We start from the raw sequence: 115,343 nt of genomic DNA, 5'->3' as shown, positions 1-115,343 counted from the left end.
TCAATGCGGTTTATTTTGATAAATCCATACGTCCATAAATCTTGTAGTTTTTCCTTTGCCACAAACGGAAAATCAAAGAAAATAACATGGTAGTGGATTGCTCCACGTTTCTGTTTCTCCCACGTTGCAATATATTTCAATGTCTGGACTTTGGTTTGATACAGATAGTAATTTAATCGTTGTATAAAATACTTAAATTCCTTGTTGGTTATAGTGATGTCTTGAATATTCTCTCGGAATGTCAGCGTTAAAAATTTGGTCTTGTTATCAAAATTGCAGTCAACAATACGGGCAATCTCCCAACGGGTTTGCTCATAGTGTTTTTGCTTGCGCTTTAAACTGTCATATTGCTTATGAGCCGACATTTCATCAAATACTTTACGTTTATGTGCTTGTGTATTACTTGTTTTTGAATCTGAATTTGAATGGCTGTAAATTGGAGTTTCATAGAAATACACTTCTTTCGTAGTAGGAGTTTCAATGATTTTCGTATTGTATACAAAACATTGTTTTGCTTTGCCCACGAAATTCACCTCGTATCCTATTTTGTATGTGCTTGTTTCTACTCCGATTTTTCGGAAGATGTTGTTTTATATATCAAGTAAAGATAGAACGATATCTGTTTCCTTAAATGGTGCAGATAGTCAGCACCTTATGACGTTGTCCGGCACTGACTATCTGCCCCCTTTAGGGAACTATTTTGTTCCGGCTTTTCTGATATTGGCAGCTTCTGCTTTGACGGATAAGCGTCCATTATAAAGACTCGCCCATGTATGTAGTCCCTCAAATGAAACGGTCACTTGTCCTCTTTGCTCCAATTCTTCATTAGACACAAGCTGATTGGCATTTTTAACGCCAACTTTGATTTTCTCAAATTTCAGCTTTGGAAAAAGAACAGTGTAGTAGAAGCCTAGTTTCTCTTTGGTGTTGTAGTCAATCCATTCAGATACTTCGACTAATTGAAATTGTTCCTCCAGTTTGTCCGGGTTTAAAATGAAATCAGTTCCTCTAATCAATAAATATGACCTCCTTAAAATATTTGATTATCTGATATTCAGATATTTATTATAATACAGCACAGAATAAGCGATGTCAAGAGAAATATCTTAATATCCGATAAAAAGATTGACAGAGTGAAAACATTGAAATATAATGAGCATAAACAAGGAGGATTGCGATGAATAAAATAAAAGAATTGAGAAAAGAAAATAACATCACAGTTGCGGAATTGGCAAAAGAGTTGGGAATTTCACAAAGTATGCTGACTAACTATGAAAATGGGAATGGAACTCCAAGGGATGATTCTATATGGGATAGGTTATCACAACTGTTTGGCGTAAGCAAAAGTCATGTTATGGGATTGACTACAGATATTGATGTGGTTCACAGAAAGAAAAAATTTAAAGCGGTTGTGGATATGTCAGAACCCATATCAATACAAGTGGAAAATCAAACAGACATTGATATCTTGACTAAGTTGGACCTACTGGATGATGAAGATACAAACAAGGTATTAGACTTTATTAACAATCTTCTTACTATAAAGAAATATGAGGGAATTGAAGATAGTCCAATCGAATATGTGACGAAATAGCAGAAGTAATCTAAGGCGTCCACTTGCCCAGCCGACCCGCCGCCCTGTTAGGAACCGTCGCTCTGGGCATCCTTCGGAACGTTGGTTTTTGAAAGAACACGAACAAGAAAGAACTAGATGTGGAAAGTATACAGAGAATAGCAGACAGCACGATTGCGAAAGTGTTGTCTGTTATTCTTTTTCTTAGTCATATTCAAAAACAACGGTTTTAAAGGGTTTCTCTCCATAACGAATCAGCCATGCAGAATAATAGAGATTGATTTCAAGGGTAGTAGGAGTGCCGTTAATCTTGTTGTGTTCTGTTTCGATTTTACGAATAGTCTCATCAATTCCCCAATATTTGTAAACAATAACAGTTAGCTCCGTGTCTCGTGTGCCTTGATTACTGAATGACATGCTGTTACGGACATGGTAATCGGGCAGACTGATGTAATAGCAGATTCCGGCAATTAGACAGAACAATAAAAATGTAGTTATGACTTTTATTTTCATGTGTATGCACCTCTCTTTCTTAAATCCCTAAGGGGATAACTATATAGTACCTCGCTGTATAGTGAATTACTACATAAAGATTTATTAAATATACTTTGTGTAGGGGTGATGTATATGAATTATGGACATTTAGAGTTAAGGATAGAAGAACTGTTGAAAGAACGGGATATCAGTAAGAATACCATTTGCAAAGAGTTGGATATTCCGAGGTCAAATTTTAACAGATATTGCAGAAATGAATTTCAAAGGCTGGATGCAAATTTGATTTGTAAGTTATGTGATTATTTTGATTGTGAAGTTGGCGAATTGATTTGTTATGTAAAAGAATAACGAGCTGTTGCTGTTATTGGCATGGAATGGATAAAAGGGTATGCGGAGGTGTGAAAGTCTCTCATACCTTTTTACTTGTGTATTTTATAAAATCGAATTATACTGTGAGTAGTGAAAGTTAAGCAAATAGAATTTGTAAATCTGGACAAATCCGATTTATTATATGAAAGGAAATTATATTATGAAAATTGATGTATGTTCAAAGAAAGAACAGGATTATATTATTGAAAGACTGGTGGAATATAATCTATCTCAGGTTGAGGCTAAACAGAAAGAAAATTTCATAGATTTAAGCAAGAAAATCGGTAAGGATGATAAGATTGTTGCTGGTATTGTAGCAAGGATGTATTGTTGGAATGTAGTTTATGTTGATACATTGTGGGTCGATTCTAGTTATAGAGGGAAAAAACTTGGTAGCTTACTTTTAGAAGAAGTTGAAAATGATGCTAAATCAAAAGGTGCTAAACTTATTCATCTTGATACATTTGATTTTCAAGCCAAAGAATTTTATGAGAAGCAAGGGTATATTGTATTTGGTATATTAGAAAATTGTCCAGAAAAGCATTATAGATATTATTTGAAAAAAGTCTTATAGTTCTTAAATCAAACTTTTGGTCAATATATAAAACTCGACAACTTACAGTTGATATTTCACATATTTTAGGAAATTTAATAACTGTTATATTTAATTATCAAATTCTTCGCAAACCCTTGAAAATACTAAGTTTGTAGCAAGTGAGCTTTCCCTTACTCTTTCCCTTGTGTTATATTCTCACATTGGTTTTCATGAACCTTAATATGGGAAAAAATAAGGGAAAGAAAATTTCATAACACAGTATAACAATAACGACATGGTGAACTGATTGAAATGTTTTCGATATTTAACTCTATAACTGATTATTAAAAGAAAATGGAGATAAGATACGATGAGAACAATTTATGCAGAATACAACATAAATCACGATAGTATTGATGTTTACACAAGTGCCGGATATATGCTTCGCATTGATTGCTGGAAAGCTGAAAAAAATCTAAAAACCACATACGGATCAGAATGTGCGCTTACTTCATTGGCTGTGGATGAGCCTTTGGAATATGCAAGATTATATCTTGAGGGTAATTTACAGATGTGGGTAGATGCAGAAGACTCACTAGAGTTATAATTCTTATCCATATAAATAATATGCAAATATATATCCCATCAATATAGCGAATATACTGAAGTAAAAGTATCTTTATAATCAATTTTAACCAAAAGAATATGTTCTTAGAGGAGGTGTCTCCCGAAAGAACATATTCTTCTATTATGGGTATTATAAATATAGAACATGCTTTTCTTGTGCTACAATTTCTTCACTATGAGTTACAACAATAACTGTTTTTCCCTGTTCACTTAACTCATGCAATATATTCATAACAATCTCACTATTTTTTTTGTCTAAGGAACCAGTTGGTTCGTCTGCTAATACAATCGAACATTTCTTTAGCATTAAACGAGCTAACGCAACTCTCTGCTGTTCGCCACCAGATAATTGATAGACTTTTTTGTTAATTACTTTCTGTAAACCAACTTTTTCAAGAGCTTCATTTATTAAAATATCCGTTCTACCTGATTTTTTTATTATTTCTAGATTTTCTTTTACTGTTTTGTTTTCCAAAAGGGCAAAATTTTGAAATAAAAATCCAACAACTTCTTTGAAATATTTCTGCTTTTTTCCTTTTTTTGTCACATCAAAACCATTCACAATAATAGAACCTTTGTCAGGAGTTTCAATACCTCCAATCATATTAAGTAAAGTACTTTTTCCGCATCCACTTTCGCCACTAATTACCAAAAAACTGCTATCTGGAATTTCCAAATGAAAATTTTTGAACAAAATTTTATCATTATATGCTTTGCATAGATTTTCAATTATTATCATAAGCAACCTCCTTTTAATGATTTCGGTATGTTTGTTTTTTCAACAATTGTGATATTAAAGAAAATAATTGTAAATTCTATTAGTGCCATAAATGAACTAACAAGAATGCTAATTCCTACTTCAGTCTGTACCGATAATAAAGAATAGATAAGCATACCTACTAATATCACAAAATTTTCCACTACAATCATTTTAAGAAGTGTTTTGTGCCGTTCAAATAAACTATATCCAAAGATTTTCATCAAGGAAATTTTCATTGCATTTTCTCGGAACTCTAGTCTACTTACGGTAACAATAATCATAATATTTAAAAGCAATACAATCGTACAAAGAGAACTTAAAAATCCCACGAGTTTTATTAAAAATGTGTGATTATATAAATACTGTTCATGTACGTTTGTAATTACTAGCTGATAATTTCCAAGCATATCTTCATACTTTTTGCTGATATTTCTTAGCTGTTTTTCATCACATTGAAATAAAACTGCTCCTGCTTTATAGCTTTCAAGATACCCACCATTGACTGCTAAATCTTTGTTTGCCTGATAAATAATTATCGGATTTTTGCTTTTTTCGATACCATTTATTCTACTTGTATCTAAATAGGAAAAGTATTCTGTTTCGCTATACTCTATGTACTGAATATTTAATTGTTGTAAATTATCATGATTTAAAACATGGCTCAAGGAGTCATAGGCTAATTGCTTGTTTTTAGCAAAATATCTATTCTTTGGAATGAAAATAATCAAATCAGAAGATTCATTCTCTACTGCATTTATCTGCTTCGTAAAACCTTGTAACATATCTTTTGCATGATTATTTACATATATCACATCATTTTTATCATTTAAAATATTCAAGCATATTACAGGCTTTAATGTGTTATATTCATTCTTGTATAGTTTATTCCAAAAAGCTTCTTCTTTTTCAGCATTAAAATCAGTAGTCTTTACGGTAAAATAATTTGCATCATAATATTCTTCTAACAAATGTTCATTTGTAAATAGGTTATTATGAATACTACTAATATTAGTGATAATTGTAAAAACAGCGGCTACCCCTGCTATAAATTTTAACGAATAAATTAAAAAATCCACTCCTCTTTTGTGTGTTGCATTTGCGAATGCCTTTCTAATATCAAAAAAGCAAAAAGAACAATATGGAATAGTGGAAAGAATAATTCCAATGGAATATAAAATTGTGACGAGTCTATTCTCATATGCTCCCGATATATAATTTGACAGCAATATTTTTGCAACAATAAATAATGCAATGTCAAAAGTTACATCGAATAAAGCAGCCTTAAATGCTATGAAACCAGCACTTTCTCCTAAGGAAACTCGTACAACAACCTCTTTTTTTCGCCTAACCACTTCAATTACATTTAGAACAATCATCAATGCAATAATCATACCCCATATAATAAAAATCATGTCCTTTTCCGTAGAATTCCAATATTCTGGATAAGTTAAGCTATATTTTTCTGATAATTTCTGATATGCAGAGATAATATTGTCCTCATTTCCTATGTATGAGATAAAGTTTTCATAACCCACAGAGGTACTTTGCAATTCTGAGAGATTATGAAATTTTACTTTCGTAATTCCGGAAACTAAAGCGGTATATTCTGATTCTTCTATGTTTGCAGTATTTTTTAATGTTTGTCTGATTACTTTATCATCGCCATAAATATGAAGTGTTGAAAGGTATTTATTATTGATTTCATTGTACTGAGAAAAAATATGTACATCATTCTCCGTTGCAGTTTCTGATACATCTTTCAGAAACTGCGACATATCTTCACTAGCAACTTCATAGCGTGATGACGTAAAATATGCTGTAGAAAAGTTCCAAAGCTGATCTTGAAATATTTCAGATTGCATAAGTATTCCAAAAATCAGGAAACAAAACAAACATAAGTTTTTAATTGCTTTCATTTATTTCAACCCCAGATTCCATACTTTATTTGCTTTTTCAAATATCGTAGTCAATATTGTGCTATTTTCATCAACAATCCATTGATCTTCTTGATCTTCAGCTTTTTTGCTACTTGACAACATAATTTGAGTATTCAAATCCTTATAGTCATTAAATAGCACGCCTTGACTTATTCCTTGGTGAAATGGTTTTATCCAAATAATTAGTGCATATCGAACATCTGACTCAGCTATCGCAAGATTTCCATTCCAAAGCAAATAATCAGGGACAGACACACTATACTGGAATCCATCTTTATCTGTGTAAATTTTTACTCCAGATTCTTCTATTTCAGGGAAGTCTTTCTGAAATTCGTTATATGGTTTATAACTCCCGAAGTACCAAAATAAATTATAGCAACAGAACAAAATAACCAAAACAATTCCTATATATTTTATTTTTTTCTTCATTTATATACACTCCACAAAAAAGAGTGGTTGGAATTCCAACCACTCAGCCATTATCCCGAACCTTTGTTTAGTAGCTATTACCGTAGGTAATACTATTTCCTTTATGAGCAACCTCAATTTTAGACCAATTACCTTTACCAACATTTGAACCCGAAAAAGAACCATTTCCATTTTTGACATATGCGTAATGATCTTTAGTTGAATGATATGCGTGTGCATAATCTTCATTAATAGCAAGAGTATTATAACCATAAGTCAAAACACCTTTTCCGCCATCAGATGTAGTGCTCAATTCCCACTTTTTATCAAATGTCTTATTCCCGTTTGTAACAGAAAATGCCATTACTGGAATTGATGAAGAAATTAACATTGCACTAATAGCTACCCCTACAATCACTTTCTTTGCTCTCATAAGTTTTACCTCCTTTGATCTGCTGTATTTCTATTTATATTTTATCAAATATTTTGTATCTAGTCAATCAGTATCTTGACTTATATAGCGTCGAATTGTAAGATATATTCCTTGTAAAATTAACCAAAAGAACAACAGATTTATTGATAATGCTTTTTTAATTACTTCTCCAAAATAAATGATGACAGCCGCACTTGTCAGTATCATCAGTAGGGTAATAACATCCCAACAGTTTTTCTTATATAATTCTATAACCTTTATTTCTATCAGTATCGCCAGTATTCCTGTCCCTGCCACACATATTCCCACAACCAATATCAGCAATAACCAATATATGATTCCGGCTATAATCTCATTTGGAATTTTTGTGCTGATTTGTGCCACAGATTGCCCGGCATCAATCGTCCAACCAATAAAAGTTTGTATGAATGATGCTGCATCATGGAAGAATGATTTGCAATCGGAAAGGAACACATCTGACTGTACTGCCTGAAAAAGAGTGGTTGTCAGCGAATACCATGCAAGAAGGAACAAGGTTGTTTGGAACATTACCGTTTTTGCTTTATATTGTCCTGCAAGTTGCTCTTTTTGTGTTTCGTATCTTGCTTTTGCATTCTGATAGGCTGTCCGGTCACAGGCTTCGCATTTTTTATAGAGTACCGGCTTTTCTACCGGTATCTCTACGATTTTCTGATGTGTCCGGGCATAATCCCGTTGTTGTGTTAAGCATCGTATTTTATCTTGACATTCCTCTATCGTGACGTTTGCGCTTCGCAGCTTCTCTTTCTCGCTCCGCAATGCTCTGTCTGCCAGCTTCAAGTCGTTCTTTAATGCTTGAATATTCCCGGCTCTGTTCTCTTTGTTTAATTTCTCGTTCAAGGTCAGAGATTCGTTGAGCTGCGTCTTCAGTTCCACGATAAGCTGGTCTTTCTGTTCCAACTCTTCTTGTATCTCCTCGGTCAAGAGCAGAAGTTCTTCCAACTGTTCGGCGTTCTTTAATTCTCTGGATTCGTTCATCTATATCACGTCCTTTCTCTACCTGCTGTTCCAGTTCAGCAATTCGGTGTTCTGTTTCAGTAATAAACTGTTTTCGCTGTTCAGCTTCTGTGCCAATATCTGCCATTGCTGATTTTCGTTTTCCAAAAGTTCTATCTTCGTTTTCTGTTCTTCCATCTTGGAAAGCAGTTCCTCGGTATTTGGCAAAATGTTGAGCAGCTCGGATAACTCGCTGTTTAATTTTTGCAATTTCTGATTCTGTTCCTGCATAAGAGAGAGTTGGGTGTCCCGGTTCTGCATTTCCAGAAGCATTTCTGCCATTAAGGTCTGCTGTTCTTCGATTTGCCCAATCATAGATTCCATTAAGGGTATAATTTCCCGGCTTTCTTCTAATGTCATTTAATCGCTCCTTCCATAATGATAATGCACCAGATACTTTCCCAAAGGTGTCCAGTATCTTTTGCAATAACGTGTTTTGTTGTTTTATGATTTGATTTTCCGCTACTTTCCACGAACCTTTTATTTCCTGCCCGGCAAGAAACTTCTGTTCAATCTTTCTTGCGTCAGCACCTTCATGGATGGTAGGAATCTGGAGTTTTCCCTGCTTTTCATAAGAACGGTGATCGACCTGATTATGCAAAGGCAGATGTTCATTACACACCTTTGCCCACTCGCTCCGCCACAGTTCACAGTTTTTTGGATTGTTCCATCCCGTAGCATCGGTCAGTACCCGTTTCCATTGCAGGCGGTTTCTTGCACCAATCTTCTGGATTCCGTTTTCATCTAATACAGGGATACGGATTCCATGACGGTCAGGGTTTTTCTTATCCTGCCACCAGTTCGGATGGGATTCATCAATCACGATATTTCCGCTTTTATCTCTGACAAAACCCCAATCTTTGACTTCTTTCTTCCCCCAAGAATGATCCGGGTTAAAAGGGCGCATTGTCAGAAGCAGATGGACATGAGGATTGCCATCCCCTTTGTCGTGGATACTCCAATCAGCACACATTCCCTTATCCACAAATGTTTTTTTGATATAGTCGGCTGTATATTGAATCTGTTCCTGTCTGCTCCATTCTTTTGGGAGGGCAAATTCAAATGACCTGCCAAGTTGGGCATCTGCACTTTTTTCAATCTTCAATACCTCATTCCATAACCGTTGTTTCTGAAATGTGATTTTAAATTTTTCTAAAGCAGCTTCTTTATCTTCTGACCTTTTGTATCGGACAGATTTTTGAAAGCGTTTTATATTTTCTTCTGGTACTATCTGCCATTCAGGAGGTGCGTTTTCGCACATCATCAGACTGGTGTAGATCACTTCTTTTTTAGAAGTGTAATAACTGATTCTCCCGGTTTCCTCGTTTTTCATCACATCCCCATTGAGATATGCGGAAGCGGAGATAACAGATTTCCCTTTACTTCGTCCGACTATTTTGACTGTGTAATGAAAAATCGCCATGTCTGGATTCCTCCTTTCTGCACATCCGGCATAGATTTCCGGCAACATTGCTTTCAGTTTTAGAAAAAGCAGTATTGCCGGAACGCCCTCTGCGTAAGAGTGCCCTGCGCATAGCAGCCTGCATGGAATGCGCCTCTCTGGCGAAGAGTGCCTCCTGCGGCATGAGCAGGTCTGGCTGAAAGCCCCGCCGACGGAACGAGCCCGGCAAGCGTGAGCGAAGACCGGTTGCCACTTGTGGCAAACTTATTGGGACGACCTCTGGTTGTCCATAAGTGCGCCCTTCATGAAAAAGCAATGAAGGGAATGAAAAACTCATCCCCCGCCATTACACTTCCTCCATATCGGTATTTGTTTCTTTCTGCATTGCCTTTGAAAAAAATTTCCCATTGGCTTCCTGCTTTTTCAGAAAACCAATCAGCTTTGGGATGTCCTCTTCCTCAATAGGCGCACCGAGAACGGATTCCACCGCACCGCCAACCTGACAGAGCCTATGGGTTCGTTTTTTACTTTCTTCGGCTTTCTTTCGTTTCAGAAGTTCTTTCTTCTGTACTGCATATCGTTTTGCTTTTTCAAGGCTTTCCTGTTCCTTCTTTTCCATTTCAAGCATTCGTTCTTCATAACTTTTTGTTGATTTTGCCATGATTACATTCCCCTTTCTTTTACAAACATAAGTTCTCGGTTGCGTATCAGAAGAAGCACATGGTATAATCTTCTTGCGTGTAGGTATATCATGGCTTCGGTCTGATAGAACCTTTGGCGGTTTCTTGGGAAGCCGCCTTTTTAATTTGCCGCAGTTCTTGTTACGGCTTTTACATTTCCTCTATCCCTCAAATCACGACCTTCATTAGCTTCCATAAACATTTCCAGAATATCGGTTTTAATCAGGACTTTGCGACCAACCTTTAATACTGGAAGTTTCTTCCATTCTACAAGCTGTCTTAAGGTATTTCTGCCGATTCCCGTATAGTCAGCAGCTTCTTCGATGGATAATGCAATTTTTCTTTGCGTCATATAATCACCTCCTTATAAATTGCATTATGCAATTCTTGTGATGTAAGTATATCCTTTTCACATCTTTTTGTCAAGCGTTACGAAATATTAAAAACAAATATTATATTGCATATTGCAATTATAGAAAAACAATGCTATAATTCATACATACCGAAAAAGGAGGCAGTCAGCATGAAAGATAAAGAACTACGCAAGCTGATAGGCAGCAGAGTAAAACAGCGCCGTCTGGAATTGAATCTGACACAGCCTTATGTCGCAGAAAAGATGGGTGTTACCGCTTCTACAATCCTGCGTTATGAGAATGGTTCGATTGACAATACGAAAAAAATGGTGCTGGAAGGTCTTTCGGAAGCACTCCATGTATCTGTGGAATGGCTCAAAGGGGAAACAGATGAATATGAAACCGACATTACGGATAAGAGAGAGTTACAGATTCGTGATGCGATGGGAGATATTCTGGAACAGTTACCGCTTGCCCTTACCAAAGAAGAAGATGCTTTTTCAAAAGATTTATTACTGCTGATGTTAAAACAATATGGTCTGTTTTTGGATTCCTTCCAGTTCGCCTGCAAAAACTTCAAGGGAAATGCTGGTCAGACGGATATTGCCAAAACAATAGGGTTTGAATCGAATGAGGAATATAATGAGATTATGTTCTTAAGGGAAATCACTCACACCATCAATGCTTTTAATGAGATGGCAGACGTTGTAAGGCTCTATTCCAAGAAACCAAAAGCAGCAGAACAAAGGCTTGCAAATCTTTTATCAGAAGTCTTATACGAAGATTCCGAATCGGTATAGTAAGACAACCGGAGTTATGATATACTTACACGCACGAAGCATTTCATCAGTTCCGATTGTCTAATATCGAAAGGAGACATACGATTATGGCAAAAGGATCTGTAAGAAAAAAAGGAAAGAAATGGTACTACCGCTTCTATGTAGAGGACGCAAGCGGCAATCTTGTTCAGAAAGAATGCGTTGGAACAGAAAGCAAAAGTGAAACTGAAAAGCTGCTCCGTCAGGCAATGGATGATTATGAGAAAAAGAAATTTGTTGCCAAAGCGGAAAATCTCACAGTCGGACAGCTTTTGGATGTGTGGGCAGAGGAGGAATTAAAAACAGGTACGCTCAGCAATGGTACGGTGGAGAATTACCTCGGAACAATCCGAAATATCAAGAAACACCCATTGGCAGAACGGAAACTGAAAAATGTAACCTCTGAACATTTGCAATCCTTCTTTGATTTGCTTTCCTTCGGGGGAGTTCATCCCGACGGAAAAGAGAGAAAGGGTTACAGCAAAGATTATATCCATTCTTTTTCCGCAGTCATGCAGCAGTCCTTCCGTTTTGCAGTATTTCCAAAGCAGTATATTACGTTCAATCCCATGCAGTATATTAAACTGCGGTATCAGACGGATGAAGTGGATTTGTTTTCCGATGAGGATATGGACGGAAATGTCCAACCAATTTCACGAGAAGATTATGAAAGATTGCTTGCTTATCTGCAAAAAAAGAACCCAGCCGCAATACTTCCAATCCAGATAGCCTATTATGCCGGGCTTCGTATTGGAGAAGCCTGCGGTTTGGCATGGCAGGACGTAAATCTGGAAGAACAATGCCTTACCATAAGACGCAGCATCCGATATGATGGCTCAAAGCGCAAATATATCATCGGACCAACCAAGCGGAAAAAAGTAAGGGTTGTTGATTTTGGAGATACACTGGTAGAGATTTTCCGTAATGCCCGGAAAGAGCAGTTAAAAAATCGAATGCAGTACGGAGAACTTTATCACACGAACTACTACAAAGAGGTCAAAGAGAAAAACAGAGTGTACTACGAATATTACTGCTTAGACAGAACAGAGGAAGTCCCAGCAGATTATAAAGAAATTTCTTTTGTTTGCTTAAGACCGGATGGTTGCCTGGAACTTCCGACTACTTTGGGAACGGTATGCAGAAAGGTGGCAAAAACATTAGAGGGATTTGAAGGCTTTCATTTCCACCAGTTACGTCACACCTATACAAGCAACCTTTTAGCAAATGGAGCAGCCCCAAAAGATGTGCAGGAATTGTTGGGACACTCAGATGTCAGTACCACAATGAACGTCTATGCTCACTCCACAAGAGATGCGAAACGAAAATCGGTTCGGCTTCTTGATAAAGTGGTGGGCAATGACTAAAAAATTTCCCTTATTTCCCTTGTGATTATCTCATAAGGGCAAAAATAAGGGAAACTACATATCATTTCACTAATGGACATGCGGGAAAGCCTATAAAATAGGGAAAGTTAGAGAGATAATTATATAAATTCCAGTTTGTCAAAATTAAGTACATAATCTTGCTTGGCACAATGGCGGAAATTAGCCACAGGGAACACCTATGGCTAGTGTTTTTTAGCTAATCTATTGAATTTAATAAACTTTTAGAACAAACGGATATACAAGTTTTCCTTTCTGACCGTTTAGGTCGCTTGTTTATATTTGTCATTGGTTGGCTTTTGGTTGGGATTCTTAAATACCCCTTACAAAGCCCGTAAATACGTTGTTCGTTGACCGTAGAGGTCGCGTGTTCGAATCACGTCACTCCGACTTTTGGAAAAGAACCGTAAAGTTACATAAAATGTGGCTTTACGGTTTTTTAGTATAAAGATGCGTGATAAAGCCATAAAAGTACTGAAAAACAATACTTTTATGGCTTTCTGATTTTTCATTTAATTACTTCAATAATTATTCTTGATAGAAAGATCCCATATAGCGGATATAGTCATCTTCTGTATGATTCGCTTTCCAGTCATGGACGCTGGCTTTATTACGCTCTCCGGAAATGACAGACAGTTCTTTTCCTAATTTTTCAAAAGCTTCGTCCACAACTTCTTCCGGTGTTTGAGCAGTCTTCATAACAGCTTCCCCCTGTGGTCCGCCAGGCAGGTTGCTTAAAAGACTTGGTGTCAGAGTAGTTCCCAAAGTGATGACTTCCACATCAACATTGGTCTTTTCCGTTTCACAGGCAACAGCCTCTGTCATTTTTAAAATGAATGCCTTTCCTGCACCATATTGGCCATTCCATGGTGAACTGGAAATTCCAGTCATAGAAGATACGTTGATGACAGCACCGCGATCCTGTGCAGCAAAGATTTTCATATAGTGATAGAAGCATTTCATAAATGTAACAACGTTTACGTTGATCATTGCCTCATGCTTTTCCCAAGGTGTATCCTGGATTTTGCCAAAAGAGTGTAAGCAGGCTACATAGGCCATAAATCCCATATCCAGATTTTCTGTTGCAGCAAAAATTTTGTCAGTAGCATCTGGCAGCGAAAAGTCTGCTTTTACGACTTTATAATCAATCTCATAAGTGTTTTTTAGTTCCTCACCGAGCTCTTTTAATTTTTCTTCACGGCGTCCGACCATTACGACATTCATACCTTCTTTGGCAAGCCTTTCACAAAATGCTTTTCCGACACCTTCAGTAGCGCCTAAAATAATTCCCCATTCTCCATATTTTTCTCTCAATGTCATGTTGATTCTCCTCTCATATATGATATTTTAAATGTACGGTGGAAAAATAAAAATCCACAACTATACTGATATTATAGCACAGATATAAGTGAAACAGTATTAAGCTTCTGATAATACAGAAAAGGATTATACAAAACTGCTACTTGTCAACTGTTTAGAATACCCGTATAATAAAAAAGGTTATTAAACTTATTTCTATGGTAGGAATATAGAAAGGATACATTTGAAAAAGATGGAAGAGTGGGATATACAATATAAAGAGCTCTTATCCATGCCGGAGCAGTCTTATCGCCTGATCGATATTCGGGATGAAGCTTCCATGTCATACGGAATGATTCCGGGGGCAGAGTGGCTTCCGACAGAAACAATCGAGCAGAATCTGGATGCGGCGGATAAGGAAAAGAAGCTGGTGCTTTACTGTACGCGAGGGGCATTAAGTGAAGAATGTGCAGAAGTGCTCCGGGAGAAAGGATATGATGCAGTCAGTCTGGAAGGCGGATATACGAGGTGGTTGTTAGAGCGGATGGAAGCTGAGCAGAAGAAGGAAGAGGAAGAATCAGGTGAAGAACTTTTGCGGGCAGAAGAGATTGAGAAAAGTATCCGCAAAAAATTTCACAAAAGACTGTTCTCGCGATTTGCCAAGGCAGTTCGGGAATATGAGCTGGTGCAGGAGGGGGACAGGATTGCAGTCTGTATTTCCGGTGGAAAAGATTCGATGCTGATGGCAAAGCTGTTTCAGGAATTAAAAAAGCACAACAAGTTTCCGTTTGAGGTGGAATATCTGGTGATGGATCCGGGATACAGTGAACTGAACCGGAAACTGATTGAACAGAATGCAAAAATGATGGGGATTCCGATCAAAATTTTTGAGTCTGATATTTTTGATGCGGTGTTTGATGTGGAAAAATCTCCGTGTTATTTATGTGCCAGAATGCGAAGAGGGCATCTCTACAGTAAGGCAAAAGAACTTGGATGCAACAAGATCGCACTTGGACACCACTATGATGATGTGATTGAGACAATCCTGATGGGAATGTTGTATGGTGCGCAGGTACAGACCATGATGCCGAAGCTGCACAGCACGAATTTTGAGGGGATGGAGCTGATTCGTCCGCTGTATCTGGTAAGGGAAGATGATATCAAGCATTGGAGAGATTACAATCATCTGCATTTTCTGCAGTGCGCCTGCCGGTTTACCGAGACATGCAGTACCTGCAGTGTGGATGGAAGCAGTGCATCCAAACGGATGGAAATCAAGCACCTGATCGCAAAACTGAAAGAAACGAACCCGTATGTAGAGGGAAATATTTTTAAGAGTGTGGAAAATGTCAATTTGAGTACGGTAATTGCATACAAGGAAAACGGAGTCAAACATCATTTTCTGGAATCCTATGATGAGAAAGCATAAAAATGGGATTTGAAAAAAATACAAAAAATCAAAAATAAAAACTTGAAAAATAGAACATGGAGATTATAATAAGTAACAAAATACAAAGTGCAAAGGAGAAAAAAAGATGAGTATTAGAATTGGTATTTTAGGATATGGAAATCTGGGACGCGGAGTGGAATGCGCGATCAGACAGAATCCGGATATGGAACTGGTGGCTGTATTTACCCGCAGAAATCCGGAAGACGTGACAATATTGACAGAGACAGCAGCAGTGTGCAACATTGCAGATGCTGCTGACTGGAAAGATAAGATCGATGTGATGATCCTGTGTGGAGGAAGTGCGACAGATCTTCCTGTACAGACACCGGAATATGCGAAGATGTTCAATGTAGTAGACAGTTTTGATACTCATGCAAAGATTCCGGAGCACTTTGCAAACGTAGACGCAGCTGCAAAAAAAGGCGGACACATCGGAATTATCTCTGTGGGCTGGGATCCGGGAATGTTCTCATTGAACAGACTGTATGCAAATGTAGTACTTCCGGAAGGGAAAGACTATACGTTCTGGGGAAAAGGTGTCAGCCAGGGACATTCTGACGCAGTGCGTCGGATCGCAGGTGTAAAAGACGCAAAACAGTATACAATTCCGGTAGAGTCTGCACTGGAAGCAGTAAGAAACGGTGAAAATCCGGAGCTGACTACACGCCAGAAACACACAAGAGAGTGCTTTGTTGTGCTGGAGGAAGGCGCAGATGCTGCAAGAGTGGAAGAGGAAATCAAGACAATGCCGAACTACTTTGCAGATTATGACACAACGGTACATTTTATCAGCGAGGAAGAATTAAAAGCAAATCACAGTGGAATCCCGCACGGAGGATTTGTACTCAGAAGTGGTGTGACAGGCTGGGAAAAAGAAAACAAACATCTGATCGAATACAGTCTGAAACTGGATTCCAATCCGGAATTTACTTCTTCTGTAATTCTGGCATATGCAAGAGCAGCATATCGCCTGCATAAAGAAGGACAGACAGGATGCAAGACGGTATTTGACATTGCTCCGGCATATTTAAGTCCGAAGAGTGCAGAAGAACTGCGTGCAGAAATGTTATAAAACGACTGTAAGAAGGACAGGCAGATGCTTTTTTGAAGTGTCTGTCTGTTTTTCTGTACATTTTTGCAGGAAATGAGTATAATAGATAGCATCATGTATTTGGAAATGTTATGAAAGAAGAGGTGAATCATGTTTGGCTATGTGACGATCTGCGAACCGGAGCTGAAGATGAAAGATCTGCGAAAATATAAGGCATATTATTGCGGACTCTGCCGGAAATTAAAAGAGGATTACGGGACGATGGGACAGATGACGCTGACTTATGATATGACATTTGCGATTATTCTGCTGGCATCCTTGTATGAGGCAAAAAACCGGATGAATCAGCACAGATGTAAAGCGCATCCGGTGAAGAAGCAGGCGATGATCGAGAATGAGATTACACAGTATGCAGCAGATATGAACGTTCTGCTTGCATATTACCATATGAAAGATGACTGGGCAGATGAGAAGAAAGTAAGCGGTCTGTTAGGGGGCGGACTGCTCAAGAAAAAGGCAGAAAAGATTGCGGAGCAATATCCAAGGCAGAGTAAAGCAATCAGGGAGTCTTTGCAGGAACTCTCAGACTGTGAAAAAGAGAACAGTCAGGAGATCGACCGATCAGCAGGCTGCTTTGGAAGACTGATGGCAGATCTGTTTGTATATAAGGAAGATATGTGGGAAGAGACACTGCGGCGCATGGGATTTTTCTTGGGAAAATATATTTACATTATGGATGCTTATGAAGATCTGGAAGAGGATCTTCGTAAGCAGTGTTACAATCCACTGAAAAGTCTGCATGAAAGAGCAGATTATGAAGAACAGATCCGGCAGATCCTCTGTATGATGATCGCAGAGTGCAGCGCCGAGTTTGAGAAGCTGCCATGCCTTTTGGATGTGGACATTTTAAGAAATATCCTGTATGATGGAGTCTGGAATCGTTATAATAAAATTCAGAAGAAAAAGTTAGAGGAAGGAAATAAAAAGAATGAGCAAGAATCCTTATGACGTGCTGGGAGTTCCTCAGAATGCATCAGATGATGAGATAAAAAAAGCATACCGGGAGCTGACAAGAAAGTATCATCCGGATGCAAATGTGAACAATCCGCTTGCAGATCTGGCGGAAGAAAAATTCAAAGAAGTGCAGGAAGCATATGATGAGATCATGCGCCAGAGAGAGCAGGGAGGAGGATATTCCTACGGAAATTCCTCCTATGGCGGGAATTCTTACAATAACACATACAACGGACCACAGGACGCAGAGATGCAGGCAGTGTTCAATTATATCAACAGCAGAAACTACAGGGAAGCGCTAAATCTTCTTGACCGGATGCCGAACCGCAATGCGATGTGGTATTATGCCAGCGGGTTTGCCAATGCAGGAATCGGAAATAACGTACTTGCAAGAGAGCATGCGGCACAGGCAGTCAATATGGAACCGAATAATGTACAGTATCGTCAGTTGTTGAACCAGCTGGACTGGAACAGCAGAAGATATCAGAGCAATCCATACGGAGGCGGATATGGAGCCGGCGGACAGAGCTGTGGAACGGGGAACATGTGCTGTGATCTCTGGTGTGCAGATACGCTGTGTGAATGTATGGGAGGAGATCTTTGTTCATGCATGTAAAAGCGAGAATGACCGCATTTAGCGGACTGCTTCTGGCACTTTCTGTTGTCTGTATGGCACTGGGAAGTGTGATCGAGACCAATACGCTGTTTTTACTGGCGGCAGCTTCCTATTTTGTGGGGATCATCATCCGTGAATTCGGGATGAAAGCGGGAGTGGCTTTTTATCTGGCAGATATCCTGCTCGGATTTTTGGTCACACCGAACAAGTTTTATGTAATTTCATTTGCCGCTATGGGATTTTACATCCTGGCAGCGGAAGGCAGCTGGCGATTTTTGGGTAAAAGCAGTGAAAAGATGCAGAAATCCTGGATTTTCTGGGTGATGAAATATGTGGTGTTTAATTTGATGTATATTCCAATGGTTCTGATATTTCAGGAATTTCTTTTCATGAAAGAACTCTCCGGTGGACTGCTTCTGGCTGTTCTGGCAGCAGGACAGGTGGGAGTCTGGATTTATGACCGGGCTTATGAATATGTTCAGGTTCATATATGGAATAAGTTCCGGGGAAAGCTGTTGAATTAGTGTAGTTATTTGATAGGATATTGCCCAAGTGTGGATTTTCTGGTATACTATCGACATTACGCATGTTCAAATGTGACAGCGAAATAGAAGAAAAGGAGGAAATATATGTTAAATGACATCTTAGGGCAGATCAATGATCTGATGTATACGTACCTGCTGTTGTTTCTGTTGTTGGGAACCGGACTTTACTTTTCAATCCGTTCACGGTTTGCACAGGTGCGTCTGATGAAAGAAGGATTTCGGATTCTTACGGAAAAAGCGGAGGTGGAAGATGGGAAGAAACAGGTCTCATCTTTTCAGGCGCTTATGATTTCCACAGCATCCCGTGTCGGAACAGGAAATATCGCAGGAATCGCGACTGCTATCGCGGCAGGCGGACCGGGAGCGGTCTTCTGGATGTGGGTGATGGCTGTAATCGGAGGTGCTTCTGCATTTATCGAAAGTACACTGGCACAGGTATATAAGACAAAGGATGGAAAAGACTTCCGTGGCGGTCCTTCCTACTATATGGAGAAGGCGCTTGGAAAACGTTGGATGGGAGTGCTTTTTTCCGTGCTTCTGATTATTTGTTTTGCTTATGGATTCAATGGTCTGCAGTCTTATAATATGTCTTCTGCTCTGGAATATTATATTCCGGGATACAGTGAGAGCAGTTATCCGATGATTGTAGGTTTGATTCTGGCAGTCGGAACCGGTCTGATCATTTTCGGAGGCGTGCATCGTATCGGATTTATTACGTCTGTAATGGTGCCGATCATGGCAGGTGCATATCTTCTGATCGGACTTTTTACGATCGTGACACATCTTCCGCAGCTTCCGGGCGTACTGGCAATGATCTTATCAGAAGCATTTGATGTTCAGGCGATTATGGGCGGCCTGGCTGGAAGCGCAGTTGTGATCGGAATCAAGAGAGGTCTGTTCTCCAACGAGGCAGGTATGGGAAGCGCGCCGAATGCTGCAGCAAGTGCATCTGTAAGCCATCCGGCAAAACAGGGGATGGTACAGGTAATTTCTGTATTTATCGACACGCTTTTGATCTGCTCGGCAACTGCAATGATGCTGCTTCTTTCCGGTGTTCAGGGAGAGGCGGGCGTTCTGGATGGAATTCCGTTTGTGCAGAAAGCGATTTCTGCAAATGTGGGAACATGGGGAATCCACTTTATCACGGCATCCATTTTTGCGTTTGCATTCAGCAGTCTGATCGGTAACTATTATTATGCAGAATCCAATATTTTGTTTATCAAGAATAATAAGGTTTTACTGTTCGTGTTCCGCTGTACATGCCTTTTGGCAGTATTCTTAGGCGCACAGGCAGATTTCTCACTGGTATGGAATCTGGCAGATATTACGATGGGATGTATGGCGATCGTCAACATTATCGCAATTCTGCTTTTGGGCAACATTGCTCTGAAAGTATTGAAAGATTACGAAACACAGAAAAAGGCCGGAAAAAATCCGGTATTTAAAGCAGAGAATGTAGGAATTAAAAATACAGACTGCTGGAAATAGTCGAACAAGCAGCTGCATCAGAAGAGTGATGCAGCTGCTTGTTTTATATGTGGATAAAATAAGGAAAAACGCGCGTTAAGAGAGGGAATACTACGTAAAAATAAAAGAAACATAAAATAAAAATGAAATTTCAGAAAGGTACGGGTTTCTTGCTTGACTTCTGAAAACAGCTCGACTATACTACATTCTAACTTAAGTTACATATGTGGCGGGGAAGGAGAATGATATGCAGGAAGTAAAATCACCAAAGAAGCCATTTTTATATTACTGTCTGATCGTAGCAACAATTATGGTTTTGCTGAACAGTCTGGTATTCCCGAATGTACTGAAGCATTCTGTAAAAGAAGTGGACTATAATACATTCATGAAAATGACAGAGAACAAGGAAATTGGAAAGGTCAACATTGACAGCGGGGAGATCATCTTTACGGATAAGAGTGAAGAGAAGATGTATAAGACCGGTGTTATGGATGATCCGGGTCTGGTAGACAGACTATATGATTCCGGGGCAGACTTTTCTTCTAAGATTACAGAAGAGATGTCTCCAATCCTGTACTTTTTACTGAGTTACATTCTGCCGATCGCGATTTTTATCATGCTTGGCAGATGGTTATCCAAGAAGATGATGTCGAAGATGAACGGCGGAGCAAATCCGATGAATTCTATGATGTTCGGAGGTGGAAAGAGCAACGCAAAAATTTACGTCAAATCCAGCAACGGGATTAAGTTTTCCGATGTGGCAGGAGAGGATGAGGCAAAGGAGCTGCTAAGTGAGATCGTGGATTATCTTCATGATCCGGATAAATATCGGGAGATGGGAGCAGCTATGCCAAAAGGCGCTCTGCTTGTGGGACCTCCGGGAACCGGTAAGACTCTGCTTGCAAAAGCGGTAGCGGGAGAAGCCAATGTTCCGTTCTTTTCGATTTCCGGTTCGGAATTTGTGGAGATGTTTGTTGGTATGGGGGCTGCGAAAGTGCGGGACTTATTCCAACAGGCGAATGAGAAGGCACCATGTATCGTGTTTATTGATGAGATTGATGCCATCGGGAAGAAGCGAAATGGAAATATCGGCGGAAATGATGAAAGAGAGCAGACACTGAATCAGCTTTTGACAGAGATGGATGGATTTGACGGCACGAAAGGCGTTGTGATCCTGGCGGCGACCAACCAGCCTGATTCACTGGATCCGGCGCTGCTGCGTCCGGGACGGTTTGACCGCAGGATTCCGGTAGAACTCCCGGATTTAAAAGGAAGGGAAGAAATCTTAAGAGTCCATGGAAAGAAAATCCGGCTTTCTGATAATGTGGATTTTGCAGCAGTTGCAAGAACGGCTGCAGGGGCTTCCGGAGCGGAGCTTGCCAATATTGTCAATGAAGCGGCTCTTCGGGCGGTACGCCGCGGAAGTAAAGTGACCATGCAGGAAGATCTGGAAGAAAGTGTAGAGACAGTGATTGCCGGATATCAGAAGAAAAACAGGATTTTGTCTACGAAAGAAAAACTGACAGTTGCCTACCATGAGATCGGGCATGCACTGGTTGCGGCAAAACAGACGGATTCCGCACCGGTTCAGAAAATTACCATTATTCCACGTACCTCCGGTGCGTTGGGATACACCATGCAGGTGGATGAGGGAGAGCATTTCCTTATGACAAAATCGGAATTGCTCAACAAGATCACTACATTTACCGGCGGGCGAGCAGCGGAAGAGCTGGTTTTCAAAGAAGTGACAACAGGCGCATCCAATGATATTGAGCAGGCCACCAAGCTGGCAAGAGCCATGCTGACTCAGTTCGGTATGAGTGATGAATTTGATATGGTGGCGATGGAGACGATCCAGAATCAGTATCTGGGAGGGGATGCATCCCTGACCTGTTCTCCGGAGACGCAGACGAAGATCGATGCCAAGGTAGTAGAGATCGTGAGAGAGGCACATACAAAAGCACTTCAGATTTTAAAAGAAAATGAGACGAAGCTGCATGAACTTGCCAAGTATCTGTATGAAAACGAGACCATCACAGGAGAAGAGTTTATGCAGATCTTGCAGGCAAAAAAATTGGTTTGTGAAGAGAATGCTTCAGAAGATACAACGGTATAACAGAGAAAAATCAGAAAATGTGTCAGACAGACTGTTTTCTGATTTTTTTGTGCATGAATTATTAAAAATCTTTGTGTATATAGATTGACGGTGTTTTTGTAATTGCGTTAAGATAAGAACAAGATTAAGGAACGGGAGGAAAGAACATGTCATTGATCCAGCAGTTAAAGCAGGCGCAGGATTTTACAGAACGAGAGAAGGATATTGCACGATTTGTTTTGGAACATCCGGAGACCATTGAAAATATGTCATCCAGAGAACTGGGGCATCAGACCTTTACCAGTGCGGCTTCTGTGACACGGTTTTGTCAGAAGCTGGGCGTGAAAGGGTTTCCGGAATTTAAGATTAAGTTTGTCAGTGAACTGAGGGATGGATATCTGGACGAAAAACAGGAGAAAATTATGATGTCCGAGCGGGAAAATGTTGTGACTATGGTTCGGAAAATCACAGAAATTCAGAAACAGGCGGTAATGGAGACACAAAAGGAAGTTTCGTATAGCCAGCTTATGCGTGTTGGAAAACTGATCGCAGAGGCACGGTCTGTGGATTTCTATGCTTATGATATGAATGTAAATCTAGCACAATATGGATGTTCCCTGCTTTTTCATGCGGGAAAAAGATCTGCTGTTTATTCTGCAACGAATATTCAGGGATTACATGCAAATATGCCGTCAGATGGTCATGTGGCAATTATTTTGAGTCATACAGGACGGAATGAACGGTTGGCGGAGATTGAAAAGTTGTTGAGAAAAAATGGGACAAGAGTGGTTGCAGTAGTGTCCGATGGTGATAGTATCATTGCCAGATATGCGGATGAAGTACTGGTGGCGGCCGGTTCTGAAAAAGTAGAAGAGTTCTGGATGTCCATGTTTTTTGCTTCGGGTAAATACTTGTTGGATATTTTGTATGGGTTGGAATTTAGCAGAAAATATCAGGATAATCTGGTCTTGAATCAAAAATATGAGAAAGCGGGAGAGAAGAGTCTTTGGGGCTTAAATGAAGAATCTTAAACGCGGAATTAACAATTCCCTTTTAGTTATGCAAAATAGCTAAAAGGGAATTGTTGATTTTGCACAAAAACAGAATGTATTTTTTTATATGTGAAACATTGTTGCACTGGATTTGTTGTTGGTTTCAGAAAAAGTGAAATGAAAAAACAAAATCCGTAAAAATATTGAAAGAAAAACGAGAATTCTATATAGTAATTTCATCAAAAGAAGAGAGTGGATGCGCGCAAAGGACTCTGTACAACAAGGAGGAGAACGAGATGGCACAGATCAGAGATTATCGAAAACTGGCCCATGACATTATCTGTGAAGTGGGCGGAAAAGAAAATATTGTCAATGCCACAAGATGTGCAACGAGATTGAGACTGGTATTAAAGGAAGAGCCGGAACAGGCAAAAGAGAAAGTTGCAGCAATGGCGGGAGTAATTACAGTTGTGGAAAACAGCGGACAGTTCCAGGTTGTAATCGGGACTCATGTGGGAGAGGTATATGATGCGGTGGCAGAAGAACTGCATCTGGATACAGAGAATCTTCAGGTGGAGCAGCCGAAACAGAGTGTCATGAATAAAGTGATTGCAACAATGTCAGCTGTGTTTGCACCGTTTGTATATATTCTGGCTGCAGCGGGACTTCTGCAGGGGGCGTTGATCCTGGTCAATATGGCAGTTCCATCTTTTGCAGGAACTGGGACGTATGCGGTATTGAGTTTTATGTCATGGACGCCATTTACATTTCTTCCGATTTTTATTGCAATTACCGCATCCAAGCACTTTAAATGTAATACGTTTATCGCCGTTTTATGTTGTTGTGCATTGGTTAATCCGGACTGGGCGGGTATGGCGGCCCGGATTGCAGATGGAGAAGTAATCCGTTTTTTGGGAATCAAACTGTCTGAGACAACCTATACTTCAACAGTATTGCCTCCATTACTTCTGGTCTGGGTATTGTCCTATCTGGAACGATTTTTAGAAAAGAAACTGCCAGAAGCAGCAAAAGCATTGCTAACACCGTTAATCTGCTTTTTGATTATGGTTCCCGCAACCATTCTTGTGATTGGTCCTGTATCTTCCATTACGGCAAACGGAATTGCAAATGGATATAATTTTCTTGCAAATACCGCGCCAGCCCTGGCAGGAGCCATCATCGGAGGCTTGTGGGAAGTGGTAGTAATTTTTGGAGTACATTGGGGAATTACACCAGTTGTTCTTGCTAATTTTGATATGCAGGGATTTGATACGTTTCAGGCATTTCAGACCATTGCAGTCGTTGCTCAGGTTGCGGCAGCCTTTGGCGTATTTATCAGATCTAAAAACAGAGAAATGAAAAGTGTTTCGTTATCAGCAGGAATCACAGGTATTTTCGGAATTACAGAGCCAACAATCTATGGGGTGACACTGCGATTGAAAAAACCGTTTATCTGTGGATGTATCGGAGGAGCCGTCGGAGCAGTTGTGATGAGCTTTTTCCACTCTGCTTATTATGCATATGCAGGACTCCCAAGCCTTTTGACAGTGGTAAATTCCATCAGCAAGGATGCACCGATGTCATTTGTAGGAGAAGCAGTTGGATGTGCTGTGGCAATTGTTCTGACAATCGTATTGATTCAGGTTGTAGGATTTGCAGACCCGAAAGAAAAAGAGGAGTCTGACACAGAAAAAGGCAGCACAAATGAGGAAATTTGTGGAGAAGAAATTGTGGACAGCCCGATGAGGGGAGAGGTAATCCCATTGAGTGAAGTACATGATGAAGTTTTTTCCGGAGAAATGATGGGAAAAGGATGTGCCATCGTGCCGGAAGAAGGGAAAATATATGCACCATTCGACGGAAAAATAGTCGGACTGTTGGAGAGTCATCATGCAGTAGGAATCGAGAGTACGTCAGGAATTGAGATTCTGATTCACGTGGGGATGGATACCGTTAAACTTCAGGGAAGAGGATTTACAGCATATGTGCAGGACGGAGAACAGGTGAAGAAGGGGCAGCTTCTTCTGGAATTTGAAAAAGAAGAGATTGAAAAAGCCGGTTATGAAGTGACAACCCCTGTAATCGTTACGAATAGTTACGAATTCTCAGAGATTGAGACAGTGGCCTTTAAGCAGGTAGAGCGTCAGAATGCATTGTTGAAAGTACAGAGAATATAGAGAGAAAATAGGAGGAGATATAAGATGGCATTAGCAAATACGTTTTTATGGGGCGGTGCAGTTGCTGCAAATCAACTGGAAGGCGGATGGAATGAAGGTGGAAAAGGGATTAGTGTGATGGATGTGATGACTGGGGGCAGCAATCAAATGATGCGCCGAATCACAGAAGGAGTCATTGAAGGCGAGTATTATCCAAATCACGAAGCGATTGATTTTTACCATGAATACAAAGGAGATATTGCTATGATGGCGGAAATGGGATTTAAGTGCTTCCGTACCAGTATAGCGTGGACACGTATTTTTCCAAATGGTGATGAACTGATCCCGAATGAGGAAGGACTGAAATTTTATGACGATCTGTTTGATGAACTTTTAAAGTATGGCATAGAACCGGTCATTACACTGAGCCACTTTGAAATGCCATATCACTTGGCAAAAGAATACGGAGGCTGGGTGAATCGAAAAGTGATTGATTGTTTCGTGCGTTATGCAGTTACAGTCATGGAACGTTACAAAGAGAAAGTTAAATATTGGATGACATTTAATGAGATTAATAACCAGACCAATACGTCTGCGGATATTTTCGGATGGACAGATTCCGGGGTTCTCTTTTCACAGTACAAAAACAAGAAGAAAGCTATGTATCAGGCGGCACATCATGAAATGGTGGCAGGTGCTATGGTTGTAAAAAAAGGACATCAGATCAATCCCGATTTTCGGATTGGATGCATGTGTTCGTTTGTCCCGTTTTATCCATATTCCTGCAATCCGGATGATATTATGACAGCAGCAGAATGTATGCATGAAAGATATTATTTTGCGGATGTGCAGATGAGAGGGCATTATCCTGCGTTTGCAAAGAAAGAATGGGAGCGGGAAAATACAGCACCGGTGATGGAACCGAGAGATGAACAGATCCTTGCGGAAGGTGTCTGTGATTATCTGGGATTCAGCTATTATATGACCAATGCAGTCAAAGCAGATGTACAGAAAGACACGACGGAATCACTGGATGGAAGCTCTGCAAATTCTGTTCCTAATCCATATGTAAAAGCAAGTGACTGGGGATGGCAGATCGATCCAGTGGGACTTCGGTATGCACTTGTTTCCCTGTATGAGCGCTATGAAAAACCACTGTTTATTGTGGAAAATGGATTTGGGGCAATCGATGTTCTAAAAGAAGATAAAACCTGTGATGATGATTACCGGATCGAATATCTGAGGGCACATATAAAGGAGATGAAAAAAGCAGTAGAACTGGATGGAGTAGACTTGATGGGGTACACGCCTTGGGGCTGCATTGATCTGGTATCCTTTACAACAGGGGAATTGAGAAAACGTTATGGATTTATCTATGTTGATAAAAATGATGATGGAACTGGAAGCGGAAAACGTTATAAGAAAAAATCTTTTGCATGGTTCCGTCGCGTGATTGAGACAAACGGGGAGGAACTGTAGAAGAAAAAGTACAGTGGCTGCAAAAATCTGCGGCCACTGTACTTTTTTCTTCTACAGTCCCATTTTAGGCTGTGTCAAAATGGATTTTACATGATCAACTTCCTGCTGGGTTGCTTTTGCAGCAGGCACGTAATAGCTTTTTTCCCGTGCTACCTGATACAGTTTTTCCTGTGACATTTCACACTGGTTTCGAATCTGTTTGAGGCACTGTTTCAGTTCTTTGTTTTCTGTCTGCGGTATCATATCTCCGAACATTTTCAATTCTCCGTTTACTCCGACCAAGGCGTCAGATACCATTGTCTTTTCATCCATTTTCAAATCCCCCTTATAAAAATTTCATCAGATCCTGTTTGTTTTTGAGTGCGGAATCGGCAGCTTCCTGAAATAACTGCTTTACCTGCGGGTCTGTTGCCTGTGCGGCGTAATCTGTCATTTTACAGTGAGTCGTAGAGTATCCTCCGATCAGATGACGGAGATTCTGCAGATCTAAGATTGAAATTTCTGTCATGGTAATGTCTCCTTTGCATAAATTTAGATTTGTGTTTCGCGAAATAGTATGTTCCGGATCGGGAAAAAGTATGTATTTTACAACACGCTTTTTCTTTTTGTTGTGCAGTTCCCCTGTTTTATGTTATTATAAATATACATATGTGATTTTTTCAGTGAAGGGAAATTCGCTCTTTAGAATCAACAAAGAAAGGAAAGTACTGTATGAAGATTTTAATTCAGAATGGACATGTTGTGGATCCGTTGACAGGTGTGGATGAAGTATGTGATGTGCTTGTGCGTGATACTGATATCGAAAAAGTAGAAAAAAATCTGCAGGCTGAAGCTGACAGAGTGATCGATGCGTCAGGCTGTTATGTAATGCCGGGATTTATCGATCTGCATGTGCACTTGAGAGATCCGGGACTGACTCAGAAGGAAACACTTTCGACCGGAGGAATGGCAGCAGCCAGAGGCGGTGTGACGACAGTATGTGCGATGCCGAATACGAAACCGGTGATCGATACAAAAGAAAAAGTAGAAGAGGTTCACAGACGTGCAAAGGAGGAATCTCTGGTACACGTGATACAGCTGGGCTCCATGACTATGGGTGAGTGCGGCGAAGAACTCTCGGATATCGAAGGGATGGCACAGGCAGGCTGTTATGCACTCAGCGAAGATGGAAAATCTGTCATGAATGCCTTTTTGTTCCGAAAAGCCATGCGAAAAGCAAAAGAGAATGATCTGCTGATCTTCTCACACTGCGAAGATATTTCCATGGTAGAAGGCGGCGTGATGAATGCCGGAAAGCGTGCAGAGGAACTGGGCGTAAAAGGGATCACGAATTCGGTGGAGGATGTGATCGTGGCACGAGACATCCTGATTGCAAAAGAGCTGGATGCCACATTGCATCTGTGCCATTGCTCGACAGCAGACAGCGTCCGGATGATCAAAGATGCGAAAGAAGCAGGGCTGAAGGTGACAGGAGAAGTGTGTCCGCATCATTTTATTCTGACAGATGAGGATATTCCAGAGAACAATGGAATCTGGAAGATGAACCCGCCGCTGCGCTCCAAAGCAGATGTGGAAGCGCTCAGACAGGGATTAAAAGACGGAGTGATGGATGTGATCTCCACAGATCATGCACCGCATATGATGTCTGAGAAGGATAAGCCAATGGAACAGGCAGCATTTGGAATCGTGGGCCTGGAGACCAGTGCATGCCTGACTTATACAGAGCTGGTGGAAAAAGGAGTGCTCACAGTGATGCAGATGGCAGAAAAGATGAGCTATAATCCGGCAAAGATCCTGGGACTGAAAGACAGAGGAAGTGTTTCAGCCGGTAAAAAAGCAGATATTGTAGTATTTGATCCGAGAAGAGAATATCAGATCGATGTGGATACGTTTGCATCCAAAGGGAAAAATACACCGTTTGACGGATGGGAAGTTAAGGGAGAAGTCTGCTGTACATTAGCAGACGGAAAGATCGTATACGAAAAATAAGGAGACAGACAGCATGTTCTGTCCCTTTTTAGAGAACAGGGAGGAAGAAAAAATGATCAACAAACTGGTAGCAAAAATCAAAGAAACAAAGGCACCGATCGTGGTGGGACTGGACCCGATGTTAAACTACATTCCGGAGCACGTGCAGAAAAAAGCATTTGCTGAATTCGGAGAGACACTGGAAGGGGCGGCAGAAGCAATCTGGCAGTTTAACAAAGAGATTGTGGACAAGACATATGATCTGATTCCGGCAGTGAAGCCGCAGATCGCGATGTATGAGCAGTTCGGAGTTCCGGGAATCGAGGCGTTCAAAAAGACAGTGGATTACTGTAAATCCAAAGATCTGGTGGTGATCGGAGATATCAAACGTGGAGATATCGGTTCTACTTCCGCAGCGTATGCAGTGGGACATCTGGGAAGCGTTAAAGTGGGAAGCAAAGAGTACGTTCCATTTGATGAGGACTTTGCAACAGTGAACCCATACCTTGGTTCTGACGGGGTGAATCCGTTCATCGATGTCTGCAAAGAACACAAAAAAGGTCTTTTTATTCTTGTGAAGACATCCAATCCGTCCAGCGGAGAATTTCAGGATCAGCTGATCGACGGAAAACCACTGTACGAGCTGGTTGGAGAAAAAGTAGCACAGTGGGGCGCTGACTGTATGGGTGACGAGTACAGCTATATCGGAGCTGTTGTAGGAGCCACATATCCGGAGATGGGAAAAGTGCTTCGCAAAGTGATGCCAAAATCTTACATTCTGGTACCTGGATATGGTGCACAGGGCGGACAGGGCAAAGATCTGGTACACTTCTTCAATGAAGACGGACTGGGTGCGATCGTAAACTCATCCAGAGGAATCATTGCGGCTTACAAGCAGGAAGCTTATGCAAAATTCGGAGCAGAGAATTTCGGAGATGCTTCCAGAGCTGCAGTTGAAGCGATGGTTGCAGATATCCAGGGCGCATTAGAAGCAAGATAAGTACCGGGGAGGAAGATTCATGTCTAAGAAACAGAAAATGACAGCAGTGGTCATCTCGCAGGAGAAGATCGCAGAAGATATTTACAGTATGTGGCTGAAAGCAGAGCCTGTGGCTGCAGAAGCGGTTCCGGGACAGTTTATTTCCATGTATACAAATGACGGAGCAAAACTGCTTCCAAGACCGATCAGTCTGTGTGAGATTGACAAAGAAAAGGGCGCTTTGCGCGTGGTGTACCGCGTGACAGGAGAAAAGACCGGAACAAAGCAGTTTTCACAGATGAAAGCGGGCGATTCACTGGAGGTCATGGGACCGCTTGGAAACGGTTTTGATCTGGAAACGGGAAAAGAAAAAAAAGCGCTGCTTTTTGGCGGCGGGATTGGTGTGCCGCCGATGCTGGAGCTGGCAAAGCAGTTAACAGCCGGATATCAGACCGAGTGTCAGCTTGTGATGGGATATCGAAGTGAGACGTTTCTGACAAAAGAGATGGAAGCAAATGGAACACTTTATATTGCGACAGAAGATGGAAGTACAGGAACAAAAGGAAACGTTATGGATGCAGTTGCAGCGGACAGTCTGGAAGCAGATGTGATCTATGCCTGCGGTCCGACTCCGATGCTGCGTGCGATCAAGCAGTATGCACAGGAGAAAGGAATCGAGTGCTACATTTCCATGGAAGAGAGAATGGCGTGCGGAATCGGAGCCTGTCTTGGATGTGTCTGCCAGTCGAAGGAAGTGGATGATCACAGCCATGTACACAACAAACGTGTCTGCAAAGACGGACCGGTATTTTTGGCAACGGAGGTGGAACTGTAATGGATATGCGGGTAAAGATTGCAGGTGTAGAGTGGAACAATCCGGTGACAGTGGCATCCGGAACATTTGGATCAGGGGAAGAATACAGTGAATTTGTAGATCTGAACCGTCTGGGCGCAGTCACTACAAAAGGAGTGGCAAATGTGCCGTGGCCGGGAAATCCGACACCGAGAGTTGCGGAGATCCACAGCGGAATGATGAATGCCATTGGACTGCAGAATCCGGGAATTGATGTATTCTGTAAGAGAGATATCCCGTTTTTGCGTCAGTACGATACGAAGATTATTGTCAACGTATGCGGAAGATCCACAGAGGATTACTGTGAAGTGGTAGAACGCCTGGCGAATGAAGATGTGGATATGCTGGAGATCAATATTTCCTGTCCGAATGTCAAAGAAGGCGGAATTGCATTCGGACAGAACCCAAAGGCAGCAGAAGAAATCACAAGAGCAGTGAAAAAATATGCAAAACAGCCGGTTATCATGAAACTGAGTCCGAATGTGACCAGCATTTCTGAGATGGCAAAAGCGGTAGAAGCCGGCGGGGCAGATGCTATTTCTCTGATCAATACTCTGACAGGAATGAAGATCGATATCAATCGGAAGACCTTTGCACTGGCAAATAAGACCGGCGGTGTTTCCGGTCCGGCCATTCATCCGATCGCGGTCCGCATGGTATATGAGGCGGCCAATGCAGTGAATGTGCCGATCATCGGTATGGGCGGAATCGAGACGGCTGAGGATGCCATCGAGATGCTCTTAGTCGGGGCGAGTGCAGTATCCGTGGGAACTGCGAATTTCTACAATCCGAATGTGACCATGGAGATTGTGGATGGCATTGCGAGATATATGGAACAGAACCATTTTGCAAGCGTGCAGGATATGGTTGGAATTGTAAAATAGCAGAACGAAAAAGGGTGTGAAAAAAGTGACACATCCTTTTTTCATGTGTGCGGACATTCCTTAAAGGATGCCGTAATTTGTTGTGACATAGTCGTAAAAGTTCTTTACGACAGGTGTCATATGGTGTGTTTTCAGAGCAGCCATATAAAACTTTCGTTCCCAGTCAGGGTAGGAGATCTGAATGATTTTTACATCCATTCTGAGAAGGTCTGTCATATATGGAACGACTGCCACCCCGAATCCTTTCGAAACGAAACCTGCGATTACGATGTCCTCGTCTATTTCATACGCAATCTGGGGCTTCACCTGTATTTTTTGAAACAAATTGTCAACAATACCTCGCAGACCGGAGGCCTGAGAAAAATAAATCTGGGGATAAGGAGCCAGTTCCTTCAGATTTATTGATTCGTGTCCGGAAAGCGGATGATTTTTCGGAGCGATCACAACAAGATCTTGTTTAGAAACAGGAATAAAATGGATATCAGGTTCATTCTCGCGTTTTGTACAAAAGACAATATCATATTTTTCATCTTTAAGACCTTCGAGCAAAGAAGCAGTAATGCCTGTGTGAAATTTGAACTGAATGGTCTTTTCTTTTTGTTCTTCTAAAAATCGATGTGCCATTTCGGGCAAAAATCCTACACCCAGTGTTCGAAGAAAGCCTAATTCAATGACTCCTGCGCCCATTGCGATGTGACGCATATTTAAAATCCCTTCATCAAGAACGTCCAGTGATTTTTCTACATATTTCAAAAATTGAGATCCTTTCGGAGTGAGTACAGAACGCCGTCCCTGTTTTTCAAATAAAGTGCCCCCCAATTCTTGTTCTAATAAGGAGATAGAATGACTCAGGCTTGGCTGGGTAATGCACAATTGTTCTGCGGTTTTTCGAAAATGTCCGGTCTTTGCCAGCAGAGAAAAGTAGCGAAGCTGATATAAGTTCATATGACGATTCCTCCAGGATATCCTGGAAATTCTTAAGAAGTATGAAATGCAGGTAACTGAAGTGGAATATATCGTTCAGTGGGCAGAAGACAATCGAAGCTACGAACAGAAATACAAAGAACAGATGTGTTTTCATATGTGTGAGCTGTTTGGCGTTTCCCATATTAACTGTGGTCTGATGGAAACATATTCTGTGGAGCACACAGCTCAAAAACTGAAAGAATTATGCGGCAGAGCGGGCAGTCTTGTGATCGGAGTAGAACCGATGCCATACAGCGGCATTCCAAATGTAAAAAGAGCCTGGGAGATTGTAAAAGCAAGTGAATGTGAAAATGCAAAGATCATTCTGGATTCCTGGCACTGGCTCAGAGCAAACCAGCTGATCGATCTTTGTGTTCTGGAAGGAATTCCGGCAGATAAGATCGTTTCTGTTCAGATCAATGATGTATATGAGAGAGCGTATGCAGAAAATGTGTTGAGAGATGAGTCTATGCATGATCGTCTGGCACCTGGAACAGGATGTGGAGATACGGCAGCTTTTTGCAGAATGCTTAAGGAAAAAGGTGTACAGCCGCGTGCATTCGGAGTAGAAGTGATCAGTGACAGTATTCTTGCCCGGGGTGTTGAGGAAGCTGCAAGATTCAATTTTGAAAATACAAAAAAGTGCTGGAAAGTTCCTGGCCGGAGATTTTAGAAGCATAGAAATTGGGGAAGGAGAAAAGCAACGATGAAATTTGAGGCAATGTTTCAACCGGTCAAAATCGGAAATATGACAGTCCCTAACCGGTTTGTGATGAGTCCGATGGGAAATAATTTTGCGAATACAGACGGGAAGATGAGTGAACGTTCTGCAGCATATTACGGGGCGAGAGCAAAAGGCGGATTTGGATTGATCACATTTGAAGCAACGGTTGTCTACAAGGAGGCAAAGGGAGGTCCCAGAAAGCCGTGTCTGTTTTCCGATGATACCGTCAGCAATTTTAAAGAGGCTATTTTAGCCTGTCATAAGGAAGGGGCGAAGGTTTCCATTCAGCTTCAGCATGCAGGTCCGGAAGGAAACTCCAAGGTGACGGGGTATCCGTTAAAATCGGCAAGCAGTATTCCTGCCTCTGTGAAGACAGAAATCCCAAAAGCAATTTCTACGGAAGAATTGTACCGGCTGATCGAGGCTTACGGAGATGCGGCTTTGCGGGCGAAACAGGCGGGAGCAGATGCAGTGGAAGTACATTGTGCCCATGGATATCTTGTAAGTTCTTTTATCTCTGAAAGAACCAATAAACGGCAGGATGAATTTGGCGGATGCTTTGAAAATCGTATGCGTCTTCCAAAACTGATCATAGAAAATATCCGTAAAAAAACAGGTGGAACACTTGCTGTAATCTGCAGAATCAATGGTTCGGACGATGTGGTGGGAGGTCAGACACCGCAGGATGCAGCTGCAGTTGCATCTTATCTGGAAAAAGAATGTGGTGTAGATGCGCTTCATGTATCGAGAGCAGTGCACCTGCATGATGAATATATGTGGGGGCCAAGCGTTCTTCATGAGGGATTCAGTTCTGGCTGTGTGACAGAAATCAAGCAGGCGGTTAAGATCCCGGTGATTACAGTAGGACGTTATACGGAACCACAGTATGCAGAGCTGATGGTAGAAGAAGGAAGGGCGGATCTGATTGCTTTTGGCCGTCAGAGTATCGCAGATCCTGAGCTTCCGCGAAAGGCAAAGGACGGAGAACTGGAATTACTCCAGCCGTGTATTGGATGTCTGCAGGGATGTGTGCCAAACATGTTCCGGGGAGAAGCAATTACTTGTCTGGTCAATCCTCTGGCAGGAAGAGAAGCCGAGCTTGATCTGGCAGAACAGAAGAAAAAAGTTGTCGTTGTCGGCGGAGGACCGGGAGGTTTATATGCGGCATATGTATGTGCGCTTCTAGGACATGATGTGACTTTATACGAAGAAAAAGAGATGCTTGGCGGAAATATGCGTCTGGCAGCTTATCCCCCGGGAAAAGGATGTATTAATGGCATGATCTGCAGTTACATCAACAACTGTAAGGCACAGGGAGTAACGATTGAATTAAATACGTCCGTAACACCGGAGCTGCTCCGGGAGAAAAAGCCGGATGCGGTGATTGTTGCCACAGGTTCCAAACCTCTCATGCTGCCGATTCCGGGAATTGAAAAGACAGTACATGCAGCAGATGTACTGGAAGGAAATGTAAAACCGGGAAAACGTGTTCTGGTAGTCGGAGGCGGCATGGTAGGATGTGAAGTGGCGGATTTCCTTGGAGAACTGGGACATCAGGTATCAATTGTGGAACTCCGTGACGAATTAGGCGCAGATGTGATCCCGGAACATAGAAAATTCCTGATGAAAGAACTGAATGAGTATCAGGTACAGGGGATTACAGGTGCAAAAGTGACAGAATTTCATGAGGATGGTGTCTCTTATGTTCTGGAGAATGGAACAGAAGGTCGTGTGGAGCAGGTGGATACTGTGGTGCTTGCAATGGGATACCGTAATTATGATCCTCTGAGCCAGGAAATCAAAGTATTTGCAAAAGAAGTATTTGTGATAGGAGATTCAGTTCGTGCGCGAAGAGCGATGGATGCTACGAAGGAAGCATTCGAAACAGCAATGATGATTTAGGAAAGAAAGGAGAATTGTTATGGAGATTAATGGAAGAACAGGATTTTTTTGCCTGATCGGTTCACCGGTAGGACATTCCGGTTCACCGGCAATGTATAATTACAGTTTTCAGAAGACAGAACAGGATTATGTTTATCTGGCATTTGACGTGGATCTTGACAAGACAGAAGAGGCAGTCAGTGCGTTGAAAGCACTTGGATGTAAAGGGGTTAATGTGACCATGCCATGCAAGACAAAGGTGGCAGAGCTGGCAGATGAGCTTTCTGACGCAGCAGAACTGATCGGTGCCTGCAATACAGTTGTGGTAAAAGACGGAAAGCTTCATGGACATAATACGGATGGAATCGGATTTGTGAGAAATCTCAAGGAGCACGGTGCAGATGTAAAAGATAAAGTGATCACTGTTATGGGTGCAGGGGGAGCAGCTACTGCGATCCAGGTTCAGGCCGCATTGGAAGGGGCAAAGAAGATTTATATTTTCAATTGTAAGGATAAATTTTATGCGAATGCAGAAAATACGGCAAGAAAAATTGAAAACAAGGTTCCTGGTGTAACTGTAGAGGTATATCCTTTGGAAGACAGCCAGAAATTATATGAAAAAATCAAAGAAAGTGATATCCTTGTGAATGCAACCAAGTCAGGAATGAAACCGGCAGAGGATGAGTCGTTGATCAAAGATGTATCCGTATTCCAGCCGGATTTTGTAGTTGCAGATGCGGTTTATAATCCAAGAGAAACAAAACTGATTCGGGAGGCAAAAGCAGCAGGCTGCAAAATTGCACTGGGCGGAATTGGTATGCTTCTATGGCAGGGCGAAGCTGCTTTCCGGATTTTTACAGGAGAGAGCATGCCTACGGAGGAAGTGTATGAAAGATTTTTTCGAGGATAAGGAAAAAAGGATTCCGGGCAACATGGAATATGATATAGAACAAATCAGAAATGAGCTTGGAAAAGGAATGAACATCGAAAAAATAGCAGAGAAACTGAACTTAGATCAAGCGTATGTTGAATTTTTGTTTTGGTTTGGAATTTTATAAAAGTGTGAAACGTCCTTTCTGGTGAACTGTCCGGTGGGAGATTATCCGTGATATGAGTAGTCTCCCTGTTTTTATACGGGCAGCTTCCGGGAAGAAAATTCAGGAGATTTTAACTGCGGCTGATAAAAAATTGAAATAACCGAAAAATTATGATAAAATTGAGAAGATTTAACAGATTACAGGGGCATACAGATGTCCATAAATATGGAGGTTTAAGGAAGATGGAAGCATACAAACAGGAATTTATTGAATTTATGGTAGACAGTGATGTATTAAAATTTGGAGAGTTTACATTGAAGAGCGGAAGAAAATCTCCGTTTTTTATGAATGCAGGCGGATATGTAACAGGTTCTCAGCTGAAAAAGCTGGGTGAGTATTACGCGAAGGCAATTCACGATAAATACGGCGATGACTTCGATGTGTTATTCGGACCTGCTTATAAGGGAATCCCGCTTGGAGTTGTAACTGCAATCGCATACAGCGAATTATACGGAAAAGAAGTGCGTTACTGTTCAGACCGCAAAGAAGAAAAAGATCACGGTGCAGACAAGGGAAGTTTCCTTGGAAGTAAATTAAAAGACGGAGACCGTGTTGTGATGATCGAGGATGTAACAACATCCGGAAAATCTATGGAAGAGACAGTTCCGAAAGTAAAAGGTGCTGCCGATGTAGAGATCGTCGGACTGATGGTGTCATTAAACCGTATGGAAGTCGGAAAAGGCGGAGAAAAATGTGCATTGGATGAAGTGAAAGAGCTGTATGGCTTTGACACCGCAGCAATCGTAACAATGGAAGAAGTCGTAGAACACCTCTACAACAGACCATATAAAGGAAAAGTGATCATTGATGATACATTAAAAGCGGCAATTGATGCATATTATGAAATGTATGGTGCAAAGTAAGCGGGGAGTGAAAGAAGATGGAGAAGGCATATAAAACAATGAGTCAGGCAGGAGCAGGAAGCATTGTGATCGGAATCATTACGATCGTAACAGGCGTGACAGCCGGAATTATCGCCATTGTCAATGGGGCACGTCTGTTGAAAAATAAGAGCGAGATTACATTTTAGCTGTGGAAAACGGGGGAGTAATTTGAATCAGAGACAGGTGAAAAGAACCCGCACGGTGGGAAAAATATTATTTGTGCTCTATATTTTTTTCTTATTATATTTCCTGATCTTCTCAGACTGGTACGGACGCAGCGGTATTGGTGAAGAATACCGCTGTAATCTTGTGCTTTTCAAGGAGATCAGACGTTTTGTGGAATACCGGGAAACGCTTGGGCTTTTCGCGGTATTTACCAATTTATTTGGAAATATCCTGATTTTTGTGCCATATGGATTTTTTATATCCGTTGCCAGCAGGATGAGAGGCTTTTTGATGACATTGTTCTATAGCTTGGGACTGAGCCTCGGAGTGGAAGTATTTCAGCTTTTGACAAGAGTGGGAAGCTTTGACGTAGATGATCTGTTACTGAATACGATCGGCGGAATTTTAGGATATGTATTGTTTTTGATCTGTAATGGGATAAGGAGAAAATATGATGGCAGGAGAAAAAAAGGAAAAAAAGGAAAATAAGGAAAAGAAAGAGAAGAAAGAGAAGAAAGAAAAAATCAGACAGGCAAGACAGGGAAAAAGTTCTTGTATGTATGCGATTTTTTCATTGTTTGTTCTTGTATTGTTGATTCTTCATGCGTATACAATGCGTGAGAAAACGGCAGATATTGCAGGTGCATTGGGACTGATCGATATGATGTTTACAGTTTTTGGAATCCGGGCAGGTCTTAAGGGACGTCAGGAGCCGGAAAAAAGACATTTTACGTGCTGGCTCGGAATCGTACTTAACGGGCTGGTATTGCTGGTTCTGATCATGATATTTTTAGGAGGACTCTCATAGATGAAATTGGAAACATGGCAGCGGGATAGAAACGAGAGATGTATGGAACGCCACCAGCTCTCAATAGAAAGACTGCAGATGATCGATCAGGAAGAGACTGTGCAGGACAGGTATCGGCCGTATTTCCGGATGTGTGCCGCTTTTTTGCTCAAACTGGAATCACTTCGCAGAACAATAGAAGACCACAGTTTTGAAACCTTCACTCTGGAAGAGAGGAAGAGATGGAATCAGGAGCTGTATGTAGATATTCTGGGGGAAAACTATAAGAAGAGTTTTGCTGATCCGACATATGCGGTAAAGATGCTTTCAGAAGTCTATGGACAGCTCCTGAGTTTTTTGTATACAGAATTGCGCAGCGGGATTCTGTATGCATTTTCGAACAGACTGGATTATCTGACGATCTTAAATGAGTTGTTTCTGGAGATCTATCAGTGTTTTGAAGCGCAGGAACAGCCGGAATACAGGAATTTAAGAGAGTGTGTGTACTGGTATGCAAGCGATTACTGCGATGTATTTCTGGCAGATCATCTCAGAGAGTCCATAAATCCAGTGTACACAAAATCAGTCATTGACAGGATCAGGGAAATGGATCTTTCAGATAACCGGTATCTGTATTCTTACGGGGAATATGTGGGAGAGAAAGAACTGGAAACGGCAGAATATTTCAGAAATCTTTCCGAGGAGGCTCTTTGGAAAATAGCAGACACGTATACAAGAAGATATCGCAAAGAGGATTGCCAGGCTGAAAAGTCAGTGGTACAGATCTTTTATCGTCCGGGATTTGAGCGGCTTGTTTTGGCTGTGCTGGCAGATTTGGAAAAACAGGGAATCGAACCTGTCATCTGCATTCCGGCATCCGGTGTGATTGCAAGAGACGAACTGCATGGGAATGTAAATCCGCAGTATGAAGCAGATCATAAATGTGATGAGGCGCTGTTTCTGGATAAGAAATATATCGAGCGAAAACTGGATGTGATGAAGTACGGATATGAGCGTGAGAAGGAGTGGACAGCCAGAGTGACAGGAAGAATCCGACTGGATCGGGCGGAAGAAGCGTTGTGCGGACAAGCCGGTCCTGATGCAGTTTCCTACATGGAGGAACAAAAGGAATGTCTGCGCATATTTGATGAAAAATCAGTTCAGCTTATGAATCAATACGGTTTAGATATAACCACACCTTATGAAGAGTTAGAAGAAATAAGTGTATTAACAAAAGAAGGAAAAAATATTATACTATTGGAGGACGGAAGATTCGTGACTGAGGGAAAAAAGATGCCGGACGGATCTTTTGAGAAATAGACAGGGAATACACAAAAGTTAAGAAAGGTGGACAAGATATGCCAAAAGTAGGAATTGTAATGGGCAGTGATTCAGACCTTAAGGTGATGAGCAAAGCTGCGGACATGCTGGAAAAACTGGGAATTGATTACGAGATGACGATCATTTCCGCACACCGTATGCCTGATGTGTTTTTTGACTGGGCAAAGGCGGCCGAAGGAAAGGGGATCAAAGTGATCATCGCAGGAGCAGGAATGGCAGCACATCTTCCGGGAATGTGTGCGGCACTTTTCCCGATGCCAGTAGTAGGAGTTCCGATGTCCGGAAAGAATCTGGATGGAATGGATGCACTCTATTCGATCGTTCAGATGCCGCCGGGAATTCCGGTTGCCACTGTTGCGATTGACGGAGGTATGAATGCGGCAATTCTGGCAGCAAAGATTCTTGCGACCTCAGATGAGGAAGTTTTGAAAAAACTCAAAGCATATTCAGAAGAGATGAAAGAGACAGTTCAGAAAAAAGCAGAAAAGCTGGACGAGATCGGATATCAGGCGTATCTGGAAAAATAGAGCACAGACGATGTAAGAAATGGAGAATAGTTATGGATTATAAGAATGCAGGTGTGGATATTGAGGCTGGTTACAAATCAGTGGAACTTATGAAAGAACACGTAAAGAAAACAATGCGTCCGGAAGTACTCGGTGGACTGGGTGGATTTTCCGGTGCGTTTTCTCTTGCAAAGATCAAAGAGATGGAAGAGCCGGTACTGCTTTCCGGAACAGACGGATGTGGTACAAAAGTCAAACTGGCAATGATCATGGACAAGCATGATACGATCGGAATCGATGCAGTTGCGATGTGTGTCAATGATATTGCATGTGCAGGAGGAGAACCATTATTTTTCCTGGATTACATCGCATGTGGAAAGAATTACCCGGAAAAGATCGCATCGATCGTAAGCGGTGTTGCAGAAGGATGTTTGCAGTCAGAAGCAGCGCTGATCGGTGGTGAGACAGCAGAGCATCCGGGACTGATGCCGGAGGAAGATTATGATCTGGCCGGATTTGCAGTAGGTGTCTGTGATAAAAAAGAGATGATCACAGGAGAAGACTTAAAAGCAGGAGATGTACTGATCGGGATGGCGTCTTCCGGTGTGCACAGCAACGGATTCTCTCTGGTGAGAAAAGTGTTTGAGATGACAAAAGAAAATCTGGAGACATATCATGAGAGTCTTGGATGTACATTGGGCGAAGCACTTTTAGCACCTACCAGAATTTATGTCAAAGCACTCAAGAGCATCAAAGCAGCGGGTGTGACAGTCAAAGCCTGCAGCCATATTACAGGCGGCGGATTCTATGAGAATATTCCACGTATGCTTAAAGAAGGAACGCATGCAGTGATCGAAAAGGACAGTTATCCGGTGCTTCCGATTTTTGATATGCTGGCAAAAGAAGGGGATATCGAAGAACAGATGATGTACAACACATTCAACATGGGACTTGGTATGGTTCTGGCAGTAGACGCCGCAGATGTGGAGAAGACAATGGAAGCAATCAAAGCGGCCGGAGATACTCCATATGTAGTAGGTAAGATCGAAGCCGGAGAAAAAGGAGTTACTTTATGCTAAGAGTAGTCGTGATGGTTTCCGGAGGCGGAACCAACCTTCAGGCGATCATAGATCGTGTGGCAGACGGTACGATCACTAATGCGGAAATTGTCGGTGTGATCAGTAATAACGCCAATGCATATGCGCTGGAACGTGCAAAAGAACACGGGATTTCGGCGTGTTGTATCTCGCCGAAGGAGTTTGAATCCAGAGAAATCTTTAATGAGAAGCTTCTGGAAGCAGTCGATGCATATGCGCCTGATCTGATCGTGCTTGCAGGATTCCTGGTGGTGATCCCGCCGGAGATGATTGCAAAATACCGCAACCGTATGATCAATATTCATCCGTCTTTGATCCCTTCCTTCTGTGGAAAAGGATTTTACGGACTGAAGGTACATGAGGCAGCTCTAGAGCGCGGTGTAAAGGTAGTCGGTGCAACGGTTCATTTTGTGGATGAGGGGACGGATACCGGTCCGATCCTGTTACAGAAAGCAGTAGAAACACAGCCGGATGATACTCCTGAGATTTTGCAGCGCCGGGTGATGGAGCAGGCAGAATGGAAGATTCTGCCGGAAGCGATCGATCTGATCGCCAATGGAAAAGTAACGGTAAAAGACGGAAGAACTGTGATCACACAGTAGAAGAGGAGACTGCCATGAAAGTTTTAATAGTCGGAAGCGGCGGAAGAGAACATGCGATCGCAGCCAGCGCCGCAAAGAGCAGCAAAGTAGAAAAGATGTACTGTGCACCGGGAAATGCAGGGATTGAAGAATTCGCAGAGTGTGTGCCGATCGGCGCCATGGAATTTGAAAAACTGGTCGCATTTGCAAAAGAAAAATCGATCGATCTTTGTATTGTGGGAATGGATGATCCTCTGGTGGGAGGTCTTGTGGATGAGATGGAAGCAGCCGGTATCCGCACATTCGGACCAAGAAAGAATGCAGCGATCCTGGAGGGATCCAAAGCGTTTTCAAAGGACCTGATGAAGAAATATCATATTCCGACAGCCGCATATGAGAATTTTACAGATCCGGATGCAGCAATCGCATATCTGGAGACTGCAAAATTCCCAATCGTGCTCAAAGCAGACGGACTGGCACTTGGAAAAGGTGTTTTAATCTGTCAGAATTTTGAAGAGGCAAAAGAAGGCGTGCGTACGATCATGCTGGATAAGAAGTTCGGAACAGCCGGAAATGAGATGGTCATCGAAGAATTTATGACAGGCCGGGAGGTTTCTGTTCTTTCTTTCGTAGACGGAAAGACCATTAAGACCATGACTTCTGCACAGGATCACAAGCGTGCGGGAGATGGAGATACAGGCCTGAACACAGGTGGAATGGGAACATTTTCACCAAGCCCGTTCTACACAAAAGAAGTGGAAGAATTTTGTAGCGAACACATTTATCAGGCAACGGTGGATGCTATGGCAGCAGAGGGTAGAGAGTTTAAAGGCGTGATCTTTTTTGGACTGATGCTGACAGAAGAGGGACCGAAGGTACTGGAATACAATGCACGCTTCGGGGATCCGGAAGCGCAGGTTGTACTGCCGCGTATGAAGAATGATTTGATTGAAGTTGTGGAAGCATGTATTGACGGAACACTGGATCAGGTAGATCTGCAGTTTGAAGACAATGCAGCAGTATGCGTGGTACTGGCATCCGAAGGATATCCGGTAAGTTATGAAAAAGGTTTCCCGATTCAGGGGTTGGAAGAATTTAACAAGCATGAAGGGTATTACTGTTTCCATGCCGGCACAAAGCTTCAGGACGGACAGATTGTGACAAACGGCGGGCGTGTGCTCGGTGTGACAGCAAAGGGAAAAGATCTCAAAGAAGCGAGAGCCAATGCCTATGCTGCAACAGAGTGGGTGCAGTTTGAAAACAAATATATGCGTCATGATATTGGAAAAGCAATTGACGAGGTATAAAACAATATAAAATGTATAAAGAAAGAAGCTGCCTGGCGGATTTGATTTAAATTTGATCTGCCGGGCTGTTTTTGTGCGAATTAAACGATAAAAAATTGAAATATAAAGAAAAATTGAGGGAAAATAAAAGTGTAATGCGAAAAAAGGACTCCAGTCCTTTTCTTGATTATAAAAAGTGTCTAAAATGTGAACTATAGAAAAGACGGAATTGGCAAATTTGAAAGGCGGATTAAAAATGGAAAAGAAACGAGTTTTTCTGATTGTTCTGGACAGTTATGGAATCGGAGAGATGACAGATGCAGCTGATTTTGGAGATGTCGGAGCAAACACATTGAAGACGATCACCAAAGTGAAGGAGTATGATACCCCGAACATGAAAAGGATCGGGCTTTTCAACATCGATGGCGTGGACTGGATGGAGAAAGAAGAGCACCCTATCGGTTCATATGCACGTATGAAGGAGCAGTCCAGAGGGAAAGATACGACGATTGGGCACTGGGAGATTGCCGGAGTGATCTCTCCAAAACCGCTTCCGACGTATCCGGATGGATTTCCGAAGGAAGTGCTGGATGCGTTTGAGCGTGAGACGGGAAGGAAGGTTCTGTGCAACAAGCCGTACTCCGGAACAGACGTGATCCGGGATTACGGGCAGGAGCATGTAGAGACAGGAGCGCTGATTGTATATACTTCTGCGGACAGTGTATTTCAGATTGCAGCACATGAAGATGTGGTTCCGATCGAAGAACTGTATCGGGACTGTGAGATCGCAAGAAGGATCCTTGTGGGAGAGCATGGGGTTGGACGTGTCATTGCAAGACCGTTTATCGGGACAGCACCGAATTTTACCAGAACTGCGAACCGGCATGATTTTTCCTTACTGCCGCCAAAAGACACGATGCTGGATGCACTTGTAAAAGCCGGATATGATACGTATGGTGTAGGAAAAATCTATGATATTTTTGCAGGACAAGGAATCCAGCATACACAGCGTATCCAGAATAATGTGGACGGAATGGAAAAAACCATCGAGACACAGGATGTAGATTTTAACGGAATCTGTTTTGTGAATCTGGTGGATTTTGACATGGTGTACGGACACAGGAACAATAGGAAAGGCTATGCAGAGGCGGCGACAACATTTGACCGTCAGCTGGGAACCTTTATGGAACGGATGAGAGATGACGATATTCTGATGATCACTGCCGATCACGGATGCGATCCGGGATTTCCGGGAACGGATCACACACGGGAGCACACACCGTTTCTTGTTTACGGCAAGAGCATCCGGGAAGATGTGAATCTCGGAACAAGAGAAAGTTTTGCAGATATTGCAGCAACGATCCTTGATATTTTCAATGTGGAAAATAATACGGACGGAACAAGTATGAAAGAATACATTTTAAAGAAATAAAAGAGAAAGGGAGGAAGCGAATGTGGAATATGTAATTGAAATGAACCACATCACCAAACAGTTTGGAAATTTCAAAGCAAACGATGATATCACCCTCCAGGTAAAAAAAGGCGAGATCCACGCGCTGCTCGGTGAAAATGGAGCAGGAAAGTCAACACTGATGAGCGTTCTCTTCGGTCTGTACCAGCCGGAGGAAGGAGAGATCCGCATCAATGGGAAAACAGTGAACATCAACAACCCGAATGACGCCAATGATCTTGGAATCGGAATGGTACACCAGCACTTCAAGCTGGTACACAACTTCACAGTTCTGGAAAGTATTGTTCTGGGACGTGAGACAACAAAGATGGGTGTGCTCAAAATGGATGCAGCCCGTAAAAAAGTAATGGAGCTCAGTGAGAAGTACAAATTCAAGATCGATCCGGATGCGTATATTTCGGATATCACAGTTGGGATGCAGCAGAGAGTGGAGATCTTAAAGATGCTCTACTGCGACAATGATATCCTGATCTTTGACGAGCCGACAGCAGTTCTGACACCACAGGAAATCAGTGAACTGATGAAGGTGATGAAGCAGCTGATCGCAGAAGGAAAATCCATTATCTTTATCACACATAAGCTCAATGAGATCAAAGAAGTTGCAAATCGATGCAGTGTTCTGAGAAAAGGAAAATACATCGGAACTGTCGAGGTGGCAGAGACATCCAAAGAGCAGATGTCTGAGATGATGGTCGGACGCAAGGTCAACTTTATCGTAGACAAACCGGAGATGACACCGGGAGAACCGGTTCTGGAAGTGAAAAATCTGACTGTAAAATCCAGACATCATGGAAAAGCTGCGGTTGACAATGTATCTTTCCAGGTAAGAAAAGGCGAGATTCTCTGCGTGGCAGGTATTGACGGAAACGGACAGTCTGAGCTGGTATATGGAATCACAGGTCTGATACCGATCGAGCATGGACAGGTGATCTTAAATGGAAAGGATATCACCAAAGAGAGTATTCGTCAGAAATGTCTGGACGGAGTGGCGCATATTCCGGAAGATCGTCACAAAGACGGACTGGTTTTAGATTACACACTTCAGGAAAACCTGGTTCTGCAGTCTTACTATACCAGGAGATTCCAGAATCACGGCTTTTTAAAATTTGATGCGATTCGTCAGTATGCGAAAATGCTGATCGAGAAATTTGATATCCGTTCCAGTCAGGGGGAGAAGAGTATTGCCAGAGGCATGTCGGGAGGAAATCAGCAGAAAGCGATTATTGCCAGAGAGCTGGACCGTAATCCGGAAATTGTCATTGCAGTACAGCCGGTACGAGGTCTGGACGTAGGTGCGATCGAGTACATCCACAAACAGCTCATTGAGCAGCGGGACGCAGGAAAGGCAGTTCTTCTCGTTTCACTGGAACTGGATGAGGTGATGAATGTCAGTGACAGGATCATCGTCATGTACGAGGGTGAGATTGTTGCAGATCTGGATCCGAAGAAGATTACGACAGAAGAACTCGGACTTTACATGGCAGGAGCGAAAAGGAGTGTGAAGAATGAAGATTAAGAATTTGTTTAAAGGAGAAGGCTTTGTCAATTTCAGTTCCTCCATTCTTGCGATCGTCTGCGGTCTGTTGTTTGGTCTGATCATTCTTCTGATCAGTAATCCAAGCCAGGCATTCGGCGGATTTATGATGATCATTCAGGGTGGGTTTACGGATGGAATGCAGGGATTCGGACAGGTGCTGTATATGGCGACACCGCTGATCATGACAGGACTTTCCGTAGGATTTGCATTTAAGACCGGATTGTTTAATATCGGAGCGTCCGGACAGTTTACAGCCGGTGCGTTTGCAGCGGTATATGTGGGAGTCAAATTCACATTTCTCCCGCCGGGAGTTCATTGTCTGGCGGCACTTCTGGCAGCGATTCTGGCAGGAGCGCTCTGGGGCATGGTTCCTGGACTTTTAAAAGCATTTTTCAATGTAAATGAAGTAATTTCATCCATTATGATGAACTATATCGGAATGTATCTGACCAATATGCTGATTCAGAATACCGTATATGATCAGGTAAAGAATCAGTCCATGGCAGTAGCAGAGGGAGCAAATCTTCCGAAAGGCGGACTGGATAAACTGTTCCCGGGAGCAAGCATCAATGTCGGAATTTTGATCGCCATTGGATGCGTGATCTTAATTTACATTCTGTTGAATAAGACGATTTTCGGATACGAACTGAAAGCCTGCGGAATGAATCCGGATGCCAGCCGGTATGCAGGTATCAATGAAAAGCGCAATATCGTACTTTCCATGGTGATCGCAGGTGCGCTCTCCGGACTCGGCGGAGCACTGTTATATCTGGCAAACTCCGGAAAATATATGCAGGTACTGGACGTGATCGCACCGGAAGGATTCTCCGGAATTTCCGTTGCACTGCTCGGACTTTCCAATCCGATCGGAATTTTATTTGCAGGACTTTTCATCGGATATATCACAGTAGGCGGAAACAATATGCAGCTGTTTGATTTCGCACCGGAAGTGATTGATATTATTATTGCAGCGATTATTTACTGCGGAGCGCTTTCCCTGTTATTTAAAAATACGATTTATAAATTTCAGATGAGAAAAGCGAAAAAGGCAGAGAAAAAATCAGGAACAGATCGTGCAGGGAAGGAGGGACAGTCATGAATGTAGCATATTTCGTTGTACAGCAGACGATGTATTTTGCCATTCCGCTTTTGATCGTTGCAATCGGAGCAATGTATTCGGAACGAAGCGGTGTGATCAATATCGCACTGGAAGGTATCATGGTCATGGGAGCCTTTGCGGGGATCTTCTTTATCAATATTTTCCAGGGGACATTAAGTGGTCAGGGATTGTTCCTGCTCGCCATGCTGGTAGCGGGACTGACCGGAGGACTGTTTAGTCTTCTGCATGCATTTGCTTCGATCAATATGAAAGCAGATCAGACCATCAGCGGTACGGCGCTGAACCTCTTTGCACCGGCTTTTGCGATTTTTACAGCACGTATGATCCAGGGAATGCAGCAGATCCAGTTTACGGACACATTCCATATCAATAAAGTGCCGGTATTGGGAGATATTCCGGTAATCGGAGATTTGTTCTTCCAGAATTGCTATATTTCTACTTATATTGGAATCCTGATTTTTGCGGTAGCCGCATTTGTGATCAAAAACACAAGATTCGGACTCCGACTGCGCGCCTGTGGAGAACATCCGGGAGCAGCAGATTCTGTGGGAGTCAACGTCTACAAAATTCGTTATGCCGGAGTGATTATTTCCGGTGTACTCGGAGGAATCGGAGGACTGATCTTTGTTGTTCCGACTTCTACAAACTTCAATGCAAGTGTAGCCGGATACGGATTTTTGGCAATCGCGGTTCTGATCTTCGGACAGTGGCGAAGCAACAAGATTTTAATGGCAGCATTCTTCTTTGGAATCATGAAAACACTCTCCAGTGCATACTCTACGATTCCATTCCTGAAATCACTGCCGATACCGAATGAGGTATACAAGATGATTCCTTATATTGCAACACTGGTTGTTCTGGCATTCTTCTCCAAGAATTCACAGGCTCCGAAAGCAGAGGGAATCCCATATGACAAGGGAAGCAGATAGTCGAGGAAAGGCAGGGATAAGACAATGAGAATGTATGACCTGATCATGAAAAAAAGAAACGGAGAAGCTTTAAACCACCAAGAGATTCAGTATCTGGTAGAAGAATACGTAGCGGGAAATATTCCTGATTATCAGATGTCTGCATTTTTGATGGCAGTGTATTTTCAGGGAATGACAGAGGAAGAGACACTTGCCATGACACTGGCAGTGGCTCATTCCGGGGATATGGTAGATCTTTCCGGGATTGAAGGAACTAAGGTGGATAAACATTCTACCGGTGGAGTCGGAGACAAGACTACACTGATCATTGCACCGATTGTAGCGGCATGTGGTGCAAAAGTGGCAAAAATGTCCGGTCGGGGTCTGGGACATACCGGAGGAACTGTAGATAAACTGGAATCGATTCCCGGACTTCGGACGACTCTGACAAGAGAAGAATTTTTTGAGGTAGTAAATAAGACGGGAGTCAGTGTAATCGGACAGTCCGGCAATCTGGCTCCGGCAGATAAAAAACTGTATGCGCTTCGGGATGTGACAGCGACTGTGGACAGTATTCCACTGATCGCAGTTTCCATTATGAGTAAAAAGCTGGCAGCCGGAAACGACTGTATCCTGTTGGATGTCAAGACTGGAAGCGGAGCTTTTATGAAGACACTGGAAGATTCCGTGGCACTTGCAAAAGAGATGGTCTCCATTGGGGAAAATGCAGGAAAACGTACGGTTGCCCTGATTACCAATATGGACATTCCGCTGGGACATAATATCGGAAACAGCCTGGAAGTGATCGAGGCAGTGGAGACACTCAAAGGAAACGGACCACAGGATCTGACAGTGGTTTGTATGCATCTTGCCTCTAATATGCTCTATCTGGCAGGAAAAGGAACGCTGGATGAGTGTAAGAGTATGGTAAAAGAAGTGATCGCAAACGGGAAGGCACTGGAGCATCTGGCAGCTATGGTGAGAGCCCAGGGCGGTGATGATGCGGTGATCTGGGATACGCAGAAGTTTGCAAAAGCTCCATATTCTTATGAAGTTTGCGCGAAGGAATCTGGATATATTACATTTATGGATACGGAGAGCTGTGGAATCGCTTCTGCAATGCTGGGAGCCGGAAGAGAGACGAAAGACAGTGGGATTGATTTCGCGGCAGGTATTATCATTCACAAAAAAGTGGGAGATTATGTGGAAAAAGGCGAGTCTCTGGCGACTATGTATGCTTCCAGAGAAGAATTATTTGAAGCGGCAGCGAAGCGTTATTTGTCAGCAGTGACACAAAAAAGTATACGTGCAGAAGAGGAAAAGCTTGTTTACGCACGTGTTACAAAAGAGCAGGTAGAGTATTTTTAAAAAGAAAGGCGGCGAACAAAAATGGATCAGAAAGAAATTTTGAAACATGTGGATCACACACAGCTGAGGGCATTTGCCACTTGGGAAGACATTCAGAAATTATGTGAGGAAGCGATCGAATACGAGACAGCTTCTGTATGTATCCCGCCATGCTACATCAAGCGGGTGCATGATACGTATGGAGAGAAGATCAATATTTGTACAGTAGTGGGATTTCCACTGGGGTACAGCGTTACAGAGGCAAAGGCGGCGGAGACAAAAAAAGCACTGGAAGACGGTGCATCTGAAGTAGATATGGTAGTGAATATTTCCGATGTGAAAAACGGAAATTACGATGCGGTACAGGCAGAAATTGCGGCACTCAAGAAGATTACAGGCGATAAGATCTTAAAAGTGATCATTGAGACCTGCTATCTGACAGAGGAAGAAAAGATCGCGATGTGTAAAGCTGTGACAGCGGCGGGAGCAGATTACATCAAGACTTCCACCGGATTTGGAACAGCCGGAGCAACACTGGAAGACATCCGTTTATTTAGAGAGAATATCGGACCGGACGTAAAAATGAAAGCAGCGGGCGGAGTCAAGACAGTGGCTGATATGGAAGCATTCCTGGAAGCAGGATGTGATAGAATTGGTACCAGCTCTGCAATTCAACTGATTCAGGGCGAACAGACCAGTGGATATTAAGGAGGAGAAGACATGAAAAAGAAAATCTTAAGTCTGCTTATGGCAGCAACACTCGTTGTCGGAATGACAGGATGTGTACAGAAACCAGGAAGTGAAGGATCTGATGCAAAAGATGGAGACAAAGGCGGAAAAGGCGGTTATGAGCTGGCACTGATCACAGACGTTGGAACCATTGATGACAAGTCATTTAACCAGGGAACATGGGAAGGACTTGAAAAATACGCAAAAGACAACAACCTGACACACAAATATTACAAACCAACAGAAAAATCTGATGAGGCTTGTATGAATGCCATTGATCTGGCAGTAAAAGGCGGGGCAAAAGTTATTGCAACACCGGGATTCTTGTTTGAGTATCCGATCATGGAGGCACAGACAAAATATCCGGATGTAAGCTTTATCCTTGTAGATGCAGAGCCAAAGGATAAGGACGGAAATGTACAGATCGAAGACAATGTAATGTCTATCATGTATGCGGAAGAGCAGGCCGGATATCTGGCTGGATATGCAGCGGTGACAGAAGGATACAAGAATCTTGGATTTATGGGTGGTATCGCGGTACCTGCGGTTATCCGCTATGGATATGGATTTATCCAGGGAGCAGATGCGGCAGCAAAAGATATGGGACTCAAAGCAGGGGACATCAAAATGAAATATACTTATGTAGGAAACTTTGATGCATCTCCGGAAAACAACGCAAAAGCAGCAGCATGGTACAATGAAGGAACAGAGTGTATCTTTGCATGTGGCGGCGGAGTTGGAAACTCTGTTATGAAAGCGGCAGAGACAGCAGACAAAGTTGTGATCGGTGTAGACGTTGACCAGTCTGTAGAGTCTGAGACAGTCATCACTTCCGCAATGAAGAACCTTGGAGATTCTATTTATGGAGCACTGGAAGATTACTATAATGACAGCTTCCAGGGAGGAAAAACAGTGACTCTGGACGCTTCTCAGGATGGTGTAAAACTTCCAATGGAAACTTCTAAATTTAAAGTATTCACACAGGAAAAATATGATGAACTGTATGCACAGTTAAAAGACGGTACAATTAAAGTTGGAAATGACCAGACAGCAGAGGATGCAACAGGTGTTCCGACAGAAGTTGTAAAAGTAGAGCTGATCAAATAAGAATGGCGTACATGTATCCGGCTGGCAGATTTTAAATGTCAGCCGGAAATTTTTTTCACGGAAATGTAAGAACTTCTGTTTTTTTCGGCGATTTGTTTTATAATAGTAAGGAGACTATTTACCAGATACAAAGGAAGGGGATGTATGGGAACAGATCGTCTATATCAAGTGCTCCCTATTATGCGGGAGCTGAAAAAAGAACGACGGGAAGAGGTTGAACAGTTTTTTCAGGATGCTCCAGATTGGCTGCTGGATTCTTTCCGTGTGGTGGAACTGGATAAAAATGTTGTATTTATCAGAGAAAATCAGCCAGTAGATACCGTACACATTATTGTGAGGGGGATGTTTAAAATCACAGACTACCGGGTATACGGCATTGCCTATGACTTTATGCAGTTTGACGGGATCAATGCCATGGGCGGGATGGAGCTGATCATGGATCTGGATACGTATCAGGCAACCCTGCAGACGATCACACCGTGTACGTCGATCCGCATTCCGGCCGATGTCTATGCAAGGTGGCTTCGCACAGATATCCGTGCGCTGAAGCAGGAAGCCAAGATCATGGGACATTATCTGTATGAGCAGGGAGTGACCAGCCGGACCTATATGTTTGTGCCGGGGACAGACCGGGTGGCGGTTCTTTTTGAACACAGATATAAAAAATATGCAAAAAACGGAAAATTAACATTTACCAATACAAGACAGGAACTGGCAGAATATTCGGGCTTAAGTGTAAAGACCGTGAACCGTGCGGTAAAAAAGTTTGAAGAGCAGGGGCTGATCAGCCGTAGCGGAAAAACATTTTATATTGATGAAGGGCAATATGAGCAGCTTCATGCACTGGTATCCAAATTAATTGAGCCATTGATAGAAAGGGGTCGAAATGATGAACCAGATTTATGAAAAATTAGTAAAATGCGCAGATGCAGTGAAAAGTAAAATTAAATTTCAGCCGAAGGTGGCATTGATCTTAGGATCCGGTCTGGGAGACTATGCAGAGACCATGCAGGTGGAAGAGACGATGGAATACACTGAGATTGAAGGATTTCCGGTGTCTACCGTGGCCGGACACAAGGGAAGATTTTTATTTGGTTATGTAGAAGGTGTCCCGGTTGTGGCAATGCAGGGAAGAGTGCATTTCTATGAGGGATACCCGATGCAGGATGTGGTACTTCCGGTACGTCTGATGGGAATGCTGGGAGCAAAAATCGTGATGCTGACCAACGCAGCAGGAGGTGTGAATTTTGACTTTCATCCGGGAGATCTGATGCTGATCACAGATCAGATTACGACAGCGGTTCCGAGCCCTCTGATCGGATCGAATATCGAAGAACTGGGCGTTCGTTTTCCGGATATGAGTGAAGTGTATAACAAAGAATTGCAGGATGTGATCCGCAAAGCCGGGACAAACACAGGTGTTGCTCTTAAGGAAGGTGTTTATATGCAGTTTACAGGTCCAAGCTATGAGACACCGGCAGAGATCAGAATGTGCAGAACACTGGGAGGAGATGCGGCCGGAATGAGCACAGCATGTGAAGCTATGGCAGCAAGACATATGGGAATGAAGGTGTGCGGAATTTCCTGTATCACGAATCTGGCAGCAGGAATGTCCACGCAGAAGCTGGATCACAAAGAAGTACAGGAGACTGCAGACAGAGTGGCAGAGGACTTTAAGCGTCTTGTCACAGAATCGATTCGTCTGATTGGAGAAACTCTGGCGTAGGATGTGCAGCAGTGCAAGGAGAGTGCGCAATGAAAAAAGAATTTAAATTTGGAACAGATCTGGATGGAAAAGCAAAAGAGGAATTGATCCGTCTGGCATATGAGGGAAAAGAGAGATCATACTCTCCTTACTCCGGATTTCAGGTAGGCGCTGCCCTTCTGGCAGAAAACGGAACGGTTTATCTAGGATGTAATATCGAAAATGCGGCATACAGTGCTACAAACTGTGCAGAAAGAACTGCGCTTTTTCAGGCAGTGTCAGAGGGCGTGAAAGAATTTCGGGCGATTGCGATCGTCGGAGGTCCGAAAGGGAGTAAAAAAGGAGAACTTTGTGCGCCTTGTGGAGTATGCCGTCAGGTGATGATGGAATTTTGTGACCCAAAAGAATTTCAGATCGTTCTGGAGGACGGAAACGGTGGATGTTTTGCAAAAACACTGGAAGAGATACTGCCGTTTGGATTTGGACCGGCAAATTTGAGAGAAGAGGAGTGAAAACGCGTATGACGGGAAAAAACAGACTTCCCAGGCTGGATCTGCACTGTCATCTGGATGGATCCTTAAGTCAGGGATGTATTGAAGAACTTCTGGGAAGAAGTGTAAAACTGGAAGAGCTGCAGGCAGATATGGATTGTCAGAGTCTGGCAGAATATCTGGAGAAATTTGAGATTCCGCTGGAATGTCTGCAGACAGAAAAGGGGCTTGAGCGAGCCGGTTATGATTTGATGAAAAGTGCCGCATCAGACCAGGTCGATTATATCGAGGCACGGTTTGCACCGCTTTTTTCCGGACAGAGAGGTCTGTCTACAGAGCAGGTCATTGAGTCTGTACTGCGGGGAATGGAGCAGGGCAAGAAGGAATTTGACATTGATTATGGTGTGATTGTGTGTGCCATGCGCCATGAGAAGGAAGAGGCAAATCTACAGATGTTAAAAGCTGCGAGAGAGTTTCTTGGAAACGGTGTCTGTGCAGCGGATCTGGCAGGAAATGAAGCGGCATTTCCGATGTCGCAGTTTATGAACCTGTTTGCGGAAGTAAAACGGATGGAGATGCCGTTCACACTTCATGCAGGTGAGTGCGGCAGTGTGCAGAATATTCTGGATGCAGTGCAGTGCGGTGCTTCCAGAGTGGGCCATGGAATTGCGCTTCGCGGGCAGAAAGAAGCAATCCGGATCTGCAGAGACAGACACATTGGAATCGAGATGTGTCCGCTCAGCAATATGCAGACAAAAGCGGTAAAGGATCCTGCGGATTATCCCATCCAGGAGTTTTTGCGGGAGAACCTTCTTGTTACGATCAATACGGATAATCGGATGGTCAGCCAGACAACGCTGGAAAAAGAGTTTGCGTTTCTCAGAGAACAGTATGCAGTGACCAGAGAACAAGAAGTGCAGATGACAAAAAATGCCATTGAGGTGGCGTTTGCGTCTGATGAAGTGAAAGCACAGTTGTGGAAGGCGATGGAATTATAAGAGTAACAGAGATCATATTCAGGGTTTGAGAATATGGTCTCTGTTTTTTGTATTGCAGACGATGAAAAAACTGTTGTATAAGAGGAATTTATGGTAAAAAGTGCATAAAAATAGAGAACAAAAATTGTTTAAATCATAGAAAACAAATAAATGAACATATAAATGATAAACGAACATATAAGTACGTTGTAAAAAATCATAAAAGATGCTAATATGCATATAACGAAACAAAAAACAATCGTAAAACGAAGGAGGAAGCAACGTGAGCAAGATTGATGAAATCACAAGAGAAAATTGGATCATGAGTACATTTCCGGAGTGGGGAACCTGGCTGAATGAAGAGATTGAGAATGAAGAAGTAAAGCCGGGAACCGTTGCAATGTGGTGGCTTGGATGCACCGGAATGTGGTTCAAGACTCCGGGAGGATGCAACATCACCGTGGATCTCTGGTGCGGAAATGGAAAGAGATCTCACGGAGACGGAAAGATGAAGGTTGGCCATCAGATGGCGAATATGTGTGGTGCGAGAGCAATGCAGCCGAACTTAAGAGCCGTTCCATTTGTAATCGATCCATTTGCAATCAAAGGTGTGGATGCTGTGCTTGCAACACATTATCATCAGGATCACATGAGTGCGGAATATGCAGCCCACGTGATCAAGAGCGGTATGATGACAACAGATGAGAATGGAAAAGAAATTCCGGTTCCGTTTATCGGGCCGAAAAAATCCGTAGAGCTCTGGGAGAAATGGGGAGTTCCGGCAGACCGGTGTATTACGGTGAGACCGGGAGACAGCATCAAGATTAAAGACATTGAGATTATCGCGTTGGATTCCTTTGACCGTACCTGTATTGTGACAACAGATTCTCAAGGAGAGGACAGAGAAGAATTGACAGGAAAATGCCCGACAGATATGGATGATAAGGCAGTCAATTACCTGATCAAGACACCGGGAGGAAATATTTACCACAGTGGAGATTCTCACTACTCAATCTACTTTGCAAAACATGGAAAAGATTATGACATTGATGTGGCATTCGGATCCTACGGAGAGAATCCGGTAGGTATGCAGGACAAGATGACTTCTGTAGATATTCTCCGTATGGCAGAAGCACTTCGCTGTAAAGTTGTTGTCCCGATTCACTATGATGTATGGACGAACTTCATGGCAGATGTCAACGAGATCAACGTTCTCTATCATATGAAAAAAGATCGTCTCGGATATGAGTTTCATCCATTCGTCTGGGAGGTCGGAGGAAAATACGTTTATCCGACAGACAAGGAGAAAAGAGCATATCATCACAGAAGAGGTTTCGAGGACTGCTTTGAAGCACCACAGAATATTCCATTCCGTTCTCTTCTGTAATTGCCGGAGGTGGAAGTGATGCTGAGAGAATTTGTAGAGAAAAAACATGTAAAGTTTGCAGACAGTGCACCGGATTGGCGGGAGGCCATCCGGATGAGCTGTGAAGTGCTGGAGGCAGATGGAACAATAGAAGAAAATTATAAAGAAGATATTATCGCATGTGTGGAAAAATATGGACCTTATATTGTGATCGCGCCGAACATTGCGATGCCGCATTCTCAGGAGGGTGCAAAAGGAGTGCATAAAACAGAGATTGCGTTTATGAAACTGAAAAAACCGGTGAGCTTCGAAGAAGGCAATCCGGAATTGGATGCACAGCTATTCTTTACATTGGCTGCCTGCAATAATGAGCAGCATCTTCAGAATATGAGCAGACTTTCCGAAATGCTGATGAATGAAGAATTGGTTGAGGAACTTGCCGATGTCGAAACCGAAGAAGATCTTTTAAAACTCCAGGAAAAATATCTGGACGCATAAGGAAACGGCAAAGGAAACGAGAGGTAAAAAAGAAAGCATAGATACAGGGGTGAACAAATGGATATATTAATGACTGTATGGTCGTATTTTGCGACAAATATTCTTCAGCAGCCGGCGTTTATGATTGGTTTGATCGTTATGGTAGGTTATATACTTCTGGGAAAACCGTGGTATGATACTCTTGGCGGTACACTCAAAGCAATTGTAGGATATCTGATCTTGACAGTTGGTTCCGGTGGACTGACAAATAACTTCCGGCCGGTGCTGGTAGGACTCAAAGACCGATTTAATATGGATGCGATGGTGATTGATCCATATTTTGGACAGAATGCAGTAACAGTAGGTGTAGAAGAGGTATTTGGAAAAGGCTTTGGAGATGCTATGATTCTTCTGTTTATTGCATTTATTGTCAACATTCTTCTGGTACGCTTTACAAAGTACACAAAGATGCGTGCACTTTTTACTACAGGTAATGTACAGGTACAGCAGGCAGCGACTGCTTACTGGCTGATTATGTTTGCCTGTCCGGCGCTTCTGACAAATAGAGTCGGAATGCTGATCGTTATGGCATTGCTTCTTGGAGCGTATTGGGCAGTTGGTTCGAACCTGACGATCAAACCTTGTCAGGAGGTAACAGATGGAGCAGGTTTCTGTTTGGCGCATCAGCAGATGTTTGGGGTTGCATTTTTCTACTGGCTGGCAGGAAAACTGTTTGGTAATGAGAATAAGAAAAATAAAGGCAAAAAAGTAAAAAGAATCGAAGATATCGAGCTTCCAGGATTCATGTCTATGTTCAATGACAATATGGTTTCCGCGTCTATTTTGATGCTGGCATTCTTTGGAGCAATCCTGTGTGTACTTGGAAGAGATTATCTGATCGAAGGCGGATTTATGCAGGAAGGACAGAGCATGGTATTCTATGTGATCCAGACTTGTCTGTACTTTGCAGTATATCTGGCAATCCTTCAGCTTGGGGTTCGTACTTTCGTTGCTGAGCTGACAGCATCCTTCCAGGGAATCGCAGACAAACTGCTTCCTGGATCTGTTCCTGGTGTGGACTGTGCGGTAATCTTCGGATTCGGAGCTCCAAACGCAGTGACACTTGGATTTTTGGCAGGTTTCATCGGACAGATCGTTGCAATTGCAACACTGGTACTGTTAAAGAGCCCGGTACTTGTAATCTGCGGATTCGTTCCGGTATTCTTCGACAATGCGACCATTGGTGTATTTGTCAATGAAAAAGGCGGTTTGAAGGCAACATTGATCCTTCCGTTTATTTCCGGTCTCTGCCAAGTATTTGGTTCAGCGCTCATTGCAGGATGGGTTGGAATGGCTGCATACGGCGGATACTTAGGTATGTGGGACTGGGCAGTGGTATGGCCGGTATTTACAGTTGTGATGAAGTACTTAAGCTACGCAGGTATTGCGATCGTATTTATTGCTCTGTTGGCAATTCCACAGATTCAGTACCGCAAGGATAAAGAAGGATATTTCCTGATGACAGAAGATTACGAGGCTTATAAAGAACTGAAAGCGAAAAAGGCTCGGGCAGAATAGCCTGAAATAATTGAAAGAAACATCATATCGTCATATAATTAAGAAAAAGAGCAAAGGAGAGATTCACAATGACAAATCAGAATTTGAAATTTTTAGTATGCTGCGCAAATGGTTCCGGTTCCAGCCTGATGGCTCAGATGGCACTTGAGAAGGTTCTGAAAAAGAATAACATCAAACCTGGCAAGGTACATCATTGTCCGCTCTCAGAAGGAAAGAGCAGTGCAGTTCAGTACGATGTACTTGTGTGTGCACAGAATTTTGCAAATATGTTTGAAGATGCAAAAGCAAAGGGTGTAGTTGTAATTCCGCTGAAAAATGTGATGTCAGCTCCTGAAATCGAGACAAAATTAAAAGAGAACGGAATTCTGTAGATTTGTTGAAAGACAGCAGAAAAGAAGTGAGGTGAGGAAGATGAAGAGAGAAAAAGCATATGTAGATGCAAGAAGGAAGAGTATTCTGGAGCTGTTGCGTGAAAATCCAACCGTACGGGTGGATGAACTGGCAAAGCGGATGGGAGTTTCTTTGATTACGATCCGCAGAGATCTGCAGTATCTGGAAGAGCAGAAGCTGTTGGTCAGATTTTACGGAGGCGCCCAGGTGGCAGACCGGGAGACTGCGGAGAAAAATGAAGTGCAGATGTACCGTAAGCTGATCGCGAGGTATGCGGCAGGACTGGTAGAAGACGGCGATTCTCTCTTCATCAATACAAGCCGCAACGCATTGCAGATGCTGGATTATATCCAGTGTCGCAATGTGACTGTGATCACGAACAATGGAAAAGCAATCGGCAGAGAATATTATGATGGAATCAGTATTATTCTGACCGGAGGAGAACTACGGCATCCCAAAGATGCCATGGTCGGCGATTTTGCAATCCGAAGTGTACAGAATGTATTCCCGAAGAAAGCGTTTATGGGGTGTTCCGGAATTTCTATGCTTTCCGGAATGACAACGGAGATTGCGGCGGAAGTAAAAGTAAATGAGGTGATGATCCAGAATGTGACAGAGGATGTATATCTTCTGGCAGATCATACAAAAATCGGAAAAAACAGCAGCTTTACAAGTTCGCCGATCCAGGGAATCAAGCATTTGATCACAGATGAAAAAGCACCTCAGGATGTACTGGATGAACTGCGCAGTGCGGGCGTTTTGATTCATCAGGTACACAAAGGAGATTTTGAAATATGAAACCATATACCTTAGGAATATATGAGAAAGCAATGTCGGCAGAATTAAGCTGGAAGGAAAAGATGGAGACAGCAAAAGCTGCGGGCTATGATTTTATAGAGATCAGTATTGATGAGACAGAAGAAAAGCTGAAACGTCTTGACATGGGAAAACAAGAGCGTCTGGAACTGGTCCGTCTGATGTATGAGACGGGAATGCCAATCCGTACAATGTGCCTGAGCGGACATCGAAAATATCCGTTGGGAAGCAGCCAGCCGGAAGTTTCCGGTCGTGGTATGGAGATTATGGAGAAAGCACTTGAACTGGCAGAGGATCTCGGAATCCGTATCATTCAGCTGGCAGGGTATGATGTATATTATGAAGAGGGCAGTGAAGAGACCAGAAAACGGTTTGCCAAGAATCTGAAAAAAGCAGTTGAGATGGCAGCGGCAAAGGGCATTGTCCTTGGATTCGAGACAATGGAGACTCCGTTTATGAATACCGTTCAAAAATCCATGAAATATGTAAATCTCGTTGATTCGCTGTATCTGAATGTGTATCCGGATCTCGGCAATATCACCAATGCCGCAAAGGCAGAGGGCGGAGATGTACTTAAGGATCTGGAGACCGGAAGAGGAAGGCTGGCAGCCATGCATCTGAAGGAAACAGTTCAGGGCAAGTTTCGGGAGATTCCGTTTGGAACCGGACATGTAGATTTTGAATCCAGTATCCGCAAAGCCTGGGAACTGGGCGTGCGTCGCTATGTGACGGAATTCTGGTATACAGGCAGTCCGGCGTGGAAAGAAGATATTGATTTTGCTGTGAAGATGATGACAGAGATTCTGGACAGGCAGACCGTATAATGAAAGAGAGGGAAGATCAGGTCATGAAAGTGAGTAAAAAAGTCATATCAAATCTTACAAAATGTTATTCGATTGCACCGCTTACATATCAGGGAAAGAGACATATTCTGGTAGCGGCAGAAAAGCAGGATCCATGTTATCTGTTTGATCTGGAGGGCAATCAGGAAGAGACAGTATGGGAAGGTCCGGGAGGAGTCATGAGTATGGTGCAGGTTCCGGGAAGTGATGGTGTTTTTCTGGCAACGCACAAATTCTACTCTCCGAATGATTCCAAGGAGGCAAAGATCATCATTGCATCGCCGGGACCAGACGGAATCTGGGAAATCCGTACGCTGGTCGATCTTCCGCACGTACATCGGTTTGATATTGTGACAAGAAACGGTGTGAATTATCTCATCGCGTGTGCACTGAAATCCGGACATGAATATAAGGATGACTGGTCTATGCCCGGCAAGGTTTATGCGGCAGTGCTTCCGGATGATCTGAGTGGATTTGATGAGGAGCATCAGCTGAGTCTGCAGGTGATCCGGGAGAATATGCTGAAGAATCATGGATATTACAAGGTGACAGAAGATGGTGTGGAGCAGTGTCTGATTTCCTGTGACGATGGTGTATACCGTTTTACACCGCCGGAATCAGAAGAACAGGACTGGACAGTGGAAAAACTGGTGGATGAGGCAGCAAGTGATGCTGTACTAGTAGATCTGGATCAGGATGGAGAAAAGGAACTGATTTTGATCTCTCCATTCCATGGGGAACATATTTATTTCTATAAAAAGATTGATGGAGACTACAAGAAGGTATATACTTATGATACTGCAGATTTTGCACATGCGATCTATGGCGGGACACTGCTTGGCAAGCCGGCAGTGATCATCGGACACAGAAAAGGAGAGAGAAACCTTCTTCTCTTTACCTGGGAGCAGGAAAAAGGGCAGTATCAGGTTGAGATTCTGGATCGGGACTGCGGACCGGCCAATGTGTTCAAGTATGAACGGGGCACAGAAGAGGTTCTTATTTCTACGAACCGTGAGATCGATGAAGTTGCAATGTATACGTTTGAAAAGTAGATGGGGAGGAAATGCAAAATGCTGGAACAGTTAAAAAAAGAAGTGTATGAGGCGAATATGCTGCTTCCAAAATACGGACTTGTCACTTTTACCTGGGGAAATGTCAGCGGGATCGACCGAGAGAGCGGATTGTTTGTGATCAAGCCAAGCGGTGTAGAATATGACAAACTGACTCCGGATGATATGGTTGTGGCAGATCTGAATGGAAATAAAGTGGAGGGAAGATACAATCCGTCTTCTGATACGCCGACACATGTGGTTCTTTACAACCGGTTTCCGAAGATTGGCGGAGTGGTTCATACACATTCCACATGGGCAACCAGCTGGGCACAGGCAGGAAGAGATATTCCATGTTATGGAACAACGCACGCGGACTATATTTACGGAGAGATTCCATGTGTGCGGAATCTGACAAAGGAAGAAATCGAAGAAGCATATGAGAAGAATACCGGTGTTCTGATCGCAGATGAATTTGAGAGAAAAGCAAAGGATTATCTGGCGGTGCCGGCAGTCCTCTGCAAGAATCACGGTGTATTTACATGGGGCAAGGATGCGCACGAAGCAGTTCATAATGCGGTAGTGGCAGAAGAGGTTGCAAAGATGGCGGCACGCTGTGAGATCATCAATCCGGATGTGAAGCCTGCGCCGCAGGAATTACAGGACAAGCACTATTACAGAAAACATGGTGCGAATGCCTACTACGGACAGAAATAAGAGGAAACAGATATGGTAAAAGCGTTTTTTTTCGACCTTGACGATACACTGTATGATTATACAACGGCAGATATTCTGGCAAAAGAAGCGGTACGTGAGTACTGCCTGCAGAATCTGTCGATTTCAGGAGCTGTATATGACAGGCAGCTTGCGAAAGCGTATGTTGTGGCAGAGGAGCGGATCGGAAGAGAATGTGCGGCAGTGCATAATCGTCTGATCCGGTATCAGTGTATGCTGGAGATGTTGAAAAAGCCGCTTTTTCCGCATGCATACAAGATGTACAGGCTGTACTGGGATACACTGATGAAACAGATGACGTTGGAAGAAGGGGTCTCTCTGGTGATGAAGCAGCTGAAGGAACAGGGCGTGTATGTGGGGATCTGTACGAATATGACAGCAGAGATCCAATATCAGAAAATAGAAAAGCTCGGAATCACCAGATGGATCGATGGTGTTGTTACCAGTGAAGAAGCAGGTGTGGAAAAGCCGGACTACCGAATTTTTTCTCTGTGCAGAGAAAAAGCAGAGGTGCTGCCTGAAGACTGTGTTTTTATAGGGGACAGTCTGCGGCATGATATAGAGGGGGCAAAACAGGCGGGAATGCAGGTCATCTGGTATCATAAAGCAGAACTTTCGGAAGAAGAGCAGCAAAAAGCAGCGCAGGAGAACATTCCGGTGATGCGGCAGTTTTCGCAGTGCATCGAATTGCTGCAGCCATATGTTCAGAGAGGAAGAGGGCAAAAGAGATGTTTGGAGGATTGACGATACAGGCGGTATTTCTGGTAGTGATCGGAGCTGCACTTCTGGTGACAGGAACCAGCGGGCTGAGACGCAGTATCCGGATGAAGAAGCAAAAAGCACAGAGAACAGGGAAGATTCTTCGGATCAGTCATGTGGAAAAGCGGGATGAAGAAGGATTTCTGATTCAGAATTATTATGAGACGAGGATCGAATATGTGGAAAATGGTCACCGTCAGCAGGCCACTGTCAAGAGTGTGGATGAGTTTCAGGAAGGGGAAGAAGTCAGGATCCTCAAGGACAATGAGCGGGGCGGACAGCTGCGGATTGTAGAGAATGAAAAGTCTGCTGTATTCGGTCCGTGGATTTTGATCGGAGCGGGAATTTTGATTATTTCCATGCCTTTTGTCCAGAAACAATATGGAGACGCCTATGTTTCAGCAATTCTGGCAGCATTGATGTTCCTTACAGGTGCAGCGCTGTGTGCATCATATGGAAAAGACAAAAAAAGAAATACCGAAGAAATCAAAGCAGTTCTTACAGATGTCTTAAAATGGCAGAATGGACAGAAGAAAAAGTGGTCTACACCGGCCGCATCGTACTACCCGATCCTGACATATACATTGGATGGAAAAGAGAGAAGAATGCGCAGCCGCTATAATTCCAGTTCCCCGGTCAATTATAAAAAGGGCAAAGAAATTACATTGTATCGGGATTTGGAGAGCGGACGTATTCTGGAAAGAGGACCGAAACTTTCCATGCTGACAGGAGGGATTATACTGATCCTGATTTCTGCGATCGGAGCGATCAGTACACTGGATGTGCTGGGAATTCTGTGATGCGGAGATTACTGTTCACAGTAATATATGGACTACATTTGAATAAGAGAAATGAACTTTCTAGTGTCAAAACACCTTGTATGTGGTATGATTGGAACAAACCACATGTAAGGTGTTTTTGCTTATTTGTAATCCAGGATTGATATTTGGAGGCAGTATGAAGAAAAGAAAAAATAAAAAAGGATTTTTGATCGGTGGTATTGCAGCAGGAGCGGTTGTGATTCTCGCAGGGGGAGGAATTCTGGCATGGAAACTGTTGATAAATACGGCAACACCGCAGGAAACGGTGAAAAATTATTTTGCGCTTGTAGAAAAAGGACAATATGATAAGATGTATGCCATGCTAAGTGAGAGAACCAGAGAGACGGTGTCAGAAAAAGAATTTACAGAGCGCAATCAGAATATTTATGAGGGAATCGAGGCAAAAGATATTAAGATTTCGCTCTCGGAAAGGGAGAAACTCAAAGGGAGTCCGGTGACAGTAAAATATTCAGAAACGATGCAAACCAGTGCGGAGGAGATTTCTTTTGATAATGAGATGACGCTGCAAAAAGAGGATGGAGAGTATAAGATTGACTGGGATTCTACAATCATCTTTCCCAACCTTCAGGATTCGTATAAAGTGCAGATTCAGACAGAAAGTGCCGATCGTGGAACGATTTATGACAGAAACGGTGTAGTGTTAGCAGGGAATGGAACAGTTCTGGAAGTTGGCCTGGTGCCGGGGAAAATGGGAGATGATGCAGCAAAAGCGGAAGCAATCAAGAAGCTGGCACAGATGCTGGAAGTTTCAGAAGAGGCGATTCAGAACGCACTGGGGGCATCCTATGTACAGGATGATTCTTTTGTGCCGATCAAGAAGATTGCAAAGGGAAATGAAGAGAAAGAAGCACAGCTTCTGACGATTCCCGGAGTGATGTTAAATGATTCCCAGGATCGCGTGTATCCGCTTGGCGCTGCGGCAGGGCATCTGACTGGTTATGTGCAGGCGGTGACAGCGGAAGATCTGGAAAAACTGGAAAATAAAGGATATCACGCAAACAGTGTGATCGGAAGATCAGGCCTGGAGCAGGCTTATGAGGAAGAGCTTCGTCCGGTGGACGGCACACGGATCATTATTGCAGACGAAACGGGAAATACGATCGAGACGCTGGCATATCAGCCGGCACAGAATGGAAAAGACGTGCGTGTGACCATTGATGCCGAGGTGCAGAAGACGGCATATGATCAGTTTGCACAGGATCCGGGAACGGCGGCAGCCATGAATCCTAAAACCGGAGAGGTGCTGGCATTGGTGAGCACACCGGGATATGATCCAAATGAATTTGTGCTGGGGATGTCAGATGCAAGATGGAATGCGCTGAATGAAGATGCATCCAATCCATTGATGAACCGGTTTGTCAACACCTGGGTTCCGGGATCTACATTTAAGGGAATCACAGCAGCGGTCGGAGTGGATGCAGGAATTATCAATCCGGATGAGAATCTAGGATATGTAGGGCTTTCCTGGCAGAAAGATGCAAGCTGGGGAGATTATCATGTAACTACGCTGACAGATTACGGTGAAACGGTCAATCTGGTCAATGCCATGACATATTCGGACAATATCTATTTTGCACGGGAAGCATTGAAAATCGGGGCGGATACGATGGAAGAAAAATTAAAATCCTTTGGATTTGAAGAAGAACTTCCATTTGATCTTACCATGCAGGCATCTACGTTTGATGATGACGGAAAGATTGATTCGGAAATTCAGCTTGCCGATACCGGATACGGGCAGGGACAGGTGCTGGTTAATCCGCTCCATCTGCTGTCTATGTATTCCATGTTTGTTAATGATGGAAACATGATTCAGCCAGTTTTGAAATATGAAGAAAACGCTGCTGCAAAAATCTGGAAAGAGCAGGCAGTCAGTGCACAGACAGCACAGACTGTGAAACAGAGTCTGCTCTCGGTAATTGAAAATCCGAGTGGAACAGGAGCCAGTGCGAAGATCGATGGAGTGACGATGCTTGGAAAAACAGGAACTGCAGAGATTAAGGAAAGCCAGAATGATACGACAGGAGTGGAGCGAGGTTGGTTTATCTGTGAGACAACAGAAGATATGCCAAACCAGATCGCAGTGGTCGGCATGGTGGAAGATGTAAAGACAAAAGGCGGCAGCAGTTATGTGACACAGAAGGTGCGCAATATTGCAGTGTCTTATCTGCAGTAAATGAACGGAGGAATTATGAACGAATGGATCGGTCAGGTGCTGCCATTCTGGAAAGACCTGACAGAAACGGAAAAACAGATGCTGCTCACCCATACAGCACTGGAAGAATATGAAAAAGGAGTCCTGCTTCACATCGATGGCGGGGACTGCGCAGGTGTACAGATTGTAAAGGAAGGGCAGGTCCGTGTCTATATTACGTCACCGAGCGGTGGAGAGATTACATTGTATCGTCTGGTGGAGGGAGATGTCAGTATCCTGAGTGCGTCCTGTATGATAAAGGGAATGGATATTTCGTTGGATATGATGATGGAATCGGACACAGTACTGTATACGATTCCGAAAGAAATTTACAAGAAACTGAATGATACAAACACTGCAGTGAAAGATTACACGATGGAGATGGTATCTGAGCGCTTTTCCGATGTGATGTGGCTGTTCAATCAGTATGTATTTTCTAATGCAGCGTCTCGTCTGGCCGGGGCAATCCTGGAACATATGGCCCTGGCGGGAGAGGAGAAATTTTCTATTACTCACGATGTACTTGCAAGAGATATGGGAACGGCAAGAGAAGTCGTCACAAGACTGCTCAAGCAGTTTCAGACAGAAGGGTATGTGAGATTATCCCGCGGCTATATAGAAGTACTGGATGCAAAAGCTCTGAAAAAAATATGAGAAATGTGATTTTGTCACGGAAGAAACACAAAAAAGTGGTATACTAAGAACATATGAAAGTTGAAGGAGGATTTATAAAATGGCAATTATAAAATTAACAAAAGATAATTTTGAACAGGAAGTATTAAAATCAGAGAAACCGGTACTGGTAGATTTTTATGCAGACTGGTGCGGACCATGCCAGATGCTTTCTCCGATCGTGGACGAAGTGGCTGAGGAAAGAGATGACATCAAAGTCGGAAAGATTAATGTGGACGAGCAGATGGAACTGGCACAGAAATATGGAGTCATGACAATTCCGACACTGCTTGTGATCAAAAACGGAGAAATTGCGAACAAGCATATCGGTGCATTGTCCAAGAGTGGAGTGATTGAGCTTCTGTAAGAACAACAGAAGAATGATGATTGGAGAAGAAAGCAGTTGATGGAAAGTCAGCTGCTTTTTCTACGTAGAACAATTACAAAAATAGAGATTGCGATTGTGAACAAAAAAACAGATAATAGAAAAGACTCTATAGGAAACAGGTGAAAAAATGAAATTAACGGTGAAAAAGTTTCAGGAATTAACAACAATTGAATTATATGAAATATTAAAAGCAAGAGCAGAAATTTTTATTATGGAGCAAGAGATCAATTATCAGGACATGGATGACATTGATTATAAAAGTCTGCACTGCTTTTTTACAGAAGATAAGAAAGTGATTGCATATCTTCGTGCGTTTTATCAGGAAAACGATGGGGATATTGTCAGGATTGGGAGAGTATTGACTTTACAACACGGAAACGGCACAGGAAGAGACTTATTAGAACAAAGTTTAAAGGCGATCAAAGAAAATATGAAATGTAAGAAAATTGTCATGGATGCACAGAAATATGCAGTCGGGTTTTATGAAAAATTCGGGTTTAAAACGATATCCGATGATTTCTATGAAGAGGGGATCCTGCATGTCGTGATGGAGCTGGACGTATAATTTAAAATGTGCGAAAGAGAGTTTTACCTTTCTCTTTTCTGATAATCGTGCTATAATGCAGAAAAGCATAAAATTCTGGTTTTCTAAGCGGAACGATACCGCATCTTTTATTCTTATAGCATATCGGAAGATCTCTATGCTTTGATTTCAATCTAAAACAGCAGAGAGGTTTGAGAGAAAGATGCCGTATTGGAAAGCCTCCTGCAGCTATTTTCATTCAAGGAGGTATTTATATGAACCAGACAACACAGATGCAGCCCGTAAACAGACTGTACAAATCGAGGATTTTTGCCATGCTCTACAGTGACAGGAAAGATCTGCTCGATCTGTACAATGCGGTCAGCGGAAAACATTATGAAGATCCGGAATTGCTGGAAATCTTTCAGCGTTTTTGAAACAAAACAGACTGAAAGAAATCGGTCCTCAACAGTTTAAAGAGGATACAGTGCGGGTAGCAGCTGCATCCTCTTTAATGAATATTTCAATATCATAATCTGTTATATTCGTCATCACTGACCGGTTCACACCACTCATTTGAGCTTTCTTCCCCTGTCGGTTCAAATGTCAGATGAGAGAACCAACTGTCTTTTTTCGCACCATGCCAGTGCTTTACATTGGCAGGAATCGTGATTATCGTTCCAGGAACAAGGCTGACGGGATCGTGCCCTTCTTCCTGATACCAGCCTTCTTATTCCAGTTTTCTCCAAATAAAATATCATCATTGTAATGTGCAAATTCCGGCGCAAATTTGCCAAGTGCATTTCTTCCTGCTGTCTGTACAATTTTTTCCGTTTTAGAAACTTCCTTTCGATTATTGTATTTTTTTGATCCAGGTCATGATATCTGATTCTGGTGTGAGCAGTTTATCTTCATTAAAACGGATATTACAGCCTTGCATGACCTGTGCCCCCGGACATTCTTTTACAAAATCTTGGAAAGTATGGCCAAGCCAGCCTCCATTTGTTGCAAAAGGATAGACAGTTTTTCCGGATAAATCAGTATCATGCAGAAATGTCTTCATTGCCGGAGCAAAGGCATACCACCAGACGGGTGCACCAAGAATTACGGTATCATACTCAGTTAGATCGATGTTCAATGGTTGAATCTTTGGCATAAAGCCACTTTCGACTTCCAAATAATAATTGTTTTCATGCGTATTAAAGCACCTTCTTTCTTTTCGGATGATCTCCGATATAGTTATTATAAAGTCGATGCTTTTATATGTCGAATACCTGTTTTTTATATGAGGTTCATGCTTAAAAAGCATGATCGTTTATTGATCTTCGGCTTCCTTTCTGAAAAATTCCAGAAAATGTTCTGTTGCCGAAGAAAAAGGCAGCTGTCTTTTCCAGGCAAGGACAGAGGTTGCAGTCAGTTCAGGCGACAGCGGTATCATGCGGATTCTGGATTCTTTAAGAAATGGCAGTGCGCCTTCAATGGTCAGTGCATAACCAAGTCCTGCTTCAACAAGAAGAGCGGAGTTTGTACTTAAGTTGCTCACAGCAGCTATGTTAAGATGCTCATAATGTTTGCCGAACCAGTTTGCAACCTCTGCGTGCACTTTTTTTCGGCTTGGCATAATGACCGGGACTTTTGCAAGTTCTTCTGCTGTGACAGAGTTTCTTTTCGCCAGCGGAACACATGATGGAACAATTGCTGCCCATTTTTCCGTCACAGGCATGCGGATATATTCGTACTGTTCGATGTCTGACGGTTCCAGTAAAAGCCCGATATCCGACAGTCCTTCATCCATCCGCTGGCGAATTTGATCTGCATTGGCCGTATAGATATCAAAAACAACCAGGGGGTGGATTTCGTGAAATTTTTCAATAATTTTCGCCAGATATTGGACTGCTGCAATTTCTCCGCAGCCAATGGTCACTGTTCCTTCCAGTTCTTCCTTACCACAGCTGACTTCAGCTTCTGTCTTTGCAAGAAGATCTAAAACCTCTTCTGCCCGGCGTCTTAAAAGATATCCTTCATTGGTAAGAGAAAGTGGTCTGCTTCCCTTTATAAAAAGTGTGGCTCCTATTTCCTTTTCAAGCATAGCCATTTGCCGGCTTAAAGTAGGCTGTGTGATGTGCAGCACTTTTGCTGCTTTTGTGATATTCTGTTCTTTTGCAACTGCCAGAAAATACTGCATAAGTCTTGTCTCGATCATATTCTCATCTCCTTATTTTTGGCAATAAAGCCTGATATTTACTGTCTTTTCTCACTACAAGGTAAAATGTCACATTTACTTCCGGATCAGTCACAGGAATCGCGACTCTCCCGGCTGTATCTGTAAACCTGTCTGACATTACAACATCTGTTATAAAACATGGCAGCGATGAGGATCTCACCAGTTCGTTCATTGTGAATTCATCCGTCTGTACAAGAAATTTAGATGCAGGCATTTTTTTACGGCAGATTGCATCCCAGAACCCAAGTTCTGAACGCAGAAGAAAGTTGAAGCCATTAATATCCTTAAATGACAGCTTTTTATATCCTGCAAGTTCATGATTCTTCGGGACACAGACAAATAGTTTTTCCTTCATATATTCTTTTGAAACAAAGTGTTTGTCATGAATCAGAAAAGGCAGGATCGCCAGTTCGCATTTGTGATGGTGCAATGCTTCTAAAACTTCGGCATTCTGGCATATACCGGAAGAGATTGTCATTTCCGGATATTGGCTGTTTAACTGCATAAGAAGCTTCCATAGTGGCGCAGGCGCACAGGATTTTACAGTAATTGTCTTTAGTTCGGCATCATACGTTCTTACTCTTTGAACTGCATGATCGGCTTCTTCCAAAAGCTTTCTGGCACATTCTACAGCAACCTTTCCGGTTTCATTTAACTCAATTCGATTTTTGGTCCGGTGAAACAGGAAAACACCAAATTCTTCTTCTATGTTTTTCATAGAACGGGTAACCGACGGGGTGGAAATATGGAATGCTTCTGCCACCTTTGACAAAGTTCCCGTATCTGCAAAAGCAATCAACTGTTCCAGTTCATTCAGATCTAACATACTATCACCTCGGATTTTTTAAAAATTAAATTCACTTTTCGATTTCTGAAAAGCAGATTTCGATATAAATATTGTACATTTTTCGTATTATCAAGTAAAGTATCACTTGTAAAGAAAAAATACTTTTCATAAAAGGAGGTACTATTTATGGAATATGTAACTTTAAATAACGGAATCAAAATGCCCAAATTAGGATATGGTGTCTATCAGACAGCTCCGGAAGATACGAAGAGATGTGTCCTTGATGCAATTGAAACGGGATACAGAAGCATCGATACAGCACAGGCATATCAAAATGAGTCAGGTGTTGGTGACGCGTTGGCTGAATGTGGATTGCCGAGGGAAGAATTTTTCCTTACAACAAAAGTATGGATTACAAATGCAGGATATGAAAAAGCAAAAGCTTCTATTGAAGAGTCTCTGAAAAAACTGCGTACCGATTATCTGGATCTGCTTTTGATCCATCAGCCGTTCGGCGATTATTATGGAACTTATCGTGCAATGGAAGAATTTTATAAAGCCGGAAAAATACGTGCCATAGGTGTATCCAATTTTGGTCCGGACAGATATCTTGATCTTGAACATTTTTCAGAAATCAAGCCTGCGGTCAATCAGGTTGAAACTCATGTATTCCAGCAGCAGAAGACTGCAAGAGAATACATGCAGAAATATGGCTGCCAGATTGAGTCATGGGGACCATTTGCAGAAGGTAAAAATGGACTGTTTACAAACCCTGTTCTTACAGAAATCGGAAAGAAATATGAGAAAACAGCGGCGCAGACTGCCCTTCGATTTCTACTGCAGAGTGACGTTGTAGTCATCCCGAAATCTGTTCACAAAGAAAGGATGAAACAGAACATCGATGTGTTTGATTTTACACTGACCGCGGAGGATATGGCTGCAATTGAAGCACTGGATGGCGGTGAGAGCTTATTCTTCTCCCACTATGATCCAAAGACAGTTGAGTGGTTCATGTCTATTTTATAAAGAGTTTGGCCGAGGGGATAACAAAAATGGTTGTCAGAAACAGAAAGATATGTCTATAATGTTTGCAGAAGAGAAAAAAGGAGAGAAATACCTATGCTGCATGAAAAAATCAATCTTGGAAACAGTGGATACGGAACAAGGGATACAATTCTGACAACCTACGTGCAGAACAATCTGGAAGGAGTCCCTGCGCGTCGGCGTCCGGCAGTGATCATTTGTCCGGGTGGCGGATATGAATATCAGTCAGACAGAGAGAGCGAACCGATCGCATTGGAATTTTTGAAAAGAGGGTATCAGGCATTTATTCTGGAATATGCAGTCCTGGAAGAGAATGAAACGAAAGGTCTTCTTCCATATCCGCAGATGGATCTTGCGAAAGCGGTTGCATATGTGAAGGAACATCAGGAGGTATGGAATGTGGACGGAGAGCAGATTACGATCCTGGGATGTTCGGCAGGCGGAAATCTGTGTGCGCTTTACAGCGGATTTTATCAGCAGGACTGGTTTATAAAAAAGACAGGATACAGCCAGAAACAAATGCAGGTACAAGCCATGATCTTGTGTTATCCCGTGATCGACTTCAGGGCAGGATGGCCGAAAGAGGATGACATACGGAGAAGAATCAGTGTTGAAGAAGCGTGGCAAGGTGCGCAGAATCTTGTGACAGAACAGACGCCGAGGACATTTATCTGGCATACGAATACAGACGGAACGGTTCCGGCAGAGAATGCATTACTGTTTGCCCAGGCATTGTTGAGGCATGGAGTAGATTCGGAGTGCCATATGTATCACAGAGGATGTCATGGGCTGTCACTTGCAAATGAACAGACGAAGGTAAGAGGAGAACATCTGAATCCACATGTGGCGGGATGGTTTGACACAGCCTTCGAATGGCTGGAAGAATGAGTCCATGAGGTGGTATCAGTAGAAGCCTGCGTGATAATATCACAGAAAACAACATATGTATCTTATATAATGACAGAGTCAGCAGACAAAGAAAACAAATTTGTCTGCTGACTCTATATTATTTTTAGGAGGATTCTTATGAATCAGGTAAAACGAAAAAAGAGAAAAGCCCATGTGGAAGAAAGGGATTGTGTTGCCTGCGGATGCTGTGTCAAGGTATGTCCGATGTCGGCAATTCAGATATTTCATGGAGTGATGGCAGTGGTGGATCAGGAAAAATGTGTTGGCTGCGGAAAGTGTGTAAAAGCGTGTCCGGCAACGGTTATTTCAATTCAGGAGGCGGCAGAATGAAAAAGAGTTGGTATGATTATTTGTGGATTGCTTCTCTGATGTATCTGGTGTTGGGATTTTTTCAGATTCTATTTGCGTGGCTGGGACTGTTATGCTTTTTTATTCCGCTGATCATTGCAATTGTGAAGGGGAACAAGGGGTACTGCAATCGTTATTGCGGAAGAGGACAGCTGTTTGAGCTGATCGGAGGCAGATTTGGGTTATCCCGCAGGAAGGATGTTCCTAAATGGATGAAAAGCAAAGCGTTCCGTTATGGATTTCTGATTTTCTTTTTTGCTATGTTTTTTCAAATGCTGTGGACGACGTATCTTGTGTTTTCAGGAGTAGAAAGTCTGCATCAGGCAGTTACCTTGTTATGGACCTGGAAGCTTCCGTGGAACTGGGCGTATCATGGCGTGAATGTTTCGCCGGGAATCGCGCAGTTCGCATTTGGATTTTACAGTGTGATGCTGACTTCTACCTTACTTGGATTTGTGACGATGCTGTTGTTTAAGCCCCGTTCCTGGTGTGTATACTGTCCGATGGGAACGATGACACAGTTGATCTGTAAAGGCAAAAATAAAAGAGCGCTGTCTGATTTTAAAAATTGAGACTGGCAGGTGTGAGGCATGTTTGATACAATATGAAGTAATGGAATCGGAGAGGAGTTGAAAACGTATCCATTCCGAATAAAGAATTGATGGATCGTTTTGATGAGATGTTGCAAAAAATAGAAGTATTATAACTCACCAGAAAGGACACAGCATGCTTCAATTTATTTTAGGAAATTCAGGTGCGGGAAAATCGCATTATTTATATGAAAAGATCATTCAGGAGTCAATGAAACATCCGGAAATAAACTATCTGGTCATCGTGCCGGAACAGTTTACGATGCAGACGCAGCAGGATCTGTGTATACTGCACCCGAATCACGGGATCATGAATATCGATGTTTTAAGTTTTGGACGAATGGCACACCGCATTTTTGAGGAAGTGGGACAGTCGAGAGGACAGGTTCTGGATGATGAAGGAAAGAATCTGATTCTTCGGAAAATCGCCGGACAATACGAAGATCATCTGATGGTATTAAAAGGGAACTTGAAAAAGCAGGGATACATCAGTGAGGTCAAGTCGGTGATCTCTGAGTTTACACAGTATGGAGTCGGATTCGAAGAGCTGGATGTGCTTATGGAAAATCTGGATGAAGAAAGTTTTCTATATTATAAGCTGTCAGATATCCGCATGATATACGAGGGGTTCGAGCAGTTTCTTGCAGAAAAATATATTACAAAAGAAGAACTGCTGGATGTGCTCAGTCAGATGGTGGCAAAGTCGGAGATTTTGAAAAACAGTGTGATCGCACTGGATGGATTTACCGGATTTACACCAGTGCAGAATCGGCTTCTTGGAGAGCTGATGAGCATTTGCAAAGAAGTTTTAATAACAGTTGAGATGGATGGAAGGGAGGATGCGTTTCGGTATACGCATCCGTATCAGTTGTTTGCACTCAGTAAGCAGATGGTGACGGGTCTGGTACAGATTGCGGGAGAGCGAAAAATAGAAATTGCCGATCCAATTTATTTGTATGACAAGCCGGTTTACCGGTTTCGCAGCAATCCGGAGCTTGGCTTTCTGGAATCTGAGTTGTTCCGCTATTCCAGAAAACAGTATCCGGATGAAACAGATCATCTTTCGGTGTATGCAGCGGGCAGTCCGGATATGGAGGCAAAGCTGACTGCACAGAAGATCCGCAGACTGGTGCGGGAAAAAGGATACCACTACCGGGATATCGCAGTAATCTGCAGTGATATGGGAACATATGCAGATCATCTGGAGAGGGCATGCACAGAGTATCAGATTCCGGTGTTTATGGACTACAAAAAGAGTATTCTTTTGAATGCATTTGTAGAATATGTGAGGAGTGTCCTGTCCATGGTGGAGCAGGACTTTTCCTATGAGAGTGTGTTCCGTTTTCTAAGGACCGGATTTACGGAATTTACAAGAGATGAGATCGATCGTCTGGAAAATTATGTGGTAGCAGTGGGCTTAAGAGGCTATAAAAAATGGCAGGCAGTCTGGGCGAGAAAGACAAGTTCGGCTGATGAAGAAGAGCTGGCAGTACTAAATGGTCTGCGGGTCCGGTTTGTAGAGATGACACAGTCACTGGTTTTTGTTTTGAAACAGCGAAAAAAGACAGTGCGTGATATTTGTGAAGCAGTGTATCGCTTCTTTGTGGAAAATCAGATTCAGCAGAAGCTGAAAGTGATGGAAAACTGTTTTGCGGAAAAGAAAGAGCTGGCACTGGCGAAAGAGTACGCACAGATCTATCGTATTGTGTTGGAATTGTTTGACAAATTTGCAGAACTTTTGGGAGACGAGGGGATTTCTCTGAAAGAGTACTGTGAGCTTCTGGATGCAGGACTGGAAGAGGCAAAAGTCGGTGTGATCCCGCCGGGTATGGATCAGGTTGTGATTGGAGATGTGCAGAGAACCCGTCTGAAAAGCAATCTGAAAGCCCTGTTTTTTGTGGGGGCGAATGATACCCTGCTTCCGGGAAATATGGGGCAGGGAGGACTGCTTACCGAACGGGACCGGGAATGGTTTCAGAAAGAAAAGCAGGCACTTTCTCCGGGCGCAAAAGAAAAGACGTATATTCAGAAATTTTATCTGTATATGAATCTGACCAAACCGGAAGAGTTTCTTCATATTTCATATAGTAAGGTTTCGTCTGACGGAAAAACATTGCGTCCGGCGTATCTGGTCTGGGATTTGAAAAAACTGTTTCCGAAGCTTGTTGTTACAGAAGAAGAGGCGCTTCTCATGACACAGAGGGAGCTGACTCTGGGAGAAGGGCTGGAATTTGTGATCCGCGGAGTTCGGGACCGGTATCTGGGTGTGGATGAATCCTGGAAAGAACTCTATACCTGGTATCGGCAGAATGAAGGGCAGAAAGTGGACAGAATTCTGGATGCAGGATTTTTCAAAAAGAAACCGGATGCGCTTACAGGAGAAGAAGCAGCAGAATTATACGGGGAGAAAAAGCAGTTCAGTGTTACAAGGATGGAGCGGTTCTCGGCCTGTGCCTATGCGCATTTTCTGACTTATGGACTGCATCTTTCGGATCGGGAGCGATATGAGTTTGAGGCGATGGATCTGGGAAATATTGCCCATCAGTCCATGGAGCGGTTTGCAAGAAAGGCGCAGGAAAAGCGGATGCCGTGGCCGAAACTGGAAGAGGTGCAGAGAGATGCCATGATCGAGGAGAGTGTGGAGGAAAGTATCAAAGACTACGGAAATACGGTACTCTACAGTACTGCCCGCAATGAGTATATGATCGTGCGCATCAAACAGCTGATCCGTCGTTCGGTGTGGGCGCTGACCAGGCAGATGGAAAAAGGGGATTTTGAACCGAGCGGATATGAAATGAATTTCGGAAGCGGAAAGATCGACCGGATCGATACCTGCGAGGATGAAGATGTGGTTTACGTGAAAGTGACAGACTACAAGACCGGAATGAAGAGTTTTGATATTGTGGCATTGTATCACGGGCTGCAGATGCAGCTTCCGGTGTATCTGAATGCGGCACTGGAGCTGGAAGAACGACGTGCGCCGGGGAAAACAGTAGAGCCTGCCGGTATCTTTTATTATCGGATCAAAGACCCGATCGTGGACAGAGAAAAAGATGATCATGCACTGGAGGAGAAGATTTTAAAAGAGCTCAGGCTGGATGGAATGATCAATGCGAAGGAAGAGGTGATCGAGCATCTGGAGCATCAGCTTTCGGGGACATCGGTTCTCAACCCGATCGGGAAAAATAAGGACGGAAGTCTCAACCGGTATTCCAAAGTACTGCCTCCGGAGGCGTTTGCTGCCATGCTTTCCTATACAAAGAAAAAAGAAGCTCAGGTGAAGCGGCAGATCTATGCAGGAGAAGTACAGGCAAATCCATATGAGTTGAATGGAAGTACAGGGTGTGACTACTGTGCATACCGGGATATCTGCGGGTTTGATCCAAGACTGGACGGTTATGCGTACCGGAGTCTGGAAAAGTACTCGAAAGAAGAAGTCATCCGCCGGATGGAAGAAGAAATCGAAAACAGGGAGGAACCGTCATGAGTGTACAGTGGACAGAAGATCAGAAAAAGGTCATTGAATTAAGAAACAGGAATATTCTGGTCTCCGCAGCGGCCGGTTCCGGAAAAACGGCGGTTCTGGTAGAGCGGATCATTCAGAGACTGTTGGATGAGAGGGATCCGCTGGATGTAGACAGGCTCTTGATCGTGACATTTACCGAAGCGGCAGCAGCGGAAATGAAAGAGCGAATCCGGGATGCCATTGAAAATGCCCTGGAAGACACACCGGGAAATGTGCATTTACAGAGGCAGGCAACGCTCATCCACAGCGCCCGGATCACAACAATCCACAGTTTTTGCCTGTCTGTGATAAGGGAGCATTTTCATGCCATTAATCTGGATCCGGGATTTCGGATCGCAGAAGAAGGGGAGTTGAAATTACTGCGTCAGGATGTTCTGGAGGAAATGCTGGAGTCCTGCTATGATGAGGGAACGGAGGCTTTTCTGGAATTTGCAGAGAAATTTTCTACGGGGAGAAGTGACAGGCAGCTGGAAGAAGTGATCCTGCAGTTATACGAATATGCGGGCAGCTATCCACAGCCGGAAAAGTGGCTGAATGCGTGTGTGGACAATTATCAGGTGGAAAACGAACATTTTTCTGACGCTGGATTTGTACAGATCCTGATCGAAAGTATCCGTCAGAACCTGCAGGGGGCAAGGATTCTGCTGAATGAGGCGCTGCATATCTGTGAGGAGTCTGACGGACCGTATCTGTATGCAGAGGCGTTGGAAGCGGATCTTATGATGATCGAGACTATGGAAAAGGCAGAGACGTTTGAAGCATTTTACGGGAAGATCAATCAGATTGCATGGAAGCGGCTTTCTGCCAAAAAGGATGAGACGATTGATCCAGAGAAGAAAGAAGCAGTGAAGATGCTGCGGGAAAAAGCCAAGAAGATGGTAAAAGATCTGCAGGAAACCTGTTTTTACGAAACGCCCGAGGAACTGGCAGAAGATTTGCGAAATACAGGAAGTACCATGGAAGAACTGGTCTTTCTTGTGACAACCTTTGCAAGGCTGTTTGCAGAGAAAAAGAGAAGCCGCAATGTGATTGATTTTCAGGACATGGAGCAGTTTGCCCTGCAGATTCTGACAGAAGAAAAAGACGGAAGTCTGGTACCATCTGCTGTGGCGAGAGAATATCAGGAGCAGTTTGAGGAAGTGATGATCGACGAGTATCAGGACAGCAACCTGATCCAGGAAGCGATTCTGACCAGTGTGTCTACTGTGAGCCGCGGAAGTTACAATGTGTTTATGGTAGGAGATGTCAAACAGAGTATTTACCGTTTCCGCCTCTCCAGACCGGAACTGTTTATGGAAAAATATGATACATACAGCCAGGCAGACAGCGAGAAGCAGCGAATCGATCTGGACCGGAATTTCCGAAGCCGCAAGGAGGTGCTGGATGCCACGAACTACGTGTTTGAGCAGATTATGCACAAAAGTGTGGGCGGTGTGGAGTATGATGCCCGTGCGGCACTTTATCCGGGAGCTGATTATCCAAAGAGCAGGGAGCAAAACGGAGTATCGGCAAATCGGGCAGAGCTTCTTTTAGTAGATGCACAGGAGCTGGAAGAAGAGGACAATGCACGCCGTCTGGAAGCCCGGGCAGTGGCAGACCGCATCAAACTCTTGCTTTTACAGGGGCAGGTGGTGGATAAAAAGACAAAGGAATACCGTCCGGTACAATATAAAGATATTGTGATCCTGACGAGAAGCATCAAAGGCTGGGCAGATGTGTTTGCTCAGGTTCTGGCAGAAGAAGGAATTTCTGCACATGTGGGAAGCAGAGAAGGATATTTTGAAACGTATGAAGTCAGTGTTCTTCTGGATTATCTGCAGATTCTGGACAATGAGCGTCAGGACCTGCCGCTGGCGGCAGTACTTACGTCACCGTTTGCGGGGCTGGATGCGAGAGAACTGGCAAAGATAAGAAGTACGTATCCGGAACTCTTTTTCTATGAAGCGGTTCACGCCTATGCGTCTGATGATGAAAAGGAGAAGGAACCAATCCTGCAGCAAAAACTGAAAAACTTCCTTTGCCGGGTGTCGGAATTCCGGGATATGCTTCCATATACAGCGATGCATGATCTGTTGTGGGAGATTATAGAAAAAACGGGGTACGGTATGTGTATTTCGGCGATGCCGGGTGGTGCACAGCGAATGGCAAATGTACAGATGCTGGTCGCAAAGGCAGCAGCCTATGAAGGAACCAGCTATAAGGGACTGTTCAATTTTGTGCGGTATATTGAACAGCTCAAAAAATATAATGTGGATTATGGAGAGGCGAATCTTGCAGATGAACAGGCGGATACAGTCCGTATCATGAGTATCCACAAAAGCAAGGGGCTGGAATTTCCAATTGTGATCGTGGCAGGTATGGGAAAACTTTTCAATACGCAGGATGTGAAGGGCAGTATTGTAATCCATCCGGAGCTTGGTGTGGGAATGGATGTGATTGATCTGAAAAAGAGAACAAAGGCTCCGACACTGTTAAAAAAAGTAATCCAGAAACAGGTGGCAGTGGAAAACTTAGGGGAAGAGATGCGGGTGCTCTATGTGGCAATGACAAGAGCAAAGGAAAAGCTCATTCTGACGGGAGTGTGCAAAGATGCACGGACAAAGCTGGAAACACTTTCCACAAGGGAAAAAACAGCATTTCTTCCATATGAAGTTCTTTCTGCGAATTCGTATCTGGACTGGCTGCTTCCTGCGGCATCCCCGGCAGAAAGTTCGATCGGAATTACCGTTGTTGACAGTCTGGGCGCGGCTCAGATGGAGGGAGCCTGGGAAGCGGCGGATGAACTGACTCGAAATGTACTGGAAAACTGGGATACAAATCAGATTCATGATGCCGGATACCGGGAAGAGCTGAAAAGACAGTTGGACTTTGCATATCCGTTTGCGGAAGAACAGCGTTTTCAGATGAAATTTACAGTTTCAGAACTTAAAAAACGGGCCTACATGGAAGAGGAGGCAGGAGAGGTATTATATCAGGAACCGGAAGCAGTGCCTCTTGTTCCGAGATTTTTAGGAGCGGAAGAAGCGGCATCCGGAGCAGTCAGAGGAACCGCGTACCACAAATTTCTGGAGCTTCTTGATTTTGAAAAAGAATATACCAGAGAAAGTCTGGAGGAACATTTGAAACATCTTCAGACAGAAGGAAGGATCAGTCCGGAGATCGCAGAGGCTGTAAAAACGGAAGATTTCCTGAAGTTTCTGCAATGTGAAAGCGGGAAACGGATGCATCAGGCGGCAAAGAAAAAACAGTTGTACAAAGAGCAGCCCTTTGTGCTGGGGGTGGATTCAGGAGAAATTTATCCGGATACAGAATGCAGAGCACAGCTTCTGGTGCAGGGAATCATAGATGTGTATTTTGAAGAGGAAGACGGACTTGTAGTCTTAGACTATAAGACAGACCGGGTAAGAACGGCCGATGAACTTGTTCGGAGATACCAGTCACAGCTTACATACTATGCCCGCGCCCTGTCACAGATTACAGGAAAGGCAGTCAAAGAAAAGATCATTTATTCATTTGCTCTTGGAAAGGAAATCAACGTTTAAATGGAAAGTTATGTACTGATTTATTTACTGGCAGCCAATGTGGCGGCATTTCTGGTGTTCGGGATCGATAAATGGAAAGCAGTAAAAGGCAGGTGGAGGATTCCGGAAAAGACACTGCTTCTTTTTGCGGCAGCGGGAGGCTCTCCGGGAGCACTGGCCGGAATGTTTGTATTTCATCATAAGATAAGGAAACCGTTGTTTTATCTGGGGGTTCCACTGATTTTACTCGTGCAGATTGGTGTTGGGCTCTGGATCTGGCAGAGGTAGTGACAAGCAGCAGACACAGATTGTTCTGCTGCTTCTTTACGTTTAGAAAATAGAAAGAGTTCTTTAGAAAATCTTAAACAATATTATATTGACAATCTATATTATACAAAATATAATATAGGCATAAGAACAGTATTAAAGAGAAAACAGCATAGGAAGGAGCGGTTGGATGGTATTTAATACAGGAGCTGCGCTTTTAGATGCGATCGTACTGGCGGTCGTCTCGCATGAGAGTGAAGGCACGTATGGCTATAAGATCACACAGGATGTGCGCAGTGCAATCAATGTATCAGAGTCTACGTTGTATCCGGTGTTGAGACGATTGCAGAAAGATGAATGTCTGGAAGTATATGACCGTCAGTACGATGGGCGGAACCGGAGATATTATAAAGTGACAGAAAAGGGAATGGCACAGTTGAACCTGTACCAGGTAGAGTGGAAGAATTATTCCAGAAAGATCCAGGAAATTTTTGAGGGAGGAGTGACGGGATGAACCGAGAAGAATTTATGGCAAAACTAAAAGCGCTGTTAGGGGATATTCCGGCAGACGAAAGAGAAGAAGCCCTGCAGTACTATGAAGACTATTTTGATGATGCAGGAGCAGACAACGAGGCAGAAGTGATCCGGGAGCTGGAGAGTCCGCAGCGTGTGGCAGCTATGATCAAGAATGATTTAAAGCATACGGGAAATGACGGTGAGTTTACAGAGAATGGATATGAGCAGGAGTGGGCATCGAAGAAAGAGGTGCCGCAAAGAAAAGGTTATTCCTACCAGAGTGGACAGACAGGAGAGTACTCTTATGAGGCATCGCAAGGCAGGAACGACAAACTGGTAAAGATCGCACTGATCGTACTGATTGCGTTGATCGTATGTCCGGTTGTGATTCCGGTCGGTGTGGGAATTTTTGGTGTGATTGCCGGGCTTCTGATCGCAGCAGTTTGCTTTTTTGCAGCACTGGTGATTGCATCGCTGGCAGTCGTACTTGCCGGATTTGTAGTCGCGGTGACAGGGATCGGCGTAGGAATCGCCATTCATTCAGTACCTGCAGTACTTTTGATGGCAGGGATTGGATTGATCCTGATCGCGCTTGGAGTACTGGCAACATTATTTACCGGAAAGCTTTGCATTGTAATGTATCCGGCGATGTTTCGGTTTATCGTGAAACTGTGCCGGAAGCCGTTTCACAGAAAGGCGGTGTCTGAATAGATGAAAAAAGGTTGGAAAATTCTACTGATCAGCTGTGGAATCTGTGCAGGGATCGGAGTTGTCCTGTCAGTGGCAGGTACTGTTCTCGGAGGAGTACGGGATCTTCAGGAATATGGAAGGCGTGGGATGCAGTATCTGGAAAACGATCACTGGTGGTCACAGAAGTATTCAGAACCGGAGGAGATGGATGAAGAACTGGATTATATCGACGAAGAAGTTTCACCGGAGATAACAGAAGATTTGGAAGGAATCAGCGAACTGGATATCGAACTTTCTTATGTAGAACTGATCATGGAACGATCAGATTCCAATCAGATCGAGGTTTCGACCCGAAATATGGATCCGCAGCTTTTAGAGGATCTTTCGATTTACAGAGATGAAGATACTCTGGAGATTCGTGCCCAGGATACCAGGCTTTGGAAGAATATCGGAAAAAACAACGCAGGAGAGCTGATTATTCACGTTCCGGACAATCTGGAGGGGATTTCCACATCCCTAGGAACCGGTACGCTGTACATGTGTGATATCAGGACCGGAGAGTTGGATATTTCCATAGGGACCGGGACAGCGGATATTCAGGGATTTGAAGCAGGGGAAGTGAGTGCCTCAGCAGGAACCGGATCGATCTCGCTGCAAGGAAGCGTGAACAGTGATCTGGATCTCGAATGTGGGATCGGAACCATTGAGTTTCAGGATAGCGGAAAAATGACCGATTATAATTATAGTGTCAGTTGTGGTATGGGAAGCATTCAGATTGGAGATGATGAATTTACGAAGCCGGCAGGAAACCAGAATATCAACAATCATGCCGGAAAAGAAATGGACATCGAGTGTGGTATGGGAACCGTCAATATTGCATTTGCGAAAGGAGAGTAAGAATATGGAACCGAAAAGATTATATCGTTCAAGAGAAAACAGAGTATTGTGTGGAGTGTGCGGAGGAATCGCGGAATATTTCAACGTGGATCCGGTTTTGATCCGGCTTGGAATGGTTTTGTTTATCTGCGCCAGTGTTGGAACCGGTCTTTTGGCATATTTTATTGCGTCAGTGATCATGCCGGATCAGAAATAGGCGAATGAAATCAGATATTTGGGGCAATACTTCTGGAAAAGGAAGGAGATGCTCTGAATATGAAACAGAAAAAGATCACTCGCGAAGAGATTCCGTCAATGGAAGAAAAAGACAGGATGAAATATGAAATTGCAGAAGAACTGGGACTTTTGGACCAGGTTTTGGAGGAAGGATGGAAATCTTTGTCTTCAAAGGAAACCGGGCGTATCGGTGGTCTGATGACCAGGAGACGCCGGAAATCTGCGGAAGATCCTGCCTGAGTCAGAGTGTGAAAGGAAAAAAGAGAGGCTTTGTTTTTGTTTGAGAAAGACAGAGTCTCTTTTTATATTTTTGACAAAAAGTGACTGTGAACAGTAACTTTTTATCAAAAATCAAAGGGAATATTTAGGAAATACGCCAAGTTGTATTTGAAGAAAAATTGTTATATAGTGAGAACAGTATGAGATTAACCATATAGAACGAGAATTCAGGCAGGAGGAGAAAAAGCAATGGGAAAAAGTAACTTTGCAGAGCAGATCAGAAACAAAGAGACATATATTGGAATTGAATTTGGTTCCACAAGGATCAAGGCGGTCCTGACAGGAGCAGACCATACACCGATCGCATCAGGAAGCTATGACTGGGAGAATCAGTATGAGGATGGAATCTGGACCTATCATCTGGATATGATCTGGAGAGGACTTAAAGAGTGCTATCGCAGTCTGAGAGAAGAGGTTGGTTCCCGTTATGGAGTGGAACTGGAGGGGACAAAAGCAATCGGGATTAGCGCGATGATGCATGGCTATCTGGCATTTGATGAAAATGGAGAACTTCTGGTGCCATTTCGTACCTGGAGAAATACGATCACGCAAGGGGCAGCGGATGAACTTACCGATGTGTTTCAGTACAATATTCCGCAGCGATGGAGTATTGCCCATCTGTACCAGGCAATCTTAAATCAGGAGCCGCATGTTTCAAAAGTTCGTTTTATCACCACGCTGAGCGGATATCTTCACTGGAAACTGACCGGAGAGAGAGTACTTGGAATCGGAGATGCGGCAGGAATGTTTCCAATCGACTCTTCCATCAGGGACTATCATCCAAAGATGCTGTCACAGTTTGATGAATTGATCCGGGAGAATGAATATCCGTGGAAGATAGAAGAGATCCTTCCGAAAGTGCTGTGCGCAGGAGAAAAGGCGGGAACTTTAACAGAAGCTGGTGCAAGACTTCTTGATGAGTCCGGCACATTGAAAGGGGGAATCCCGATGTGTCCGCCGGAGGGAGATGCCGGAACCGGAATGACTGCAACGAACAGTGTGACAGTGCGCACCGGAAATGTATCTGCAGGAACGTCTGTGTTTGCCATGCTTGTACTGGAAAACGAATTGAAAGGTGTTCATCGTGAGATCGACATGGTAACAACACCGGCCGGAGATCCGGTCGCCATGGTCCACTGCAATAACTGCACATCGGATCTGAATGCGTGGGTCGGTCTGTTTGCAGAGTTTCTGGAGACGATGGGGATGGATGTGGACAGAAACCAACTGTACGGAACTCTTTACAGAAAGGCAATGGAGGGAGAGGCAGACGGAGGCGGACTGCTTTCCTACGGATACTTATCCGGAGAACATATTACGGGATTTGAAGAGGGAAGGCCAATGTTTGTACGTACACCGGATTCCAGGTTTAATCTGGCAAATTTTATGCGTGTCAATTTGTATACAGCACTTGGAGCACTTAAAACAGGAATGGACATTTTAAAGAGAGAAGAAGGCGTACAGTCAGACAGGATCATGGGACACGGAGGACTGTTTAAGACAAAAGGGGCAGGACAGCAGATCATGGCCGATGCCATGGAGATTCCGGTGGCAGTGATGGAGACCGCAGGAGAAGGCGGTGCATGGGGAATTGCGCTTCTGGCAGCCTTTATGCAGGAAAAAAACGGAAGAACACTGGATCAGTATCTGGCAGAAGCAGTGTTTCAAGACAGCGAGATTTCCGTTTTGAATCCAGAAGAGGAAGGTGTCGCAGGTTACCGAAGCTTTATGGAGCGTTATACGAAAGGGCTTTCGATCGAACGCGCAGCAGTGGAAAACATGTAAATGAAGAACACAATCAGGTGCCTGGTATCGTCAAAGAGAATAAAATACTTTACAAATCTTCTTGTTTTTGATACAATTTTACGACTGGGAAAAAAGTACAGGTGAGACAGATGAATGAGAAGATCAATATCTTGAATATAGAACTCTATCAGACGAGTGCAAAAGCAGCGATGCAGAAAGTGGTGCAGTATATGGAAAGTGATTCCATTAACACAGTTGAGATCATCACGATGGACATGCTGCTGAAAGGGAAAGATATGCCGGGCTGGAAAGAAGCAGTGGAATCACTGAATCTGGTGCTGCCGGGAGAGACGGAGATTCTGGAGGCGGCAGGAGTCAGAGAAAAGACGCTGCTGCGTGATACGGCGGGACAGGTGTTTTTAAAGATGTTTCTCCGCTATATACAGAGAAACAAAAAGCGTGTATTTCTTGTGGCACAGTCAGAAACAGAGCTTTTAGAGATGGAATCCGCGATCCGGGAACATGACAGAAAGCTGATCCTGGCAGGAAGAGGCGTTCTGCCGCCGGATGGTGCGGGAATAGAGCAGGTGATCAATGCGGTCAATGGTGCTGAGACAGATTGCATTTTTTCCCTGCTTCCATCACCGGAGCAGGAGCTTTTGATACAGAGGAACAGCGCATTGTTAAATGCAAGAGTGTGGTTTGGGTGCGGGAGCGTTCTGAAAGAAATCTATATGAAAAAGCAGAAAAAAGGAAAGCTTCAGAGATTTCTGCGCAGGAAAGTGTTCCGTTACCAGGTGGGACGGCAGCAGAGAAGTGAAGAATAAAAAAGCTTCGGTTTGTATACTATGTATAGCCGTATAAATATGAATTTTTTGTAAAAACTATGAGGAAATGCATAAAAAAAGTGGATTTCCTCTTTCTTTTTTTGATGTTTTGCCTTAGTATATAAAATATGGGTTGTGCAGACAAAAGTGAAAGAGTAAAAAAATTGTGAAATATGCACATGGAAACGAGTAGATAAGCGGAGGAAAAAGGTATGATTTCAAATCAGATACTTCAAAACACAATCGAAGGATTAAAAGGAATTTCCAGAATTGACTTTTGCGTTCTGGATACAGAAGGAAAGGCGCTTGCTACGACATTTGAGGATACATGGAATTATGAAAGCGCGGTGTTGTCTTTTGTAGAATCTCCGGCAGACAGCCAGGTGATCCAGGGATGTCAGTTCTTCAAGATCTTTGATGAGCAGCAGCTTGAGTATGTTCTGCTGGCAGGCGGAGAGAGCGAAGATGTCTACATGCTGGGTAAGATCGCAGCGTTCCAGGTTCAGAGTCTTCTGGTAGCATATAAGGAGCGTTTTGACAAGGATAATTTCATCAAAAATCTGCTTCTTGACAACCTGCTTCTTGTAGATATTTATAATCGCGCAAAAAAATTACATATTGACACAGAAGCAAAACGTGTTATCTTTATTATTGAGACATCACACGAAAAAGACAGTGTTGCTCTGGATAATGTCAGAAACCTGCTTGGCGGAAAGTCGAGAGACTTCGTGACAGCAGTAGATGAGAAAAATATCATTGTTGTCAAAGAGCTGGCTGATAAGGCCGGAAGCAGAGAGCTTGAAAAGATGGCCAAAGAAATGATGGAGATCCTGCGGGCTGAGTCCGAGGATGACAAAATCCACATTGCCTATGGAACGGTTGTCAACGACATCAAGGAAGTTTCCAAGTCCTACAAAGAAGCAAAACTGGCGTTGGATGTCGGCAAGATCTTCTTTGATGAGAAAGACATTGTAGCATACAGCACACTTGGAATTGGACGTCTGATCTACCAGCTGCCGATTCCGCTTTGCAAGATGTTTATCAAAGAGATTTTTGAGGGGAAATCACCGGATGAATTTGATGAGGAGACACTGACTACGATCAACAAGTTCTTTGAGAACAGTCTCAATGTATCAGAGACATCCAGACAGCTTTATATTCACAGAAATACACTCGTGTACAGACTGGATAAGCTTCAGAAAAGTACAGGGTTGGATCTGCGTGTATTTGAAGATGCGATCACATTCAAGATTGCACTGATGGTCGTAAAATATATGAAATACATGGAGACGCTGGAATATTAAGCAGGCGGATTTACGCCCGATAAAGTATACCCATCCGGGCATCCCGCAATGTATGCCTGCGGCGGGCGGACTTCGTCCGATAAAGTATGAATAATTAGGAGGAGCATGATGATTGAATTAAGAGATGTAACGAAGGAGTATTCCAAAGGGAATGCTGCGTTAAACGGTGTGTCTGTTAAGATCGAACAGGGAGAGTTCGTTTTTATCGTAGGAGACAGCGGTTCCGGAAAATCCACATTGATTCGTCTGATCATGAAGGAACTGGAGCCTACAGAAGGCACGATCATTGTAAACGGGCAGAATTTAAAACGGATGAAACATCGGAACATTGCAAAATACAGAAGAGGCATCGGGGTTGTCTTTCAGGATTTCCGTCTGTTGAAGGACCGGAATATTTATGAGAATATCGCGTTTGCACTTCGTGTGACAGAAACACCGACAAGAGTGATCAAGCGAAAAGTGCCGGCAGCACTTTCTCTTGTAGGTCTGGCGCAAAAATATAAAGCTTTCCCGAAGGAGCTTTCCGGTGGAGAGCAGCAGAGAGTGGCGATTGCCAGAGCAATCGTAAATGAACCTGCAATTTTGTTGGCCGACGAGCCGACCGGTAACCTGGATCCTACCAATTCGTGGGAAATCATGAGTCTTCTCAAAGAGGCGAATGACAGAGGAACGACAGTACTTGTTGTTACACATAACCAGGAGATCGTAAACGAGATGAACGAACGAGTTATTACGATGAAACAGGGCGTGATCGTGAGTGATGAACAAAAAGGTGGGTATATAGATGAGGATTAGTACATTAGGATACGTAGGAAAACAGGGAGTTAAGAACATCGGGAGAAATAAAATGTTCTCTATCGCATCTATTGCGACAATGTCAGCTTGTATTTTTCTGTTCGGACTGTTCTTTTCTATCGTGCTGAATCTGCAGCATTTTGTAAAGACTGCAGAGGAAGGCGTGGCGATTACAGTATTCTTTGATGAGGATGCAACAGAAAGTCAGATCGAGGAGATTGGCAAGGAGCTTCGCAGCAGGGATGATGTTCTGAAAGTAGAGTATGTTTCGGAAGATGATGCATGGAACAGTTTTAAAGAAGAGTACTTTGGAGACAATCCGGAACTGGCAGATGGATTTAAGGATGACAATCCGCTTGCAGGCTCCAGCAGTTATGCGGTTTATATGAAACCGCAGGAGGACAAGGACAGCAATATGATCTCCAAGAGCAAATCACTTTCTGCAACACAGAAGGAACTGGTAAAGTTTGCGGAGGGACTGGACGGAGTCAGAAAGGTCAATAAATCAGATGTTGTGGCGAATACACTTTCCAGTGTCAATGTACTGGTTGGATATGTGTCAATCGCGATCATTTTGATCCTGTTTGGAGTTTCGATCTTCCTGATCAGCAATACCGTAACCATGGGTATTACGGTTCGTAAAGAAGAAATTGCAATTATGAAATATATCGGTGCAAAGGACTTTGTAGTACGTTCTCCATTTGTGCTGGAAGGTCTGATCATTGGAATTGTCGGAGCGGTACTTCCATTGGCATTATTGTATGCACTTTATGGAAGAGCAGTGGGATATGTGATGACAAAATTCCAGATCCTGAAAAATATCGTGGAATTCCTGCCGGTAGGAGATGTATATCGCTACCTGCTTCCAATCGGACTTCTGCTTGGAGTAGGAATCGGATTTCTGGGAAGTTTCTTTACAGTACGCAAGCATTTGAAAGTATAGGTGAACATATGAAAGAACGTATGAAAAAAGTGACAGCATTATGTCTGGCAGCGGCGCTTTCTGTCGGAACGGTACTTCCGGTACATGCGGAGACTGTACAGGATGCACAGAATGCAGTAGATCAGCTGCAGCAGCAAAAGGACAGTGTGCAGGCAGAGAAGACGACTGTTGAGACAGAGTTGAAAAAGATTGCAGAAGAGATGGAAAAGACACAGTCCAAGCTGGATGCAAAGCAGGCGGAGATCACAGAAGCAGAGGAAAATCTGGTGCAGGCTAAAGTAGAAGAAAATACACAGTACCAGAGTATGAAGATCCGCATCAAATATATGTACGAGAATGGAAATATGGAATTTATTGAAGTTCTTGCTGACAGTGAAAATATCAGTGATTTTTTGAATAAAACAGAGTATATTTCCAAGCTGTCTGAATATGATAGAGATAAGTTAAAAGAATTCCAGAAGACAGTAAAGGCAGTGGAAGAGCAGGAAGCGGCGCTGCAGAAAGAGTATGAGGAATTAAATACACTTCAGACGGATCTTGTGAACCAGCAGACACAGGCGCAGACATTGTTAAAAGAAAAGGATGTTCAGCTGGCAGATTTAAGCAGTCAGCTCGGCAGCAAGATGGAGACACTGCAGAAGCTGGTGGAGGAAGAGAAGAGACGCCAGGAAGAAGCGGCTGAGGCAGCAAGACAGCAGCAGTTACAGCAGCAAGAGCAGCAGAATCAGAATAATTCCAATAATAATACAGGCAGTGGTACAGGAGGCGGTTCCACAGTGACACCTCCGTCATCCGGCAATGTATCCAGCGGAAGTGGTTATTTCACACATCCGTGTCCGGGAATGAGTTACCAGTCCAGTTATTTTGGAGAAATCCGTGAGTTTGAAGTCGGCGGACACAAAGGAAACGATTATGCTGCGCCGACCGGAACACCTACATATGCCGCAGCAGCCGGTCGTGTGATCATCGCCGGATACAGCAGCAGCGCCGGTAACTGGGTAGTTATCGATCACGGAAACGGTCTGGTGACAAAATATATGCACCACAGCAGTATTTGTGTAAGTGCGGGACAGTATGTGGAAAGAGGCCAGCAGATTGGTGCGGTTGGTTCTACAGGACAGTCCACAGGACCACATCTGCATTTTCAGGTAGAGTTAAATAGAGTTGCAGTCAGTCCGGATCAGTATTTCTAAAATACCGAAAGTTGGTAACAGAGTATGAACAGACATAAAAGTTTTATAAAAGGGGCGCTCACAGGCGCCCTTATTATGTTATTTGCAGTAGGAGTCTGCACAAAGGTACCGGAGCTTTCCGGATTGCTTTTGCAAAAGGACAGTGTGACTGCCAAGCAGGAGCGGGCAGAGAAAAAGACCGAAGCAAAATTTAAAAAAATTGAAAAAATGATCGATCAGTATTATCTCTACAGTGATGATGTAAAGCAGGAGGATCTGGAAGATGCAGTGTATGCCGGATTTTTGAGTGCACTCAATGATCCGTATACGGTATATTACAATGAGGAAGAGACAAAAGAGATCAAAGAGAGCACCTCGGGAGAATATTCGGGGATCGGAGCCGCTATGATGCAGAATGTACAGACCGGGGAGATCACGATTACAACGGTCTATGAAGACAGTCCGGCAGAAAAGGCAGGGCTTTTAGAAGGAGATATCCTGTATCAGGTCGATGACCATAAGATCGAAGATCAGGATACGTCTGAGGTTGTATCCTGGATTAAAGGTGAAGAAGGAACAGAGGTGAAACTCTCCGTTTATCGAGGAGAAGACCGGGAAGAGCACACGCTGACAGCTGTGAGAGAAAAAATTCAGTCACAGACAGTCGAGCATGAGATGAAGGAAGATAAGATAGGATATATTTCTGTGCAGGGGTTTGAAGATGTGACTTACGAACAGTTCAAGTCCGCACTGGAAGATCTGGAAGCTCAGGGGATGGAAGGACTTGTTATCGATCTTCGGAATAATCCGGGAGGAAACCTGGATACTGTTGTAGAGATGCTGAAACTGATCCTTCCGGAAGGAAGAATCGTTTCTATTAAAGACAAATACGGGAATGAAGAAACCTACGACTGCGATGGAAAGCATGAATTTCAGAAACCATTGGCAGTGCTTGTAAATGGCTACAGTGCCAGCGCGTCAGAGATTTTTGCCGGTGCCGTAAAAGACTACGGAATTGGTACCCTTGTGGGAACCACGACGTACGGAAAGGGAATCGTGCAGGAATTATTTAGTTTTGAGGATGATACGATGATCAAGATCACGACGGCGGAGTATTTTACACCGAGTGGAGAAAACATCCATAAAAAAGGAATTCAGCCGGATGTGGAGGTAGAATATACCTACGATGCGGCGAATCCGACCAGTGACAATCAGCTGCAGAAGGCGCTGGATGTTGTAAAAAGTAAATGATAACAGGAAATGATGTGTCTGCAAAGCTGAAAAAGCAGCAGGAATGGGAGGGCTTATGCTTGGGGGAAAGAGATGTTATCTGTGTGGTGGAAAACTGGTAAACGGACGGTGCGTGGAATGCGGGCTTGATAATGAAAAAAACACAAAGAAAGTCTATCATCTTAATGAAAGCGTAAAGATGCAGGATTCACAGCCGCGTGATGCGGTGCAGAAGATCGGGAAGGGTCTGGCGATCGGAAGCGTAATCCTGCTTGTGGCAGCAGTTGGTGCCGTTGCACTGAACAGTTATTTCGAGGAACAAGAGAAGGGGCAGAGTCAGTCGGGAGAGGAATATGATGAATATCAGTTTGCAAAGAGACAGCTTTCTGAGACAGGCGAAGCATACGATGAAGTTCTTACCGGAGGATATTATGAGGTTGGCGTTCATATTCCAGAGGGAATTTATACAGTAGAGGCGCAGGATGGGGAAAGTGCGATTTATTTGATCGATGATGAGAATGGAATTTACATCTGGCAACAGATTGGAAATGACCCTGAAAATCCGAATCAGGCAGCTGTGATGGATGATCTGCGTTTATACGATGGAGCTCTTTTGGAAGTGAAAAGCGGGGCAGCACTTCAATTCCGTTCGGATTGTGCGCAGACAGAAAGGCTTCATGGAGAGACAAATCCACTGCAGGATTCAGTGCGAGTAGAAGTAGGACAGACAATGACTGCGGGGCGTGATTTTCCAGAGGGGCTTTATAATGTGAAGTCTGAACCGGACTGGAATGATCTTATGATGACACTTCCGGATTCATTTTTATCAGAATTTGCAGCAGATGAAGAACACAGAGTAGAGGTGATTTCGTTTGCACCAAAAGAATTGGAACTCAGTTATGAGAATGTACCGATTCCAAAAGGAACAGAAATACAGACAACAGGGGCGGCCGTTACGCTTGAGCCGAGTGAGAAAATTGGTTCTACTGATTATGGAGAGTTTTATAAAGAATAGACAAAAGAAAAATGCAGAGTACGGTCAGACTCTGCATTCCAGGATATAATCGTCCATGACATATCCGTTTCCAATATCCGCTACCTGTGAACGAACCGTCTCAAATCCAAGATGATGATAGACCGCAAGGGTATTCGTATTGTATTTGTTGCACGTAAGCCAGATGGAAGAGAGACCGCGTTTTTGACAGAGAGTTTTTAAATACTGGATCGTTTTTGTAGAGAGGTGTCGGTTTCGCGCCTCTTTTTTTAAATAGAGTTTGCTTAGAAACAGTGTAGTTTCTTCTTGATGAATCCCGCAGTACCCGCAAAACTCTGTATTGTCAAAAATCTGAAAATATTCATATCCGGTTTCCATCTGTTCTTTCAGGGCATGAAAAGACTGAAATTTTTCCAGCATATATTCTACCTGCTGTATGCCGATAATGGGAGTGAAGTGCTCATGCCAGATAACAGAAGCAAGATTGGAAATTTCCTGAATCTGTTTGTCAGTATGCACCGGAGTAAGTGAAAAATTCTGTTCCATTTTGAAAACCTCCTTTTCTTTGGAAAGAGTGAATAAGCTGACAGAATTGATTATACCACTTGACAGGAGTATTTTGTATTTGTTTCTTGTTTATAAAAAGTTTATAGAGTTCATAATTTTATTAGCACTCAACTGAAAAGAGTGCTAATTTTCTGTTGACTTTTAAAACATGGTGTACTAAAATACTTCATAGACAGAAGAAAACCCGCAGGACGGGTGAGTTTGTAAAGAAAGAGGAGTGTTTAGATATGGGAACAAAAAAAGGTAATTTATCTATCGACAGCGAGAATATATTTCCGATCATTAAAAAATGGGTATATTCTGACCATGATATTTTCATTCGTGAATTAGTGTCCAACGGATGCGATGCGATCACAAAATATAAAAAGCTGGATATGATGGGTGAGTGTGAGCTTCCCGATGATTATAAAGGAAAGATTCAGGTCATTGTCAATCCGGAAGAAAAGACGCTGAAGTTCATTGACAACGGGATCGGTATGACAGCAGAAGAAGTGGAAGAGTATATTACACAGATCGCATTTTCCGGTGCCACACAGTTTTTGGAGAAATATAAAGACAAGACGACAGAGGATGAAATGATCGGACATTTTGGTCTGGGATTCTATTCTGCGTTTATGGTAGCGGACGAAGTGCAGATTGATACGCTGTCTTATAAAGAGGGTGCAGCCGCAGTACACTGGGTAAGTGAAGGCGGTACAGAGTATGAGATGCAGGAAGGAAACCGTACAGAGGTTGGTACAGAGATTACATTATATCTGAACGAGGACAGTCTTGCATTTGCAAATGAATACCGTGCAAGAGAAGTGCTGGAAAAATACTGCTCATTCATGCCGGTAGAGATTTTCCTCTCCAAGGCCAATGCAGAGCCGGAGTATGAGACAATCGATGAGGCAGATGTTCTGGATACGGATGAAGTGGTAGAACATATTACAGAAGAGCCAAAAGAAGGTGAAGAAGGTGAGCCGAAACAGAAAGTTAAAATTGTAAAACGTCCGGTTTCCTTAAGCGATATTCATCCACTCTGGACAAAAAATCCGAGCGACTGCACAAAGGATGATTATATCGAGTTCTACAGAAAAGTATTTATGGATTACAAGGAGCCACTGTTCTGGATTCACCTGAATATGGATTATCCGTTTAATCTGAAAGGAATCCTGTACTTCCCGAAGATCAATACAGAGTATGATTCCATTGAAGGAAAGATCAAACTGTATAACAATCAGGTATTTATTGCAGATAACATCAAAGAAGTGATTCCGGAATTTTTGATGGTATTAAAAGGTGTGATCGACTGTCCGGATCTGCCTCTGAATGTATCCAGAAGTGCACTGCAGAATGATGGATTTGTAACAAAAGTTGCAGACTATATTTCTAAGAAGGTTGCAGACAAACTGAACGGTATGTTCAAAACAGACAGAGAAAATTATGAAAAATACTGGGATGATATCAGTCCGTTTATCAAGTTTGGATGTTTGAAAGATGAAAAATTCGGAGAAAAAGTAAAAGATTCGATGTTGTTTAAGAATCTTGACCACAAATATCTCACTCTGGAAGACTGTATCAAGGCCAATGGCGGAGAAACAGCAGAAGAGACAAAGGCAGAGGAGACAACGGATTCAGAAGAGACGAAAGAGACACCAAAGACTAATATTTTCTACGTGACGAATGAACAGCAGCAGAGTCAGTACATCAATATGTTCAAAGAGCAGGGGCAGGATGCAGTGATCCTGGCACATAATATTGATTCTGCATTCATTACCTATCTGGAGCAGAAGCATGACAATGTAAAATTCCAGAGAATCGATGCAGATGTTCATGAGTCTCTGAAAGCAGAAGTTGCAGAAGAAGAAAAAGAGACATTCCAGAAGAATGCAGACAGTCTGACAGAAATCTTCAGAAAAGTGCTGAATAATGAGAAACTGGATGTCAAAGTAGAAAAATTAAAAGATGAGAATATTGCTTCCATGGCCGTGTTGTCTGAAGAGTCTAGACGTATGGAAGAGATGATGAAGATGTATGGAATGGGTGGTATGGATACCGGTATGTTCGGCGGACAGGCGTCCTTGATCCTGAATGCAGATCATCCACTGGTGCAGTATGTGGTAGAGAACAAAGAAGGTGAGAATGTAGAGCTGATCTGTAAGCAGCTGTATGATCTGGCGCTGCTTGCCCACAAACCACTGAGTCCACAAGAGATGACAGCATTTGTACAGAGAAGTAATCAGATTATGATGCTTTTGACAAAATAAAAAAATATAGGGAGTCCGAAAAAGAAAGGGATTAGAACCATTTCTTTTTCGGACTCCCTTTTATATTGTTTAGAAAGCTTCGCTTCCCTGTCTTTGTCCCATCCGATGCCAGTTGATGAAACCGTAGATGTCATTTACGAAAAAGGCAATAAAATCACTTTGTAATCTTAAGAAAAACTTTCATAATTTTTAAGATTAAAATGTGGATCTGTCTTATATAATGATATTCGTTGAACTAAAATTACAGATTACAAAATTTCGAAATCCAGTCCTTTTTTCTGGAAAAACTTCTGTACCATGTTGTCCCAGGCGTGTTCCAGCGACTTGTCCATGGAGAAGGATTTGAAAGATGTACCGGTAATGCATTGAAGTCCGGTGGAATCATAGCGGAGATTCAAATAGAGTCCCTGGATGTCATCGGCATTCAGGCCGAGTTTATTCTGCTCGATAAGGCGGGCAATATTTTTCGGAGACAGACTGAATACAAAACGAAATCCAAGCGGAGTCTTTTTCCCTTTGATCAGGGAGAAGCAGTATTCCCGAAGCTGCTTCCAGTAAGCGTATTCAGGGAGTGTGCCCATTTGTTCCAGTTCTTCAGAAGTATAAAAGTTTTTTTGAATAAAACCGTCTATTTTGAACGTATTGAATGTCATGATCTCTCCTTCGATCAGAAGGAATGAATCGAAGGTGTCCATCAGAAGAAGATGAGACATACAGGCTTTGACATTCGTCAGTTTTAACGCGATCATAAGGATGTCCTCCTGATAAAAAATATAAGTATTGATTCCTCTATCATACCATAAAAAAGAGAAAAAAACACAGGCAAAAATATTGATTGTAAGAAAATTGTATAGTATCCTATTATAGACTGTATAGTCAAAAAGAAAGGATAACAGCATGAAAAAAGAAGAAAAGACAAAACAGACTTGTGAAAAAATTGTACATGCAGCTACGATCGAGTTTGGAAGCAGATCTTACGATGCGGTTTCGCTGAATGCGATATGCGGCAAGTATCAGATTGCAAAAGGGCTGATCTACCATAATTTTAAAAATAAGGATGAGCTATATCTGTACTGTGTGAAGAAAAGCTTCGAAAAGTTGATGAGTTATATGGAAGAAGGGAAAGAAGAGGCAAAAACAGCAAGGGAAGAAATCCGTATTTTTTTGGAGAGACGGGAAGTGTTTTTTGCTGAAAATCCGTATGACAGAAATATATTTTTTAATGTGATGTTATATCCGGCAGAGCATTTAAAAGAAGCACTTTTTGGTGTGATGGAAAGATATGATGCCTATATAAGAAAGCAATACCGACATTTGCTGTCCAAGATTCGTTTAAGAGAGGGAATCAGTATGGAAATGGCAGTAGAATATCTGAGTCTGTTTCAGAATATGTACAATGGATATTACCAGAATAAAGCAAGCCGTACAGGAGATTTTTCCCGATTTATAGAAGAACATAATCTGAAGATATCAGAGTTATTGGATATTATTTTATATGGAATCAGTACAGAAGAGAAGGGCAGTTAATATGGAAGAAATGAAATTTGAAGAATTGACAGAGTTGAAAGAACCGGAGAGGCTTTTAGAATCAGCGATGCCGTTTCAGAAGCTGATCATGCAGTATCAGTGTGCACTGCTGGAAGTTAAGACAAAATTTGAAGTGTTGAATCACGAATTATCGATCAATTCTGATCAGAATCCAATCTTATCAATTGAAAGCAGAATCAAGAAACCGATTAGTATCCTGGAGAAGATGAAAAGAAAAAATATAGAGATCAGTGTACAGGCTATAGAAGAAAATATCTGTGATATTGCAGGTATCCGTGTGATCTGCTGTTTTCCGAAAGATATCTATACGCTTGCGGAAAAAATATGTGAGCAGGATGATATCAGACTGATCGAGAGAAAGGACTATATCAAGAATCCAAAACCAAACGGTTACAGAAGTCTGCATCTGATTTTGGAAGTACCGGTATTTTTTATGAATGAGAAAAAACCGATGAAGGTAGAAGTGCAGATGCGTACGATCGCGATGGATTTTTGGGCAAGTATAGAACATAAACTGTATTATAAGAAACAGACGGACGGATTTCCGGATTCTGTTTCAGAAGATCTGGGAATCTGCGCAGAACAGCTCCATACGATCGACATGAAAATGCAAGAGATCAGCGAGAGAATCTATCATCAGGAACGTTGACTTTTAAGCATGGAAAACGTATTATAAAATAAGATAAGATGGTAAGAATAAGGGGACAAAAGATACGGATGAAGAGACAGAAAAAAAAGTATGTGATAATCGGAGCCGGTGCAGTCGCAGTGCTTGCTGCAGTTACCCTGATCGCGGAAGGAATCAGCTATTTTTCCGCTGAAACAGTGGACACGAAGGAGGGACTTGCGATCATAAAAGCGGCAGAAAAAGAAAATGTAAAGGATATTGAAAAAAAGATCAACAAGCTGGACACGAAAGACAAGCTGGAAAGTCAGGAAGCAAGTGGTGAGATCAACTATAAGAGCTTATTTTCCAGCTCGGTCGTGATGGGAGATTCGATTTCTGAGGCATTTACAGAGTATGATCTTTTGAATGCATCCAGTGTGGTTGCCAAGATCGGAGTAGAATTGGATGAGCTGGATGATCAGATAAAAACAGTGGCAGACATTAACCCTCAGGTTATTTTTCTTTCCTATGGGATGAATGACGTGATTGCAACAAATGGGGATACGGATTTATTTATCAAAGAGTATAAAGCAGTGATCGACCAGCTGCGTAAAAAATTGCCGGATACAACTTTGTATGTGAATTCTATCTTCCCGGTCAGTGCGGCGAAGCAGGAAGAAAAGCCTGTATTTCAGAAGATTCCGGAGTACAATGCGGCACTGCAGAAGATGTGTGATGAGAATCAGATTGCATTTTTAGATAATACTTCGTTGGTTTCAGATACTTATTATGAAGAGGATGGAATTCATTTCAAGGCGGATTTTTATCCAATCTGGCTCAAACGTATGGCGGAGGTAGCAACTTTATGACAGATAAGATAAAAAATCTCAAAAAAACAGTGGTGATCAAGTATGCACTGGTGGCAGTGATCGTTGTTTACGTGGCACTGTTACTGATTTTCACCAGCGGCAGTACGAAGAGCTTTGCTGCGGTAGAGAAAAAAGTAGAGGCATCTCTGGATACGAAGGCTATGAAAAAAGCAGGAGTGCAGGGGCTGAAGCGCTATTATGGGCTCAACAGTGCAGATTATGAAGGTGTAATGCTCTACACGGCAGAATCCAGTATGTCAGCACAGGAGATCTTACTGGTCAAAACAAAGACCACGGAACAGGCAGAAGAGGTAAAGGCAGCTGTAGAACAGCGCCGTGCGAACAGAAGGAATGACTTTGACGGTTATGCGCCTGACCAGGTGCAGCTTTTGGATGAAGCTCAGATTTCTGTAAGAGGGAAGTTCGTATTTTACGCAGTCTCTCCAAAAGCAGAGACTTATAAGTCTGTTTTTTCAAAAAGTTTATAGAAACGCAGGGGGAACAAAAGATGCTGTTTAGCAGTATAACATTTTTATTTGTATTTCTGCCGATTGTACTGGCAGTATATTTTCTTGTTCCGTATCGGTTCAAGAATCTGGTCATGCTGATCGCAAGCCTTTTCTTTTATGCATGGGGAGAGCCTGTTTATGTCATTTTGATGATTCTATCCATTTGTCTGAACTATGTGTGCGGTCTGGATATTGCCGAAAAGGCAGATGATGACAGAAAAAAACGAAACAGTCTGATTTTTGCGGTGGTTGTAAACCTGCTGCTTCTTGGCTTTTTCAAATATTACGGCTTTTTGATGGAATCCGTAAATGCAGTTCTTCCGTTTGATATTCCATACAGAGAACTGCCGCTTCCGATCGGGATTTCTTTTTATACATTTCAGGCGCTTTCCTACATTATCGATGTATATCGGGGGGAGGTAAAGCCGCAGAAAAAGCTGATGTATTTTGCACTTTATATTTCTATGTTCCCGCAGCTGATCGCAGGACCGATCGTGCGGTATGTGGATATTGAGGAGCAGTTGGAGCACAGATTTATGAACCTGACCAAGTTCGGACAGGGAGCCATGTATTTTATGCGGGGACTTGCCAAAAAGGTAATTCTTGCAAATACGACAGGAGCGGTTTTTGAGCAGATCGCAGCGATGCATCTGGGCAGCTATTCGGTGATGACTGCGTGGATCGGATGTATTTCTTATGCATTCCAGATTTATTTTGATTTCGGCGGATATTCGGATATGGCGATCGGTCTTGGAAAGATGTTCGGATTTGAGTTTTTGGAGAACTTCCATTACCCGTATGTATCTACGAGTGTGACAGAATTCTGGAGAAGATGGCATATATCTCTGAGCACTTGGTTCCGTGAGTATGTGTATATTCCACTGGGAGGAAACCGCAAAGGAGATTCCAGAACGATCACCAATCTTCTGATCGTCTGGATGCTGACCGGATTCTGGCATGGTGCGGCATGGAATTTTGTCGCATGGGGACTGTATTATGGAATTATATTGATTCTGGAAAAATTTGTATGGGGACAATATGTGGAAAAGTGGCCGGGTGCAGTACGGCATATTTATGCGATGGTGCTGATACTGATCGGATGGGTACTGTTCTTTAGCCCGTCACTTGGTTATGCCCTGAAGTATGTAGGTGTGATGTTTGGAATCGGTGCCAGCGGGCTTATGGACAAGCTGGGCTGGTTTTATCTGCTCTCCAACTGGCTGATCTATCTGATGGCAGTGCTGGGATCCTCCTCCATTGGATACAGACTGATGAGAAATATTCAGAGGGCTCCTGGAAGCAGAGTTGGAAAATATATAATGACAGGTGTGATGTATCTGGTCATGTTTGCACTTTCGCTGGCATTTCTGGTGACACAGTCATTTAATCCGTTTTTATATTTTAGATTTTAGGTGAGCATATGTCAGAAAGAAGAAAAACAAGGAAAAGAAAAAGAATCGAATATATGATCGGAATCGGATTCCTTATCTGTGTATTCGGGATCGGGATCATCAATCTGCTCCTTCCGTCAAAAAAAATCTCAGAAGAGGAAAACCGCGGATTGCAGCAAAAGCCAGAGCTTTCAGTCAGCGCGGTTACTTCCGGGAGCTATATGGATCAGTATGAGAAGTATCAGGCCGATCAGTTTATGGGAAGAAATATGTGGCGCAGTCTGAAAGTCGGATTCAGCAGACTGGCAGGAAGTAAAGAGGAAAATGGTGTTTTTATCGGGAAAAAAGGACAGCTTTTGGAAGACATTGCAGTTCCCGATCAGGATGTATTGAAAGCAAATATGAAAGCCATCCAGAGTTTTAGTCAGAAATATTCTGATATTCCGGTGAATATGCTGTTAGTTCCGGATGCGGCGAATATTTTAAGCGACAGGCTTCCGTTTACCGCTACAGTTGCCGATCAGAGCCAGTATATCGCACAGGTGAAAAAAGAACTGGGGGACAGTGTACAGTGGATCGATGCGGTAAAGCCATTGACCAGACACAGTGATGAGAAGATTTATTATAAAACAGACCATCACTGGACGGCAAAAGGGGCATACTACGTTTTTCAGGAAGCAGCCAGGACATTGAACCTGGAAGAACAGGAGACAGAATATGCTTCTTATCCGATCACAACGGATTTTAATGGTTCATTGGCATCTAAGAGCGGATGCCGTCTGAATGAGAAAGAGCAGATTGATATTTATGTACCAAAGACAGAAGACAATGATGTTGTCGTCAACTATGTGGATGAGCAGAAGAAAACAGCGTCTTTGTATGATTCATCGAAATTAAACAGCAGAGATAAATATGCAGTGTACCTGGGAGGCAACTTTTCTGTAGTGGATATCCGCACGGTATCGGAGAGCAATCGAAGACTTTTACTGATCAAAGATTCTTATGCGAATTCATTTGTTCCGTTCCTTACACCGTATTTCCGGGAGATCGTGATGGTAGATCCGAGGTATTATTCCGGTACGATCGGGGATATTATGGATACGTATGAAATTACAGATACATTGTTTTTATACAGTGCCAACATATTTCTACAGGACAATAATATAAGCGGGGTATTGAGCAGTGAATAATCGGATTTTGCAGGAATATCAAAAGACGAAGGAAGAGGTTCGCCTGAATAAATATTTAAGCGAAGCGGGGGTATGTTCCCGCAGAGAAGCGGACAGGCTGATCGAGAGCGGCCGGGTGAGTGTGGACGGAAAGCGTGCACAGACCGGAATGAAGATTGTTCCGGGGCAGGTCGTAAAAGTCGGAAAGAAAGTAGTTTCAAAGCAGGATGAGATGGTCGTGCTGGCAGTGAACAAACCGGCGGGAATCGTCTGTACAGAAGAGCGCAGGGAAAGAAACAGTATTGTGCGTTTTCTGGATTACCCGATCCGGATCACGTATGTAGGGCGTCTGGATAAGGACTCTAAAGGACTGCTTCTGATGACCAACAACGGTGATATCATCAATAAGATGATGCGTGCGGGAAACCGGCATGAGAAAGAATATAAGGTGACGGTGGATAAAGAAATCACGCAGGAGTTTCTGGAAAAAATGGCATCCGGTGTACCGATTTTAGATACGGTGACACGTCCGTGTAAAGTAGAAAAAATCGGAAAATATACATTTTCGATCATTTTGACACAGGGGCTGAACCGCCAGATACGCAGAATGTGTGAGGCACTTGGATATCAGGTGAGAGAGCTGATCCGGGTGAGGATCATGAATATCCATCTGGGGCGTCTGAAAGAGGGAGAATACCGGAAGCTGACAGATGCAGAATTGAATGAATTGTATGATCAGATTAAGGATTCTTCCAATGAAACTGTGATATAAAAAGTAAAGGGACTCTAAATATGGAAGCAAAAAAGAAAAGAATGCAGGAACTCGTAGAACTTCTGAACCGTGCCAGACGTGCATATGAGCAGGAAGACACGGAGATCATGAGCAACTATGAGTATGACAGATTATATGACGAACTGGAAGGACTGGAGCGGGAGCTGGGGACGACTCTTGCATCCAGTCCTACGGTTAATGTGGGATATGAGGTGCTCAGTGAGCTGCCGAAGGAGCGGCATGAAAAACCGATGCTCTCACTGGATAAGACAAAAGACGTGGAACAGCTGAAATCATTTTTAGGAGAGCAAAAGGCCGTGATCTCCTGGAAGATGGACGGACTGACGATCGTTCTGACATATCAGAACGGGCGGCTTCAAAAAGCGGTCACAAGAGGAAATGGAGAGGTGGGAGAAGTCATCACCAACAATGCGAAGGTATTTCGCAATCTTCCTCTTCAGATCCCGTATCAGGGAGAACTGATCCTGCGTGGGGAAGCCGTGATTGGATATAAGGATTTTGAGCGTATCAACGAGCAGATCGAGGATGTAGATGCAAGATATAAGAATCCGAGGAATCTGTGCAGTGGTTCGGTGCGTCAGCTGAACAATGAGATCACAGCGAGAAGAAATGTGAAGTTTTTTGCATTTACACTGGTAAAAGCAGATGGTGCAGAGTTTGAAAATTCGAGAATGCAGCAGTTAAGCTGGCTGGAAAAACAAGGATTTGAGGTGGTCGAGCATCATCTGGCTGACCGTGCATCCATCGAAGAGGAAGTTGCATGGTTTTCGGAGCAGATTGTGCACAATGATTTCCCGTCTGACGGACTGGTATTGGTATATGATGATATTGCCTATGGTCAGTCTCTTGGAACAACGGCTAAATTCCCGCGGGATTCCTATGCCTTTAAATGGGCGGATGAGATCAGAGAGACGACACTTCTGGAGATTGAGTGGAGTCCGTCAAGGACAGGCCTGATCAATCCGGTAGCGATCTTTGAACCGGTAGAGCTGGAAGGAACTACGGTAAGCCGTGCCAGTGTGCATAATATCAGCATTATGGAAGATCTGGAGCTTGGCGTAGGAGATGTCATTCAGGTGTATAAAGCCAACATGATCATTCCGCAGATTGCAGAAAATCTGACCAGAAGCGGTGTAAAAGATATCCCGCAAGTCTGTCCGGTCTGTGGCGGTGCGACAAAGATAAAGATGGAAAATGAGACAAAGACATTGTACTGTACGAATCCGGAGTGTCAGGCAAAGCATTTGAAATCTTTTGCATTGTTTGTCAGCAGGGATGCCATGAATATTGAAGGGCTCTCGGAGGCAACTCTGGAAAAGTTCATTGGAGAAGGATTTATCCGGGATTTTACAGATATTTATCATCTGGACAGATATGAAGAAACCATCAAAACACTGGAGGGGTTCGGAGAAAAATCCTATGCAAAACTGATCACAAGTGTGGAAAACTCCAGAAGTACGACTATGCCGAAAGTAATCTACAGCCTTGGAATCGCAAATATCGGACTTTCCAATGCAAAAATGATCTGCCGGGCATTTGACAATGATCCCCAGAGGATGATGCAGGCAACCGTGGAAGAACTGGTCGATATCCAGGGAGTAGGCGAAGTGATCGCCAGAACGTTTGTGGATTATTTTTCAGATGAAACACACAGAGATCTTTTCAAACGCCTCTTACAGGAGGTTAAGCTCCAGAAAGAAGAAGGAGAGGAAAGCGCACAGATTTTTGAAAATATGAATTTTGTGATTACAGGAAGCGTAGAACACTTTGCAAACCGCCGGGAAGTGAAAGAAATCATTGAATCCAGAGGGGGTAAAGTGACAGGAAGCGTGACCGGAAAGACGAATTATCTGATCAATAATGATGTGCAGTCTGCTTCTTCCAAGAATAAAAAGGCGAAAGAACTGAACGTTCCGATTATTTCTGAATCACAGTTTCTGGAAATGCTGGAAACAGGGACGGTTTAGAAAAAGTTAATTTGTAACTGCCGGTATTCTGTATTATAATGTGGACATACCCTCGGTGAATGTACAAAGGGCAAGTAACTGGAAAGAAGGGAAAGAACATGTCAGATAACGATTTTATTATCATAGATGAAGAAAAGGAGACTCCGGTCACCACAGAAGGAAAAGAGTCTTCCGCAAAAGAGGAACACGAGGATGAGTATGAGAAGATCTGCTTTATCTGCCATCGTCCGGAGAGCGTGACAGGAAAGATGATCGATCTGCCGAACCATATTACGGTGTGTCCGGATTGTATGCAGAAAAGTTTTGATGCCATGACAAACGGCTCGATTGATTACAGCAGACTGATGAATATGCCGGGTGTACAGTTCTTAAATCTGTCAGATCTGGAGAATATGGCTCCGCCAAAGACACAGAAGATCAAAAAGAAAAAAGAAAAGCCAAAAGAGTTCCAAAAACTGGATATTAAGAATATTCCGGCGCCGCACAAGATCAAAGGAAAGCTGGATGAGTATGTGGTAGGACAGGAGTATGCCAAGAAAGCGATGGCTGTTGCTGTTTACAACCACTATAAGAGGGTAGCGACAGATTCGGTCGATGATATTGAGATTGAAAAGTCCAATATGCTGATGATCGGACCGACAGGAAGTGGTAAGACATACCTTGTAAAGACACTTGCGAGACTGTTGGATGTACCGCTTGCGATCACAGATGCCACTTCCCTGACCGAGGCTGGTTATATCGGGGATGACATTGAGAGCGTCGTATCTAAATTACTGGCAGCAGCAGATAATGATGTAGAGAAAGCCGAGCAGGGAATCATCTTTATCGATGAGATTGACAAGATCGCGAAGAAGAGAAATTCCAGCCAGAGAGATGTAAGCGGAGAATCCGTACAGCAGGGACTCTTAAAGCTGTTGGAAGGCAGTGAGGTAGAGGTTCCGGTAGGAGCCAACAGCAAGAATGCCATGGTTCCTCTGACGACAGTAAATACGAAGAATATTCTGTTTATCTGCGGGGGTGCATTCCCGGATCTGGAAGGCATCATCAAGGAACGGCTGATGCATAAGACATCCATGGGATTTAATGCAGAGCTAAAAGATCAGTATGACAATGACAAGGATATCCTGTCTAAAGTAACGGTGGAAGATTTGCGCAATTTCGGTATGATTCCGGAATTTATCGGACGTCTTCCGATCATCTTTACACTGAAAGGTCTGGACAAGGATATGTATGTAAAGATCTTAAAAGAACCAAAGAATGCCATCTTAAAGCAGTATCAGAAGCTGCTTGCACTGGATGAAGTCAAGCTGGATTTTGATGATGGAGCGCTGGAGGCGATTGCGGAGAAGGCAATGAAGAAAGAGACCGGAGCAAGAGCACTGCGGGCGATTATCGAAGAGTTTATGCTGGATATCATGTATGAGATTCCAAAGGATGAGAACATCGGAGAGGTGACGATCACAAGATCTTACATAGAAGGAACCGGCGGTCCTCTGATCAGTCTTCGGGGACAGGAAGTGCCGAGATTGCCGTAGGAAAAGAAAGAGTATGAGAGAGTCTGGAAACAGACTCTCTTTTATTGCGGATTTGTGCAGAATTATGGTAAAAATTATGTAAAAACGTCATAAAATGTGGAAAATGTATTGAAAAAAGGCATTTAAAGGTGTATCCTTATAGATGTTTGACAAAAAGGGGGCACATTATGGACTACAAGTATTTACTAGATCTCGTAATTATTTTACTTTGTACAAAAGCGCTGGGGCTTTTGACAAGAAGGGTACAGATGCCGCAGGTCGTTGGCGCGCTTCTGGCCGGATTACTGTTGGGACCTGCCGGAGTCGGCATTCTGACAGAGACATCATTTCTGCAGTCTGTAGCGGAGATTGGTGTGATCGTTCTGATGTTCTGTGCAGGTATGGAGACAGATATCAAAGAACTGAAAGCATGCGGAAAGGCATCCTTTATCATTGCACTTTGTGGAGTACTGGTACCGCTTGCGGGTGGATTTGCTACGGCATATTTCTTCAATCGGCCGGGGATGATCGAGTCAGATGCATCAGCAAGTATTTTCCTGCAGAATATCTTTATCGGAGTAATTCTGACAGCAACTTCAGTCAGTATCACGGTGGAGACATTAAAAGAGCTTGGAAAGCTCAAAACCCGTTCCGGCAATGCAATCCTGGGAGCAGCGATCATTGATGATATTCTGGGAATTGTGGCGTTGACAATCGTGACAAGCATTTCAGACCCAAGCGTGAAAATTGGAATGGTCATGCTGAAGATTGTTGGATTCTTTGTATTTGCAGCAGTTGTAGGATTTATCTTCTACAAATTGTACAAGAACTGGGTGGACAAAGCCAATAAGGAGAAACATCGACACACGATCGTGGCATTTGTGTTCTGTCTTCTGATGGCATACATTGCAGAGGATGTTTTTGGAGTTGCAGATATTACAGGTGCGTTTATTGCCGGTCTGATCATTTCAAACGTACAGCGTTCTACTTATCTGGAGACAAAATTTGATACATTGTCTTATCTGCTTTTATCACCGGTATTTTTTGCAAGTATCGGGCTGAAAGTAGAGCTGCCGAAGATGTCTGCGGCGATTGTTGGATTTGCAGTAGCGCTGACGATTGTTGCAGTATTGACGAAGGTTGTTGGATGTGGGTTTGGTGCAAAAATCTGTCACTATAAGAATTATCAGGCAAAACGAATCGGAATCGGTATGATCTCGCGTGGAGAAGTAGCATTGATCGTAGCCAGCAAGGGCGCAGCACTGGGGCTGTTAGGTTCTGCATTTTTAGGGCCGATCATTATTGTTGTCGTGATCACGACAATTATTACACCAGTCTTTTTGAAGGTGGTATTTGCACCGGGCACGGCTCCGGTACCGGAACAGATTGTACCGGAATCAGAGCGTGTAAAGACAATTTACGAATCCAAAAAGAGAGAATGATTTTTTTGAGGGACGCGAGAAGGCGTCCCTTTTTGTTATAACTGACGCATAGCTTCGAATGTATTGTAAAGGTTTAACTGGCCGTATCCCCACTCTCGGTTCGGATATTTCATATCCGGGTTTCTGGTGGCGCCTAACGTCAGCAGACTTTTGATCAAAGCGGTACTCACGGATGGGATCTTTTTCTGCTGAAGGTGCCATTCCACAAGCAAAGCGGCTGCGCCTGCAGTGATGCCGACCGAGGTACTGGAACCGCTCCTGCTCTCAAACTGTCCGCCGGGAAGAGCACCGGTAATGCTGATTCCCGGGGCTGTAAAATCCGGTTTGACCTGCTCCGTACGAGTAAACCCTCTTCCGGAGGAAAGTGCAAGACCGTTGTTGAAAGAATCGTAATAGGAGACGGAGATCGGCTGTACGGAATCAGAAGGGGCAGTCAGTGTATAGTATGGATTGGAGTTTAAAAAATAAACTTCTCCGCTTAAAAATTCCCGCACAGGAAGCCAGATGTGGAATCGCCCGTCAATAATCTGGACGGGTTCTACCACAAGCTTCCAGATTCCGGGAGCAGCATCGGAAAAACGAAAATGAATCAGTTCCGAGGCTGTACTTTCTACAAACAGACGGTAGTCGATGTAGACTGTTGTATTTTCAAAAAGAAAATTGAAAGTTGTGCTTGTTCCCGCACGAATGGGAATGCGGGACGTACTCTCCCCAGACGGAGAGGTCAGGCTGATGGAGAGGATATTGGGGAGTTCGGTCCATAGCTCCATCACAAAACCGCTAGTATTTTCTCCGACACGGATTTCTACGGTCTTTGTATCAGAAGTATTCATGATCTCGCTGTAAAAGTGATGTCTCTGATCTGCTTCATTTCCGACCCCGATAACAGGAATCCGATTAGACAACAAGGTATACTGCTGGGCAATGATCGAGAGTGGGAGAGAGCCGGAGTGTCCGCCCAGATTGCTGCCAAGTGCCAGGCAGAAGATCAGAGGAAGTCCCAGTTTTTCGGCAAGCAGGTGGAGATAGCGCATACCAAGCATGATATCATTTTCCTGAAAAGCAGGGGCTGTATTGGGAATAAAATAGTAGTCTCTCAGATATTGTTTTGCCTGCTTTAACTTTACAACGGCAATTACAGATTCCGGCGCAGCACCGATAAACTGCGCATCGGGATCTCCGGAACCGGCAGCGATACTTGCGAGAAATGTTCCGTGTCCATTATTGTCCACACTTGGGACAAGGGAATACGGATCTTCCGAGGCAAGCGCTTCATTGATCATATCGGGTGTATAATGAGAGCCATAGTCAAAGGATTCCGGAGGGGTGCCGCTTTGGATCGTCTGATCCCAGATGCCTGCGATTCGAGTGGTTTTATCCAGATGTTGAAATACCGGATTTTGATAGTCGATTCCGGTATCCAGAAATCCGATCATAACCTGTTTTCCGCTTAATTGAATGGTGGAGTGGTTCTGGATCGGAAGGATTCCGGCCTGATTTAGCGCCTGCATACTGAGCAGGGAGTAGCATTTCGGAATCGAAAAATAAGAATAGTTTTCCAGCGATACAGGTTTTATTACAGATTTTGAAAGGTAAGCACATTGATAAAAAAAGCCGGGGTTTTGAAGACAGCAGTCTTTTTCAAGCATATCTTGAAGAAAGGGCATTCGGATGTCGGAGACAATAAAATCATGATAATCTTCAGAAAGAATTTTTTCCCGGCATAAGTCAGAGTATGGCATGAAATGATCTCCTGGATGTTTTTGAAAGTATATGCCGAAAGCTTCAAAATAAGAAGCGGAAAGAAGAAAACAGAAGAAATCTGGTTGAAGTTATGAACGTTTGGGGTATAATGTATATATGCACGAGAAATTCTGTTGAAAATAACAGATATGTGACAGAAAGGAGAAGAAAGATGAAATCTTTTTTTGAAGACTTAGGTAAAAAAATCGGTGAGACAACAGAAACTGTGACAAGTAAAGCAGGCGAGATGATGGAAATACAGCGATTGAGAGGACAGATCCGAACTCTGGAGCGCGGCAATGAGGCGGATATGCTGGAGATGGGGCGCTTTCTGTACGAGAAGTACCAGGCGGGAGAGGCGATGGACGAACAGGTACAGATGCTGTGTGAAAAAATCGATAACAGAACAGAAAGTATCGAGAGACATCAGGCAAAGATCGAGGAGATCAAAGGAACGAGTACTTGTGCAGAATGTGGAAAACAGGTAGCAAAAGAGATGGCATACTGTCCGTACTGCGGAGCGAAAAAAGAAGAAGACATTTGGGATGAAACGGAGGATGTGCTCAGGGAAAAGGCCGATCAGGCGGTTGAATTTGTAAAAGAAAAAACAACACAGGCAATGGATACAGTTGCAGAGAAGACAGAAGATGCAGCAGAGGTAGTTGTGGAAAAAACAGAGGACGCAGCAGAGGCTGCCTGTGAGCATGTCAAAGACCTTTCAGAGGCAGTGAAGGAAAAAGCAGAGGACGCAGCAGAAAAAATTAAAGAATTTACAGAAGAATAGAGGCAGAATATGAAAAATCTGTTTGGAGCAGGGGCAACGGCATTTCTGACGTGTCTGGATATGGCAGTCAAATCAGAAGTGGAAAAGTGGCCGGACGAGGAAGAAAAACCGTTTGCGGACAGCAAAAAGATCGTCCTTAGAAAAGTGCATAATAAGGGGATGTGTATGAGTCTTTTGAAAGAGTATCCTCAGTTTGTAAAGTACACATCTCTTGTTATGGCTGCAATTCTGACCGTCTGGGATATCTTGTGTCTGCGAAAAAAAGGCAGTTATTTGAAAAAAGCAGGGCTTTCACTTGGTGTGGCAGGTGCGTGGAGCAACACACTGGATCGCTGGATGCGGGGATATGTGGTGGATTATATCGGGTTTCAGACATCTGACGAGAAGCTGACAAAGATCACATACAATCTGGGAGATTTTTTTCTTGCGGCAGGAAGTATTCTGATTTTACTCAGTGAATTTTTGCATAATTTCAGGAAAGGAAGTGAGTAAAATGATCCAGGACATAGCACCGCATCAGTTTAAGAACGAATACAGGCCGGTTTCGCCGCAAAAGGACAGCATTGCATTGTATTATGAAGAACACACAGCATTGATGAGGCGGACACAGACGGGAATAGAGTTTCCAACATTTGGAGAACTGGAACGGTTGAACGAAGAGATTTATGAGAACAGTATTTATCTGTTTACAATTGATGAGAAGCAGTATTATCTGGTTGATAATCTGAACCGGGAGCCGCACTCTGAGTTTACAATGGAGAATACGGAGATTTTCAGGACAGCAGATCCTCAGTACAGCGCATTTGCGGGGATCACGGGATATCAGCTGTATCAATGGTATCAGACACGCAGATATTGTGGACGCTGTGGACATAAGATGCGTCATGATACAAAAGAGAGGATGCTTTTCTGTGAACACTGCAGAAATATGGAATTTCCGAAGATCTGTCCGGCTGTCATTGTTGGAGTGACAGACGGTAACCGGATCCTGATGTCCAAGTATGCAGGGCGAAGTTATAAAAAATATGCACTTCTTGCCGGATTTACAGAAATCGGAGAAACCGTGGAAGAAACAGTGGCGCGAGAAGTGATGGAAGAAGTCGGATTGAAGGTAAAGAATATCCGATACTATAAAAGTCAGCCATGGGCATTTAGTGATACCCTGTTGATGGGATTTTACTGTGATCTGGACGGTGACGCAGAAGTGACACTGGATGAAGAGGAACTGGCACTGGCGGAATGGTTTGAAAGAGACGAGATTCCGGTAGAGCCGTCCAGAGACAGTTTAACCAATGAAATGATCATAAAATTTAAACAAGGTGAAGTTTAGGAGGTAGCACAATGAGAGCAGAATTTGATGAAAGTCTGGTAACAGGAAACGAAATGATTGATTCCCAGCACAAGGAACTGATTGATAAGATTAACAAATTACTGGACAGCTGTGAGACAAGTAAAGATAAGGTGGTGTCTGTAAAAACACTGGATTATCTCGCAGATTACACAGAATTCCATTTTGGAGAAGAAGAAAAACTGCAGGAAGAGATTACATATCCGGGTGTGGAAAAGCACAAAGAAGAGCATGAAAAATTAAGACAGGTCGTAAGAGATCTCTACAATATGCTGGAAGAGGAAGAAGGGCCGTCTGCTGCATTTGTAGAAGCAGTGAATAAAAATGTGGTGGAATGGCTGTACAACCACATTAAGACATTTGACCGTTCTGTTGCAGAATACAAATTTATGCATGAAAACGGTGAGAGATTGTAAGAAAAAGATTGCGGATAAAAAGTGGCACAGCGGGAAACATCCCGTCTGTGCCTTTTGTCTGGATATTCTTTTTTATCATTTCATTTCCGCATACAGTTTGACCAGTTCGATCATCACCTCTACGGATTTATCCATGCCCTCAGCGGTAATGTGCTCAAATGGTCCGTGATATCCATGTCCACCGGTTCCAAGGTTTGGACAAGGCAGCCCCATAAAGCTTAAGCGAGCGCCATCTGTACCGCCGCGGATCGGAAGGATCAGAGGTGTGACATCTGCTGCAAGGCAGGCTTTTTTCGCATTTTCGATCAGATGCATGTTTCCATCTTTTATGATCTCTGCCATATTGCGGTACTGTTCATCAATGGTCAGTTTTACGGTGCCCAATCCCCATTTCAGATTCATCTGTTTGGAAATTTCTTTTAAGGTTTCCAGACGTGCGGCAAACTTGTCGGTATCGTGATCTCGGACAATGTAATGCAGTTTTGCGCAGGCTACATCGCCGGACATGCTTACAAGATGATAGAATCCCTCATAGTCCTCGGTATCCGCTGGAGTTTCTCCCTCAGGGAGGGCAGCGTTGATCTCCATTGCCACCAGGGCGGCATTGACCATCACATCTTTTGCAGATCCCGGGTGTACATTCACGCCTTTGATCTCAAAGATCGCATCTGCGGCATTGAAGTTCTCATACTGAATCTCACCTTCGGTGTCTCCGTCCATGGTGTAGGCAAAATCCGCATCAAATTTTTCGACATCAAAATGATCCGCTCCTCTGCCAACTTCCTCATCCGGAGTAAATCCGATCGAAATCTGACCATGTGGGATATTTTCAGTCAAAACCCGTTCTGCCATGGTCATGATCTCTGCAACTCCGGCCTTGTCGTCTGCACCGAGGATGGTATCTCCGTTGCTGGTGATCAAAGTACGACCTTTGAGATCCTTTAAATGCGGGAACATGGAGACAGAAAGAACCCGTCCGTCAGAACCGCCAAGAGGAAGGTCGCGTCCGTCATAGTTTTCAGTTACAACCGGAACGATCTTCTTGTCACAGAAGTCAGAAACAGTATCCAGATGTGCAATAAATCCGATCTTCGGACAATTTTCATATCCCGGCGTGGCAGGAATCTGTGCGTAGACATAGCATTTTTCATCCGTCCGTGCCTTTGGTAGTCCCAAATTGATGAACTCCCGGATCAGATCCTGTGCCAGGTCAAACTGGCAGGCAGAAGACGGTACGGTAGTGCTTGTCTCATCACTTGGGGTGCGTACAGTTACGTATTTTAAAAGTCGTTCATAAGCTCTCATAAATAAATCTCTCCTGTTTTGTTATAATGATCTGTGTTTATTATAATTCCTGAGAGGAAGAAAGAAAAGGCAGAAATGGAAAAAAATCAGAAAAGTAACTTGACAATCAAAGCTGGGAAATTCTATAATGAACGTTGTTCAGAATGGAGGTGCAGATTTGAATATGGCAGTTACATCAAGAGAGGAAATACTTGCAGTGTGCAGAGAGATTGTGGCAGAAGAAGGGCTTTCGTCCGTAAACATGAGGCTTGTGGCTTCCCGGTGCAACATTGCATTAGGATCCGTGTATAATTATTTTCCATCCAAATCGGAACTTTTACTTGCGACGATTGAAAGTGTATGGATGGATATCTTTCATATGAATGGACAGGTACTTGTATTTGAAAGCTTTACAGCATGTATTGCCTGGTTGTTTGATACGGTGTATAAAAGCAGTCAGAAGTATCCGGAGTTTTTTAATCTGCATTCCATGAGTTTTGCAGCAAAAGATAAAAATGAGGGAAGGAAAATGATGGAGATTTCCCTGATGCATTTGAAGAAAAATCTGGTTCAGATATTGACAGAGGACCAGAATGTGCGTGAGAATGCATTTGAAAATGAGCTGACTCCGGAAATTTTTGTGGAGTATGTGTTTACACTTCTGATGTCCATTCTTCTGGAAAAGCAGAAAAGCTGCGAACCACTTTTAACGATGATCGCACACAGTATCTATGAATCCCACTTTTAAAAAGTGGGAAATTTTAAACATAAATATGAACAATGTTCATATTAGAGAGGAGAACAAAATGAAAGTAAAAAAAAGAACATTACTGCTACTGGCCAGCATTGTCTGGCTGATTGCGGGGTTCAATATTATTCGAATTGGAATACTCAGCTATACGGGGCATGTGACAGTTGTGAATATTTTGCTCTCAGCGCTGGTTTTTGCTGTATTCTGGTCGATGGTATTTTATAAACTGGTGATCAGACATACCGACAGAATTCAAAACTACGAAGATGAGCTTCAGTTTTTCTGGCATTTTTTTGATAAGAAGTCATTTTTGATCATGGCATTTATGATGACTTTTGGAATTGGTCTTCGAGCCTCCCATTTTGCACCGGATGTGTTCATCGCTGTGTTTTATTCAGGATTGGGAATGGCACTGTTTCTGGCAGGAGTTCTGTTTGGAGTTCATTATTTTCAGCAGGAAAGAAAAGTAAGCAGATAGAAAAGGTGCAAGTATCTGTTTGTTTACGATTTTACGTAAATTAAAATAGATCATAAGGGCAGGATAGGAAGTGCCGCATTCTTTTAAAAGTTCTTTGTCTATGCCATCGACGTCCTGAAAAATTTTTGCTGTTTTACGACCTTCCCCGGAAAGCAGCAATGAGGTGATGGATGAAATCTGTCTGATCCGGAGAGGGAGCGGACATTTGTGGACAGCACAGCTTTTCCCTAAAATAATACCGACCGGTTTTTGGTTTAAGAGGGCAACTCTGGAAAAGGTCTGATTTGTAAGGCAGCTGCACAGGAAAATCTTTGCCAGCTTTCTGGAGGTTTTTGTGCTGCAAAAGTCATCATAATGCCAGGTTTTCTCCTGTAAAATGTTTTGACAATGGACAGGATAAAGTATACAGTTAGTGTAAAGTCAAGAGAAAGAAGAAAAAATGATGAAAAAAGATAGTATGAGGATGACAACAGCTCAGTTTGCAAAATTACATGAAGTAAATAAAAGAACACTATTATGTGACGCAGATAATGATCCGGATCAGGGATTAGTGTTTATAAATTTTTTAGAAAAGAATTAGCACTCTTCTCTTGACGTGGCTAATAATGAATGCTATATTACGTGTAGAACAATGAAACAAGTAGTGAGGAGGAGTTGCTATGAATATAAATAAATTTACACAGAATTCAATGCAGGCAGTGCAGAATTGTGAAAAGATTGCGTATGATTATGGCAATCAGGAGCTTGCGCAGGAGCATTTATTATATGCGCTGGTTACGCAGGATGACAGTCTGATCTTAAAATTGTTGGAAAAGATGAGCATTCAGGGACCTCTGTTTATTAACAGAGTAGAAGAGCTTTTGAATAAGCGTCCGAAAGTACAGGGCGGGCAGGTGTTTGTCGGTCAGGATCTGAACAATGCACTGATCCATGCAGAGGATGAAGCAAAGCAGATGGGCGATGAGTATGTGTCTGTAGAGCATATTTTCCTTTCTTTACTGAAATATGCAAGCAGAGATTTAAAGCCGTTATTTCGTGAGTTTGGAATCAGCCGGGAAGGTTTTCTGCATGCACTTTCTACTGTGCGTGGAAACCAGAGAGTGACCAGTGACAATCCGGAAGCAACGTATGATACGTTAAACAAATATGGACAGGATCTGGTGGAGCGGGCAAGAGATCAGAAGCTGGATCCGGTCATTGGACGTGACGAAGAGATTCGAAATGTGATCCGGATCCTGTCGCGTAAGACAAAGAACAATCCGGTCCTGATCGGAGAGCCTGGTGTCGGTAAAACGGCAGCCGTAGAAGGGCTGGCACAGCGGATCGTCAGCGGAGATGTTCCTGAGGGACTGAAAGATAAGACGATTTTTGCATTGGATATGGGAGCTCTGGTTGCAGGAGCAAAATACAGAGGAGAATTTGAAGAGCGTCTGAAAGCCGTTCTGGAAGAAGTGAAGAACAGTGACGGCAAGATCATTCTGTTTATTGATGAATTGCATACCATTGTGGGAGCAGGTAAGACAGATGGTGCCATGGATGCGGGAAATATGTTAAAGCCAATGCTGGCAAGAGGCGAGCTGCACTGTATCGGTGCGACGACACTGGATGAGTATCGTCAGTATATTGAGAAAGATGCGGCTCTGGAGAGACGTTTCCAGCCGGTCATGGTGGAAGAGCCGAGTGTGGAAGATGCGATTTCTATTTTAAGAGGACTCAAAGAGCGTTATGAAGTCTTCCACGGAGTGAAGATCACAGACAGTGCGCTTGTGGCAGCAGCAACCTTGTCGAATCGATATATTTCTGACCGTTTCCTGCCGGATAAGGCCATTGATCTGGTGGATGAAGCCTGTGCGCTGATCAAGACAGAGCTGGATTCCATGCCGACAGAGCTGGATGAGCTGAGACGCCGTGTGATGCAGCTGGAGATTGAAGAAGAGGCACTGAAAAAGGAAGAGGACCGTTTGAGCAGAGAGCGTCTGGAACATCTGCAGGAAGAGCTGGCAGGACTAAAAGAAGAATATGCAGGTAAGAAAGTACAGTGGGAGAATGAAAAGACATCTGTAGAGCGGGTACAGAAGGTCAGAGAAGAGATCGAGCAG

The 115,343-nt window shown here is 43.2% G+C and carries 119 protein-coding genes and 1 pseudogene (2 of these 120 cut by a window edge); 97 read left to right on the top strand and 23 right to left on the bottom strand.

The features are described 5' to 3' along the window. Together FXV78_RS02560 and FXV78_RS02555 are read right to left on the bottom strand one after the other, a co-directional pair. Positions 1-524: the 5' portion of a rolling circle replication-associated protein gene (locus FXV78_RS02560; protein WP_004614644.1), read on the bottom strand. Its footprint begins 301 nt before the window's first position; only the first 524 of its 825 coding nucleotides appear in the window; it begins with the start codon at positions 522-524; its stop codon lies beyond the left edge, outside the window. 171 nt (positions 525-695) lie between these two features. Further along, positions 696-1,016 (bottom strand): hypothetical protein, encoded by a 321-nt coding sequence (locus FXV78_RS02555; protein ID WP_004614643.1) that lies wholly within the window; start codon positions 1,014-1,016, stop codon positions 696-698. Positions 1,017-1,177: 161 nt separating this feature from the next. Here FXV78_RS02555 and FXV78_RS02550 point away from each other — a divergent pair, with 161 nt between their 5' ends. Continuing rightward, the gene (locus FXV78_RS02550) at positions 1,178-1,594 is read left to right on the top strand and encodes a helix-turn-helix domain-containing protein (RefSeq protein WP_004614642.1); all 417 of its coding nucleotides are present in this window, start codon (positions 1,178-1,180) and stop codon (positions 1,592-1,594) included. 183 nt (positions 1,595-1,777) lie between these two features. On the opposite strand, the gene FXV78_RS02545 is transcribed toward FXV78_RS02550, so the two are convergent. Next, complete coding sequence (locus FXV78_RS02545) at positions 1,778-2,086, bottom strand: hypothetical protein (protein WP_039959858.1); 309 nt, start codon at positions 2,084-2,086, stop codon at positions 1,778-1,780. Positions 2,087-2,200: 114 nt separating this feature from the next. Between FXV78_RS02545 and FXV78_RS02540 the strand changes: the two genes are divergently transcribed. From FXV78_RS02540 to FXV78_RS02530, 3 genes are all read left to right on the top strand, one after another. After that, the gene (locus FXV78_RS02540; protein ID WP_004614640.1) at positions 2,201-2,416 is read left to right on the top strand and encodes a helix-turn-helix domain-containing protein; all 216 of its coding nucleotides are present in this window, start codon (positions 2,201-2,203) and stop codon (positions 2,414-2,416) included. A 181-nt stretch (positions 2,417-2,597) separates the two neighbouring features. Further along, positions 2,598-3,011, top strand: coding sequence for a GNAT family N-acetyltransferase (locus tag FXV78_RS02535; protein ID WP_330371137.1), 414 nt, complete (start codon positions 2,598-2,600; stop codon positions 3,009-3,011). Positions 3,012-3,342: 331 nt separating this feature from the next. Next, positions 3,343-3,579: a DUF6061 family protein gene (locus FXV78_RS02530; protein ID WP_004843528.1), complete on the top strand. Its 237-nt coding sequence runs from the start codon at positions 3,343-3,345 to the stop codon at positions 3,577-3,579. 150 nt (positions 3,580-3,729) lie between these two features. Here FXV78_RS02530 and FXV78_RS02525 read toward each other — a convergent pair whose 3' ends face one another. From FXV78_RS02525 to FXV78_RS02485, 8 genes are all read right to left on the bottom strand, one after another. Next, positions 3,730-4,338, bottom strand: a complete 609-nt coding sequence (locus FXV78_RS02525; RefSeq protein WP_004843527.1) for an ATP-binding cassette domain-containing protein — start codon at positions 4,336-4,338, stop codon at positions 3,730-3,732. Beyond that, positions 4,335-6,275: a DUF1430 domain-containing protein gene (locus FXV78_RS02520; protein WP_004843526.1), complete on the bottom strand. Its 1,941-nt coding sequence runs from the start codon at positions 6,273-6,275 to the stop codon at positions 4,335-4,337. Before FXV78_RS02520 ends, FXV78_RS02525 begins: the two co-directional genes overlap by 4 nt. Further along, a complete protein-coding gene (locus FXV78_RS02515; RefSeq protein ID WP_004843525.1) occupies positions 6,276-6,725 on the bottom strand; it encodes a hypothetical protein in 450 nt (149 codons plus the stop codon). A 67-nt stretch (positions 6,726-6,792) separates the two neighbouring features. Next, positions 6,793-7,137: a broad-spectrum bacteriocin mediterrocin MdcF gene (gene mdcF / locus FXV78_RS02510; protein WP_005608346.1), complete on the bottom strand. Its 345-nt coding sequence runs from the start codon at positions 7,135-7,137 to the stop codon at positions 6,793-6,795. Positions 7,138-7,200: 63 nt separating this feature from the next. Next, on the bottom strand, positions 7,201-7,935 hold the full coding sequence (locus FXV78_RS02505; RefSeq protein WP_004843523.1) for a DUF6040 family protein: 735 nt from the start codon (positions 7,933-7,935) through the stop codon (positions 7,201-7,203). Next, the gene (locus FXV78_RS02500) at positions 7,874-9,595 is read right to left on the bottom strand and encodes a MobA/MobL family protein (RefSeq protein ID WP_039959853.1); all 1,722 of its coding nucleotides are present in this window, start codon (positions 9,593-9,595) and stop codon (positions 7,874-7,876) included. The genes FXV78_RS02505 and FXV78_RS02500 overlap by 62 nt, the downstream gene beginning before the upstream one ends. Before the next feature lie 325 nt (positions 9,596-9,920). Continuing rightward, positions 9,921-10,235 carry a hypothetical protein gene (locus tag FXV78_RS02490; protein ID WP_004843520.1) on the bottom strand — a complete coding sequence of 105 codons (315 nt, stop codon included), beginning with the start codon at positions 10,233-10,235 and terminating at the stop codon, positions 9,921-9,923. Between the two features lie 140 nt (positions 10,236-10,375). Then, positions 10,376-10,606: a helix-turn-helix domain-containing protein gene (locus tag FXV78_RS02485; protein ID WP_004843519.1), complete on the bottom strand. Its 231-nt coding sequence runs from the start codon at positions 10,604-10,606 to the stop codon at positions 10,376-10,378. A 171-nt stretch (positions 10,607-10,777) separates the two neighbouring features. Here FXV78_RS02485 and FXV78_RS02480 point away from each other — a divergent pair, with 171 nt between their 5' ends. Beyond that, positions 10,778-11,407, top strand: a complete 630-nt coding sequence (locus FXV78_RS02480) for a helix-turn-helix domain-containing protein (RefSeq protein ID WP_004843518.1) — start codon at positions 10,778-10,780, stop codon at positions 11,405-11,407. An 86-nt stretch (positions 11,408-11,493) separates the two neighbouring features. After that, the gene (locus tag FXV78_RS02475; protein ID WP_004843517.1) at positions 11,494-12,789 is read left to right on the top strand and encodes a tyrosine-type recombinase/integrase; all 1,296 of its coding nucleotides are present in this window, start codon (positions 11,494-11,496) and stop codon (positions 12,787-12,789) included. Between the two features lie 546 nt (positions 12,790-13,335). On the opposite strand, the gene FXV78_RS02470 is transcribed toward FXV78_RS02475, so the two are convergent. Continuing rightward, a complete protein-coding gene (locus tag FXV78_RS02470; protein WP_004843516.1) occupies positions 13,336-14,127 on the bottom strand; it encodes a 7beta-hydroxysteroid dehydrogenase in 792 nt (263 codons plus the stop codon). A 232-nt stretch (positions 14,128-14,359) separates the two neighbouring features. On the opposite strand from FXV78_RS02470, the gene FXV78_RS02465 reads away from it, so the two are divergent. From FXV78_RS02465 to FXV78_RS02420, 10 genes are all read left to right on the top strand, one after another. Continuing rightward, positions 14,360-15,535 carry a PP-loop family protein gene (locus FXV78_RS02465; protein WP_004843515.1) on the top strand — a complete coding sequence of 392 codons (1,176 nt, stop codon included), beginning with the start codon at positions 14,360-14,362 and terminating at the stop codon, positions 15,533-15,535. Between the two features lie 106 nt (positions 15,536-15,641). Then, positions 15,642-16,628: a diaminopimelate dehydrogenase gene (locus tag FXV78_RS02460; protein ID WP_004843514.1), complete on the top strand. Its 987-nt coding sequence runs from the start codon at positions 15,642-15,644 to the stop codon at positions 16,626-16,628. A gap of 129 nt (positions 16,629-16,757) precedes the next feature. Further along, a complete protein-coding gene (locus FXV78_RS02455) occupies positions 16,758-17,615 on the top strand; it encodes a DUF5685 family protein (RefSeq protein WP_004843513.1) in 858 nt (285 codons plus the stop codon). Next, entirely contained in the window at positions 17,596-18,237 is a 642-nt protein-coding gene (locus FXV78_RS02450; protein WP_004843512.1) for a DnaJ domain-containing protein, read from the top strand. The genes FXV78_RS02455 and FXV78_RS02450 overlap by 20 nt, the downstream gene beginning before the upstream one ends. Further along, positions 18,228-18,761 carry a hypothetical protein gene (locus FXV78_RS02445; RefSeq protein WP_004843511.1) on the top strand — a complete coding sequence of 178 codons (534 nt, stop codon included), beginning with the start codon at positions 18,228-18,230 and terminating at the stop codon, positions 18,759-18,761. The genes FXV78_RS02450 and FXV78_RS02445 overlap by 10 nt, the downstream gene beginning before the upstream one ends. 105 nt (positions 18,762-18,866) lie before the next feature. Next, positions 18,867-20,270, top strand: coding sequence for an alanine/glycine:cation symporter family protein (locus FXV78_RS02440; RefSeq protein ID WP_004843510.1), 1,404 nt, complete (start codon positions 18,867-18,869; stop codon positions 20,268-20,270). 226 nt (positions 20,271-20,496) lie between these two features. Further along, positions 20,497-22,365 carry an ATP-dependent zinc metalloprotease FtsH gene (gene ftsH / locus FXV78_RS02435; protein WP_023923934.1) on the top strand — a complete coding sequence of 623 codons (1,869 nt, stop codon included), beginning with the start codon at positions 20,497-20,499 and terminating at the stop codon, positions 22,363-22,365. Between the two features lie 146 nt (positions 22,366-22,511). Next, a complete protein-coding gene (locus tag FXV78_RS02430; RefSeq protein ID WP_004843507.1) occupies positions 22,512-23,375 on the top strand; it encodes a MurR/RpiR family transcriptional regulator in 864 nt (287 codons plus the stop codon). 257 nt (positions 23,376-23,632) lie between these two features. Next, positions 23,633-25,513, top strand: coding sequence for a beta-glucoside-specific PTS transporter subunit IIABC (locus tag FXV78_RS02425; RefSeq protein ID WP_009244928.1), 1,881 nt, complete (start codon positions 23,633-23,635; stop codon positions 25,511-25,513). A gap of 24 nt (positions 25,514-25,537) precedes the next feature. Further along, on the top strand, positions 25,538-26,971 hold the full coding sequence (locus tag FXV78_RS02420) for a 6-phospho-beta-glucosidase (RefSeq protein ID WP_004843505.1): 1,434 nt from the start codon (positions 25,538-25,540) through the stop codon (positions 26,969-26,971). A gap of 51 nt (positions 26,972-27,022) precedes the next feature. On the opposite strand, the gene FXV78_RS02415 is transcribed toward FXV78_RS02420, so the two are convergent. After that, on the bottom strand, positions 27,023-27,283 hold the full coding sequence (locus FXV78_RS02415; RefSeq protein ID WP_004843504.1) for a spore coat protein: 261 nt from the start codon (positions 27,281-27,283) through the stop codon (positions 27,023-27,025). A 13-nt stretch (positions 27,284-27,296) separates the two neighbouring features. Continuing rightward, entirely contained in the window at positions 27,297-27,479 is a 183-nt protein-coding gene (locus tag FXV78_RS02410) for a hypothetical protein (RefSeq protein ID WP_004843503.1), read from the bottom strand. 203 nt (positions 27,480-27,682) lie between these two features. Here FXV78_RS02410 and FXV78_RS02405 point away from each other — a divergent pair, with 203 nt between their 5' ends. The 4 genes from FXV78_RS02405 to FXV78_RS02390 are packed head-to-tail and all read left to right on the top strand — an operon-like array spanning position 27,683 to position 31,655. Next, positions 27,683-28,960, top strand: a complete 1,278-nt coding sequence (locus tag FXV78_RS02405) for a dihydroorotase (protein ID WP_004843502.1) — start codon at positions 27,683-27,685, stop codon at positions 28,958-28,960. 52 nt (positions 28,961-29,012) lie between these two features. Then, positions 29,013-29,939, top strand: coding sequence for an orotidine-5'-phosphate decarboxylase (gene pyrF, locus FXV78_RS02400; protein WP_039959890.1), 927 nt, complete (start codon positions 29,013-29,015; stop codon positions 29,937-29,939). Between the two features lie 19 nt (positions 29,940-29,958). Next, on the top strand, positions 29,959-30,753 hold the full coding sequence (locus FXV78_RS02395; protein WP_004843500.1) for a dihydroorotate dehydrogenase electron transfer subunit: 795 nt from the start codon (positions 29,959-29,961) through the stop codon (positions 30,751-30,753). Beyond that, on the top strand, positions 30,753-31,655 hold the full coding sequence (locus tag FXV78_RS02390) for a dihydroorotate dehydrogenase (RefSeq protein ID WP_004843499.1): 903 nt from the start codon (positions 30,753-30,755) through the stop codon (positions 31,653-31,655). Before FXV78_RS02395 ends, FXV78_RS02390 begins: the two co-directional genes overlap by 1 nt. A 60-nt stretch (positions 31,656-31,715) precedes the next feature. On the opposite strand, the gene FXV78_RS02385 is transcribed toward FXV78_RS02390, so the two are convergent. Further along, complete coding sequence (locus FXV78_RS02385) at positions 31,716-32,600, bottom strand: LysR family transcriptional regulator (protein ID WP_004843498.1); 885 nt, start codon at positions 32,598-32,600, stop codon at positions 31,716-31,718. Positions 32,601-32,646: 46 nt separating this feature from the next. Here FXV78_RS02385 and FXV78_RS02380 point away from each other — a divergent pair, with 46 nt between their 5' ends. From FXV78_RS02380 to FXV78_RS17780, 39 genes are all read left to right on the top strand, one after another. Then, positions 32,647-33,294 carry a sugar phosphate isomerase/epimerase family protein gene (locus tag FXV78_RS02380; RefSeq protein WP_004843497.1) on the top strand — a complete coding sequence of 216 codons (648 nt, stop codon included), beginning with the start codon at positions 32,647-32,649 and terminating at the stop codon, positions 33,292-33,294. 33 nt (positions 33,295-33,327) lie between these two features. After that, positions 33,328-35,247: an oxidoreductase gene (locus FXV78_RS02375; RefSeq protein ID WP_004843496.1), complete on the top strand. Its 1,920-nt coding sequence runs from the start codon at positions 33,328-33,330 to the stop codon at positions 35,245-35,247. Between the two features lie 19 nt (positions 35,248-35,266). Beyond that, positions 35,267-36,136, top strand: coding sequence for a shikimate dehydrogenase (aroE, locus tag FXV78_RS02370; RefSeq protein WP_004843495.1), 870 nt, complete (start codon positions 35,267-35,269; stop codon positions 36,134-36,136). Continuing rightward, complete coding sequence (locus FXV78_RS17790) at positions 36,114-36,284, top strand: hypothetical protein (RefSeq protein ID WP_004843494.1); 171 nt, start codon at positions 36,114-36,116, stop codon at positions 36,282-36,284. Before aroE ends, FXV78_RS17790 begins: the two co-directional genes overlap by 23 nt. Positions 36,285-36,505: 221 nt before the next feature. Further along, complete coding sequence (gene pyrE, locus FXV78_RS02365; RefSeq protein WP_009244911.1) at positions 36,506-37,186, top strand: orotate phosphoribosyltransferase; 681 nt, start codon at positions 36,506-36,508, stop codon at positions 37,184-37,186. 17 nt (positions 37,187-37,203) lie between these two features. Continuing rightward, positions 37,204-37,353: a hypothetical protein gene (locus tag FXV78_RS17785; protein ID WP_004843492.1), complete on the top strand. Its 150-nt coding sequence runs from the start codon at positions 37,204-37,206 to the stop codon at positions 37,351-37,353. A gap of 22 nt (positions 37,354-37,375) precedes the next feature. After that, on the top strand, positions 37,376-37,861 hold the full coding sequence (locus FXV78_RS02360; protein WP_023923924.1) for a VanZ family protein: 486 nt from the start codon (positions 37,376-37,378) through the stop codon (positions 37,859-37,861). Continuing rightward, positions 37,827-38,180, top strand: coding sequence for a DUF6142 family protein (locus FXV78_RS02355; RefSeq protein WP_004843490.1), 354 nt, complete (start codon positions 37,827-37,829; stop codon positions 38,178-38,180). The genes FXV78_RS02360 and FXV78_RS02355 overlap by 35 nt, the downstream gene beginning before the upstream one ends. After that, positions 38,181-39,479, top strand: a complete 1,299-nt coding sequence (locus tag FXV78_RS02350; RefSeq protein ID WP_004843489.1) for a hypothetical protein — start codon at positions 38,181-38,183, stop codon at positions 39,477-39,479. Positions 39,480-39,517: 38 nt separating this feature from the next. Then, a complete protein-coding gene (purE, locus tag FXV78_RS02345) occupies positions 39,518-40,027 on the top strand; it encodes a 5-(carboxyamino)imidazole ribonucleotide mutase (protein ID WP_004843488.1) in 510 nt (169 codons plus the stop codon). A gap of 32 nt (positions 40,028-40,059) precedes the next feature. Further along, positions 40,060-41,085, top strand: coding sequence for a phosphoribosylformylglycinamidine cyclo-ligase (gene purM, locus FXV78_RS02340; protein WP_004843487.1), 1,026 nt, complete (start codon positions 40,060-40,062; stop codon positions 41,083-41,085). Then, positions 41,079-41,705: a phosphoribosylglycinamide formyltransferase gene (gene purN / locus FXV78_RS02335; protein WP_004843486.1), complete on the top strand. Its 627-nt coding sequence runs from the start codon at positions 41,079-41,081 to the stop codon at positions 41,703-41,705. The genes purM and purN overlap by 7 nt, the downstream gene beginning before the upstream one ends. A gap of 14 nt (positions 41,706-41,719) precedes the next feature. Beyond that, positions 41,720-42,991, top strand: a complete 1,272-nt coding sequence (purD, locus tag FXV78_RS02330; protein ID WP_004843485.1) for a phosphoribosylamine--glycine ligase — start codon at positions 41,720-41,722, stop codon at positions 42,989-42,991. 235 nt (positions 42,992-43,226) lie between these two features. Then, entirely contained in the window at positions 43,227-44,402 is a 1,176-nt protein-coding gene (locus tag FXV78_RS02325; RefSeq protein ID WP_004843484.1) for a phosphopentomutase, read from the top strand. A gap of 22 nt (positions 44,403-44,424) precedes the next feature. Beyond that, positions 44,425-45,957, top strand: a complete 1,533-nt coding sequence (locus FXV78_RS02320) for an ABC transporter ATP-binding protein (RefSeq protein ID WP_009244908.1) — start codon at positions 44,425-44,427, stop codon at positions 45,955-45,957. Continuing rightward, the gene (locus FXV78_RS02315) at positions 45,947-47,077 is read left to right on the top strand and encodes an ABC transporter permease (RefSeq protein WP_004843482.1); all 1,131 of its coding nucleotides are present in this window, start codon (positions 45,947-45,949) and stop codon (positions 47,075-47,077) included. Before FXV78_RS02320 ends, FXV78_RS02315 begins: the two co-directional genes overlap by 11 nt. Next, positions 47,074-48,027: an ABC transporter permease gene (locus FXV78_RS02310; RefSeq protein ID WP_004843481.1), complete on the top strand. Its 954-nt coding sequence runs from the start codon at positions 47,074-47,076 to the stop codon at positions 48,025-48,027. Before FXV78_RS02315 ends, FXV78_RS02310 begins: the two co-directional genes overlap by 4 nt. 24 nt (positions 48,028-48,051) lie before the next feature. Further along, on the top strand, positions 48,052-49,374 hold the full coding sequence (locus FXV78_RS02305; RefSeq protein ID WP_004843480.1) for a pyrimidine-nucleoside phosphorylase: 1,323 nt from the start codon (positions 48,052-48,054) through the stop codon (positions 49,372-49,374). A 21-nt stretch (positions 49,375-49,395) separates the two neighbouring features. Next, positions 49,396-50,061: a deoxyribose-phosphate aldolase gene (deoC, locus tag FXV78_RS02300; protein WP_004843479.1), complete on the top strand. Its 666-nt coding sequence runs from the start codon at positions 49,396-49,398 to the stop codon at positions 50,059-50,061. Between the two features lie 12 nt (positions 50,062-50,073). Further along, on the top strand, positions 50,074-51,189 hold the full coding sequence (locus FXV78_RS02295) for a BMP family lipoprotein (RefSeq protein WP_004843478.1): 1,116 nt from the start codon (positions 50,074-50,076) through the stop codon (positions 51,187-51,189). Between the two features lie 144 nt (positions 51,190-51,333). After that, entirely contained in the window at positions 51,334-52,095 is a 762-nt protein-coding gene (locus tag FXV78_RS02290) for a Crp/Fnr family transcriptional regulator (RefSeq protein WP_004843477.1), read from the top strand. Next, positions 52,079-52,915, top strand: a complete 837-nt coding sequence (locus FXV78_RS02285) for a purine-nucleoside phosphorylase (RefSeq protein ID WP_039959845.1) — start codon at positions 52,079-52,081, stop codon at positions 52,913-52,915. Before FXV78_RS02290 ends, FXV78_RS02285 begins: the two co-directional genes overlap by 17 nt. 29 nt (positions 52,916-52,944) lie before the next feature. Next, on the top strand, positions 52,945-53,406 hold the full coding sequence (locus FXV78_RS02280; RefSeq protein WP_004843475.1) for a cytidine deaminase: 462 nt from the start codon (positions 52,945-52,947) through the stop codon (positions 53,404-53,406). Positions 53,407-53,414: 8 nt separating this feature from the next. Continuing rightward, entirely contained in the window at positions 53,415-54,383 is a 969-nt protein-coding gene (gene add / locus FXV78_RS02275; protein ID WP_004843474.1) for an adenosine deaminase, read from the top strand. A 262-nt stretch (positions 54,384-54,645) separates the two neighbouring features. Continuing rightward, positions 54,646-55,749, top strand: coding sequence for an L-ascorbate 6-phosphate lactonase (gene ulaG / locus FXV78_RS02270; protein WP_004843473.1), 1,104 nt, complete (start codon positions 54,646-54,648; stop codon positions 55,747-55,749). Positions 55,750-55,767: 18 nt separating this feature from the next. Then, positions 55,768-56,226: a PTS sugar transporter subunit IIA gene (locus tag FXV78_RS02265; protein WP_009244905.1), complete on the top strand. Its 459-nt coding sequence runs from the start codon at positions 55,768-55,770 to the stop codon at positions 56,224-56,226. A 57-nt stretch (positions 56,227-56,283) separates the two neighbouring features. Then, on the top strand, positions 56,284-57,783 hold the full coding sequence (locus tag FXV78_RS02260; protein WP_004843471.1) for a PTS ascorbate transporter subunit IIC: 1,500 nt from the start codon (positions 56,284-56,286) through the stop codon (positions 57,781-57,783). Between the two features lie 68 nt (positions 57,784-57,851). Next, positions 57,852-58,154: a PTS sugar transporter subunit IIB gene (locus FXV78_RS02255; protein WP_009244904.1), complete on the top strand. Its 303-nt coding sequence runs from the start codon at positions 57,852-57,854 to the stop codon at positions 58,152-58,154. A 40-nt stretch (positions 58,155-58,194) separates the two neighbouring features. After that, positions 58,195-58,971, top strand: coding sequence for a DeoR/GlpR family DNA-binding transcription regulator (locus FXV78_RS02250; protein ID WP_004843469.1), 777 nt, complete (start codon positions 58,195-58,197; stop codon positions 58,969-58,971). Beyond that, a complete protein-coding gene (locus FXV78_RS02245; RefSeq protein WP_004843468.1) occupies positions 58,968-59,813 on the top strand; it encodes an L-ribulose-5-phosphate 3-epimerase in 846 nt (281 codons plus the stop codon). Before FXV78_RS02250 ends, FXV78_RS02245 begins: the two co-directional genes overlap by 4 nt. A gap of 23 nt (positions 59,814-59,836) precedes the next feature. Further along, positions 59,837-60,883 carry a hypothetical protein gene (locus FXV78_RS02240; RefSeq protein ID WP_172624241.1) on the top strand — a complete coding sequence of 349 codons (1,047 nt, stop codon included), beginning with the start codon at positions 59,837-59,839 and terminating at the stop codon, positions 60,881-60,883. Between the two features lie 18 nt (positions 60,884-60,901). Next, positions 60,902-61,597: an L-ribulose-5-phosphate 4-epimerase gene (locus FXV78_RS02235; protein ID WP_039959843.1), complete on the top strand. Its 696-nt coding sequence runs from the start codon at positions 60,902-60,904 to the stop codon at positions 61,595-61,597. Between the two features lie 12 nt (positions 61,598-61,609). Further along, on the top strand, positions 61,610-62,359 hold the full coding sequence (locus FXV78_RS02230) for an HAD family hydrolase (protein WP_004843465.1): 750 nt from the start codon (positions 61,610-61,612) through the stop codon (positions 62,357-62,359). Then, complete coding sequence (locus FXV78_RS02225) at positions 62,344-63,174, top strand: hypothetical protein (RefSeq protein ID WP_004843464.1); 831 nt, start codon at positions 62,344-62,346, stop codon at positions 63,172-63,174. Before FXV78_RS02230 ends, FXV78_RS02225 begins: the two co-directional genes overlap by 16 nt. Before the next feature lie 157 nt (positions 63,175-63,331). Then, the gene (locus FXV78_RS02220) at positions 63,332-65,389 is read left to right on the top strand and encodes a penicillin-binding transpeptidase domain-containing protein (protein WP_004843463.1); all 2,058 of its coding nucleotides are present in this window, start codon (positions 63,332-63,334) and stop codon (positions 65,387-65,389) included. Between the two features lie 15 nt (positions 65,390-65,404). Continuing rightward, on the top strand, positions 65,405-66,061 hold the full coding sequence (locus FXV78_RS02215) for a Crp/Fnr family transcriptional regulator (protein ID WP_009244898.1): 657 nt from the start codon (positions 65,405-65,407) through the stop codon (positions 66,059-66,061). A gap of 79 nt (positions 66,062-66,140) precedes the next feature. Beyond that, complete coding sequence (gene trxA / locus FXV78_RS02210; RefSeq protein WP_004843461.1) at positions 66,141-66,446, top strand: thioredoxin; 306 nt, start codon at positions 66,141-66,143, stop codon at positions 66,444-66,446. Between the two features lie 148 nt (positions 66,447-66,594). Continuing rightward, a complete protein-coding gene (locus tag FXV78_RS02205; protein WP_004843459.1) occupies positions 66,595-67,032 on the top strand; it encodes a GNAT family N-acetyltransferase in 438 nt (145 codons plus the stop codon). 233 nt (positions 67,033-67,265) lie between these two features. Next, positions 67,266-67,427 (top strand): hypothetical protein, encoded by a 162-nt coding sequence (locus FXV78_RS17780; protein WP_009244895.1) that lies wholly within the window; start codon positions 67,266-67,268, stop codon positions 67,425-67,427. A gap of 92 nt (positions 67,428-67,519) precedes the next feature. Here the strand turns inward: FXV78_RS17780 and FXV78_RS18755 are convergent. The 4 genes and pseudogenes from FXV78_RS18755 to FXV78_RS02185 form a co-directional block, all read right to left on the bottom strand. Further along, positions 67,520-67,815: pseudogene (locus FXV78_RS18755) on the bottom strand (cupin domain-containing protein). A 28-nt stretch (positions 67,816-67,843) separates the two neighbouring features. Beyond that, positions 67,844-68,146 (bottom strand): flavodoxin, encoded by a 303-nt coding sequence (locus FXV78_RS02195; RefSeq protein ID WP_243036053.1) that lies wholly within the window; start codon positions 68,144-68,146, stop codon positions 67,844-67,846. Positions 68,147-68,305: 159 nt separating this feature from the next. Next, complete coding sequence (locus FXV78_RS02190; protein ID WP_004840112.1) at positions 68,306-69,193, bottom strand: LysR family transcriptional regulator; 888 nt, start codon at positions 69,191-69,193, stop codon at positions 68,306-68,308. 4 nt (positions 69,194-69,197) lie between these two features. Further along, the gene (locus FXV78_RS02185; protein ID WP_004840113.1) at positions 69,198-70,040 is read right to left on the bottom strand and encodes a LysR family transcriptional regulator; all 843 of its coding nucleotides are present in this window, start codon (positions 70,038-70,040) and stop codon (positions 69,198-69,200) included. A 147-nt stretch (positions 70,041-70,187) separates the two neighbouring features. On the opposite strand from FXV78_RS02185, the gene FXV78_RS02180 reads away from it, so the two are divergent. From FXV78_RS02180 to FXV78_RS02085, 20 genes are all read left to right on the top strand, one after another. Continuing rightward, positions 70,188-71,027, top strand: a complete 840-nt coding sequence (locus FXV78_RS02180) for an aldo/keto reductase (RefSeq protein ID WP_004840114.1) — start codon at positions 70,188-70,190, stop codon at positions 71,025-71,027. Between the two features lie 93 nt (positions 71,028-71,120). Continuing rightward, positions 71,121-71,933 (top strand): alpha/beta hydrolase, encoded by an 813-nt coding sequence (locus tag FXV78_RS02175; protein ID WP_004840115.1) that lies wholly within the window; start codon positions 71,121-71,123, stop codon positions 71,931-71,933. Positions 71,934-72,071: 138 nt separating this feature from the next. Continuing rightward, entirely contained in the window at positions 72,072-72,284 is a 213-nt protein-coding gene (locus FXV78_RS02170) for a 4Fe-4S binding protein (RefSeq protein WP_004840116.1), read from the top strand. Beyond that, positions 72,281-72,874, top strand: coding sequence for a 4Fe-4S binding protein (locus FXV78_RS02165; RefSeq protein WP_004840117.1), 594 nt, complete (start codon positions 72,281-72,283; stop codon positions 72,872-72,874). The genes FXV78_RS02170 and FXV78_RS02165 overlap by 4 nt, the downstream gene beginning before the upstream one ends. A gap of 154 nt (positions 72,875-73,028) precedes the next feature. Further along, the gene (locus FXV78_RS02160) at positions 73,029-76,379 is read left to right on the top strand and encodes a PD-(D/E)XK nuclease family protein (RefSeq protein WP_004840118.1); all 3,351 of its coding nucleotides are present in this window, start codon (positions 73,029-73,031) and stop codon (positions 76,377-76,379) included. Next, a complete protein-coding gene (addA, locus tag FXV78_RS02155) occupies positions 76,376-79,960 on the top strand; it encodes a helicase-exonuclease AddAB subunit AddA (RefSeq protein ID WP_004840119.1) in 3,585 nt (1,194 codons plus the stop codon). Before FXV78_RS02160 ends, addA begins: the two co-directional genes overlap by 4 nt. Then, positions 79,961-80,227, top strand: coding sequence for a DUF1294 domain-containing protein (locus tag FXV78_RS02150; protein WP_004840120.1), 267 nt, complete (start codon positions 79,961-79,963; stop codon positions 80,225-80,227). 169 nt (positions 80,228-80,396) lie between these two features. After that, positions 80,397-80,720: a PadR family transcriptional regulator gene (locus FXV78_RS02145; protein ID WP_004840121.1), complete on the top strand. Its 324-nt coding sequence runs from the start codon at positions 80,397-80,399 to the stop codon at positions 80,718-80,720. Continuing rightward, the gene (locus tag FXV78_RS02140) at positions 80,717-81,433 is read left to right on the top strand and encodes a DUF1700 domain-containing protein (protein ID WP_004840122.1); all 717 of its coding nucleotides are present in this window, start codon (positions 80,717-80,719) and stop codon (positions 81,431-81,433) included. The genes FXV78_RS02145 and FXV78_RS02140 overlap by 4 nt, the downstream gene beginning before the upstream one ends. Further along, a complete protein-coding gene (locus tag FXV78_RS02135; RefSeq protein WP_004840123.1) occupies positions 81,434-82,309 on the top strand; it encodes a DUF4097 family beta strand repeat-containing protein in 876 nt (291 codons plus the stop codon). It abuts the gene before it with no gap. Positions 82,310-82,313: 4 nt separating this feature from the next. Then, positions 82,314-82,505, top strand: coding sequence for a PspC domain-containing protein (locus FXV78_RS02130; protein WP_004840124.1), 192 nt, complete (start codon positions 82,314-82,316; stop codon positions 82,503-82,505). A 59-nt stretch (positions 82,506-82,564) separates the two neighbouring features. Next, complete coding sequence (locus tag FXV78_RS02125; RefSeq protein ID WP_004840125.1) at positions 82,565-82,765, top strand: small, acid-soluble spore protein, alpha/beta type; 201 nt, start codon at positions 82,565-82,567, stop codon at positions 82,763-82,765. Between the two features lie 228 nt (positions 82,766-82,993). Beyond that, a complete protein-coding gene (locus FXV78_RS02120) occupies positions 82,994-84,589 on the top strand; it encodes a xylulokinase (protein ID WP_004840127.1) in 1,596 nt (531 codons plus the stop codon). Positions 84,590-84,699: 110 nt separating this feature from the next. Next, entirely contained in the window at positions 84,700-85,377 is a 678-nt protein-coding gene (locus tag FXV78_RS02115; protein WP_004840129.1) for a WecB/TagA/CpsF family glycosyltransferase, read from the top strand. Between the two features lie 212 nt (positions 85,378-85,589). After that, a complete protein-coding gene (locus FXV78_RS02110; protein WP_004840130.1) occupies positions 85,590-86,681 on the top strand; it encodes a PucR family transcriptional regulator in 1,092 nt (363 codons plus the stop codon). A 108-nt stretch (positions 86,682-86,789) separates the two neighbouring features. Next, a complete protein-coding gene (gene ftsE / locus FXV78_RS02105; RefSeq protein ID WP_022037474.1) occupies positions 86,790-87,476 on the top strand; it encodes a cell division ATP-binding protein FtsE in 687 nt (228 codons plus the stop codon). Beyond that, positions 87,466-88,419 carry a permease-like cell division protein FtsX gene (gene ftsX, locus FXV78_RS02100; protein ID WP_004840132.1) on the top strand — a complete coding sequence of 318 codons (954 nt, stop codon included), beginning with the start codon at positions 87,466-87,468 and terminating at the stop codon, positions 88,417-88,419. The genes ftsE and ftsX overlap by 11 nt, the downstream gene beginning before the upstream one ends. A gap of 8 nt (positions 88,420-88,427) precedes the next feature. Continuing rightward, complete coding sequence (locus FXV78_RS02095) at positions 88,428-89,612, top strand: murein hydrolase activator EnvC family protein (protein ID WP_004840133.1); 1,185 nt, start codon at positions 88,428-88,430, stop codon at positions 89,610-89,612. A 24-nt stretch (positions 89,613-89,636) separates the two neighbouring features. Then, complete coding sequence (locus FXV78_RS02090; RefSeq protein ID WP_004840134.1) at positions 89,637-90,842, top strand: S41 family peptidase; 1,206 nt, start codon at positions 89,637-89,639, stop codon at positions 90,840-90,842. A gap of 55 nt (positions 90,843-90,897) precedes the next feature. Further along, positions 90,898-91,836: a hypothetical protein gene (locus FXV78_RS02085; RefSeq protein ID WP_009244882.1), complete on the top strand. Its 939-nt coding sequence runs from the start codon at positions 90,898-90,900 to the stop codon at positions 91,834-91,836. Between the two features lie 24 nt (positions 91,837-91,860). Here the strand turns inward: FXV78_RS02085 and FXV78_RS02080 are convergent, their stop codons facing one another. Beyond that, positions 91,861-92,361, bottom strand: a complete 501-nt coding sequence (locus FXV78_RS02080; protein WP_004840137.1) for a GNAT family N-acetyltransferase — start codon at positions 92,359-92,361, stop codon at positions 91,861-91,863. Positions 92,362-92,609: 248 nt separating this feature from the next. Here FXV78_RS02080 and htpG point away from each other — a divergent pair, with 248 nt between their 5' ends. Beyond that, positions 92,610-94,631, top strand: coding sequence for a molecular chaperone HtpG (gene htpG, locus FXV78_RS02075; RefSeq protein ID WP_023923909.1), 2,022 nt, complete (start codon positions 92,610-92,612; stop codon positions 94,629-94,631). A gap of 248 nt (positions 94,632-94,879) precedes the next feature. Here the strand turns inward: htpG and FXV78_RS02070 are convergent, their stop codons facing one another. Further along, positions 94,880-95,380 carry a DUF5721 family protein gene (locus FXV78_RS02070; protein WP_009244880.1) on the bottom strand — a complete coding sequence of 167 codons (501 nt, stop codon included), beginning with the start codon at positions 95,378-95,380 and terminating at the stop codon, positions 94,880-94,882. Positions 95,381-95,528: 148 nt separating this feature from the next. Between FXV78_RS02070 and FXV78_RS02065 the strand changes: the two genes are divergently transcribed. The 10 genes from FXV78_RS02065 to FXV78_RS02020 all read left to right on the top strand — a co-directional run bounded on the left by FXV78_RS02065 (position 95,529) and on the right by FXV78_RS02020 (position 106,440). Then, on the top strand, positions 95,529-96,158 hold the full coding sequence (locus FXV78_RS02065) for a TetR/AcrR family transcriptional regulator (RefSeq protein WP_004840141.1): 630 nt from the start codon (positions 95,529-95,531) through the stop codon (positions 96,156-96,158). A 1-nt stretch (position 96,159) separates the two neighbouring features. Then, positions 96,160-96,828, top strand: a complete 669-nt coding sequence (locus FXV78_RS02060) for a GTP pyrophosphokinase (protein ID WP_009244879.1) — start codon at positions 96,160-96,162, stop codon at positions 96,826-96,828. A gap of 68 nt (positions 96,829-96,896) precedes the next feature. Further along, positions 96,897-97,655 carry a GDSL-type esterase/lipase family protein gene (locus FXV78_RS02055; RefSeq protein WP_009244878.1) on the top strand — a complete coding sequence of 253 codons (759 nt, stop codon included), beginning with the start codon at positions 96,897-96,899 and terminating at the stop codon, positions 97,653-97,655. Then, positions 97,652-98,143, top strand: coding sequence for a DUF4358 domain-containing protein (locus tag FXV78_RS02050; protein ID WP_004840145.1), 492 nt, complete (start codon positions 97,652-97,654; stop codon positions 98,141-98,143). The genes FXV78_RS02055 and FXV78_RS02050 overlap by 4 nt, the downstream gene beginning before the upstream one ends. Positions 98,144-98,163: 20 nt before the next feature. Then, positions 98,164-99,576, top strand: coding sequence for an MBOAT family O-acyltransferase (locus FXV78_RS02045; protein WP_004840146.1), 1,413 nt, complete (start codon positions 98,164-98,166; stop codon positions 99,574-99,576). A gap of 8 nt (positions 99,577-99,584) precedes the next feature. Continuing rightward, on the top strand, positions 99,585-100,745 hold the full coding sequence (locus FXV78_RS02040; RefSeq protein ID WP_004840147.1) for a DHHW family protein: 1,161 nt from the start codon (positions 99,585-99,587) through the stop codon (positions 100,743-100,745). Then, positions 100,738-101,496 carry a 23S rRNA pseudouridine(2604) synthase RluF gene (gene rluF, locus FXV78_RS02035; protein WP_004840148.1) on the top strand — a complete coding sequence of 253 codons (759 nt, stop codon included), beginning with the start codon at positions 100,738-100,740 and terminating at the stop codon, positions 101,494-101,496. Before FXV78_RS02040 ends, rluF begins: the two co-directional genes overlap by 8 nt. A gap of 20 nt (positions 101,497-101,516) precedes the next feature. Then, positions 101,517-103,484: an NAD-dependent DNA ligase LigA gene (ligA, locus tag FXV78_RS02030; protein ID WP_004840149.1), complete on the top strand. Its 1,968-nt coding sequence runs from the start codon at positions 101,517-101,519 to the stop codon at positions 103,482-103,484. Between the two features lie 98 nt (positions 103,485-103,582). Then, on the top strand, positions 103,583-105,019 hold the full coding sequence (gene clpX, locus FXV78_RS02025) for an ATP-dependent Clp protease ATP-binding subunit ClpX (protein ID WP_039959122.1): 1,437 nt from the start codon (positions 103,583-103,585) through the stop codon (positions 105,017-105,019). A 167-nt stretch (positions 105,020-105,186) separates the two neighbouring features. Then, the gene (locus FXV78_RS02020) at positions 105,187-106,440 is read left to right on the top strand and encodes a cation:proton antiporter (protein ID WP_004840151.1); all 1,254 of its coding nucleotides are present in this window, start codon (positions 105,187-105,189) and stop codon (positions 106,438-106,440) included. Between the two features lie 35 nt (positions 106,441-106,475). Here FXV78_RS02020 and FXV78_RS02015 read toward each other — a convergent pair whose 3' ends face one another. Further along, the gene (locus FXV78_RS02015) at positions 106,476-108,182 is read right to left on the bottom strand and encodes a S8 family peptidase (protein WP_004840152.1); all 1,707 of its coding nucleotides are present in this window, start codon (positions 108,180-108,182) and stop codon (positions 106,476-106,478) included. Positions 108,183-108,355: 173 nt separating this feature from the next. Between FXV78_RS02015 and FXV78_RS02010 the strand changes: the two genes are divergently transcribed. Genes FXV78_RS02010 through FXV78_RS01995 form a run of 4 tightly spaced genes read left to right on the top strand, consistent with a single transcriptional unit; the run spans position 108,356 to position 110,731 of the window. Further along, a complete protein-coding gene (locus tag FXV78_RS02010) occupies positions 108,356-108,967 on the top strand; it encodes a zinc-ribbon domain-containing protein (protein ID WP_039959124.1) in 612 nt (203 codons plus the stop codon). A 9-nt stretch (positions 108,968-108,976) separates the two neighbouring features. Beyond that, positions 108,977-109,459, top strand: coding sequence for a signal peptidase II (locus FXV78_RS02005; RefSeq protein WP_004840155.1), 483 nt, complete (start codon positions 108,977-108,979; stop codon positions 109,457-109,459). A gap of 1 nt (position 109,460) precedes the next feature. Continuing rightward, positions 109,461-110,297 (top strand): NAD(+) diphosphatase, encoded by an 837-nt coding sequence (nudC, locus tag FXV78_RS02000; RefSeq protein ID WP_004840156.1) that lies wholly within the window; start codon positions 109,461-109,463, stop codon positions 110,295-110,297. 11 nt (positions 110,298-110,308) lie between these two features. Continuing rightward, a complete protein-coding gene (locus tag FXV78_RS01995; RefSeq protein WP_004840157.1) occupies positions 110,309-110,731 on the top strand; it encodes a bacteriohemerythrin in 423 nt (140 codons plus the stop codon). Positions 110,732-110,806: 75 nt separating this feature from the next. Here FXV78_RS01995 and pepT read toward each other — a convergent pair whose 3' ends face one another. After that, positions 110,807-112,036, bottom strand: a complete 1,230-nt coding sequence (gene pepT, locus FXV78_RS01990) for a peptidase T (protein WP_004840159.1) — start codon at positions 112,034-112,036, stop codon at positions 110,807-110,809. 127 nt (positions 112,037-112,163) lie between these two features. On the opposite strand from pepT, the gene FXV78_RS01985 reads away from it, so the two are divergent. The 3 genes from FXV78_RS01985 to clpB all read left to right on the top strand — a co-directional run. Continuing rightward, the gene (locus tag FXV78_RS01985; RefSeq protein ID WP_004840160.1) at positions 112,164-112,763 is read left to right on the top strand and encodes a TetR/AcrR family transcriptional regulator; all 600 of its coding nucleotides are present in this window, start codon (positions 112,164-112,166) and stop codon (positions 112,761-112,763) included. A 58-nt stretch (positions 112,764-112,821) separates the two neighbouring features. Continuing rightward, a complete protein-coding gene (locus FXV78_RS01980) occupies positions 112,822-113,244 on the top strand; it encodes a hypothetical protein (protein ID WP_022037294.1) in 423 nt (140 codons plus the stop codon). A gap of 659 nt (positions 113,245-113,903) precedes the next feature. Further along, on the top strand, positions 113,904-115,343 hold the 5' portion of the coding sequence (gene clpB / locus FXV78_RS01975; protein ID WP_004840165.1) for an ATP-dependent chaperone ClpB. Its footprint extends 1,158 nt past the window's final position; the window shows 1,440 of its 2,598 coding nt (coding positions 1-1,440); the start codon lies at positions 113,904-113,906; the stop codon falls past the right edge of the window.

The organism is Mediterraneibacter gnavus ATCC 29149 (assembly GCF_008121495.1).
GTDB classification, from domain to species: Bacteria; Bacillota; Clostridia; order Lachnospirales; family Lachnospiraceae; genus Mediterraneibacter; species Mediterraneibacter gnavus.
This window is presented reverse-complemented; position numbering and strand designations above follow the sequence as displayed.

Excerpts from the sequence above, each read along its gene's own strand:
- FXV78_RS02525 (WP_004843527.1), bottom strand. The coding sequence starts at position 4,338 with ATGATAATAATTGAAAATCTATGCAAAGCATATAATGATAAAATTTTG.
- ftsH (WP_023923934.1), top strand. The coding sequence starts at position 20,497 with ATGCAGGAAGTAAAATCACCAAAGAAGCCATTTTTATATTACTGTCTG.
- FXV78_RS02020 (WP_004840151.1), top strand. The coding sequence starts at position 105,187 with ATGGACTACAAGTATTTACTAGATCTCGTAATTATTTTACTTTGTACA.
- FXV78_RS02520 (WP_004843526.1), bottom strand. The coding sequence starts at position 6,275 with ATGAAAGCAATTAAAAACTTATGTTTGTTTTGTTTCCTGATTTTTGGA.
- FXV78_RS02490 (WP_004843520.1), bottom strand. The coding sequence starts at position 10,235 with ATGGCAAAATCAACAAAAAGTTATGAAGAACGAATGCTTGAAATGGAA.
- FXV78_RS02415 (WP_004843504.1), bottom strand. The coding sequence starts at position 27,283 with ATGGATGAAAAGACAATGGTATCTGACGCCTTGGTCGGAGTAAACGGA.
- purN (WP_004843486.1), top strand. The coding sequence starts at position 41,079 with ATGCTAAGAGTAGTCGTGATGGTTTCCGGAGGCGGAACCAACCTTCAG.
- FXV78_RS02215 (WP_009244898.1), top strand. The coding sequence starts at position 65,405 with ATGAACGAATGGATCGGTCAGGTGCTGCCATTCTGGAAAGACCTGACA.
- FXV78_RS02310 (WP_004843481.1), top strand. The coding sequence starts at position 47,074 with ATGAATGTAGCATATTTCGTTGTACAGCAGACGATGTATTTTGCCATT.
- FXV78_RS02460 (WP_004843514.1), top strand. The coding sequence starts at position 15,642 with ATGAGTATTAGAATTGGTATTTTAGGATATGGAAATCTGGGACGCGGA.
- FXV78_RS02070 (WP_009244880.1), bottom strand. The coding sequence starts at position 95,380 with ATGATCGCGTTAAAACTGACGAATGTCAAAGCCTGTATGTCTCATCTT.
- FXV78_RS02240 (WP_172624241.1), top strand. The coding sequence starts at position 59,837 with ATGAAAGTGAGTAAAAAAGTCATATCAAATCTTACAAAATGTTATTCG.
- FXV78_RS02230 (WP_004843465.1), top strand. The coding sequence starts at position 61,610 with ATGGTAAAAGCGTTTTTTTTCGACCTTGACGATACACTGTATGATTAT.
- FXV78_RS02225 (WP_004843464.1), top strand. The coding sequence starts at position 62,344 with ATGTTTGGAGGATTGACGATACAGGCGGTATTTCTGGTAGTGATCGGA.
- mdcF (WP_005608346.1), bottom strand. The coding sequence starts at position 7,137 with ATGAGAGCAAAGAAAGTGATTGTAGGGGTAGCTATTAGTGCAATGTTA.
- FXV78_RS02390 (WP_004843499.1), top strand. The coding sequence starts at position 30,753 with ATGGATATGCGGGTAAAGATTGCAGGTGTAGAGTGGAACAATCCGGTG.
- pepT (WP_004840159.1), bottom strand. The coding sequence starts at position 112,036 with ATGAGAGCTTATGAACGACTTTTAAAATACGTAACTGTACGCACCCCA.
- FXV78_RS02325 (WP_004843484.1), top strand. The coding sequence starts at position 43,227 with ATGGAAAAGAAACGAGTTTTTCTGATTGTTCTGGACAGTTATGGAATC.
- FXV78_RS02060 (WP_009244879.1), top strand. The coding sequence starts at position 96,160 with ATGGAAGAAATGAAATTTGAAGAATTGACAGAGTTGAAAGAACCGGAG.
- FXV78_RS02190 (WP_004840112.1), bottom strand. The coding sequence starts at position 69,193 with ATGATCGAGACAAGACTTATGCAGTATTTTCTGGCAGTTGCAAAAGAA.
- FXV78_RS02185 (WP_004840113.1), bottom strand. The coding sequence starts at position 70,040 with ATGTTAGATCTGAATGAACTGGAACAGTTGATTGCTTTTGCAGATACG.
- FXV78_RS02410 (WP_004843503.1), bottom strand. The coding sequence starts at position 27,479 with ATGACAGAAATTTCAATCTTAGATCTGCAGAATCTCCGTCATCTGATC.
- FXV78_RS02375 (WP_004843496.1), top strand. The coding sequence starts at position 33,328 with ATGAAATTTGAGGCAATGTTTCAACCGGTCAAAATCGGAAATATGACA.
- FXV78_RS02540 (WP_004614640.1), top strand. The coding sequence starts at position 2,201 with ATGAATTATGGACATTTAGAGTTAAGGATAGAAGAACTGTTGAAAGAA.
- FXV78_RS02530 (WP_004843528.1), top strand. The coding sequence starts at position 3,343 with ATGAGAACAATTTATGCAGAATACAACATAAATCACGATAGTATTGAT.
- FXV78_RS02355 (WP_004843490.1), top strand. The coding sequence starts at position 37,827 with ATGGCAGGAGAAAAAAAGGAAAAAAAGGAAAATAAGGAAAAGAAAGAG.
- FXV78_RS17790 (WP_004843494.1), top strand. The coding sequence starts at position 36,114 with ATGAAAGATTTTTTCGAGGATAAGGAAAAAAGGATTCCGGGCAACATG.
- FXV78_RS02205 (WP_004843459.1), top strand. The coding sequence starts at position 66,595 with ATGAAATTAACGGTGAAAAAGTTTCAGGAATTAACAACAATTGAATTA.
- FXV78_RS02140 (WP_004840122.1), top strand. The coding sequence starts at position 80,717 with ATGAACCGAGAAGAATTTATGGCAAAACTAAAAGCGCTGTTAGGGGAT.
- FXV78_RS02235 (WP_039959843.1), top strand. The coding sequence starts at position 60,902 with ATGCTGGAACAGTTAAAAAAAGAAGTGTATGAGGCGAATATGCTGCTT.
- ligA (WP_004840149.1), top strand. The coding sequence starts at position 101,517 with ATGGAAGCAAAAAAGAAAAGAATGCAGGAACTCGTAGAACTTCTGAAC.
- aroE (WP_004843495.1), top strand. The coding sequence starts at position 35,267 with ATGGAGATTAATGGAAGAACAGGATTTTTTTGCCTGATCGGTTCACCG.
- FXV78_RS17780 (WP_009244895.1), top strand. The coding sequence starts at position 67,266 with ATGAACCAGACAACACAGATGCAGCCCGTAAACAGACTGTACAAATCG.
- FXV78_RS02315 (WP_004843482.1), top strand. The coding sequence starts at position 45,947 with ATGAAGATTAAGAATTTGTTTAAAGGAGAAGGCTTTGTCAATTTCAGT.
- FXV78_RS02500 (WP_039959853.1), bottom strand. The coding sequence starts at position 9,595 with ATGGCGATTTTTCATTACACAGTCAAAATAGTCGGACGAAGTAAAGGG.
- ftsE (WP_022037474.1), top strand. The coding sequence starts at position 86,790 with ATGATTGAATTAAGAGATGTAACGAAGGAGTATTCCAAAGGGAATGCT.
- deoC (WP_004843479.1), top strand. The coding sequence starts at position 49,396 with ATGGATCAGAAAGAAATTTTGAAACATGTGGATCACACACAGCTGAGG.
- FXV78_RS01995 (WP_004840157.1), top strand. The coding sequence starts at position 110,309 with ATGAGAGCAGAATTTGATGAAAGTCTGGTAACAGGAAACGAAATGATT.
- FXV78_RS02350 (WP_004843489.1), top strand. The coding sequence starts at position 38,181 with ATGAAATTGGAAACATGGCAGCGGGATAGAAACGAGAGATGTATGGAA.
- FXV78_RS17785 (WP_004843492.1), top strand. The coding sequence starts at position 37,204 with ATGGAGAAGGCATATAAAACAATGAGTCAGGCAGGAGCAGGAAGCATT.
- FXV78_RS02165 (WP_004840117.1), top strand. The coding sequence starts at position 72,281 with ATGAAAAAGAGTTGGTATGATTATTTGTGGATTGCTTCTCTGATGTAT.
- FXV78_RS02290 (WP_004843477.1), top strand. The coding sequence starts at position 51,334 with ATGGGAACAGATCGTCTATATCAAGTGCTCCCTATTATGCGGGAGCTG.
- purD (WP_004843485.1), top strand. The coding sequence starts at position 41,720 with ATGAAAGTTTTAATAGTCGGAAGCGGCGGAAGAGAACATGCGATCGCA.
- FXV78_RS02450 (WP_004843512.1), top strand. The coding sequence starts at position 17,596 with ATGAGCAAGAATCCTTATGACGTGCTGGGAGTTCCTCAGAATGCATCA.
- FXV78_RS02160 (WP_004840118.1), top strand. The coding sequence starts at position 73,029 with ATGCTTCAATTTATTTTAGGAAATTCAGGTGCGGGAAAATCGCATTAT.
- FXV78_RS02150 (WP_004840120.1), top strand. The coding sequence starts at position 79,961 with ATGGAAAGTTATGTACTGATTTATTTACTGGCAGCCAATGTGGCGGCA.
- FXV78_RS02255 (WP_009244904.1), top strand. The coding sequence starts at position 57,852 with ATGACAAATCAGAATTTGAAATTTTTAGTATGCTGCGCAAATGGTTCC.
- FXV78_RS02170 (WP_004840116.1), top strand. The coding sequence starts at position 72,072 with ATGAATCAGGTAAAACGAAAAAAGAGAAAAGCCCATGTGGAAGAAAGG.
- FXV78_RS02250 (WP_004843469.1), top strand. The coding sequence starts at position 58,195 with ATGAAGAGAGAAAAAGCATATGTAGATGCAAGAAGGAAGAGTATTCTG.
- FXV78_RS02195 (WP_243036053.1), bottom strand. The coding sequence starts at position 68,146 with ATGCCAAAGATTCAACCATTGAACATCGATCTAACTGAGTATGATACC.
- FXV78_RS02385 (WP_004843498.1), bottom strand. The coding sequence starts at position 32,600 with ATGAACTTATATCAGCTTCGCTACTTTTCTCTGCTGGCAAAGACCGGA.
- FXV78_RS02480 (WP_004843518.1), top strand. The coding sequence starts at position 10,778 with ATGAAAGATAAAGAACTACGCAAGCTGATAGGCAGCAGAGTAAAACAG.
- FXV78_RS02090 (WP_004840134.1), top strand. The coding sequence starts at position 89,637 with ATGAACAGACATAAAAGTTTTATAAAAGGGGCGCTCACAGGCGCCCTT.
- FXV78_RS02175 (WP_004840115.1), top strand. The coding sequence starts at position 71,121 with ATGCTGCATGAAAAAATCAATCTTGGAAACAGTGGATACGGAACAAGG.
- FXV78_RS02065 (WP_004840141.1), top strand. The coding sequence starts at position 95,529 with ATGAAAAAAGAAGAAAAGACAAAACAGACTTGTGAAAAAATTGTACAT.
- FXV78_RS02475 (WP_004843517.1), top strand. The coding sequence starts at position 11,494 with ATGGCAAAAGGATCTGTAAGAAAAAAAGGAAAGAAATGGTACTACCGC.
- FXV78_RS02115 (WP_004840129.1), top strand. The coding sequence starts at position 84,700 with ATGAATGAGAAGATCAATATCTTGAATATAGAACTCTATCAGACGAGT.
- add (WP_004843474.1), top strand. The coding sequence starts at position 53,415 with ATGACGGGAAAAAACAGACTTCCCAGGCTGGATCTGCACTGTCATCTG.
- nudC (WP_004840156.1), top strand. The coding sequence starts at position 109,461 with ATGATCCAGGACATAGCACCGCATCAGTTTAAGAACGAATACAGGCCG.
- FXV78_RS02120 (WP_004840127.1), top strand. The coding sequence starts at position 82,994 with ATGGGAAAAAGTAACTTTGCAGAGCAGATCAGAAACAAAGAGACATAT.
- FXV78_RS02040 (WP_004840147.1), top strand. The coding sequence starts at position 99,585 with ATGTCAGAAAGAAGAAAAACAAGGAAAAGAAAAAGAATCGAATATATG.
- FXV78_RS02050 (WP_004840145.1), top strand. The coding sequence starts at position 97,652 with ATGACAGATAAGATAAAAAATCTCAAAAAAACAGTGGTGATCAAGTAT.
- FXV78_RS02305 (WP_004843480.1), top strand. The coding sequence starts at position 48,052 with ATGAGAATGTATGACCTGATCATGAAAAAAAGAAACGGAGAAGCTTTA.
- FXV78_RS01980 (WP_022037294.1), top strand. The coding sequence starts at position 112,822 with ATGAAAGTAAAAAAAAGAACATTACTGCTACTGGCCAGCATTGTCTGG.
- FXV78_RS02180 (WP_004840114.1), top strand. The coding sequence starts at position 70,188 with ATGGAATATGTAACTTTAAATAACGGAATCAAAATGCCCAAATTAGGA.
- FXV78_RS02430 (WP_004843507.1), top strand. The coding sequence starts at position 22,512 with ATGTCATTGATCCAGCAGTTAAAGCAGGCGCAGGATTTTACAGAACGA.
- clpX (WP_039959122.1), top strand. The coding sequence starts at position 103,583 with ATGTCAGATAACGATTTTATTATCATAGATGAAGAAAAGGAGACTCCG.
- FXV78_RS02440 (WP_004843510.1), top strand. The coding sequence starts at position 18,867 with ATGTTAAATGACATCTTAGGGCAGATCAATGATCTGATGTATACGTAC.
- purE (WP_004843488.1), top strand. The coding sequence starts at position 39,518 with ATGCCAAAAGTAGGAATTGTAATGGGCAGTGATTCAGACCTTAAGGTG.
- FXV78_RS02545 (WP_039959858.1), bottom strand. The coding sequence starts at position 2,086 with ATGAAAATAAAAGTCATAACTACATTTTTATTGTTCTGTCTAATTGCC.
- FXV78_RS02395 (WP_004843500.1), top strand. The coding sequence starts at position 29,959 with ATGTCTAAGAAACAGAAAATGACAGCAGTGGTCATCTCGCAGGAGAAG.
- FXV78_RS02405 (WP_004843502.1), top strand. The coding sequence starts at position 27,683 with ATGAAGATTTTAATTCAGAATGGACATGTTGTGGATCCGTTGACAGGT.
- FXV78_RS02080 (WP_004840137.1), bottom strand. The coding sequence starts at position 92,361 with ATGGAACAGAATTTTTCACTTACTCCGGTGCATACTGACAAACAGATT.
- FXV78_RS02295 (WP_004843478.1), top strand. The coding sequence starts at position 50,074 with ATGAAAAAGAAAATCTTAAGTCTGCTTATGGCAGCAACACTCGTTGTC.
- ftsX (WP_004840132.1), top strand. The coding sequence starts at position 87,466 with ATGAGGATTAGTACATTAGGATACGTAGGAAAACAGGGAGTTAAGAAC.
- FXV78_RS02010 (WP_039959124.1), top strand. The coding sequence starts at position 108,356 with ATGAAATCTTTTTTTGAAGACTTAGGTAAAAAAATCGGTGAGACAACA.
- FXV78_RS02280 (WP_004843475.1), top strand. The coding sequence starts at position 52,945 with ATGAAAAAAGAATTTAAATTTGGAACAGATCTGGATGGAAAAGCAAAA.
- trxA (WP_004843461.1), top strand. The coding sequence starts at position 66,141 with ATGGCAATTATAAAATTAACAAAAGATAATTTTGAACAGGAAGTATTA.
- FXV78_RS02045 (WP_004840146.1), top strand. The coding sequence starts at position 98,164 with ATGCTGTTTAGCAGTATAACATTTTTATTTGTATTTCTGCCGATTGTA.
- pyrE (WP_009244911.1), top strand. The coding sequence starts at position 36,506 with ATGGAAGCATACAAACAGGAATTTATTGAATTTATGGTAGACAGTGAT.
- FXV78_RS02130 (WP_004840124.1), top strand. The coding sequence starts at position 82,314 with ATGGAACCGAAAAGATTATATCGTTCAAGAGAAAACAGAGTATTGTGT.
- FXV78_RS02470 (WP_004843516.1), bottom strand. The coding sequence starts at position 14,127 with ATGACATTGAGAGAAAAATATGGAGAATGGGGAATTATTTTAGGCGCT.
- FXV78_RS02445 (WP_004843511.1), top strand. The coding sequence starts at position 18,228 with ATGCATGTAAAAGCGAGAATGACCGCATTTAGCGGACTGCTTCTGGCA.
- FXV78_RS02085 (WP_009244882.1), top strand. The coding sequence starts at position 90,898 with ATGCTTGGGGGAAAGAGATGTTATCTGTGTGGTGGAAAACTGGTAAAC.
- FXV78_RS02145 (WP_004840121.1), top strand. The coding sequence starts at position 80,397 with ATGGTATTTAATACAGGAGCTGCGCTTTTAGATGCGATCGTACTGGCG.
- FXV78_RS02265 (WP_009244905.1), top strand. The coding sequence starts at position 55,768 with ATGCTGAGAGAATTTGTAGAGAAAAAACATGTAAAGTTTGCAGACAGT.
- FXV78_RS02055 (WP_009244878.1), top strand. The coding sequence starts at position 96,897 with ATGAAGAGACAGAAAAAAAAGTATGTGATAATCGGAGCCGGTGCAGTC.
- FXV78_RS02015 (WP_004840152.1), bottom strand. The coding sequence starts at position 108,182 with ATGCCATACTCTGACTTATGCCGGGAAAAAATTCTTTCTGAAGATTAT.
- FXV78_RS02285 (WP_039959845.1), top strand. The coding sequence starts at position 52,079 with ATGAACCAGATTTATGAAAAATTAGTAAAATGCGCAGATGCAGTGAAA.
- FXV78_RS02005 (WP_004840155.1), top strand. The coding sequence starts at position 108,977 with ATGAAAAATCTGTTTGGAGCAGGGGCAACGGCATTTCTGACGTGTCTG.
- FXV78_RS02110 (WP_004840130.1), top strand. The coding sequence starts at position 85,590 with ATGATTTCAAATCAGATACTTCAAAACACAATCGAAGGATTAAAAGGA.
- FXV78_RS02535 (WP_330371137.1), top strand. The coding sequence starts at position 2,598 with ATGAAAATTGATGTATGTTCAAAGAAAGAACAGGATTATATTATTGAA.
- FXV78_RS02220 (WP_004843463.1), top strand. The coding sequence starts at position 63,332 with ATGAAGAAAAGAAAAAATAAAAAAGGATTTTTGATCGGTGGTATTGCA.
- FXV78_RS01985 (WP_004840160.1), top strand. The coding sequence starts at position 112,164 with ATGAACGTTGTTCAGAATGGAGGTGCAGATTTGAATATGGCAGTTACA.
- purM (WP_004843487.1), top strand. The coding sequence starts at position 40,060 with ATGGATTATAAGAATGCAGGTGTGGATATTGAGGCTGGTTACAAATCA.
- pyrF (WP_039959890.1), top strand. The coding sequence starts at position 29,013 with ATGATCAACAAACTGGTAGCAAAAATCAAAGAAACAAAGGCACCGATC.
- FXV78_RS02425 (WP_009244928.1), top strand. The coding sequence starts at position 23,633 with ATGGCACAGATCAGAGATTATCGAAAACTGGCCCATGACATTATCTGT.
- FXV78_RS02420 (WP_004843505.1), top strand. The coding sequence starts at position 25,538 with ATGGCATTAGCAAATACGTTTTTATGGGGCGGTGCAGTTGCTGCAAAT.
- FXV78_RS02125 (WP_004840125.1), top strand. The coding sequence starts at position 82,565 with ATGAAACAGAAAAAGATCACTCGCGAAGAGATTCCGTCAATGGAAGAA.
- FXV78_RS02380 (WP_004843497.1), top strand. The coding sequence starts at position 32,647 with ATGCAGGTAACTGAAGTGGAATATATCGTTCAGTGGGCAGAAGACAAT.
- FXV78_RS02455 (WP_004843513.1), top strand. The coding sequence starts at position 16,758 with ATGTTTGGCTATGTGACGATCTGCGAACCGGAGCTGAAGATGAAAGAT.
- addA (WP_004840119.1), top strand. The coding sequence starts at position 76,376 with ATGAGTGTACAGTGGACAGAAGATCAGAAAAAGGTCATTGAATTAAGA.
- FXV78_RS02485 (WP_004843519.1), bottom strand. The coding sequence starts at position 10,606 with ATGACGCAAAGAAAAATTGCATTATCCATCGAAGAAGCTGCTGACTAT.
- FXV78_RS02260 (WP_004843471.1), top strand. The coding sequence starts at position 56,284 with ATGGATATATTAATGACTGTATGGTCGTATTTTGCGACAAATATTCTT.
- FXV78_RS02465 (WP_004843515.1), top strand. The coding sequence starts at position 14,360 with ATGGAAGAGTGGGATATACAATATAAAGAGCTCTTATCCATGCCGGAG.
- FXV78_RS02550 (WP_004614642.1), top strand. The coding sequence starts at position 1,178 with ATGAATAAAATAAAAGAATTGAGAAAAGAAAATAACATCACAGTTGCG.
- FXV78_RS02245 (WP_004843468.1), top strand. The coding sequence starts at position 58,968 with ATGAAACCATATACCTTAGGAATATATGAGAAAGCAATGTCGGCAGAA.
- htpG (WP_023923909.1), top strand. The coding sequence starts at position 92,610 with ATGGGAACAAAAAAAGGTAATTTATCTATCGACAGCGAGAATATATTT.
- FXV78_RS02515 (WP_004843525.1), bottom strand. The coding sequence starts at position 6,725 with ATGAAGAAAAAAATAAAATATATAGGAATTGTTTTGGTTATTTTGTTC.
- FXV78_RS02135 (WP_004840123.1), top strand. The coding sequence starts at position 81,434 with ATGAAAAAAGGTTGGAAAATTCTACTGATCAGCTGTGGAATCTGTGCA.
- FXV78_RS02095 (WP_004840133.1), top strand. The coding sequence starts at position 88,428 with ATGAAAGAACGTATGAAAAAAGTGACAGCATTATGTCTGGCAGCGGCG.